We start from the raw sequence: 115,343 nt of genomic DNA on the forward strand, positions 1-115,343 counted from the left end.
AGAGTGGTATTCTTTATTCAACGAATGGAGCAGGATAGTTCAAGTACAGTTATTGAAGGTTAGTGGATTTTAAGTGAATATAACGAATTGGAGGAGGATTAATGAAAGCAATCGTGTACACAAAGTACGGTCCCCCTGACGTTCTTCATTTGAAAGAGGTAGAAAAACCGGATCCTAAGGAGAATGAAATACTGATAAAAGTAAAAGCGGCAACGGTAACAATGGGGGATATTCGGTCACGGAGCTTTACAGTTCCCCTCTCTGTTTGGCTGCCAGCTCGGATTATTATGGGATTAAGACGTCCCAAGAAAACCATATTGGGCTTGGAGTTATCTGGAGAAGTTGAGTCAGTGGGCAAAGATGTCAAGCTGTTTAAAGCAGGTGACCAGATTTTTGCAGCTTCCCAAGTGGGCTATGGTGCTTATGCCGAGTATAAGTGCTTGCGTGAAGACGGGCCCGTTTCCATAAAACCTAATAATATATCTTTTGAGGAAGCCGCAGCCATTCCAATCGGGGCACGTACAGCATTATTTTATCTTAGAAAAGCTAACGTTCAGAGTGGTCAAAAGGTTCTTGTCTATGGTGCTTCAGGGAGTGTAGGAAGTTATGCAGTACAAATTGCCAAGTATTTCGGAGCAAAAGTTACAGGGGTTTGCAGTACCGCGAATGTAGAATTGGTAAAATCTCTTGGAGCCGATAAGGTCATCGATTACACTTCAGAGGATTTTTCCAGAGATGGTGAGACCTATGATGTTATCTTTGAAGCGGTAAACAAGAGTCCGTTTTCAGCTTGTATGAAATCGTTGAAGAAGGACGGAACCTATCTAAATGTCACAGTACCGGTACCAGGTGTTCGAATGCTATGGACTAAATTGACAACCGGCAAGAAGCTGATATTGAGTCAAAATTTACCAGAAACTCCCGAAGCTCTAAACGTCCTCAAGGAGCTTGTTGAAGCAGGGAAGTTAAAAGTGATCATTGACAGATGTTATGCGTTTGAAGAATTAGTTCAAGCCCATAGGTATGTAGAGAAAGGACACAAGAAGGGAAATGTCGTAATAACTATAGAACATAATGGGGAATCCTGATGGGTGAAACAACGAAGCCCTTAAAAAGATAAGGGGTGTGTTCTTAATTATAAGGCAGCCGGTTTAAATGGAAGTATTGGGTACGGGTGTTATTGAGGTGCGCCGCTGGTACGATATAGATCTAATTATAGCAAAGGGAGTGGAAAAATGTTTCCGATTTTAGAAACAAAGCGGTTGGTCTTGAGAGAATTGGTTGAAGGTGATGCAGCAGATTTATTAAAATGTTTTTCCAATCCAGATGTATTAAGATATTATGGGCAAACTCCATTAACAAATACAGATCAGGTGAAGCAAATCATTAGGAATTTTTCAAAGAGTTACGAAGAAAAACATGGAATTAAATGGGGAATTGAATGGAAAGGAAAGGAGGGCATTATTGGAACGATTGGATTTCAAGAATGGTCTCATGAACATAAAAGGGCAGAACTGAGCTATGCACTTTTCCCAAAATATTGGGGTAACGGTTATGCAACAGAAGCTGTCAGTAAAGTGATTTCTTATGGTTTTAAAGAGCTTGAATTAACGCGTATTGGAGCAATTGTTTTTATTGAAAATAAAGCATCCAACAAATTGTTGATCAATTTAGGTTTCAAAAAGGAAGGGATATTAAGAAATTATATGTACCAAAATGATGTTTCATTTGATACTAATCTTTACTCTCTTTTACTGTAAATCTTTAATGGTATGCCAATGAATATTGAAAGGTTCACAGACAAAAAAGTGGGGGATGATACCTGTTTTACGGGAATCAATAAATGAATATTCAGATATATATTTAAAAATTCATTGTTTTCCTGTAAGATAACAATATATAAAAAACATGTCGACTTGTCGATTACTTAGAAAACGTGAGGAAAATAGAAATTATGGAATTCGAAAAAAGTGTTGAAAAAAGTTGGAGCAATCAACAAAACATTGCTCTAACAGCATATTTAAAGAAAATGAAGGGTGAAGCTAGGGAAAAGGATAGAATTGATTATATCGATTCCTTTGTTTCAGCTATGGGTGGGCTCATTGCTATAATCATTATTAGTTTTATAGCTGTCTATTTAGGGTATCCGATGGCATTAGCTCCTCTTGGGGCGAGCTGTGTCATTGTTTTTGGTGCGCATAAAAGTCTCTTGTCACAACCCCGTAATGTTATTGGAGGACATATTATCTCTACAACAATAGCTCTTATCATTTGGAGCATCTTTGGTAAAAGCTTATTCATTATCGGTCTCGTATTGGCCATTGTATTAATTATAATGACTTTTACAAAAACTGTTCACCCGCCCGCAGCAGCTAGTGCCCTTGTTTCGATCAATTCCCAAGCCGGTTGGGGATTCCTGACTTCAATTGTAATAGGCACTTTATTATTAGTTTTTATATCGATGATTTATAATAATTTATTTCAAACAAGACAATATCCAAAACACTGGTTATGAAAATTTATATCACATGCTTTTATGTGACTGTTTTGGCTCATCCTTTATTGTTCTAACTGCCTTACTTCAATAAGCGGGGAGCTGCTTTTTCTTACTATAAGAGTTAAAAACCTTACTTACCATCTTATTACATAAAAATACGTATGATAATGATTTACTAAAGCTTGATGGGCAGTGGTAAAATCCCAGTAAAAAAGGTGAATGTTCATGTCTGGAACAGTAATAGAAGATTCTTATCAAATCAGTTTGCAAAATATTCGCCATCACTCTCAGCATATCCATTTAGGAATTGAAATTCTTTTCGTAATCCGGGGAGAAGTCGAGGTCATGGTCAATCAAGATTTCTGGCATTTGGCGGAAAATGATCTCCTGCTAATTAATGCCAATGATGTCCATTCCGTAAAGGGGCATGAAGACAATGTGGTTCTATTGCTGCAAATTCCCCTTAATTCCATCGAGCAGCTTTATCAGGATATTCATATGTGTTATTTTGACTGCCATTCATCCAAAGAGGATAATGGGTTATATCTTCTTTTTGATCAAATCCGTCAACTCTTGGCTGAGATTTTAATCGCACATTACCAAGAGCAGGACGGAAGTGTACTTGAAATCAACGGCCTGATATACAAGCTAGTTACACTCCTTATCCGGAATTTCAAAACCACACATCTCGGTCACAATCGATTTATTGAAATGAAGGATGATAGAATTAGGGACATCCTTACTTTTATTGAAAAAAATTATCGCAAACAGATGTCTTTGGAAGAGATTTCTAAACGGCAATATTTATCACTATACTATTTGTCCCGTTATTTCAAGCAGGCTGTTGGTGTCAGTTTTTCACAATATGTAAAGCAAACCCGATTGAAATCAGCTGTTCATGAGCTATTATATACCGATCATAACATCATGAAAGTCTCGTTAAATAATGGTTTTTCTAATGTGAAAGCTTTTAACAAGGCTTTTAAGGAAATGTACAATCAAACACCTGCCGAATATCGAGGTCTTCATAAAAAAGAACCTTTCCAGGAAATAAATAATATAGGCGAACAATATACCTTGGTGAATTCACCGCACTTTTTAATTGAATTGAGCAAGTATATTTCGCAAAAGGACCGAAATGTTACGGTGAAAGAATCGGGGGTTTCGACGGTACATATCAACCTCCCGGAAGAACCTGTTCTTGTCCGGGATAAAGCCCAGCGATTACTGGTGATGGGACAGCTGGAATATGCCTTAAATGATGAGGTCCAAGCTGAATTAAAGCTAATTCAGGAGCAGCTTCATTTTGAATATGCCTATTTCACGAACCTATTTTCCCCCTCGTTTACGATAATGGACCCGCTTTTGCAAATAGGGGGGCCGTATTATAAGATTGATGCGTTATTTAACGAGTTTCAAAGACTGGGTTTAATTCCATTCATTAGTGTGGAATTTGAAAAGGAAGTCGTAAGCTGTCCGGATTATATAAAGATGTTAGATGAATTTTTACAGCATTCTGTCAGTTATTTTGGCGATGCCTATGTCGGGAAATGGCAATTTGAATTGGTTTTCGCAAAGTGGGACCAGACAGCACGGACTTTTTATCAACAATACTTTCAAACTGTGAAAAAAAGGGCTTCCACCGCAAAAGTCGGAGTTCATGTGCCATTTTCCTTAGAAAAAGGTTTATCAGTCCCTGTTACTGAATTTTTAAAGCAAATGGACCAAATTGATCTGGTGTGCTTTAGCTGCAATCCAAATGAACAAGTTGACTTTACCGATATGGATAACAGTTCCTTTAAGGGTGTAAAGAATCATATAAAGAAATCGTGTATGGAATTAAAGGCGAACCTTTCGTCAGCTGGCTTGGCTGGCACACCCATTTACCTGACAAACTGGAATACACTATACGGTAATACAGTAAATTTAAGCGGAACTTTTTTTCGATCAGCTCTCATTTTTAAAGACATGCTTGATGTTGTAAAAGAGATTTCCGGTTTGGGATTCTGGATTGATACCCATTCGTTAGAAAAAAGTAATATGGATAACGAAGATATTGCTATGAATGGAATTGCCCTGCTTTATTATTATCAAATAAAACGTCCGGCGTTTTTTAACATCCAATTAATTGCGAAAATTGGACTGGAGATTTTAGCTGAAGGGGAGGACTTTGTACTGACGAAGGGGAAACAAGGGTACCAATTGGCTATTTATAACAATTCCTATGTTAATCCCACTTATTCTATCGAAAGTTTCTTTTTGAGCTCTTTAACAAAGGAAAAGAAAATCATGATTTCAGGGTTGCCTTCTGGCACTTATCAAATTCGCAAATACATTCTCGATAGAAATAACGGTGCTTTTTACTTTAATTGGCTCAATCTCAACCAACAGTATATCTATGATCAAGAGATCATTACGTATCTTAAGCAGCGAGCCTATCCAGATTTGCAAATCTATGAGGAAAACATTGAATCGGAGCTCTTAGTGCAATCCACCTTGACGTTAAACGCCATTCATCTCTTTGAAATTAGGCCATTAGGTTAAAACTTAATGGTCTTTTTTTGTTGTTTGGTTAAGCGAAGTTATGAAAAAGGGCAAATGAAGGGGGATGTTTTCGACAATGATTGGAATGTTTTCAATACTTTAAAAATTTATAATGAAGACAAGAAAGCGATTACATAAATATTAATTCGGAGGTAGCCTTTTATGTCTGTTTCTCAAGGAACGATTAAGAAGCAAAGCGATGCAAAACTTTCGGTATCAAAGGAAAAGAATACCGGTGGGGTTTTGTTGACTACAGCTTTAATGGCTGGTTATTCCATGATTTACATGGACAAAAACATGATTTCGACTGCAATTATCCCAATTGCGGAACAATTCCATCTAACAACAAGTCAAACCGGTTTGATAATGAGCTTATTTTTCTTGGGTTATTCGTTAATGCAGATACCTGGGGGATGGCTCGCAGATAGGATTGGATATAAAAAGGTACTAATACTTTCGCTTTCGCTCATTATGATATTTTCATTTGCATTTGGCCTTGCTGGAAGCTTATTGATGTTTATTTTGATTCGTTTCTTGGCTGGGGTTGGCCATGCAGGCTATCCTCCAAGCTGTTCAAAAGGAATCGCCGAAAATTTCCCGAAAACAAGACGGACTTTTATTCAATCGCTCATTTTGTCAACGAGTGGAATTGGCGGAATTTTTGCTTTTGTAATCGGGGCACGGCTGATTGACTTAAATTGGCACTATGCCTACTATGCACTGGGGACATTTTTTGCCATTGCATTACTTATGGTTGCTTTATTGGTACCTAATAGCCAACCAACTGCCAAAACGAAGATTGAAAAGAAACAAGTTAGTTTTAAGTCAGTGATTTCCAATCGAAATGTAATTATTTTATTCGTCGGCATGCTGCTGGCGAATGTGGCTTTTTATGGAAATATGTCATGGCTGCCAACTTTCCTAAAGACAAAATTTTTACTATCCATTAGTACGGTTGGGATAATCCTGGCAGTGAACGCTATTGGAGGAACGTTAGCCTCCATATTTGCAGGTGTATTGTTGACAAAATATTTCGCTGGCAAGGAAAAGTTACTGTTAATGGTATGTTCAGTCCTTTCATCATTGTTGTTTCTTGGTTTAGTACTCTCAAATTCCTTGGCACTTTCCATTGCTTTCTTATATGTGCTCACATTTTTACTAACCACTATTTTTGTGGGAATTTTCTCTTGGCCGCACAAAATTTTGCCTGAGAATGTAATTGGGTCATCCATTGGGATCGTCAATACGGGGGGAACGCTTGGGGGTTTTATTGCCCCGATGGCATTTGGTGCTTTAATTTCCATGGCAGGTGGCTCGTTTTCCATCGTATTTATCACCTTGGCAATGGCCGTTGTAATATGCGGTCTAGTGATACTTACTGTTAAAACTGAAAAATAAATAGGAGGGAAAAAGATGTTAGATCAACTATTGCAAAAACTTGAAGAGAAAAAAGAAAGAATGATAGAAATTCGCAGATATCTCCATCAACATCCTGAATTATCTTTTAAAGAAGAAAAAACGGCTCAATACATTGCTGATTTTTATAAAGATAAGAGTGTAATGATACGGACAAATGTTGGCGGATATGGAGTGGTTGTGACAATCGAGGGCGGACTCCCTGGTAAAACAGTTGCCCTGCGTGCCGATTTTGATGGACTGCCAATTATGGAAGAAGCAGATGTACCATTTAAATCGAGCAATCCAGGTGTTATGCATGCATGCGGTCATGATGGGCACACTGCCTATCTAATGATTTTAGCCGAAGCATTAATCGAAATGAAAGACCAATTAAGAGGAAACGTCGTTATCTTGCATCAGCCTGCGGAAGAAACACCTCCAGGTGGAGCAATTGCCATGATTAAAGATGGATGTTTAGAAGGTGTGGATAGTATTTTCGGTATTCACCTCATGTCCCTATCGGTGACTGGGGAAGTCTGTTATCGTGCTGGAGAAATGCAGGCCGGGCGCTCGTATTTCAAAGTGAAAATCCAAGGAAAAGGCGGACATGGTTCGATGCCGCATACAAGCAATGACAGTATTGTCGCAGCAAGCCATTTTGTTGTAGCAGCCCAGACGATCGTCAGTCGCCGAATCAATCCTTTTGATATGGCGACAGTAACGATTGGCTCGTTTGATGGAAAGGGATCATTTAATGTTATAAAGGACAGCGTGGAACTTGAAGGAGACGTTAGAACCATGTCAAGTGAAGTTCGTGCTACAGTGGAAATGGAATTCAAGCGAATTTTAGCGGGGCTTGCTCAAGAATTTGATATTACCTATGACTTAATATACTCACATGATTACCCTGTTTTAGTTAATGATAAAGCCATGACGGAACTGGTTGTAAACGGGATTGAAAAGGCCGGAATTCCTGAAATTAAAGCGTTAGTGGAAACGCCGCCAATGTCGGGATCGGAGGATTTTGCATACTATTTGCAGAAGATTCCAGGCAGTATGTTTTATGTTGGCGCAAAGCCGGATGTTGGTCCGGTTTATCCACACCATCATCCTAAATTCGTCATTAATGAAGACAGCTTGATCATCGCGGCAAAAGCAATGGCAGCTGTTGTTGCAGAATATTTTGGACAGAAGTAAACAAAAGGAAAAAAGGGGGATGGTTCTTATGCTTGCGGCGTGGGGACCTTCTTCTTGTAAAGGAGTGATCGGATGTCTTTCACTAATTTAAAAGAGTTAATAGAACTAGCAAAGCAGGAAAAATCAACTATTTCTGAATTAATGATAAAAACAGAGGTACAACAGAAAGGTTGTTCCAGGGAGATGATTTTCGAAAAAATGACGGAACAATTTACAGTAATGGAGGAAGCTGTCCGCAGAGGTACAAAGAGCCCAGTCATGTCGCGTACTGGTTTGACGGGCGGGGATGGAAACCGACTTCATCAGTATGCCCAAAATGGGAATTCCTTTGTCAATCCCAGAACATTGAATGCTGCAGCAAATGCGCTCGCGGTATCAGAAGTAAATGCTGCTATGGGGCGGATAGTGGCGACGCCAACAGCTGGTTCAGCGGGAATTTTGCCCGCTGTCCTTGTTCACGCCCTTGACAGCGGGAAATTTACCCGAAAGCAGATTGTCCAGTCCATATTCACTGCTTCTGCCCTCGGCTTAGTTGTTGCAAATAAAGCTTCGATATCAGGGGCAGCCGGCGGGTGCCAAGCTGAAATCGGTTCAGCAACCGCGATGGCAGCCGGCACCCTGGTGGAGCTTGCCGGTGGAACCCCAATGCAAGTTGGAAATGCCGTCGGAATTGCTTTGAAAAATTCATTGGGATTGGTTTGTGACCCGGTTGCAGGGCTGGTGGAAATTCCGTGCATCATCCGCAACGGTTTACATGCAATAACCGCCCAAGCCGCAGCAGATATGGCTTTAGCCGGGATAGCCAGCGTCATCCCACCGGATGAAGTGATCCATGTGATGCATGAAGTCGGGCAGCAAATGCCAGAATCGTTGAGAGAAACCGGGATTGGCGGTCTTGCCGGAACTCCGACCGGGCAAAAACTAAAGAAACAGATTCTAAACGGAAAAACTAGTGGCAGTGGGCCGGCAAAATACCAAAGTGTGTATGAAATCATCGGGCCCGTAATGGTTGGCCCTTCGAGTTCCCATACAGCCGGGGCTGTTCGGATCGGGAATATTACACGCCAGCTTTTAAATGAAAATCCAATATATGTAAAGTTCTCGCTGATGGGCTCTTTTGCCGAAACCTATCAAGGCCATGGTACAGACCTAGCTTTATTGGCCGGTGTTCTTGGGCTATCTACCATGGATGATGGCATTCCAAATGCAAAGAAAATTGCTGAGGAAAATGGCTTACAATATGAATTCACGAAAAGGGTGCTCGGAAGCTATCATCCGAATACCGTTCTCGTAGAATTGACAGGGGGCGCACGTACTGTAAAGGTTTTGGCCAGCTCTTTAGGCGGTGGAAAAGTGGAGGTTCAGGAATTCGATGAATATCCATTTAAATTTTCAGGAGAACGGCCAACACTTGTGATTCGTCATTCCGATCAAAAAGGGGTTATTGCCGAATTATCGGATATTCTTTATCAAAAAGGGATCAATATAGCACGTATGGCCAATGAACGTTCCAAAATCAATGGTGATGCCATAACGGTTTGTGAAATCGACAATATAATCGAAGACACTTTCTTATCTTTATTAAAAAGAGAGATTCCGATTATTGACGAAATTGTCTTGGTTCAAACTAAGTAGTTACCTGCAATCGTATTTTCGCTGATTCAAAAAAGCATGGTATGCGATTAAATTCATAAAAGGCATTCGGATTTCTTTCCGAATGCCTTTTGTCAATAAACTGAAGCAATAGGGAATCGACTGTATAGAAGCTTTTTCTGCTGTAGGGCCCCTTTTATAACCTATTAATAACGACCGGTGTTCGCAGAAATAATGAGAGCACCACTTGAAGAATAAATACCTACTTTGACCAAAGCATTATACGGATTTAAATTCCATAAATGTGCAGTATAACAGGACGTCTGACCTTTCATGATCCAACCGTTACCACCGGAACTGGCACAACTTGTAAATGCTCTCTTTGTTGTGCCATTAAAACTATCCACCCAAACATTTGCATAGTAATCATACGGAGCAGCCGAATAAAACTTTAGGTATCCCCAAGCCGTATGACAATACGCACTTCCTTTTAGCTGCACATAACCAATTTTTACACCGTTTTTATAAATATATTCTGTTTCATAGGTGATTGGACTTTTATTCACACAGCCTGTCGAATAGTTATGTAGTAAAGGAATAGTATTCCATTCCCATTAATAGAACGAATACTGGCCATAGGCCTTTTTTGATTTATTAATATATAAATTACATTGTTCTTATATTTTATTAATAATGCAAAGGTAGTATTTTAATTGGTAATTACCTAAAAATTATAAATTGAGGAGGATATTTGTCTATTTTCAAAATGATTACATAATGTATGGGGCTAAACGATAAATAGGAGGAATTGATTTTGAAAGCGAAAAATAAATTTGCTGCAATGTTGACAGTTGTAACGGTAGGATTAACAACTTCTTTATCAAGTGTACAAGCATTCTCGGAATCTTCAAATTCAGAAAATAACCGTAAACCGGAGCTCGTTTTTCCTGTAATCAGTGATGTACATATTGATGATGGATCAACTGCTGATATGAACAAGTTTAGAACAGCCATGGATCAATTAAACAAAGCTGCGCCTAAACAGGATGCTTTTGTGGTCGTTGGGGATTTAACGGATTATGGATACGCTACTGAATATGATAAGTTCTTCTCCATTTATAATGAGAAGAAACAAGCTGATGTCCAATCCATGTTTACAATGGGAAACCATGATTATTGGAATGGACTTTCCGTTGAAAAAGCACAAGATCGTTTTCTCGAGAAATCAGGAATGGATTCCCTTTACTATCATAAAAAAGTAAATGCATATGATTTTATTTCGTTAAGTCCCGAAAATGGTAATACGCATGGTTTATATTCTGTTAATCAAATAAACTGGCTAGCTGAAAAGTTAGCTGCAGCAGAAAAAGAGAATCCGGACCAACCCATCTTTGTTTTTCTTCATCAACACATTAAAGACACTGTATATGGAAGTGACTTGTGGGGGACTCAGGAAAACAAAGAACTTTTATATGATACGTTAAAAAAGCATCCACAAGTTATTACATTTTCAGGCCATTCTCATTATCCACTTGAGGACCCGAGAACGATTCATCAAAAAGACTTTACGTCTGTTGGCACGTCTTCTGTGAGTTATTTGGAATTAGAACCGGGCAAACTTCAAGGGTTTCATCCAGAAGGATATCGGGATATTAGTCAAGGAATGATTGTAGAAGTATATAATAATGAAGTTATCATTAAAAAACGTGACTTTCATAAAGACGATTGGACAGGAAAACCATGGGTAATAAAAAATAAATTTAAATATACAGACGACCGAGATCAGTTGTCACCGTCTTTTGCAGGTAAAGACAAGGCTTCGATTGTAAAAGAAAAATCGACACTAAGAAGTTTAAATGTGACATTTCCCCAGGCGAAAGATAACGTGCTTGTACATTCTTATCACATAACGGCCAAAAACAAGGAATCAGGGGAGCTAGACGCAGATTTCACCGCATTTTCTGAATTCTATCTTGATCCTGTGCCAAAGAATTTAGAGTTCCCTGTAACCGGACTTAAGCCAGGAACAGATTATGAAATTAAGGTACAAGCACTGGATTCATTTAACAATAGCAGTAAAAAGGTGTTACTGGCTGATGGTCAGACAAAAGCACTGGAAATGGTCTCTGCACAAGCTTCTCCATCATTGGTAACGACAGGTGAATCGACTACACTCCAAGTGAAGGTGAAAAACTTTGGAAATGATAGTGTAAAAGGAAAAATTAAAGTTGATGCACCTGAAGGGTGGAGTGTGGAGCACAATGAACTTGAATATGAGCTTTCAGGATCTGAAGAAAAGAATTTGCCAATAAAAGCTATACCTAGTAAAGAAAGTTCCGGTTCTTCACAATTCACGATTACTGCTTACGAGGGAGGCCAAACAATTGGCTCCAAGAATATAAATATATTCGTCAACATGATGCTTGGAGAAAGTTTTGACCAATTGGACTCTGCATTAAAGCCAGCAGTGAATGAAAACATTCCAAGTTCCATTCTCGGCTGGAGCCATACAGCTCCTAACGGCTGGTCGGTTACAAATAGCTCGAATATGCCAGCTGGTACAGAGAAGTGGCAAGGGTGGAGCTTCACAACAAAGGAATTTTGGACAAAAGCGGAAGACCAAGATCGTAGCAAATTTGAACTTGGACAAGGTGTTATAGCAGTAGCGGATCCTGATGAATGGGATGATAACGGTTCACAGGCATCAAAAGGCTTTTTTGATAGTACATTAACTTCCCCTTCTGTAAAAGTTGAGGGTGCAAAAGATCTATACGTAGGATTTGCTTCTCACTATAAACAAGAAGGAACACAAACGGCTGAAGTAACTGCTGTCTTTGATAATGGGGAAAAACAACAAGTACTCGTTTATGACAATAAAGCAGCTTCGGATAATAAAAATGGACATGTTTTGAATAAGTATGAAGTTAAATCGATTAAGGTTCCTGAAGATGCATCTTCTATGAAATTACAATGGAGAATGCATAATGCGAAAAAAAATTGGTTTTGGTCGATTGACGATATTAGATTGGATGACCAAATGATCGTCTCGCCAAATTAATAAGAAGAACAGGTGAACTTTTCTTGAAATTTATAAAAAGCGGACTTTCCTTAAGGGGAAGTTCGCTTTTTTCTATGTCTTACAAACTCGGGACAAATAGTAAACTAATAAACCTTCATGATCTTTTCCGTGTGCTTGATAAAGGTTTCGCCTAATTAATTTCGTATTTTTAATGAAAATACTGAAGTGCATCTATATATAATACTTGGATAATTTATAAATAATATCATTATTATAAAAGGTGTTAAAAAAATTTCTAACAAAAAACAAGCTTAGCGGGGACTCCGCTAGATGCTTGCGTCAAGGAAGCTTGATAAACAGTCGGCGGAAAAGGCTCTGATTTCGGAACTCATCTGAAACTTTCATAAAGTAAAAAACCAAAGGTAAACTAAATAAAGACTTGGTTATACAGCATGATGATTTTATATTGTTTAATACTGAAACCTCAATGGATTGAAGGAATATGCGACATTCCTGCCGGAAAACTGTCTGCCGAGACCCCACAGAAGCTTTCGTCTAGGAGTCTTGACAGTTGGTGGAAAGGGAACGGATTTTAGAATTCGTTTTTCAATAAAAAAATATAGATCTAAAATAGAATAGGATTTTTTTCATGTATTTTAGAAAATTTTAAGATTTGTGTGATATGTTTTTTTGAGTTCTAAGAAAAAGTTATCATGGAAATGCAAGAACAGCAGATAAACAACTTTTCTATAAAAGAGTAAACGAAAGATCGATACGGGGTGAAAAAATTGTCAATTAAAATGAGGTTTCTGTTGTCCTACGTTGGCGTAATTCTTATTTCCATCACTTTATTTTTAACAGCCGGATTTTTACTTATTTTTGCAATAACAGGTGATGTAAAATCGATAGAGCATCTATATAAAAACTCTTATCTCCAAAAACCTTTGACTGCAGCAGAAGAAAGTGTGTTTCTCGATTTAAAGCTTTTGGCAAAAAATAACCCTGAACAGCTTCTGAACGAAGAGCAGCTGAAGAAGCTTGAACATGGAGATATTGAGATTGTCGTTAGAAAAGTTAATGACATTGAGTATGCGTCCCCCGCACTTGATAAGCTAGGCTTGGTTCAATCACTTCCCATCTTCGAAGAAACGAACATCAATACACGGGACACAATCAAAATGAAAGACTCTTTTTTCACTTATGTGAAGTTTGATTTTTATTTTTCGGATAGAAGTGAAGGAAGCATTTTTGTCATGAGAAAGGCAAGTTCCTATGCCGAGCTGACTCGTGAGTCATTTCCCATTTTATTCTCCCTATTGTTATTACTGTTTGTAATGATTATTGGACTTTTAAATTATTTAGTTTCAAGAAGCATCATCAAACCTATCTCAATACTTAAAGAGGGAGCGGAGCGGATAAAATCAGGAGATTTAAACTTTGAAATCAAAGCGACTTCGAATGATGAAATCGGACAATTGAATAGGGAATTTGAGGAAATGAGAAAAAAGTTAAAGGAGTCCGTAAACCTTCAGCTTCAGTATGAGGAAAATCGCAAAGAACTTCTTTCCAATATTTCTCATGATTTGAAGACACCCATCACTTCGATTATGGGTTATGTTGAGGGGATAAAAGACGGGGTAGCAAACACCCCGCAGAAAATGGATAAGTATTTATCGACGGTATACCTGAAAGCAAGGGATATGGATTCATTGATAGATGAATTGTTTTTATTTTCAAAATTGGATTTAAAAAAGGAACTATTCACTTTTGAGACGGTCAGAATGGATAAATATTTGAAAGATTACGTAGAAGAGCTTCAACTGGATTTACTTCAACAAGGAATCCAAATTGAACTTCAACAGCTGTATAAACCGATATACGTGTCAGCGGATAGAGAGAAACTGAAACGCGTATTGGCCAACCTGATCAGCAATTGTGTAAAGTATATGAATAAAGATGAAAAACACATTTCCATTTCTCTGCATGAAGGACTATATGATGTAGTTGTACAAGTAACAGATAATGGTTATGGAATAGAATCTTCCGCTTTGCCTTATATTTTTAACCGATTTTATCGGGCTGAGCAATCTAGGAATTCCCTGACAGGTGGAAGTGGTTTAGGGCTTGCGATCGCAAAAAAAATTATCGACGAGCATGGAGGAGATATCTGGGCTACCAGTGAGATAGGAAAAGGTACAAGTGTTTTCTTTTCCATAAAGAAAGGTGAGGAAATGTGAAAAAGATATTACTTATTGAAGACGAAGTCAGTATTGCAGAATTGCAAAGGGACTATTTGGAAATTAATGATTTTAGTGTCGATATTCAACACACTGGTGATGCAGGTCTCCAACAGGCCCTTCAAGGAAATTATCATTTAATCATTTTGGACATCATGCTTCCAGGGTTAAATGGCTTTGAGATATGCAAACAAATACGTGCTGTCAAAAATATCCCGATTTTGCTTGTATCTGCGAAAAAGGAAGATATTGATAAAATTCGGGGGCTTGGACTAGGAGCGGATGATTATATTACAAAGCCCTTTAGTCCAAGTGAACTAGTTGCAAGAGTGAAAGCGCACTTAGCGCGTTATGAACGTTTATCAGGAAGTCACCCCAAATCTAATTCAATCTATGTTCATGGAATTTCAATAGATAAGTCAGCACGCAGGGTTCACATAAACGGGGAGGTGGTCCCGTTTACAACAAAGGAATTCGATACTTTAGTGTTTTTTGTCATGCATCCTAATCAAGTATTAAGTAAAGAGCAGCTCTATGAAAATATTTGGGGATTGGAATCGGCTGCGGATGTTTCGACTGTCACTGTCCATATCAGGAAACTACGTGAAAAAATTGAAAGAAATCCTGCACATCCTAAATTTTTGGAAACTGTTTGGGGAGCGGGGTATCGTTTTAATGTTTAAATAATATATTTTATGACCCGTCACGCAGGTGACGGGATTTTTTTTATAAAACCTTAAGAAACTTTATGAATAAGTTAATCATTTTTTAAGAAATTGTTTAGAGGGAGTTTAAGATTAAGCCCTAATATAATGGGGACGGATCGAGAAATGCAACTAAAAAATATAAGGGGGAAAAATAATCATGCAACCTCAAACACATTTATAGCACAAGTCATTTTGGTGCATCAAGATGACGGAAAATCCATTTGGGCAGATGAAAGGATGGTGTGTTTCATGTGGATACGGCTAACGATTGTCATCGGATGCCTATTCATCCTTCAAGGGTGTGCCTTAGATAGCGAAAGAGAGTCAAATAAACAGCAAAAGGAGTCAGGAAAGGGAATGAATGAATTACTGATTCAAGCAGTAGCACGAAAAGAAACAGAAAGAATAAGGAGTTTGATTGAGGAAGGTGCAGATATTAATACACAGGACTCGGCAGGGCGAACCGCCACTATGATTGCGACTTATAACAACGATGCAGAGTCTGCAAAAATCCTTATTGAAGCGGGTGCAGACGTCAACATTCAGGATGAAATGAAAAATAGCCCCTTCTTGTATGCCGGTGCTGAAGGTTATCTAGATTTAGTTAAACTTACGATTGAAGCAGGTGCCGACCCATCCATAACCAACCGTTATGGAGGAACGGCTTTAATCCCTGCTTCGGAACATGGATATGTAGAGGTTATTAAAGAACTCCTAACTAAAACTGATATTGATGTGAATCATGTAAATGATCTCGGTTGGACAGCTTTGCTAGAAGCCATCATTTTGAATGATGGTGACGGAAAACAGCAGCGAACAGTGCAATTGTTAATAGATCATGGTGCAGGTGTCAACATTCCTGATAATAATAATGTGACCCCTTTACAACATGCCCGAGAAAAAGGATTTAAAGAGATTGAACAAATTTTATTAACAGCAGGAGCAAAATAATCAGATTGCGATACTTTCATTTAGTAATGTCAATTGCACCGCTCTAGTTAATTAGAATCACAATAAGATATGAGGAGACGAAAAAAATGAACAAAAAAGCAAAAATTTCATCATCTATACTACTTGGATTAACATTGGCCCTAACAGGATGTAACACAAACGCACAAGTCAGTCATAATGTACAGAAGCAGGAACAAACTGCCAAAGAAAGTAAACAAGAAAATAAGTTAACAGCAGGCCAGGAATTGACTAAAATTCTTAGTGGCACGAATTGGCAAGGTACAAAAGTTTATGATAAGAATAATAATGACTTAACAAAGGAGAATGCTAACTTTATTGGTCTCGCAAAATATGACGATGAAACATCCAGATATGAATTTTTTGATAAAAATACAAAAGAAAGTCGTGGTGATAAGGGAACTTTCTTTATTACCAATGGGAAGATGCGAGTGTTAATTTCAGAATCGATGGGTTACCAGGCCGTTGTTGAAATAACAGAACTGAATAAGGATATGTTTACTTATAAAAGAATGGGTAAAGATGCCAATGGAAATGACGTAGAGGTGTTTGTTGATCATATTCCTTATAAGGAAACAGAACTTTCCTTTACAGATCCAGACAAAAATTTGGAAACTTACACAGGAGACGTAGAAACAGATGTTAATGGAGATAAAATCTTATCAAGCACCCCATGGCAAGGAACAGTGGCATTGGATGAAAAGGGAAATGATGTATCAAGCTATAACTCGAATTATTTAGGTCTTGCAAAATATGATGATAAAACAAATAAGTATGAATTTTTTGATGCTAAAACCGGTGAAAGCCGTGGTGATTACGGCTATTACGATGTTGTTCACGGAAATAAGATAAGAGCACATGTTTCACTAGGGGAAAATAAATATGGCGCAGTTCTTGAACTTACAGAGCTTAATGAAAATAAATTCACTTATAAACGAATCGGTAAAGATAAAGAGGGAAAAGATATAACGATAACAGTGGAACATATACCTTATGAAGGTGATTTGAAACTAAAATCAACTAAGTAAAATAGTAAGAAAGGGATTTTGCATGAATAGCAAAAATCCCTTTCTTGATATAATAATAGAGTGGTGGTTAGAGATGTTTAAGCGTTAAACCGTTCAACGGATGTTTCCAGGTCATTAGCGAGCTTTACCATTGAGGAGGTGGAGAAGGAAATGTCCTCCATGGATTTGGCTTGTTGATCGGTTGATTGTGCCACTTGCTTTGAAGCCACTGCCGTTTCCCTTGTCAACCCTGCAAAATCTTCTATCGAAGCATTGATTTCCTGAGAACTTGCTGCCATCTGCTCTGTAATGGCTGATATTTCTTGAATCTGATCACTAACATGCTCAAAAGATTTTATAGTCTGTTTAAAAGTTTCTCTTGTATTCAGCACAAATTTTGTCCCTTCTTCCACCTCATTAGTTCCAGTTTCCATCATTTTCACTGATTCATTTATGATGGATTTAAAATGAAGCAGGGACTCTTGAATATGGATTGCAGATTCCTTCGTGCCCACTGCCATTTTCCGTACCTCGTTCGATACCACCGCAAAACCTTTACCTTGTTCACCGGCTCTAGCAGCTTCAATTGCCGCATTTAGTGATAGCAGGTTTGTTTGCTGGGCAATTCCTGTAATTACATGTACAATATTCACAATCTCATTTGCTTGATCGTCCAAATTCTTTATTCTTGAACTTGTTTGCAGCATCACATCTTTTACTTGCAGAATTTGATTTGAGAGTTCATTTATATCTTCATTTCCAATGGACATCCTAGTTGAAACATGATTTGTCTGTTCGCTGACTTCAGAAGAAGCTTCGGCAATTCTTTGTATACCTATAGTCATTTCTTCGATGACCCTCGATGATTCTTCACTTCTGTGCAATTGTACTTCCGCAGCTCCTGCAACTTGCTGAATCCCATTAACGATATATTGTGTGGAAGTATCCATTTCTTTGATTTTGTGCTCGATATCACTTGATGATTCCATTAGCTGGAATGATGAGCTTTTCATGGAATTGACGATCAGAGTTGTATTGGTGATCATTTCTTCAAAGGATTTCACTAAAACCTTGATTTCGTCGTTTCCCTTAACCCTTGTGTTGCTAATCAGTTTATTGGCTGTTAATAAATCCCCATTTGAGATTTCCTTTGCAGCCAAGCTGACCTTGAGTGCGGGCTTAACTTTTTAGTCAAGAACCATATTAGTGCACCCACCACGATCGCCATTAAGATTACATTGATTATTATCGTCAGGGGCAGGATACCACCCAGAACCTTGCTGGCCGTAGCATCGACTTTGCTGGCATCGATATCCACCCCTAGAATTCCAATGACCTCGTTACCATTCTTTATGGGAACGAAAACGGATAAATAGTCACCATATACAGGATCATGAACGATGGAAGTAGTTGAAGCCTTTCCCTTCATGACGCTTTCTACATCCTGAAATGAAGTTGCAGTTGTGGGTGTTAAAATGGGAGATGCTTTTTTATTTCCCTTACCCATTCCGTCTATAAGAATATGGATTTTTTCGCTATTTTCATTAATTCCCAATGTATATACATATAATGCTCCAGTTTTTTGTCTATAATCGTCTAACTGCTCGCGTATCTCCCAATATGTAGAGGTTTCGGATTGATTACTTAAAAAATCAGCATAAGATGTTGGGTTTATTCCTTGAGAGATGTTGCTTGCTATGTCTAAGCTGCTCATAGCGATTGTTTTCTCAACCGTATCATTTGTACTTTTATACATTAATAATAAACTTCCAATTAATGTAATGATCATGCCTGTTAAAAGAACAAAACCTATTTTCGTACTAAGTTTATTCATCTTTGTTTATTCCTTCCCCGTGTTATATATTTACCATGTTTTATATATCGGTAATAATTAAATTTATTTAATGAGTCCTTTTTAAAACCCTCGGGTGGAGTTTTTATTCTTTTAGATTTTAATCTATTGTAAGAGGGGTTCATATTGATTTTCCATCCTATAAATATTCTAATATAGAAAAAAACGACTTTTATCTTTCCCGTTTTGTTTCTAAAAATCTCAACTGTAAATAATAATTAGAGAAATTGAGAATTTGTTAAATTGTTATAAAATTCAAAAAAATGGTTTGACATTAGTAAAAATGGGAGCTTATAATCAACGTAAGATATAAAATTCTAAAACTGAGTTTTATATTATAGAACAATTAATCATTAATTTTATTAAGGTAATGGCTTAAAAAGTGAATCAACTTGTGAAACGTAATGAGAAGTGAAGTGTTTTTTCCTCACTCCGAATAAAACAAAAACCGAGTTTTATATTATAAAACGATTTGTTTTTTGCTTATACAAGGGTGAGGAGAAGTTTTAAAGATCAGCCTTAAATGATAACGCTTACAAAAAAACGGGGAGGGTTTTTATTGAAAAAAAATAAGCTATTTGTATTTACCACAAGCTTAACTCTTGCAATGACATTCCTTTTATCAGGATGTGGTGGAGGTGAGGGAGAAAAAACCAGTGGATCTGGAGTTGAAAAGAAAACGATAAAAGTGGCACATTATTTTGCTGAAAATCATCCTCAAAACATTGCTTTGAAAGAAAAGTTTAAAAAATTGGTTGAAAAGGAGAGTAATGGTGAACTAGAGGTTCGGATTTATGCGAACAGTACATTAGGTGCAGAAAAAGAATTTTATGACGGCGTCAGAAACGGAACGATCGAAATGGGTGTTCCAGGGCTAATCATGCAGTCGGACATTCCTAAAATGGGTGTTCCGGAATGGCCCTTCCTATTCAGGGATTACGATCATGTAAAGAAGGTATTGAATGGACCTATCGGAGAGGAATTGACAGAAGATCTTGATCCAAAGCATGGGGTGACACCGCTCGCATGGAGTGCTAACGGATTTAGGATGTTTTCGAGTAATCGTCCAATTAAGAGTATGAAAGATTTTGATGGACTTCGACTTAGAATGCCGAACATCCCGAATTACATAAAATTAGGTGAATCATTGGGGGCAAACGTTAGCCCATTGCCTATTTCAGAAGTTTTTACCGCACTTGAACAAAAAGTTGTAGATGCTCAGGATAATCCTATAGCCACACTGAGATCCTCGGGGTGGAATGAAGTACAAAGTGATGTTCTAGAATCCAAGCATATGTTCAGCCCCAATATTTACATTATCAATAGCAAATTCTATAAAGCGCTAACAAAAGAGCAACAAAAAATCATTCAAAAAGCAGCAAAGGAGTCCGCAGCATATGAGTTTGAATTGATGGAAAAAAGTTATGAAGATGACAAAGCTTATCTTAAGGATAATGGAATCAAATTCACTACGCCTGTCAAAGACTTTTCACAAAAAATGTTAAAAGCATCTCAACCTGTTTATGATGAGGCCTTTGAGGAAAATGACTGGGCGGAGGAGCTCGTCGGAAAAATAAAAGCAGAATGAAGCAGGCGCTCTAGATAGGAAGGGGGAGATGTATAGGTGAATAAAATATCCAGAATATTGGAAAATTCGTTGAACATTATTATGGCAGCTGCTTTAGCGATAATGGTCGTACTCGTGTTTGGTAATGTGGTCCTCCGTTATTTCTTTAATTCAGGGATTACTTGGTCAGAAGAAATGTCAAGGTATCTCTTTATTTGGTTGACGTTCCTCGGCGCCATTGGAGCTTTCAAAAACAAAGAACACTTAGGTGTAGACATGGTCATTAAACGGCTCCCGAATAAGATGAAAAAAGTGGTACTTGTTATTAGTGATTTGATGATGTTATTCGTTCTTCTCTTAATCCTGGATGGAAGCTGGAAAATGACTATGATAAACATTGACAGTGCTGCACCGGCCACTGGCATGCCACTGGCATTTGTATATGGGACAGGTATTCTTGTGAGTGTGTCAATGGGCAGCATGATCATCTTCAATTTGTATCGGATTTTCTTCAATAAAATTAAAGACGAAGAATTGGTGATGATAAGTGAGTCAGAAGAGCTGATTTCTCTCCATACTGATGAATTTGCTTCAGATATTAGAATTGTCAAGGAGGAGAAACAGGGATGATAGGTGTATTTGTCGGATCTTTACTGGGAGCCATGGGACTAGGAATACCTATTGCCTTTGCCTTACTTGTGAGTAGTGTAGTGTTAATGTATTTCCTTGGTATTTTTGATAGTCAAATAATCGCACAAAATTTAATCAGTGGTGCGGATAACTTCCCTCTAATGGCCATACCATTCTTTATGCTGGCAGGAGAGGCGATGAATAGGGGCGGATTATCACGGCGTATCGTTGAGATGGCAATGAACCTGGTCGGTCATATCAAGGGAGGCCTTGGCTATGTTGCGATCATTGCGAGTGTGTTGTTTGCAAGTTTATCAGGATCAGCTGTTGCCGATACAGCAGCGCTTGGGGCTATATTAATTCCAATGATGGTGAAGTCAGGGTATGATGTGAACCGGTCAAGTGGGCTGATTGCATCCGGTGGTATCATTGCCCCGATCATTCCGCCAAGTATTGGCTTTATCATTTTCGGTGTCGCAAGTGGAGTGTCCATTACAAAGCTGTTTATGGCAGGAATCGTTCCTGGTATATTACTAGCGGTTGGACTAACGGTTACCTGGGCCATTGTTGCACGAAAAGATAAAGTCGCCGTTAACCCTCGAGCTTCAACAAAAGAAATTCTTACTTCTCTTCGTCAAGGCGTTTGGGCTCTATTCCTGCCCGTCATCATCATTGGTGGATTGAAATTCGGTTTATTTACACCGACTGAAGCGGCAGTAGTGGCTGCAGTCTATGCAATATTTGTCGGTCTTGTAATCTATCGTGAAATGAAAGTGAAAGATTTGTATGAGGTCTTTGTACATGCAGGAAAAATGACGAGCGTTGTCATGTTTCTGGTCGCTGCAGCTCTCGTATCCTCCTGGCTGATAACTGTAGCGGATTTACCTGGTCAGGTGATTGGATTGCTGGAGCCATTTATGGATCATCCTTTGCTTCTATTAGTAATGATAAACCTATTGGTTATCGTAGTTGGAACTGCTATGGATATGACGCCGACAATCCTTATTCTAACACCTGTCTTGATGCCATTGGTGGTCGCTGCAGGTATTGATCCAGTTTACTTTGGTGTCCTGTTTATCCTGAATAACGCCATCGGTTTACTTACACCACCTGTCGGAACCGTTTTAAATGTCATGTGCGGCATAAGTAAGATCAGTATGGAAGAAATCATGAAGGGGATTTGGCCTTTCTTGCTCGTTGAAGTGATTGTATTGATCTTATTGTTACTGTTTCCTTCATTAGTGATGGTACCGCTAGGATGGTTTACCTCCTAACGGAATGAAACTGCTAATTCGGTTTGTATGCTGATATTCATCTTATTTTATAGGGGGAAAATGATAATGAATAATTTGTTTAAACGTTTGGCGGTCGGAGTATTACTGCCAGCAGTACTGTTATTAAGTGCTTGTGGAAGCGGACAAAATGAAAGCGCTTCGGCTGACGGTATTCAGAAAAGAACAATCAAAGCAGGGATCGGAAATAGTAAAATGCATCCACAAGGAAAAGGAATGGAGAAATTTAAAGAACTGGTTGAAGAAAAAAGCGGCGGGAAAATGAAAGTCCAAAACTTTTTTGATGCCACTCTCGGAGATGATCAGAAAATGACAGAAGCTCTTCAAGGCGGCTTACAGGAAGTAACTGTTCCTTCGACCTCACCACTTGTTGGTATGATTAAGGAATTTGGAATTTATGACTTCCCATTTGTTTTTAATAATGAAGAAGAAGCTTATACAGTACTTGATGGTGCAGTAGGAAAAAAACTTTTGGATAAATTACCGGAACATGATTTAGTAGGTTTGGGATACTGGGAAAATGGTTTCCGGAGCTTAACCAACAGTAAAAAACCTGTTAAAACGGCTGAAGATTTCAAAGGGCTTAAACTTCGTACCATGCAAAATGAAGTGCATTTAGATGCATTTTCAAAGTTAGGGGCGAATCCATCACCGATGGCTTTCTCAGAAGTGTTTACTGCACTGGAAACAGGCACTGTTGATGGTCAGGAGAATCCACTCGCAACAATTCAAACGCAAAAATATAATGAAGTGCAAGAATACTTAAGTCTTACAAATCATGTTTATACACCATTTGTATTCCTTGTAAGTAAAAAGTTCTGGGATGACCTATCAGAACAAGAGCAAGAAATCATGAGTGAGTCCGCACAAGAGGCTGGAAAGTATCAACGGGAAGTTAACCAAAAAGAAAATGAAAAGGCACTTAAGTATCTAAAAGAAGAAGGAATGAAAATCAATGAAGTAGAACCGGAAGAAATGGAAAAAATGAAGAAGGCCATCCAACCAGTGACGGACGAATATGCCAAGAAATTCGGACCAGATCTTGTAGAGGAAATGATGAGCGAAGTTGAAAAAGTACGCGGTAAATAATCCAGATTGTTTGGAGGAAAGAAAATGGATATTATCTCTGAACTTTTACGTGAAATCCAATTACCGAAAATGGTACAAGTGAGGCAGAAATTTCGTACACCTCAAATCGCTGATGTAGCTGGTGAGGTGAAGAAGGCGATAAAAGAAGCAGGTGTCTTATCAAGAATAAATGAAGAAGACAGGGTGGCAATTGCAGTAGGAAGCAGAGGGATAGCGGACCTTCCTACATTAGTAAGAGAAACGGTGGCTGCCGTTAAGGAGGCGGGAGGTAATCCTTTCATCGTACCTGCAATGGGAAGCCATGGTGGTGCCACGGCGGAAGGGCAAATCGATGTGTTGCTTCAGCTGGGTATTTCAGAAGAAGCGGTTGGAGCGCCTATCAGGTCATCGATGGAAGTTATTAAACTGGATGAATTGCCAAATGGCCTCCCTGTCTATATTGATAAACTTGCTTACGAATCGGATAAAATCATAGTCATTAATCGGATAAAACCACATACAGCATTTCGCGGACCGGTTGAAAGCGGACTTATGAAAATGATAACTATCGGTTTAGGAAAGCAAAAGGGAGCCGAAGCTGCACATGCATACAGCTTTAAGTATATGGCGGAACATGTACCTGAGATGGCGAAGGTTTCCTTGTCAAAAGCTCCTATCATATTTGGTCTTGCGTCGATTGAAAACGCTTATGATAAACCGGCGAAAATCGTCGCAGTCCCAGCGGAGGATCTGGAGGTAGTGGAACCGGGACTGTTGCTTGAAGCAAAATCATTGATGCCGAAAATACATTTCGATTCGATGGACGTACTTATTGTAAATGAACTCGGAAAGGACATTTCAGGGGATGGAATGGACCCGAACATTACGGGTAACTTCGCCACACCATATGCTACCGGGGGGCCAGACGTTAAACGGACCGTTGTATTAGGACTTACTGAAAAAACTCACGGTAATGCGAACGGCATCGGCATGGCAGATATGACGACAAAAGCCGTCATGAATGAAATAAAATGGGAAAAAGGGTATGCAAATGCACTCACCAGCACAGTGACAGATGTAGTAAAGCTCCCGATGTTTTTGGATACTCAGGAATTGGCTGTAAAAGCTGCCATCAAAACGTGCAATGCCTTCGATTTGAATAAAGTGAGAATCGTAAGAATTAAAAACACGCTTGAAATCGGTGAAATTTGGATTTCTGAAAGCATGATGGAAGAAGCTTTAAAAAATGAAAATATAGAGATCTTGTCAGACCCAGAAGACTTGGCACTGGACTAAAATCTTCTTTACTATTTTCATAGAACGAAAGAATTGATTTGAACTCAGAAAAGGAGTGCTGAAATGACACACCTATATCCACTAATTGATAACGAAATAAACCCTTACCGCGATAATGTGCAGGGAAAAGCAAATGAACCCATTACGGTTGCAGGGCTGTTGGACCGTTCGAAGCTGACGCTAGGCACCACATATGAAGGGGGGAAGCCTGATTGGACGCTTGAAGAAATTTATATGCGGCTCGAGAGGAATGCCCCGCGTATCGCAATAATAGGTGGTTCTTCCGATCATCCGGCCCATATAATGGATTACCAAACGTCAGCACGGGCAGCAATCCGCATTTGGCAAAACGGCGGCGTGCCGTTTCATTTCTCGACACCGGTAATGTGTGATGGCACTGCACAAAACAATCAAGGAATGAGTTACTCTCTCCAGAGCCGAAACGCGGTTGCGCAAATGGTTGTCAACCAGCTGGAAGCTCACAGTTATCATGGTGCATTCGTCATTCAAGGGTGTGATAAGCAGCCTCTTGGTGTTGTAAGTGCACTCGCACATGTTGATCGTGTTCGCCGAAACCGTGGTGAAGCACCCTTTTTCGCAACATTCGCACCTGCTCACGTATTGGAAGGCGGTTCGATTCCAGCTGACGTAATTGAAGAATTGGAAACTCTTGCGGAAAATGCGGAAAGTAAAGGAGCAGCCGATGTAGCCGTAGATTTACGAGATACGATGGCATATATATTGCAATGTTCATCGAATACTGCTTTCCAGGGCGTGTTTGAACGGGCCTATGAACGAGGAATATTGACGAAGGAACAGCATAAATACTTTGAAATGAGACTTGCTGTCGCAACATGTGACGGGCAGGGAGGTGTATGTGCCTTTAATGGTACGGGGAATAGTTCACGTCATTTAGTGGCAGGCATGGGTCTCGTACATCCAGCAGTGGAGTTGTTGACCGATCCACCAACACAACGCCAGATTAACTCGGTGCTTGATAGCTTTGCCGGCATGATAAATGAAGAGCGCTACGGCGTGGCCAACATTGTCGCTGCGAACATAAAAAATGCAATCCGTATACACAGCGCATCGGGTGGTTCTACTAACTTAATGATGCATATTGTCGCAGGCATGCTTTATGCAGGATTCAAATTCAGTTTATGGGACCTTGACCGCATTCATCATTCACATCCAATTCCTGACTTATTTGATTACAGTTTGACAGAAGGAAGGGACATTTATTCACTTGCGATGCAGTGTTGCAGCGGGAAAAGCAGAGGAATGGAAACACTTTTTCATGAACTTATTGAGAATGGTGTGCCAATGGATCAGGGTGCGCCGACTGTCGCAGCAAAAACTTGGAAAGAACGTCTTTCGATCACAAATAGCCTAAAAGCAGTTAATGTTAAGAAAAATCAGGTCATTTTATCCAATCCACGACGTGGATTCAGCGGTGTTGATGTATTAAAAGGAAACTTTTTTGAAAGCGCCGTTGTAAAAATCAGCGGAATGCCGACACCACAGCTTGACCAATTCGACGATAAGCTTGCATTTGTCCTTTATTACGAAAATGAAGATGATGCAAATAAAAGCCTGCTCGATTCAAATCTGCTTTCAAAAATAAAAGAGCAAAAGCTTTTCGAACATAATCTATTGCTAGAATCTCTTAAATACAACAATGAGTCGGAATGGTCTCTTCTAAAAACCGCTACCTATGGGGAATTATTTGACAGGATGATTGAAGCCGGCACATTGAAAATTGCGGTTATTATCTCAGGGCAGGGGCCAGTGGCATTCGGAATGCCGGAAATGTTTACACCAATGCAACACATCAATGCAAATCGTGTTATGAAAAAAATCGCTACAATCATTAGCGACGGCCGCTATTCAGGAGTCACATATGGAGCTGCCATAGGGCATATGACACCGGAAGCGTATGAAGGTGGCGGCATAGGTTTACTTAAATCAGGGGACGTAATTCACCTTCAGCTTCGTGATCGACGAATTGATTTTGTAGATTCTACTCAACTTCATTCTGGAAAGGTTATTCATGATTTTGCGGATCATTTTAAAGAAGAAAGACAATCATTGGCAGCTGAACGCAAGCAGCGGATGAAAGTTAGACAAAAAATGGTTGCGGCAAGCAACAGGATGTTTGGGCATACAGATGCAGCAAATGGTGTTGTTCCAATCGCTGTCATTGAAGATGCGGTACTTGATTATGAACAAGATATTATAATCCATGAAAAAAAAGTAGAAATAAAGTGAGGTATGCTCGTCATAAATCCGATAAGATAAAGGTAGACAGAATGAAAAGGAGTGAGGAACGATGCCTATCATCCAATCGGTGGAGCGTGCCTTGAAAATATTGGATTTATTTGATGAGCGTGAGCGTGAACTAACTATCACAGAGATGAGTAAGAGAATGAATTTACATAAAAGTACGGTTCATTCACTATTAAAAACCTTACAGGAGCATCACTATATTTCACAAGGCGAAGAAAATGGAAAATACTCGCTAGGATTAAAGCTATTGGAGAGGGGAAGCGTTGTTGTGACCCATCTCGATTTGCGCAATGTAGCAAGAAAACATCTTGAAGGGCTTTCAGCAACAACGAATTTGACGCTGCACCTTGTCATATTGGACGGGCAGGAAGGTGTCTATGTCGATAAAGTTGAAGGTACTGGGGTAACGGTCCTGTATTCCCGTATTGGCCGTCGTGTTCCGATTCATACAAGTGCAGTTGGCAAATCTCTTGTTGCAACCAAAACGGATAGTGAACTGGATTTGCTCTTGGACGGCTATGATTATACGGGACCGACAGAAAAATCGATTAGATCCAAGGAACAATTTTTAGCCGAAATTGAAAAAGCACGCATTAATGGTTATTCAATGGATAATGAAGAAAATGAACCGGGCATTTTCTGTCTTGCCGTACCGATAAGAGATTATTCAGGAAAGGTAATCGCTGCAATGAGTGTATCGATGCCTGCTTCGAAAGTAAACGAAGAAACACATGAGTATTATGTACGTCTCTTAAAGGAATGCAGCAGTAAAATTTCGCAGGAGCTCGGTTATGAATATCAAAAAATATAAAAAAAGGTTTGCCCTTAGGAGGAACTAGCAAATGAGAATTATTCGCTATGTACATGAAAACAAAAAACAACTTGCTGCCGTGACAAACGAAAACAATGTGGTGGACCTTCCATTTACTGATTTTATGTCGTTGATTACAACGGCACGCCATGAAAACAGAACGCCGTTTGACATTGTAAAACAAATTGTCGCTGAAGGGAAAAAGCAGCCATTGGAAGGTCTTCAATTAACAACGCCGATCGACGCACCGGAAGTATGGGCATCTGGCGTTACGTATAAGAAAAGCAAGGAAGCACGTAACTACGAAGCAACGCAAGGAAAGCTGGACCGCCAAACTTTCTATGACAAAGTTTATGATGCAGTGCGACCTGAGATTTTCTTTAAATCAACTGCAGCAAGAACCGTAGGCCCGAATGACCCGGTATACTTGCGTTCAGATTCAAAATGGCAAATTCCGGAGCCGGAGCTTGGTCTTGTCATCGATAAAAAGGGAACGGTGCTCGGATATATCGCAGGTAATGACATGAGCTGCCGTGATATTGAAGGTGAAAACCCGCTTTATCTCCCACAGGCAAAAGTTTGGAAAAACTCTTGTTCCATTGGACCGGCCATCTTGTTAAAAGAGGCTGTTCCAGATCCATATGAGCTTAAAATCATGTGCCGGATTTTTCGAAATGAAGAAAAAGTATTTGAAGGTGAAGCGAAAGTAAACCAACTGAAACGAAAATTGGAAGAGCTCGTCGACTATTTAGTCTTAGATAATACTGTATTTGACGGATCCGTTTTACTTACAGGTACATGTGTGGTTCCGCCAAATGAATTTACATTGAAAGGCGATGACCGGATTGAAATCGAAATACCTGGGATAGGGGTATTAAACAATCCGGTTATCCAAAGTAAAGCAGTTCAAACCATTTAAGGGGTGACAAAATGAGCGAGTATAAAACACTTTACTTAAGTAGGGAAGATAGTGTAGCTGTCGCTTTATCCGAAATCCCTGCAAACACATCAGTAGTTGTGAAGTCAGACCTTGAAGAACTTGTCGTACCCATTCTTGAACCGATCCGTTTTGGACATAAGTTCGCAGTCAAAACCATCAAACAAGGAGAAGACATAATTAAATATGGGGAAGTCATAGGTGCAGCCTCAGCTTTTATTCCCGCTGGTGCACATGTTCACGTACACAATTTAGAAGGCAAAAGAGGAAGGGGTGACAAAATTGCTGAATGAAAAAATGCAGTTTTGGGGTTATCGCCGTCCGGATGGCCGCGTCGGTGTACGGAATCATGTACTGATTTTGCCGACGATAACATGTGCAACTCAAACAGCTCAGCGCGTCACGGAATTGGTGAGCGGAACCGTCACATTCATTCATCAGCATGGCTGTGCGCAAGTGGGCATTGATTATGATCAAACGGCCCGAACCTATGCGGGAATGGGCATGAATCCAAATGTATATGGTGTCATAGTACTCGGTCTTGGCTGTGAAACACATCAGGCGCACCGTATTGGAGATGAAATTGCCAAATGCGGTAAACCAGTGGAAACTGTATCCATCCAGGATCATGGAGGCACTCTTCAAACCATTGCCGAAGTATCTAAAATTGCGGTCAAAATGGTCCAGGATGCCTCGATGGTACAACGGGAATTATGTGATTTTAGCGAGCTGATTGTCGGCACAGAATGCGGTGGGTCGGATGCATGCTCCGGCTTATCGGCGAACCCGGCTGTCGGACGTACTAGCGATTTGGTAGTTCAACAAGGGGGAACCGCAATATTAGCGGAAACGACTGAACTCATCGGTGCAGAGCATTTGATCGCAAACAGGGCGGCAAATGACCAGGTAGCAAAAAAAGCGTATGCGGTTATTAAAATGATGGAAGACCGCTCGATTCAAATGGGCGTAGACATCCGCACCGGAAATCCAAGTCCGGGAAACATTGAGGGAGGTCTCAGCTCACTAGAAGAAAAATCCCTGGGGGCAGCGACAAAATCAGGTACAACAAGATTGGAAGAAGTCATTGATTATGCCCATGTACCCACAAAAAAAGGGCTAGTATGGATGGATACGCCTGGCCATGACATTGAGCAATTGACAGGCATGGTCGCAGGCGGAGCCCAAATCGTTCTCTTCACTAGTGGAAGAGGCACGCCAACAGGATCTCCTATTTCACCCGTCATAAAAATCTCGACTAATACACCAATGTTTGACAGGATGAATGAAAATATGGATTTAAATGCTGGTATGATCGTTGATGGTTTAGAAACCGTTGATGAAGTGGGCAGGCGCATCATGGAAGAAATTCAACATGTTTCTAACGGGAAACTAACAAAAGCGGAGATATTAAAGCAGCATGACTTTGGTATATGGAGAATTGGACCGACATTCTAAAACGAAAAAGGAGCTAAAGACTATGATATCAACTACATTTGCAACGAAAACATATAAAAATTTCATTAATAATGAGTGGGTGGATGCATCTTATGGAAATACAATCCAAAGCATTAATCCTGCGGACAAAGAGCCGGTTGGCTACGTACAAAGCTCAACCGAAGAAGACTTGAATAAAGCTGTAGCTGCAGCGCATAAGGCAAAAAGGGATTGGCGCAGACTCGGGCAGTCTGCACGTGGACAAATCCTTTTCAAAACGGCCAATATATTGGAAGAAAATCTAGATGAAATTGCCGAAACCATGACTCGCGAAATGGGTAAAACGTTACCGGAAGCAAAGGGTGAAACGGCACGGGGGGTTGCAATCCTGCGTTACTATGCTGGGGAAGGGATGCGGAAAGACGGCGATGTAATACCGTCATCCGATAAAGATGCCCTAATGTTCACGAAACGCAGCCCACTTGGTGTTGTCGGTATAATCACGCCATGGAACTTCCCGGTTGCAATTCCCATCTGGAAAATGGCTCCTGCTCTTGTATATGGCAACACAATCGTATGGAAACCGGCTACGGAGGGAGCCGTTACGGCAGCGAAAGTCATGGAATGCTTCACAAAAGCAGGCTTCCCGGAGGGCGTAGTGAACTTCATTACCGGTAAGGGGTCGATCATTGGACAAGGACTCATCGATCACCCGCTTTTAAATGCGATCACATTTACCGGTTCAGAAAGTGTCGGTCAGAGCGTCGCAAAATCAGCTTCCGCCCGCGGCATAAAATATCAGCTTGAAATGGGTGGCAAGAATCCAGTCATCGTAACGAAAGATGCAAACATCGACCAAGCTGTCGAGGCGGTCATCAGCGGTGGATTTCGTTCTTCCGGCCAAAAATGCACAGCTTCAAGCCGTGTTGTCGTTGAATCGTCAGTCTATGATGAATTCAAACAAAAACTGGTAAAGGCAGCAGCGGAAATTACAGTGGGCAACGGTCTTCAAGAGGGTATTTGGATGGGCCCATGTGCAAGCGAAAGCCAGTTCAAAACAGTGACAGAGTACATTGAAAAAGGCAAGCAGGAGGGCGCAAAACTCATACATGGCGGGGAGATATTAACTGGCGGAGACTATGATAGGGGCTTTTTCATCACACCAGCGATTTTTGAAGACGTGACGTCCGAAATGGAGATTGCACAGGCAGAAATTTTTGGACCAGTTATCGCGCTTATGAAAGCAACAGATCTGGTCGAAGCGATTGACTTGGCAAATAATACGAAGTACGGATTGAGTGCATCAATCTTCACATCAAATATTAGTTCAATTTTGGAATTCATCGATGAAATTGAAGCAGGTCTTGTCCGCATTAACGCAGAAAGCGCGGGCGTAGAATTGCAAGCCCCATTCGGAGGCATGAAGGCATCAAGCACGGGTTCGCGAGAGCAAGGTGAAGCGGCGAAAGAATTTTATACAGCCATAAAAACGGTTTTTATTAAAGGTTCTTAACAAGTGCAAGGGAGGTTTTCCATTTTTGAAAATCTCTCTTTCTTCAAAAAAAAATTGCGAGGTGCTTGATGAAAATCATAAAAATTTCTTTATACAAAGTTCCGCCCCGCTGGCTGTTTTTAAAAATCGATACGGATGAAGGCATTTCCGGATGGGGAGAGCCTGTCGTGGAAGGCCGTGCTGAAACTGTTAAAGCAGCAGTTAACGAACTGACTGATTATTTGATCGGGAGAAATCCGAACGACATTGAAGATATCTGGCAAACGCTTTATAGAGGTGGATTTTACCGAGGGGGCCCAATTTTAATGAGCGCCATTTCCGGCATTGAGCAGGCACTATGGGATATAAAAGGAAAATACTTCGATATTCCTGTATACCAAATGCTCGGCGGCAAAGCACGTCAAAAAATTAAAGTTTACTCATGGGTCGGAGGTGATAGACCGGTGGATGTAGTTGCTGCCGCAATTGAAAAACAGAAAGAAGGCTTCCTTGCAGTCAAAATGAATGCATCAGAAGAAATGAATTACATAGATAGCTTTTCGAAAGTAGAAGCGGTCATCGAACGGGTTGCTTCAATCAGGGAAGCGGTTGGCAGAGACTTTGGCATCGGTGTGGATTTTCACGGGAGGATTCATAAAACGATGGCAAAGGTGATTGTGAAAGAACTCGAGCCATACCGTCCAATGTTCATTGAAGAACCGGTGCTCCCGGAAAACAATGAAGCACTTCGTGAGATTGCCTGGCATACCACATGTCCGATTGCGACGGGAGAAAGAATGTATACGCGCTGGGGCTTTAAGCAGCTACTTCAAGATGGTTATGTCGATATAATTCAACCGGATCTGTCTCATACAGGTGGTATTTTAGAAGGGAAAAAAATTGCCGCAATGGCAGAAGCATATGATGTAGCCATTGCGCCGCACTGCCCGCTCGGTCCGATGACACTCGCTTCATCCATTCATTTGGACGCAACGACGCCGAATTTCATTATTCAAGAGCAAAGCCTTGGTATTCATTACAACGAAGGCATGGACATTCTCGATTATATGAAAAATCCAGAATTATTCGACTATGAAGATGGTTATGTGAACATTCCTGATAAACCGGGTCTTGGTGTGGAAATCGATGAGGAAAAAGTGATGCAGGCAGCAGAGACCGGACATGATTGGAAGAACCCAATTTGGCGAAATGAGGACGGGAGCATCGCTGAATGGTAATAAAAGGAGGAAAAATAATGGACTTTCATGGCATCATTCCACCGGTAGTCACCTTATATGATGAAACGGGGAACTTGGATTTAGAGTTGAACAGAAGGTATATCGACCTATTAATCTCACGGAATATTGACGGTATTTTGTTGATGGGTAGTTCAGGTGAGTTCTCCTCAATTACGACTGAAGAAAGGAAATTATATGTACGCGAAATGTTAAAGCATATAAACGGACGAGTGCCTGTTATGGTCGGAGTCGGGCATACCGCATTAAAAGAGGTGCAAGAACTGACTTCTTATGCAGAAGAGCATGGAGCGAACGGCGTTCTCGTAGTAAACCCATATTACTGGAAGCTGTCTGACGAGCAATTATATCGACATTTTTCCAGCGTAGCGAATCATACTAATCTGCAAGTTTTCATTTATAACATCCCGCTCTTGACCGGACAAAATTTATCAATCGAACTGATTAAAAAATTAGCCGAAGATCATTCAAACATTGCAGGTATTAAAGAGACGGTCAGTGATTTCGGCCACCTTCGTCAAGTGCTGGCTGAAGTGAAGAAAGTTCGCAGTGATTTCAAAGTCTTCTCCGCGTTTGACGAGCATTTGCTTCCGGCTCAAATGATTGGTGCAGATGGAAGCATAAATGGAAGCGCGGTCTTTGCCCCGGAAATATCCGTACACTTATATGAATCGTACCATAAAGGGGATCTCGCTGAAGCCCAGAAAAATCATCAAGTGATTTCAAAACTGATGGATGTGTACAATTACGGTCCGACATTTTTTACAGCCATGAAAGAAGCCGTTCATCAGCGCTGGTTTGACGTTGCTGCTGGACACCGTGCCCCATGTGATGTATACCCTGCTGATTTGAGTGACAAAGTAGCTGCTCTCTTAAAAAATATAGATATGAAAGAAGGCGTCCAAAAATGAAAGAATCACGCGACTTGCTCGAAACGTTAGGCTACCCATCTACTGATCTTAAAGAACTTCCTACATCAACGAAAACATTTCCAGATGGTGCTCAATACCGCATTGAACTGCCAAGTGTTGAAGGTCCCGCTGCCCTAAAAGAAACATTGAAAGAAATTGACCGGCTTGGTTTGACTATTCACCGGATATCCCAGGGCAGCGGCATCATGCTTCAAACGGATGAAGAAATTAAAGAAATGTGTGAAATGACAGCAGAGCGCGGTATGGAGCTCAGTTTGTTTGTCGGTCCCAGGGGTTCTTGGGATGTCAGTGCGGGGCCGCTTACGCCAGGAGGTAAATCTCAGGGAATCCGCCATGAAGGATCAGACCAGCTTGTTTATGCCATGGAAGACTTGAAAAGAGGAGCTGCACTTGGTCTTCGCGGTGCGTTAGTTGCAGATGAAGGACTTCTCCTTTTAACGAAAGAAATGAAAAAACACGGACAGCTTCCGAAAGACTTTGTTGTTAAAGTATCAGTTCAAATGGGTTCAGCCAATCCAGTATCCGTTAAATTAATGGAAGACATCGGAGCGGATACCTACAACGTACCACCTGCATTAACGCTGTCCAAACTTGCAGCGATCCGACAATCAATAAACATTCCCATTGATTTATATGTTGAAGTTCCGGATACCTTCGGAGGCTTTCTTCGCTATTATGAAATACCAGAAATTATTCGTGTATTGGCGCCAGTATACATTAAATTTGGTCTGCGCAATCATCCTGATGTATACCCTTCAGGGAAACAATGGGAAAGTACGAACATCTCACTCGCTCAAGAACGTGTACGCCGTGCCGCAATTGGCATTCAAATGATCGAACGATACTATCCTGAAGCAATAACATCGAAACTCGGTGCAGAAGGACTCGGCATTGCAAAAATTGAAAAGGCAGCAGCGAAATAGATGTCTGGTCTTACTATAAAGGAGTGGAGCCCGAATGACCTTTAAAATATTATTAACGGATTATGAATTTGACCATTTGAAATATGAAGAAGAGATTTTTCAAAAAAGCGGTTTGGAAATCGATTTCATCAAAGCGCAATGCAAAACTGAAGAGGAAGTAATGGAGCAGGCAAAAGAAGCGGATGCAATTTTAAATCAATATGCTCCTATCTCACGCCGAGTCATTGATTCGCTTGAGAACACGAAAATCATTTCCCGCTATGGTGTTGGCGTCAATACAATTGATCTCAATGCGGCTAAGGAAAAGGGGATAACTGTCGCCAATGTACCTGATTATGGCATGGAAGAAGTATCGAATCATGCATTGGCACTTTTACTTTCGTCGGCGCGGAAAGTGACTCTGTTAAACAAGGAAGTGAAAAAAGGTAACTGGGACTTTAAAGTGTGTGTCCCGATTCACCGTTTTAACGAACAAACGGTTGGGGTTCTCGGCTTTGGCCGGATTCCGCGCCGTTTCATTGAAAAGGTGAAACCGCTCGGCTTTAAAACCGCTGCTTATGACCCTTTCGTATCGGCGGCAGACATGGCTGCTGTCGGGGTTCAAAAAATGGATCTCGACGAAATTATAGGCGAAGCCGATTATTTGTCGATCCATGTGCCCTTAATTGATGATACATACCACCTGATCAATGAGGAGCGCCTTAAACAGATGAAGAGTAACGCGGTCATCATTAACACGGCACGCGGACCGATAATCGATGAAAAAGCACTTTCCAATGCACTTGAAAAAGGGATCATTGCAGGTGCTGCACTTGATGTGACAGAAAACGAGCCTGTCAGCATCGATAGCCCGCTACTCACAATGGACAATGTCATCATTACGCCTCACAGCGCCTGGTATTCTGAGGAAGCGATGGTTGAACTTCGTCAAAAAGCAGCAAGAAATATCGTTCAGGTCTTAAAAGGGGAAAAAACACCATACGCTTTAACCTAAGAAAGGGGAAAAAAATGAAAATAGCGACTTTTTCCGTGCAATCCGAACAGCACATCGGTCTAGTTCAAGATGATCAAATAATTAGTTTAACGGCTCTCTGTCCAGAGGAATTTCCTGCATGCATGAAAAAATATATAGAACGAAGCAGCGAGTTGCGCACACGTGCTGAACACTTAATCGAGCAACGGATAAATGAGGATGCAATATTCAAAACGTCAGAAGTGAAAATCCTGCCGCCAATCGCAAAGCCGGATAAAATCATTTGCGTAGGACTTAACTATTTTGATCATTGTAAGGAAACGGGGATGGAGCCGCCTGAATCACCGGTCATTTTTTCAAAATATTCGAATGCGATTACAGGTCATAATGATCCGATTGAAATCCCAATTAATTCAACAGAGGTCGACTTTGAAGCAGAGCTTGCTTTTGTCATTGGAAAAGAAGCGAAACGTGTGTCAGAAGAAGAGGCGGATGACTACGTCTTTGGCTACACGATTATGAATGATATCAGCGCCCGAGATTTGCAATTTCAGGACGGTCAGTGGTCAAGAGGCAAAACGGCGGACACATTTGCTCCATTTGGTCCTGTTATCGTGACAAAAGATGAAGTGGGTGACCCCCACAATCTAGCGATTTCGCTTGAATTAAACGGTGAAATTATGCAGGATTCAAATACAAGCAACCTAATTTTTACGGTTCCGAAAATCATTTCATTTTTATCACAGTCCATGACACTAATGCCAGGTGATTTGATTGCAACTGGCACGCCACCAGGAGTTGGAATGGGAAGGAATCCAAAAATCTGGTTGAAAAACGGTGACCGGATGAACGTCAGCATTGAGAAGATCGGTACGCTCTCTAATCACGTAATAGCATGACAAGAGAAAGAAGATGATGACATGGATGTTGTAACCATCGGAGAAACGATGACAGTGTTTACCCCGAATGAAGAAGGACCGCTTCGCCACGCCAGATCTTTTTCGATGAAGTTTGCCGGTGCGGAATCCAATGTCGCGATCGGGTTAAGCCGACTCGGTCATAGCTCACGCTGGATTAGCCGTCTCGGTGAGGACGAATTTGGCGATGCCATGCAATCGTTCATTCGCGGAGAAGGCGTCGATGTCTCTTATGTAACAAGAGACCCTGATGCGCCTACCGGAGTCTTTTTTAAAGAATTCAGACGGCTGAATGATACCCGGGTTTATTATTACCGGAAAGATTCGGCAGCTAGTAAAATGACGGCGGAATTACTAACTGATCTTGCCATCCAAGATGCCGCTTATCTCCATATAACGGGGATTACCCCTGCACTAGGGACTTCTTGTCAGTCGCTCTTGGATAAAGCGGTTCGCATTGCTAAAGAAAACGGAACAAAAATCGTCTTCGATCCGAATATTCGTTTGAAAATATGGGGTGATGAAAATGAAGCACGTCACATCATAACAAAGTACGCCTCGAAAAGTGATATCGTCATGCCTGGGGTGGCCGAAGCCGAATTTTTATTCGGCTCCCATACTCCGGAGAAATTTGCCGATCATTTTCATGAACTCGGTGTCGAAACAGTTTTACTTAAATTGGGCAAAGAAGGCTCTTTGATTTCAGCCCCGTCTGTACCGGAAACATACGTTCCTGGATTCTATGTGGAACGGGTCGTGGATCCCATCGGTGCTGGTGATGCTTTTGCATCCGGTGTACTTTCCGGACTGCTTGATGGACTGCCGCTAGATGAAGCTGCAAGGCGTGGAAATGCCATGGGAGCAATGGCAACGATGGTAAATGGAGATGTGGAGGGTTTGCCGGCCCGTGCCGACCTCGCTTTGTTCATGAGTGGCGGCGCTGATGATGTGAAGAGGTAGAAAGGTGGAAAAAATGACTAAACTTGAAGAGCTTAAACATGGGAAGCTGGTCGGCGTCATCCGCGGTGCACGGCCCAATCAAATTATACCAATCGCCCGGGCCCTGAAAGAGGGCGGCATCCGAACGCTAGAAATAACAGTGGAAACACCCAAAGTGTGCCATTTAATCGAAAAAGTGAAAGAGGAGTTCGGTGATGATATCATAGCGGGTGCCGGTACAGTATTGGATCCTGAAACGGCCCGTGCGGTCATCATGGCAGGGGCTGAATTTATCTTTTCTCCAACCGTCAATGTCAAAACGATTAAACTGGCGAAGCGCTATGGCGTTATTAGCATCCCTGGTGCGCTCACACCAACCGAAATATTGACTGCTTACGAGCATGGAGCTGACATTATCAAAGTTTTCCCGGCTGATGCACTAGGTGTTAGCTACTTTAAAAATCTTAAAGGACCTCTTCCTCATATTCCCCTTATGCCAACTGGAGGGGTCAACCTTGACAACCTCGCGTCATTTTTTAAGGCAGGGGCCATTGCGGCGGGAGTAGGCGGTTCATTGATCAATCCTGCGAAATTGATTACAGGTGAAGATTACACCAGGCTGACAGAAAAGGCAAAAAAATTCTCGGCTATCGTACAAAAAAGCTAAAGCCGTCCATCGCTTATATGAATATCTTTCACTAAGCGCTGGGAATGAAAGTACGACTGCTTTATTTCCTCCTTTTCAATTTTTTTGTAGTCCATCAAGGGTGTGATAATGCTGGTGGGCAGGCAGTGGATAAATTCAGCTAAACCAGAAAGGGGAAAAATGATATGTTACTAGAAAAGTACAGAAATCTGCAGGATATTCTTCAAAAAATGGAGTCGGTTGTTGTCGCTTTTTCAGGAGGGGTGGACAGCACGTTTTTGCTAAAAGTCGCTATTGATACTCTGGGTTATGATAATGTGTTAGCCGTTACAGCGGATTCGGAAACCTATCCATCGAGTGAGTTGAAAGAAGCCATTATGCTATCAAAATGGATTGGTGCCAACCATCGTGTCATTCAAACTTCGGAGTTGGCCATTCCTGGATATAAAGAAAACAATCAGAATCGCTGTTACTTTTGTAAAAGTAGTTTATTTGACCACCTGCTTCCTATTCTTGAAGAATATGAATTTAATAATATTATTTATGGAGTTATCGCTGATGATGCTAACGAATTTCGTCCAGGCATGAAAGCAGCTAAAGAAAAAGGAATCAGCGGACCTCTTCTAGAAGCCGATTTATTCAAAGAAGAAATAAGAGTATTGTCCAAGCAAGCCGGATTGCCAACCTGGGATAAACCGTCATTTGCTTGCCTATCCTCACGAATAGCATATGGCGATATCATTACGAGGGAAAAATTGACCAAAGTTGATAAATCAGAGGCTTACATAAATTCACTGGATATTCATCAGGTAAGAGTCAGGACCCATGAGGATACTGCCCGAATTGAAGTTGAACCCGATGATATGCCACGAGTGCTTCAATACCATGCGGCGATCACGAAACGGCTGAAGCAATTTGGTTATAAGTATGTATCAATGGATCTCACGGGCTATACAAGCGGAAGTATGAATATGGCGCTTAAAAAGGAAGAAATGTCATGATTGACGATATTTTGGAGCAAGTTCAAAAGGGTTCATTGACAGTTGCGGAAGCGAAGGGAAAACTTGAATCCTATGAAAATTTAGGGTTTGTGAAAATCGATCATCATCGTAAAAGGAGACAAGGCTTTCCCGAAATTGTGTTTGGGGAAGGGAAAACAGCTGAACAAATTTTAACGATTGTCCAATCGCTGCGGACAAGGAATGATTCTGTGCTTGTGACTCGTATTTCTCGGGATAAAGCGGTATTTGTACAAAAAGAATGTAGTGATTTTGAGTATAACGAGATTGCACGGACACTTGCTTGGGTTAGAGAAAAGCCGAAATCCGTTGATTCATATATTGCAATTGTATGCGCCGGGACATCAGATTTGTCTGTTGCTGAAGAAGCAGCCGTGACGGCCGAAACTCTAGGTATTCCTGTCAGGCGTATATACGATGTTGGCGTTGCTGGGCTTCATCGCCTCCTTGATAATATAGACGAAATAAGGGGTGCTACCGTATCAGTTTGTGTCGCGGGAATGGAAGGGGCACTTCCAAGTGTGTTAGGAGGCCTTGTCACGAATCCAATTATTGCTGTGCCGACAAGTATTGGTTACGGTGCTAATTTTAACGGTTTATCGGCCCTTTTATCAATGCTCAATTCATGCGCATCTGGTGTAAGTGTTGTGAACATCGATAATGGATTTGGTGCAGCCTACAATGCAGCGATTATATACAAGCTTGTACATAAAAAGGAGGTCAATGGTGATGAGGACTTTATATTTTGACTGCTTTTCCGGGATAAGCGGAGATATGGTTATTGGTGCGTTGATTGATGCAGGTGCAGACCCTATAAAAATGGAAGAAGAGTTAAAAAAGTTGAACATGGATGAAGAATATAATCTGTCATGGGGGAAGGTCGTCAAAAATGGCATTACGAGTACTAAATTTGATGTCATTCTTACCAGTGAATCAAACCAAACACATGAACATAGCCACAGCCATGAACAAGACCACAGTCATGGACACAGTCACAGTCATGAACATAGCCACAGCCATGAACATAGCCACAGTCATGGACACAGTCACAGTCATGGACAAGACCACAGTCACAGTCATGGACACGAGCACAGTCATGGACAAGACCACAGTCACAGTCATGGACACGAGCACAGTCTTGGACATGAACACAACCATAGCCATGTACCTCACAGCCATCCCGGCAGCCGTACCTACAAACAAATTGTAGAAGCTATCAATGAGGCGAACTTTAATGAATCGGTAGCTAATATGTCACTCGCCATTTTTAAGAAGATTGGTGAAGCGGAAGGGCATATACACGGGCTTCCACTGGAAAAAGTACACTTTCATGAAGTAGGGGCGGTAGATTCAATAATAGATATAATCGGGGCTGCAATTTTAATCGATCAGCTAGGTATCGAATCAGTTCAGTCATCAGCCATTCCAACGGGATCTGGACATATACATATTGATCACGGAATATATCCTGTTCCTGCACCTGCCACTCTTGAAATATTAAAGGGGGTACCAATTGCCTCAAACGATATTCGTTCTGAACTAGCAACGCCGACGGGTGCTGCCATCGCTGCGGTTTTAGCTGGAAACTTCGGCTCGCTTCCAGCCATGAATGTCGAATCGATTGGCTATGGTGCGGGCACAAAAACATTCGAAAATCATCCGAACGTCCTTCGCGTTATCATAGGGGAGAATCAATGAACCGCCCGCCTGATCATGAGCATCTTGATGAACAAATGGTGAAAATGGAAGTGAATCTAGATGATATTTCCGGTGAATGGCTGGGGCATGTAATGGATTTGTTGTTCGAATCAGGAGCAAATGATGTATTTTATACACCAATCTATATGAAAAAAAATCGACCGGGGATATTATTGCAGCTTCTCTGTTCACAGCAGGGGATTTCGAAAATGAAGAAGATATTATTTGCTGAAACGACGACTCTCGGCATTCGCTACTACCCGCTTACTGTGCACCGGCTTGAGCGCTCTTTTTTCAATGTGAATACTCAATGGGGGGAAGTGACGATAAAGAGAGGGATTCATGAGGGATTGACCTTGCAGCAGGCACCTGAATATGAGGATTGCCGTAAAATTGCCGTACAGAACAATATACCTCTTAAAAGGGTCTATGAAGAAGTTTGGAAGTGTCTCGGGGAGGTGGTAGAGAAATGAGTTTGGTGTCGATTCTTACATTAGGATTCCTATTGGGGATAAAGCATTCGTTAGAACCGGATCATGTTATTGCCGTAGCAACGACGGCAGGAAATACGAAAAAATTATCGCATTCCACTCTAACGGGAGTGTATTGGGGTATAGGCCATACAAGTACGCTGTTTCTTATAGGTGTCCTATTCATTTGGATGAAGGGGGAAATTCCAGAGTCGTTAAGCATGACGCTGGAATTCGGTGTGGGCATTATGCTTGTTATGCTAGGGGCGAAAAGTTTATTTAAAGCTCGCCCTGATATCACGAACGACAAAGATAGATTTCGCCCTTTTTTGGTGTCTGCTTTAATTGGTTTCGTCCATGGTCTTGCGGGCAGTGCCGCAATGGTCATTCTAACGATGTCTACCGTAACCGGTATAGGCGAAGGATCCATCTATATCATTATATTTGGCGCAGGGACAATAATTGGCATGCTGTGCTTTACTACTATTCTAGGCATACCGTTTGCTTTGAATGGGAAGGACATCGTTTTAAACCGAATCTTCATCAAAATGTCGGGAGCTATAAGTTTTGCATTCGGACTTTATTATATATACAAATTGGGTGTAACAGAAGGTTTGTTTGCGCTATGGGCTAATTGATTTATTTTATAAGCATGTTATTTGACTGTCTAAAACAATAGTCAGTCTTTTTTTTGAGTTCATCAAACCAAGCTTGGTTTGATGAAGGAAAAGGCCACAACCGACAATAAGCTTGTCTTTACAGGAACACTTCAATGGACATGTTCAAGCAAATTTCTGGGTATATTGTAACAGATATGAATCTCCCAATTATTATTCTGCAATTATTTGTAGTTGAAAGAAGGGATGGACAATAAAAATAAGACCCCATGACACTGCCATTTTTATAAGAATGGCAGCGTCGTAGGATCTGTTATCTTGTTACATAGAAAGTCACGAAATCTAGGTTCTGCTCCGGCCGCTAGGCAGATAAACGTTTATTTTTCCTTTGGAGAATCCATATTTCAATTGCACCAGAGCCAAGCAATACTCCTGAAACAATGAAGATAAGTCCGATGAAATGTGCAGGCACAAGGGCTTCATTAAGGAAAAATGCTGCCCCTAACAAAGAGAATAAGGTGTTTAAGTTAAGAAATATGGATGATTCGGCTGCGCCTACTTTACCAATGGCATAATTATAGCTCATGTGCCCGAGGGCGGTGGCAAAAATAGCGGAGAAAAAGAAAGCTCCCCAGATGGATGGCGGTGCGGTTGCCAGGGAAGATAAGCCTTCGGGTTCCTTCCATAAGCTGATGGCAAAAAGAATAAAAGACCCGATCAGCATCATGTAGCCGGTTAATAATCGTGGATCCATTGTTTTTGAGGCTTTATTAATGAGGATGAAACTCAATGCCTGTGAAAGAATGGAAAGCAAAATATCCACATCCCCAAGATTAATAGAATGAATTCCTCCGCTTCCTGCCATAACGGTAAAACTTACACCCAGGGAACCGCATATAAAGCCAAGCAGCTTGATTAACGTAGGTTTTTTTCGAAAGAAAATCATGGTCAAAATGACAGTCAATATTGGCCCCATGCCCAAAATCAATCCAGCATTCGAGGCGGAAGTCTTCGTCAATCCCTCAGCTAAAAAATAATGATGAAAAACGACACTCAAAAGTGCTCCTCCAAAAACGTAAAAAAGTTCACTTTTTTTAGGAAGGCGTATTAGTCCAAAGAAGAAAAGGATAATAATGACGATAAGAGAAGCAGTAAAAATTCTCATAGATGTTATCGTTACGGGCTGCGTATGCGCAACTAAAATTTTAATAACTGAGACATTTAACCCCCATGTAATCATTATTCCGGTAAGTAAGATGTATATTTTCAAAAAACTCATTCCAAACAACCTTTCAAACTTATTTAACAATTGATATATTATACAACTTTCTCCCAAATTAATAGCAAAGAGTAAATTTGATCGAAAAAAAATCTGAAACTGTCAATTATTTAAAGGTGAAACAGTTCTTGTTTGTTTTCCATAATATAGCTTTTTATCGTAAATTTAGCTGAAATTTCATATGAAATAGTATCGAATAAAAATAAAATTACAAATTATCAAACTTTTCTATTGTTTTTGATAGGGTTTTCATTTACAATTTCCTTATGATTTACCAAACCGGTTTAGTAAATAACTAAATCGATTTAGCTAATAAGCATAATGAAAGTGATATGATCAAATGTTTTTGTTTCCATTTGTGAATGTTCGCAAGAAGGAGGTACTGTATTGTCATCAAAATATGGTGTTTTAACGCTGGGCGACGCCATGATCACGCTAAATCCGGAAGAGACAGGACCTTTAAGATTCGTTAACCGTTTTGAGCGAAAAGTAGGAGGCGCTGAACTGAACTTTGCGATTGGCTGTGCAAGGCTAGGCTTGCGGTCAAAATGGATAAGCCGTTTAGGCAAGGATGAGTTCGGTAAAGTTATTTATAATTTCGCTCGTGGGGAAGGCGTGGACATGAGTGATGTGGCCTATGTAAATGGATATCCAACATCTCTTAACTTTAAAGAAATTCGGGAAGATGGTTCCGGAAAGACATTTTATTACCGCTATCAATCTCCCATTTTAACTTTAAAGCCTGGAGATATAACAGAGAAGATGTTTGAAGGGATTGATATAGTCCACCTTACTGGAGTATTTTTGGCTATAAATCCGAAAAATGTCAACATTGCCAAGAGGGTAATGGAAATTGCAAAACAAAAAAATATACCTGTTTCTTTTGATCCGAATATCCGCTTAAAGCTATGGTCCATCGAGGAAGCAAGATCAGTTTACTATGATATTTTTCCATATGTTGATATTTTGCTTACAGGTTTAGATGAAATAAGATTGATCATCGGTACTGACTCGAAAGAATCTTTGGCTGAATTCGCGAAGGTGAATGCTATTGATCAGCTTGTCATTAAGGACGGGAAACAAGGTTCAAAACTATATACCAAAAGTGAATGGCATGAAAAAGAAGCTTTCCCTGTAATACCTGTAGATACAGTTGGTGCGGGAGATGGTTATGATGCCGGTTATATTTACGGATACCTTAATGGTTTATCAATTGATGAAAGATTGGCATTCGCAAATGGTGTAGGAGCTCTTGTCACCACTGTTGCAGGGGACAATGAAGGATTACCATATTTGGATGAAGTAATGCCTTTCATACAGAATGAGATTGTAATAGAAAGATAGTAGGCTGAAAGAAATGGGGAGAGGAAATGGCAACAGTAACGATACAAGCCGAGGAAGCAAAACGATTAGTTATACAACAGCTGACCAAAGTGGGTTTGAATGAAGAAACTGCCGGGAAAATTGCGGAAGTATTGGTTCATGCTGATCTCAGAAATGTCAATTCCCATGGTGTTTTGCGAACAGAGCATTATGTGAACCGTTTACAGGCAGGGGGTATAAATCCCGAAGCCCAGATTTCCTTCCAAAAGACAGGGCCCGTTACCGGTGTAATTGATGGAGATGATGGATTTGGGCATGTGATCAGCGACGTGGCCATGGACCATGCAATCGATATGGCGAGAGAAAATGGCGTGGGCATGGTGACTGTTTTTAATAGCAGCCATTGCGGAGCACTAAGTTATTTCGTTCAAAAAGCCGCTGATGCAAAGTTGATTGGCATCGCGATGTCACATACCGATAAAATTGTGGTCCCATTCGGGGGAAAAACATCATTTCTTGGTACCAACCCAATCGCTTACGGAGTTCCTGCCAAAACGAAGAAACCTTATATTCTTGATATGGCAACATCCAATGTTGCATGGGGGAAAATTCTCCAGGCACGTGAAGAAGGAAAGGAAATCCCTGAAGGATGGGGTGTCGATGAAAATGGAGCTGCAGTCACGGATCCGAATAAAGTCGTTTCCCTTTCCACTTTCGGAGGCCCGAAAGGCTATGGTCTATCGGTAATTGTAGATGTGTTTTCTGGATTATTGGCCGGTGCGGCATTTGGCCCGCACATTGGGAAAATGTATGACGATCTTGATAAGAAACGGAAGCTGGGGCATTATTTTTGTGTAATCAATCCTTCATTCTTTACAGATACTGATATATTTTTAGAGCAAATGGATCAAATGATTGAAGAGCTGAAACAGGTTGAACCTGCTCCAGGGTTCGATCGCGTATATGTACCGGGTGAGATTGAACAAATCAATGAAGAAAAAAACCTGAAACATGGTATTACGATAGCATCAAGTGTTTATGAATTTCTTGCAAAGTAGGTGGGAGAAATGAAAGCGGTTCAAGTACGGAAAGCTCATGAGCTTATCATACAAGAAGTGGAAAAACCAGGGATTTCGAACTCGACGGATGTCCTTGTAAAAGTAAAAAGAGTCGGGATTTGTGGATCGGATATGCATATTTACCATGGTACGAATCCTCTTGCTACGCTGCCGCGAGTTGTCGGGCATGAAGTAGCGGGAGAAGTTGTGGAGATTGGACAAGGCGTCGTGGGCATAAAAGTTGGGGACCATGTTGTTATTGAGCCCATCAGTTACTGCGGGAAGTGTTACGCCTGCCGCAAAGGCCGCCAAAATGTTTGTGAAAAACTGTCCGTTTTTGGCGTACATGAAGATGGTGGTATGAGAGAATGGTTCGTCCTTCCCGAGAAACAATTACATGTTGTGGATTCCGCGTTGGCATGGGAAGAAATAGTATTGGCTGAGCCATATACAATCGGAGCACAGGCCGTTTGGAGAGGTGAAGTGGAGGAAGGGGAAACAGTGCTTATCCAGGGAGCTGGGCCTATTGGGATTTGCATATTAAAGATGGCAAAGCTTCAAGGAGCATCAGTGATGATCACGGATTTAAGTGAGGAACGTTTGGAATTCGCTAAAGAAAGCGGCGCTGATATCATTGTCCATGCGGGAAAAGAAGATGTTCAAAAACGAGTGGAAGAATGGACGAATGGAGAAGGTGCCAACGTCGTCATTGATGCAGTATGCTTGCCGATGACATTTGAATTGTCTTTTGATGTTGTATCAACGGCGGGCCGGATTGTCGTACTCGGTTTTGATGAACGGCCTGCATCAGTTTCCCAACTCCCAATCACTAAAAAGGAAGTCTCGGTTAAAGGATCTAGGTTGCAAACCAATCAGTTCCCAAAAGTAGTTAAACTTTTAAATGAAGGAAAACTCAGACAAGAAGGTTTAATTACCCATACATTTTCGCTGGATGATATCCAGGAAGCATTTAATTTTGTGGAAAATCATCCCGAACAAGTTCGAAAAGCGATCATCGTTTTTAATTAAAGGGGGGGCAGGATTTATGGACAAACATTCAATCATTCATCGAATAAAGGAAACGAAAGTTGTAGCTGTTATCCGGGGACAGGATGCAAAGGAAGCGGCACAACTGTCTAAAGCAGCTGTGGAAGGCGGTGTTCGGGCAATAGAATTGACTTATACAACACCGGGAATTGAAGAAGCTTTCAATGAACTGCAGAATACGGATGCACTCTTAGGAGCAGGATCGGTACTTGATTCTGAAACGGCTCGACATGCGATTTTAGCTGGTGCCAATTTTATCGTCAGTCCCTATTTTGTCAATGGAGTAGCCGAACTTTGTAATCGATACGGCATTCCCTATATGCCTGGTTGCATGACAATCAAAGAAATGGCTACGGCAATGGAAGCAGGTTGTGATGTTTTGAAGTTATTTCCGGCAAACCATTTTGAACCTTCTTTCATCAAGTCGGTTAATGGTCCACTGCCTAATGTAAGAATCATGCCAACCGGCGGAATTAATTTGGATAACATGAAGGACTGGCTGAATGCAGGTGCGGTAGCAATCGGGATCGGCAGTGACTTGAACAAAGCTTATCAAAATGGCGGCTATGAAGCAGCAGTGGAAGTAAGCGGAAAATATATGCAAAAGATTGCGGAATGACGGAGGTGCATGATGAACATTACATTTAGATGGTATGGGAAAGACAATGATACCGTTACATTGGAGCACATTAAACAGATTCCTGGTGTGAAAGGGATTGTATGGGCACTACACCAAAAACCTGTTGGTGAGGTATGGGAAAAGGAAGAAATTAAAGAAGAAATCGAATATATCCAATCATTTGGTTTTCACACGGATGTTGTAGAAAGTGTAAATGTCCATGAATCGATTAAATTGGGTAACGAAGACCGCATGATATATATTGAGAAATACAAAGAGACGATCCGAAATCTCTCGGAAGCTGGAGTGAAAGTCATTTGTTATAACTTCATGCCGATCTTTGATTGGACTCGTACGGAAATGTTCCATCCTTTGGAAGATGGCTCAACTGCCCTATTTTATGAAAAGGCGAAAGTGGATACGTTAGAACCGCAAGATTTGATTCGTACGGTGACGGAAGCTTCCGATTTAACTTTACCAGGTTGGGAACCAGAAAAAATGGATCGAATTTCTGAATTATTTGAAGCTTACAAAACTGTCGACGAAGAGCAACTATGGGCCAATCTTGAAATATTCCTTAAAGAAATATTACCTGTTGCCGAGGCTTGCGGCATTAAAATGGCTATTCATCCGGATGATCCGCCATGGTCCATTTTTGGCTTGCCGAGAATCATCACCGGAGAATCGAGCTATGAAAAACTGATCTCGATTTCGGACTCACCGTCGAATGCATTTACCATGTGTACTGGATCGATGGGGGCAAACCCTGAAAATGATATGGTCCAAGTGGCTAAAAAGTATGCAAACCGTTCGCCTTTCTCCCATATTCGAAATGTGAAGATTTATGAAAATGGTGACTTTGTGGAAACATCCCATCATACCCAGGATGGATCCATCAATATACAGGGCGTCGTGGAAGAATTGAATAAGCAGAATTATACTGGTTATGTCAGACCAGATCATGGCCGCCATATTTGGGGTGAAGATTGTCGCCCAGGTTACGGTTTATATGACCGAGCATTGGGCATCATGTATTTGCTCGGATTATGGGATGCATATGAAGCTGGTAAATCAGGTGGGAAATCATGATTCCCATCCATGAAAACTTATCGAACAGGGTGGCAGTGATCACTGGGGGCAGCGGTGTTTTATGTTCGAAAATGGCTGTGGAATTGGCCCGTCATGGTGTCAGGATAGCTATATTGAACAGAACGGCCGAAAAAGGGCAAGAAGTGGTCGAACTCATTGAACAAACAGGGGGCACTGCGATATCCATAGCAGCAGACGTATTGGATAGAGCCTCATTGGAGAATGCAAGAGGAAAAATAATAGAATCGTTCGGAAGAGTGGATCTATTAATAAATGGAGCGGGAGGCAATCATCCTGATGCCATTACAGCTCCAGAGAAATATGGGGAAGAAGCGGAAGGGAAATCCTTTTTTGATTTAGATGAAAATGGTTTCTCCCAGGTTTTTGCCAGTAATTTCACCGGTACATTTTTGGCCAGTCAGGTTTTTGGGAAAGAGTTATTGCAAGTGGAAGCACCAATTATCGTAAATGTATCATCCATGAGTGCCTACGCTCCGATGACTAAAGTGCCAGCATACAGTGCTGCCAAAGCTTCGATAAATAATTTTACGATGTGGATGGCTGTACATTTTGCCGAAGCAGGTTTACGGGTGAATGCCATTGCTCCAGGATTCTTTTTGACGAAGCAAAATCGGGATCTTCTGCTTAATGAAGATGGCAGTCTGACAGCAAGGTCTAATAAAATCATTACTTCAACACCCATGAAGCGTTTTGGGCAGCCTGAAGACTTACTTGGAACGTTGCTTTGGCTCGTTGATGAATCCTACTCGGGCTTTGTCACAGGAATTACGGTACCGGTCGATGGTGGTTTCATGGCATACTCCGGTGTCTGAATTCAGCTCCTATAAAAAGACAAACAAGTTAACGTGATTAAATTAGTTCCATGGTATGGGAAATTGACTTTTTTACTGCATCAGAAGGTGATTGTAAAGCTTTACTTATTATAATAGAATATTCCTTATATATTGAAATCACATGACAGGGATGAATGAAATGAAAACCATTACAATTACTGATGTCGCCAATCACGCGAAAGTATCAAAAAGCACAGTTTCCCAATACCTGAACAAACGCTATGAATATATGAGTGAAAAAACCAGGAAAAAAATTGAAGAAACAATCGAAGAGTTAAACTATCAGCCTAATATAATAGCGCGCAGTTTAAAACAAAAGTCCACTTTTACCGTTGGGGTAGTGGTTGCCAATATCCTTCACACGTTTTCAACGCAAGTTATTAGAGCGATAGAAAACTACTTTTATGAACAAGGGTTCCATATTATCGTATGCAATGCGGATGACAATCCTGAAAAGGAAAAGAATTATATTGAAATGCTAAGAGCTAAACAAGTGGATGGGATCATCATTTTCCCCACAGGGGACAATCTTGATTTGTATCAACGGATGAAGAGTGATCAATTCCCGATTGTATTCATGGATAGGACAATCCAAGAATTGAATATTGCTACAGTCATGCTCGATAATCACCTTGCTTCCAAGTTAGCGATCGATCGGTTTATTGAAAAGGGTTTTGAAAACATTGCAATTATAACCACTTCAATAATACGCGATATCAGCCCTCGAATCGAACGGATCCAAGGGTATAAGGATTCACTCGCGTCACATGGGATACCAGTCAATTCTGAATATATAAAAACCGTGAATACAGACGAAATTCCGCTTGCACTTTCAGAATTTTTCGAATTGGAAAAGCCGCCTCAAGCCATATTGGCAGGAAATGATATCGTACTTAATGAAGTATTGCGTTATATGAAACAGCATGAAATCCATATACCTGATGACATAGCGGTCATAGGCATCGATGATGTACCATATGCCAGTTTCTATACACCGACCATCACAACGGTTAATCAGCCAGCCATTGAAATGGCCAACTTGGCAGCGGAGTTACTGCTTAGTCAAATCAATAAAACAGGAAAAGAGGATACAAGCGTGCATCGCTTGAAACCGACTTTGCTTACAAGGAATTCTTGCTAAAAATGGATGTAAGATTCCTGTAAAAAAGGAAGCGCTTTTTTACAGGAATTCTAAACCGATTTAGTTAAAGATCTTTAGGTTTAACTCTTGGGTATTAAATGGAAACGTTTCCAAAAATGCTGCTGCATTTTCAGAAATGTATAGGGGGGTACTTTATGTTTTCAAATGGTAGAGGAATGGTTATCGTATTCTTGTTCTTGGCAGGCGTAATAAATTATCTGGACCGATCTGCACTGTCCATTGCAGCTCCGTTCATTCAAGATGATTTATCTTTAACAGCCACACAGATGGGAATTATCTTTAGTAGCTTTTCCGTTGGTTATGCCGTATTTAACTTCCTTGGAGGCATGGCGTCCGATAAATGGGGAGCAAAGCTTACGCTTTTCGTGGCGATGATCGTTTGGTCTTTATTCAGTGGGGCGCTTGTACTTGCTGTCGGTTTTGCCAGTATGATCGTCATCCGCATCCTGTTTGGGATGGGCGAAGGCCCTCTTTCGGCAACCATCAATAAAATGGTGAATAACTGGTTCCCGGCAAATCAACGGGCATCTGTCGTTGGTTTGACGAATAGCGGGACGCCGCTTGGTGGCGCCATTGCAGGTCCGATAGTTGGATTCATTGCCATCTCTTATGGATGGAGAGTTTCTTTCATTGCCATAATGGTAATTGGTCTTATATGGGCGATTTGCTGGTGGAAGTTCGTTAAAGAGAAACCAGAAGAGTCAAAAGAACAGAAGCATACAGGAAAATCTTATGTAGCGGCAACATCGGAAGGGAAATTGAAATTCACCTTCTATTTAAAACAAAAAACGGTTTTATTTACAGCTCTAGCCTTTTTTTCTTACAACTACATTCTCTTCTTTTTCTTAACTTGGTTCCCAAGCTATTTGGTGGATGCACGCGGGCTAAGTGTAGAAAATATGAGTATCATTACAGTGATTCCTTGGATTTTTGGATTCATCGGACTAGCTTTGGGTGGATTCGTGTCGGATTTCTTCTATAAAAAATTCGCACAAAAAGGTGTTTTATTCTCACGTAAGTTAGTGCTAGTAACATGTTTGTTTTTATCGGCGTTATGTATCGGTTTTGCTGGACTTGTATCCACAACAGTCAGTGCAGTAACGCTTGTCGCACTTTCCGTCTTCTTCCTATATTTGACTGGTGCCATTTACTGGGCAATCGTCAACGATGTCGTCGACCCTGGTAATGTTGGTTCTGTTGGAGGTTTTATGCATTTCTTGGCAAATACAGCAGGAATCATCGGACCGACGTTAACAGGATACATTGTCGATACCTCAGGCACATACACAGTTGCATTCTTGCTTGCAGGTGGATTGGCAGTTGTTGCCTCGCTAGCGGTCATCCGTTTTGTACGACCGATAGTAAAGCCTGCGTAATAGATTGTTAGAATGGAAGTGTCTCCCAAAGGGAAGACACTTCCATTTTTCATTTGTATTAGGCATGCCTAGCGGATCCTATTTTCTTTTCGAAATGTAGCCGGTGTCTTTTCATTGTATTTCTTAAAGGTACGATAAAATTGCGGCATGCTTTCAAAACCACACATTTCGGCAATATGGGCAATGGTGTGATTCGTTTCCAGTAAAAGTTCCTTTGCCTTGATGATCCTTTTCGTGTTTAGATACACGACTAACCCAATTCCAGTCGTTTCCTTAAAAACCCTGCTAAAATGAGCGGGACTGACCAATGCTTTTTGTGCAAGTATCGTCAGCGTCAATGGTTCATCCAAATGTTCATTAATATAGATTAAAATATCTTTCATCCATTCTGAACTATAGCTCTTGCCCTCGGATAATTCTTGTTTGCCATTTATCCGGATACGGTATAAATCAAGTATGATCTGATGAACGATCAGCAAACAAGCATGCCTCGAGCCCATCGATCGGCTATTCGTTTCTTGCAGGATGAGTTCTAGCTGTTCTTCCAACTTTTCTTGTTCCTTCTGCAGCAATGATATTTTGTAATTCTTACTCTTTTTTGTCAGATCAAACAAGTGTAAATATGAAAAAGAATCATCAACCACATCTTTATATATTAATGTGGGACTGAAAAAGATAATGGTGGAGGTGACAGGGTCGTCCTTATTCGGTAAAGCCCTATGAATGGTATTGTTTGGGATCAGGAATACATCCCCTTGCTGCATATCATAAAACACATCACCGATAAAAAAGGTCCCTTTACCGTTATAAACATAAACAATTTCATAATGGTCATGCATATGATCGGACAATTCATTCTGGGGACTTTTCGTATCTTGATAGACAAAAGAAAATGGGAAGAGTAAATCATGATTTAATGCATTATGGATTTTTTTCATTTGTTCATCTCCTGAAAGTATAATACAACAATAATGAGTATATTTATAGCAAAATACGCAATTAATATTTCAAATATTGATGTTAAAATTAATAGAGGATTTGAAAATTAAAAAAATTCAAGGGAAAAATGAAAGGGCTTTCGGAATGGGTTGGCGTTACCTTTAGAACTTCTTCACTCATGATAAGGAGGGAACAAAATGAATAAATTTGTTCAATTGCATTCAAACGATGATGTTGTTATTTCCTTGGAGGGGATTCAGAAAGGACAGAGCCTCCAGATTCAAACAAAAGATAGGGGAATGATCCATATCAAGGCACGTGATGACATTCCAAAAGGGCATAAATTGTTAGTGAATCCGGTTAAGCGAGGGGAGGACGTAATCAAATTTGGCTATTCGATTGGAAAAGCTAAAGAAGATCTCCCCATTGGAGACTGGGTTCACACTCACAATCTGACATCCGGTTTGCATGGCATATTGGATTATTCCTATCAACCTAGCATTCAATATACAAAAGAATCCAGTCAAAATCATACCTTCCAAGGATATATCCGTGAAAATGGGGAAGTGGGTATCCGGAATGAAATCTGGATCATCAACACAGTTGGTTGCATCAATAAAACATGTGAACTTCTCGCTAAAATGGGAAATGAGCAGTTTAAAGATCGACAAATTGATGGGGTTCATCACTTTTCCCACCCCTACGGTTGTTCTCAATTGGGAGATGATTTGACCCATACACAGAAACTATTGGCAGCCTTGGTTCAACATCCAAATGCAGCAGGGGTTTTAGTAGTTGGATTAGGATGTGAGAACAATCAAATCGAAGCATTTAAAGAAGTCATAGGCGAATTTCCTCCAAGTCGGGTTAAATTTTTAAAAGCCCAGGAGGTTCAAGATGAATTGGAGAGCGGCTTACGCTTAATGGGTGAACTAGTGGAATATGCGGAAGGGTTCATACGCCAGATCGTACCAGTTTCAAAGTTGAAAATAGGCTTGAAGTGCGGGGGTTCAGATGGTTTTTCAGGCATTACCGCTAATCCATTGGTTGGTGCGGTTTCCGACTTAATAGTGGAAAATGGCGGGACCACGATATTGACAGAGGTTCCTGAGATGTTTGGAGCGGAAACGATTTTGATGAACAGGGCAAGGGATGAAGAAACCTTTAAGAAAATCGTTGGCCTTATTAATGATTTCAAACAGTATTTCATTCGCCATGATCAAGAAATTTATGAAAACCCTTCACCTGGAAACAAGGAAGGCGGTATAAGTACACTGGAGGAAAAATCACTTGGATGCACGCAAAAAGGGGGCCATGCCACTGTAGTGGATGTAAGCCCATATGGAGAACGAGTGGTGAAGCATGGTTTGAATTTGATCAATTCCCCTGGAAATGATCTGATTTCGGTGACGGCTTTGGCAGCAGCCGGCGCACATATCGTCCTATTCACTACGGGAAGAGGAACACCATTCGGCGGACCGGTGCCAACTGTAAAAATAGCTACGAATTCAGAATTAGCCAATCGTAAAAAGCACTGGATTGATTATAATGCCGGCCGGTTGATAGAAGGTCAAAAGATCGATGAATTAAAGGACGAGTTATTCGATTACATTCTTGAGCTTTCATCCGGTAAAAAGAAAACGAATAATGAAAAATTCGGATATAGGGAGATAAGCATCTTTAAAGAAGGTGTCATTCTCTAATAGTACAAGGTTTCTATTAAGCTATAAAAAAGGAGTGTTATTCAGTGAAAAGTATTGTTTGTGAACAACCTTTTGAATTTAAGATGATCGAATCGGAAAAACCCGTACCTAACTCAGGGGAAGCTTTGATTCGTGTGCGGCGTATAGGTATATGCGGTACGGATATCCATGCCTATGGAGGTAATCAGCCCTTTTTTAGCTATCCTCGAATACTTGGCCATGAATTATCCGGTTTAATTGAGTCCATACCGGAAAATGAATCAGGGCTTAGTGTCGGGGATCAGGTATCGATCATCCCCTATATGGAATGTGGAAAATGCCTGGCTTGCAGAAGTGGAAAAACGAACTGCTGTACGGATATGAAAGTGTTGGGTGTACATGCTGAAGGCGGCATGAGTGAGTGGATTACGGTTCCTTTTAAACATTTGGTGAAAACAGAAGGTCTCACACTTGATCAATCCGCAATGATAGAGCCTTTAAGTATCGGGGCTCACGCAGTCAGGCGCGCCGCTATTCATAAAGGGGAATTTGCACTAGTAATTGGTGCTGGTCCCATTGGTTTGGGAGTCATGGCATTCGCTAAAGAACAGGGTGCGAAGGTGATCGCAATGGATGTAAATGATGAACGCCTTGCGTTTGCTGGCAAATGGGCAAATGCCGATTATACTTTGAACGTTATGGAGAATCCAATGGAGAAATTGGCCCAATTGACGAATGGAGATATGCCAAGCGTGGTATTTGATGCTACAGGTAATGCTAAGTCTATGATGGAGTCATTTAAATATCCTGCTCACGGGGGAAGATTGATTTATGTAGGTTTAGTTAAAGCGGATATTACCTTCAATGATCCTGAATTCCACAGTAAAGAGCTTACATTGATGGGAAGCCGTAATGCAACAAAGGAAGACTTTGATTATGTCGTGAATACGCTGAAGAATGACAAGCTGGATATGAGCCAGTATATTACACACCGCACACATATGGATGAAATGATCAATCAATTTGAAGGGTGGTTAACTCCTGAAGCTAAAGTGATCAAGGCGATTGTCGAAATATAAGCATTAGGTAGGCTGTTAGTCGCACTCTGAATTGGATATTTCAATAAGAAAGGAGTTCTTTTATCATTGAACATAAATAGAAGTCAACTAAAGCGTTTGAGTAAAGATACAAAAGCTGTCCAATCCTCACATAAGATGGATTTCCCCATAAAAGTATTGCAGATTGGTGAGGGGAATTTTCTTCGGGGCTTCTTTGATTGGATGATTCATGAGTGTAATAAACAAGGTCATTTCAAGGGAAGCATTGCAGTTACCCAGCCTCGGCCCGCCGGTAAAGGGAAAATAGAAGAAGTGAAGCGGCAAGATGGACTGTATACATTAATGTTACGTGGTTTTCACCAAGGGGAGAAAGTGGAAAGTACAGAGATCATTTCCGTTTTTTCGAAGGCAATTGATCCATATGAAGAATGGATGGAATTTTTAGCACTATCAGAAAATCCTGAATTGGAATTTGTAGTTTCCAACACGACTGAAGCAGGAATCAAATATCAGCCGATACCTATGGAAGAAGGAAAGCCGATGGAATCTTTTCCAGGAAAACTGACTGCTTTTTTGTATCATCGTTATCTGCATTTCAATGGAGATGCGAAAAAAGGATTGATCATGCTTCCATGTGAGCTTTTAGAGAGAAATGGTGATTCATTGAAGCAATGTGTTCTTAAGCATGGCAGGGATTGGGATTTACCAAAGCCATTCATGGAGTGGGTGGACCGGGACAACCTATTCCTAAACTCGCTTGTAGACCGTATTGTTACAGGATTTCCAGCCAATGAGTCGGACACCCTATTTGCTGAATGGGGATACAAGGATACTCTGCTAAATACAGCAGAACCCTACCATTTATGGGCTATTGAAGGTGACCCTTATATCGATCAACGTCTTCCTTTACAACAATCCGGATTGAATGTGCATTGGGTAAAAGATTTGACACCTTATCAAATGAGGAAGGTAAGGATACTTAATGGTTCACATACCTTGTTGGCTCCTTTAGGCATTTTATCTGGATTGGAAGAAGTAAAACAGGCAATCGATCATCCTGAATTCAACCAATTTCTTAGCAATGCCATCGAAAAGGAAATAATTCCTTCATTACCTTTTGATCAAAATGAGATGATGCAATATGGGGAAAGTGTTCTTGAGCGATTTAAGAATCCTTTTGTACATCACCTCCTGGCCGATATCTCGCTGAACAGCATTTCGAAGTTCAAGGCTCGTCTCCTTCCTACCTTAGAGGAATATCATGAGGCGAAAGGCACGCTGCCCGACTGTATCGTAAGAGGTTTTTCGGGCCTGATCCGATTTTATAGGGTTAATGAAATGAAGGGGAGTTATATTGGTAAAAGCTTTGCGGGTAAAGACTATGTCGTTAAAGATGATATAAAGACAATTGAATTTTTCCAGGAACAATGGCTTCGTTATGATAAGGGGGAAGTCCCGCTTAGACAATTGATAGAGGCAACCTTAAATAATCAATATCTATGGGGGAAGGATTTGAGCGGTATCCCTAACCTTGGAAACGAATTATGCCAATATCTAGAAGGGATGATTGACTGAAATTAGTCTTTGAAAGGATTTATCAAGATTAATTTTATGAATATTCTCCCTATCTCTTATTTTTTTCTTTCTTTTATTTGTATTTTTGGTATACTGGATTAGTGATATTTTTTCTTATTAGTTTCCTAATGGAAAGATATTAAAAGAATTACATATTCTTTTATTCCCGTGAAGGGGAGTAGCGTCAGGGATAACCTGAAATAAAGTCGTCATTACGTGGGAACCCCACCGGCTTTATTGGCCTAATTCATTTAGTGCTTAGCGAGACCTTTGCCATTTATGGCAGAGGTCTCTTTATTTTTGTAAAAAGGAGGAATTTGTGTTGGATTTTTTATCAGGTGAATTCATTTCAGGACTTTTAGCGATCATTATGATAGATTTGGTTCTAGCCGGTGATAATGCGATCCTTATTGGATTGGCTGCAAGAAAGCTTCCGAAAGAACAGCAAAAAAAGGTGATAATATGGGGAGCGGTCGGGGCAATAGTGATAAGGATCATTGCAACGCTGCTAGTTGTTTGGCTATTAGAGGTGCCAGGACTGCATTTAATAGGGGGATTACTTCTTGTATGGATTGCTTATAAGCTCCTTATCGATGAAGAAGAACATGATGTGAAGCCTGCAGACTCGATGTGGGCTGCCATAAAAACTATCATTATTGCAGATGCATTGATGGGATTGGACAATGTCCTAGCTGTTGCAGGTGCTTCTCATGGTAACTTCACTTTAGTGGTAATCGGTTTACTTGTATCAATTCCAGTAGTGATGTATGGAAGCACTTTGATCCTGAAACTGATCGAACGCTTCCCATTCATCATAATAATTGGTGCGGGAATACTAGGTTGGACAGCTGCTAAAATGATTGTAGCTGAACCTTTCATGCACGACTACTTTGCAAATCCATTCATTAAATATGGATTTGAAGCGATAGTGGTGATTGGAATCCTGTTTGCCGGGATTTCAAGACAGAAAAATATCGAAAAAGAAAAAGCAAACAGAGAAAAAATGCAAATCGAACGTAATGGATAATCGATACAAAGAGACCTTTCGGATGAAAGGTCTCTTCTTTTTGTCTATGCCATATAAGTCAAAATAAGAAAAAGGATGTACCAAAGTCCGCACTTTGGTACATCCTTTTGCGAATTAGCAAACGATAACATGCATGTCAATAACGGTATTTTAGCTAAATGATCATATGGAGCGTTCACTCTGTTATTTTAGTTTAAGTTAATCCAGACACTTTTGACTTCCGTATAATTATCCAAAGCATAACTGCCCATTTCCCGACCGATTCCACTTTGTTTATAACCGCCAAATGGAGAAGCTGCATCAAATGCGTTATAGCAGTTTACCCAAACTGTACCTGCTTTTAATTCATTAGCCACATAATGGGCTTTTTTTACATCCTGTGTCCATAAACCTGCAGCCAATCCATATTCTGAGTTATTTGCACGGTTTATCACATCATCCAAATCGTCAAAAGGCATCGCAGCTACAACAGGACCGAAGATTTCCTCTTTAGCTATTGTCATTTCGTCTTCAACGCCTGCAAATATTGTAGGCGTTACAAAATAACCCTCTCCTTGTCCGTAATTACCCCCGGTAACCACTTCAGCTCCTTCAGACTTTCCTTTTTCAATATAACCGCCGACTCTTTCCATTTGTTCACTGGATACCAAAGGCCCTATCTGGGTAGATGGATCAAGACCGGCCCCTTGTTTAATGTTTTTTGCATGGGACACTAAGTCAGCTACCACGTTATCATAGGATTTCTTTTGAATGTACAGGCGGGAACCGGCACAGCAAACTTGTCCTTGATTAAACATGATGCCCATTAAAGCTCCAGGAATGGCTTTACTCATATCTGCATCCGGTAAAATGATATTAGGTGATTTCCCGCCTAATTCCAACGAGATTTTTTTTACGGTTGCCGAAGCTTGGCGCATGATCATTTTCCCTACTGAGGTTGAACCGGTAAAGGCAATTTTATCGACATCAGGATGATCTACAAGCGGTGACCCTGCTGTTTCACCAAATCCTGGTATGACATTGAGAACGCCAGGAGGAAAACCTGCTTCAAGCGCCAATTGTCCTAAATATAAGGCTGAAAGCGGCGTTTGCTCCGCTGGTTTTAAAACGATCGTACATCCGGTAGCAAGGGCCGCGCCTAATTTCCATGCGGCCATAAGTAGAGGGAAATTCCAAGGGATGATCTGTCCTACCACTCCAACCGCTTCATGACGGGTATAATTGAAGTAATTCCCAGCAACAGGTATTGTTTGTCCTACTATCTTAGTGGTCCATCCCGCATAATAACGGAAGTGATCGATTGCAAGGGGGACATCGGCATTAGTGGTTTCGCCAATTGGCTTGCCATTATCCAGGGTATCCAATTGTGCTAACGCTTCTTTATGTTCCTCCATGAGGTCCGCTAATTTATAAATGAGACGACTGCGATCCGATGCACTCATTTTTTTCCAAGGACCTTTGTCGAACGCCGTACGTGCTGCTTTGACTGCTTTATCTACATCTTCCGGACCCGCTTCACTCACAACCGCTAAAACCTTGCCGTTTGAAGGATCGAGAGTCTCAAAGGTTTTTCCTGAAGCAGCTTCCACCAATTCCCCATTTATCAAAAGTTTTTTGGTGCCCTTCAAGAATTCTTGCACACGTGGATTGAGTTTAATAGTTTGTTCCATGTATAATACCCCTTTTCAATTGGATTATATTGTTCGATATCTGTTTGGACAATGGCCCTAAGTAAAAGGATCAGGCATACTATTATGTTTTTTATCGAATTCCCTTTGGCAGACTTGCAGCGATTCTGACTATCTTGATTTCTTCCCCCCCTTTATCAAAAAGGAATCAATATCTCGACATGTAATTATGCAAGACTGATGCCATAACAAAAAACCTATGAAATCAGTTAAGAAGGTGGTGGAGGGGAAAAGGAAGGTGCCTTACTGTTCCATATTGGAACAGGCAGGTGTTCCAATATGGAACAAAAAAGTTTAGTAGTTCACATAAGCTTGTTTTCATTTTGGTGGATATCTGAATTTTCTGTTATAATTAAATTGAAGGAACGAACCCTGAATGCTCTGAAACTTTGGATCTCTTAAAGTTTTATTAATGAAATTGAATAAAAAAAAAAGCCGATTTACTTTATACATACGGGAGGATTATTCAATGTCTGTTAATATAAGCGCGGATAAAGGAACCATACCGGCATTTATTCAAGAATCATGGCAGCGGTGCATTTCGAAGGGACTTCAGCCAAGCATGATGGATAAGGAAGATATGCTTGGTGCTTTTGAGTTGGCCGAATACCACGATCGATATGCGGAACTCCTGTACCATTCTTCTCCCATTTTAGAAGAAGTTTATCATTCGATTAATGGTTTGGAGTCCATTTTATTACTTGCTGCTCCTGAAGGATATATCATCGAAACAGTTGGGGATCCAGCCTTCATCCGCCATGCAGATAATGTTTCCTTAAGAAAAGGGGCCAATTGGCTAGAGGAATCAAAAGGAACAAATGCAATAGGAACAGCCATAGTGGAGAAGAATCCTGTATTGATTCATGGCAGTCAACACTTTCATCAGGATAACCATTTTCTTACTTGTGCCGCATCGCCCATATATCACCCTGATGGGCACCTGCTTGGTGTTTTGAACTTAAGCAGTCATCAACAGAATTATCATCCTTTTTCCATTAGCTTAGTTCAGAGGGTGGCTGATAGCATCAAACAAGCACTCTTGTTGTCCCAAACACAAAAAAGGGAGAAAAACCTTTATTTTATATATGATTCATACCCTGATCCGTTAATTACCCTAGATAAAGAAGGGAAAGTTACAGATCTCAATTCAGCGGCGTCAGATGTTATCGGCACATTGGAAAAACCGGTATCGAATATTGTATCAGGAACTGACCCACTCGTTTTAGAACGGAGGGTTTCAATCAAAGACCAGGAATTCTTGGTTCAAACCCTTGGCAAAAATATAGAACATCAATCATCCGTGATCGTACGGTTAAAAAAACAGAAATTGATTGATGGATTAACAACCAATCGTTATCAATTTACCGATATAATAAGTAATGATCCGCAAATGAATCGAACCATATCCATTGCTAAAAGAGCTTCAGCGCTGGATATCAGCTTGCTGATCACTGGAGAAAGCGGAACGGGAAAAGAACTGTTCGCCCAATCCATTCATGGGTATAGCTTAAGAAGCGATAAGCCATTCATCGCCATCAATTGCAGCGCAATTCCAGAAAACTTATTGGAAAGTGAGTTATTTGGGTATGAAAAGGGTGCCTTTACTGGAGCAAAAAGCGGCGGGCATAAGGGGAAGTTCGAAGCTGCAGATGGCGGAACCCTGTTTTTGGATGAAATCGGGGACATGCCGCTTCAAGCTCAAGCGTCTCTGCTCCGTGTGCTTCAGGAACGATGTGTGACGCGTGTCGGCGGACATGCTTCCATTCCAATCGATGTCAGGGTCATTGCTGCCACCAACAAAGACTTACAAAAAGAAATGGAAGCTGGAGAATTCCGTGCAGACTTATTTTTCCGTCTTTGTGGATTATCTTTAAAACTTCCAAATCTGAGGAGTCGTAAAGATTTATTGCTCTTAGCAGAATACATTTTAGCGGATTTACCTTATAAGAGCGAACATACCGAACTGACAGTCGAAGCTAAAACATTCATTTTGGAATATTCGTGGCCAGGAAATTTCCGTGAATTGCAAAACGTTCTCGGACAGGCTGCATTCCTAGCTGATAATGGCCCGATTACAAGGGACATGCTTGTGGCACTTTGTCCTGTTTCTTCCATTACAAATGAGGAAGGGGCAATTGCCGATCGAGAACCAAGAAACTTTCAAGAACAAGAAACCCAGCTTATCAGAAATGCATTGCAACGAACAAGTGGAAATATCAGTAGCGCCGCGAAACAACTAGACATCGGCCGAAATACGCTTTATAGAAAAATGAAAAAATATGGAATCAACTTTCATAAGTAAGAGTTCCTTAGTATATAAAAAACATGAATGATGAGTTTCCTTTTGAAAATCTCAGATTCCCGACCTGATTTGTTCGGTTCTTGTTATTGCAAGTAACTATATGCGAACCAGCATACCTTGTCTCCTTATAAGCTACATTTCACAACTATAAATAATGAAGTGCAGGAAATCAAAATCTCATATAGAATGATGTTATTGATATAGTATCTAAATTTCCGTAAGGGGATGTGTGGTCAATAGTATGGAGTTGTCATCTGAACATAAGAAGTATAAACATGTATTGATTCAATATTTGGAAGAAAAAGAATCTGTGTTTTTAAATGAATGGAACGAGACTATTAAGATCAATGAAATAGACCCCTACAAAGAAAAGATTAAAGAAAATGGTTATGGAATGTACTCACTGGTGATCCAAACGTTCAAGGAGGTACTGCCTGAAGGTGTGCTGATAAAATTGGCTTACCAGGTTGCTAAAGAACGTCTTGAAGCGAATATCAACATTGGGGATTTTCTATATAATATCAATTTGGGGAGAAATATCATAATCAGAAATCTTTTTGGGGCAAATATCCCCATTAATTATATGCAGAAATTCATTAATGACATCAACTTGCACTTTGATACGTTCAGCTACCATGCAGTAACGAGATATACGAATCTTACAAATGAAGTGATTGAGGAAAAAAAGTCTTATATAAGTGAAAACCACAAAGATAAATTAGCGGTATTGGGCCAGATATCATCAAGCTTTGTACATGAATTCCGAAACCCTCTTACAGCTATCATGGGGTTCAATAAATTACTGAAGAGGGAGAACCCGGATTTGAAATATTTGGATATCATTGATTATGAGTTAAATCAGCTGAATTTCAGGATAACCCAATTCCTCCATACCTCTAAATCAGATTTTAATGAGGAACAAAGAGAGGAAATTTCAGTGTTAAAGCTAATTGAAGAAATACAAGAGCTGACTTATGCAAATATTGTGGATGCCAGTGTTAATGTGGAAATAGATATTTATCCAAACTTCGCCATGACAGCGAGCAAGGATGGGTTAAAACAAGTGTTCTTGAATCTTTTTATAAATTCGATTGATGCCTTAAAGGATAAGGAACATCCAAGAATTTTGAGGATAAACTCTTTAATCGAGGCTAATGAGAGAATAATTAGAATTTCAAATAATGGACCGGCCATTGCCAGTGAATTGATTGAATCTATTTTTGAACCCTTTGTCACGACGAAAGAGTTAGGAACGGGAATTGGGTTATACGTATGTAAAAAGATCATTGAAAGTAATGATGGATATATGAATTGTGTCTCCAATGAAAATTTAACCACATTCAGCATCCATTTCCCTAAAGTCCAGAATGAGCTTCAAAGGGTATAATACATATCATATAGTGACTTTTCATAAAGTAAAATAGTATACATATCGATATTTTTCGAAGCATGTACAGATTTTTGATTAATAGGAAAGGCTGTTTCGGATCTGCCGGTATTACATAAAATCATTCTCAAGAAAATAAATATATTTGGAAGATGCAAAATCATAATTTGGTTTTTGGCATCTTCTTTTTATCTCTATTATTTTTCGGTATGTAAAGGTGTCGAAATCTAAAATGAAATCAGTTAAATTGTCATTTTTTAATTCAACTGTGAATCAAAAAGGGTCAATAATTAATATATGAATCAAAAAATACATTTATAATGCAACAATGAATCATTTTTAATCCATAAAAGCGTTAAACCCTAATTGAATAACTATCCTTTTTTTGGCATGGATATTGCTTTTATTTTATATAGGTATGAAATTTTAGTGAGAGAGGGTGCTTTTATAAAAAAAGAAGAGTGAGGAAAGAAAGAATAAGAGCTGGTTATTTTACAAAAAAGAACTTCACTCAACAAATAGCGAAAGTGAAATATCAACAAGGGCCATTGTACTTTCCTTGTAATTCGTTGAGGAGCTGATGGTAGTAAAGAGACAGTATAAATAGAAATGCATTACTGGTCAATAGAATATACGCTGTGCAATATACATATAACGATTGTGAATATGGCCTCTTGAAAACGAATGATGAAACGGGGATAGGATTTTAAACATTGTATTTTGAATGAAAGGTTTCTACTAGGGTACCCATGAGCAGTGGTATACTGCTTACAAAACGGTAAATTAACAGTTTTAAAGGATGGTGACAATAGTGGCACTTCAAACAAATGAATTGAAACATGGTCTCAAGACCAGGCATGTCACAATGATTTCTATTGGCGGGGTAATTGGGGCAGGCCTATTTATCGGAAGCGGAACCATAATTGATTCAGCAGGACCTGGTGCGATTTTATCGTATATAATCGCAGGATTGATGATCGTGCTTATAATGCGTATGCTGGGTGAAATGGCTGTGGTAAATCCTGATAGCGGATCCTTCTCAACATATGCACATCAAGCATTCGGTCCTTGGGCCGGATACACGATCGGCTGGCTATACTGGTTCAACTGGGTTATCATCATTGCTATTGAAACTACGTTATTGGGCACTATGATTCATGATTGGTTTCCTGGTATACCTATGTGGGCTGCCAGTCTATCTTTTCCTATATTAATGACGATTACGAATATCTATTCAGTCAAAGCTTATGGGGAATTTGAATACTGGTTAGCTTTCATGAAAGTGGCTGCCATTGTAATATTCCTCTTCCTTGGTGCCGCCATGATTTTTGGATTGGTTCCGGGATTTGATTCACCAGGCCTTTCAAACATAACTGGAGCGGAAGGATTTTTACCAAAAGGTTTTCTGCCTGTCCTTCTTAGTGTGATATTCATCACTTTCTCCTTATCGGGAAGTGAGGTAGCTGCCATTGCTGCAGGAGAGTCTGAAAACCCTGAAAAAAACATTATTAGAGCCATAAACAGTGTCGTATGGCGTCTTCTTCTTTTCTTTGTTGGTTCAGTGACCGTGTTGGTTCTCGTAATCCCCCAAGGTGCTGAAGATTTACTGAAAACCCCCTATGCCAGCGTATTTGACATGGCAGGCCTGCCGGCAGCGGGCCAAATCATGAATATCGTAATCTTCACTTCATTGCTTTCTGTTTTGAATTCAGGCCTATATACAAGCTCTCGTATGTTATATTCTTTATCAAAAAAAGGTGATGCACCGAAAATCCTTTCCCGGGTGAATAAGCGGGGAATCCCGATTTGGGCGTTAATGGCAAGTGTTTTCTTTGCTTATGTGTTCACGACATTTAAATTTGTTTCCCCTGATAAATTGTTTGCTTTTCTCGCAAACAGCTCGGGAGGAGTCACGATGATCATGTATATCTTTATCGCCTTTTCTCATCTATATTTACGGAAAAAGACGGAAAAAGAAAATCCCGGGACACTCAAAGTGAAAATGTGGCTATTCCCTTATTTAACCTATGCGACCATTGCCGTTTTATTTATTATATTCGTTGCTCAGGCGTTTATTGATTCCATGAGATTGCAATTCTTTCTTACAACCCTTCTCACGATTCTAGTTATTGGGTCATACTTTCTGTTTTATCATAAGAAAAACGTAATTGCTGCTGAACAAGAAGGAAAACTAAAAAATATCCACGTTAAGGAAGGGTGAGGAATGTAGTCGCTTTGTCCGATTATAGAGAAAAAAGATTGACTATTCTAATAAAGGACTGCCTTTAGTTGGCGGCTCCGTTTGTCGACCATAGGGATTTCGAAATAGTCTCTCCCCAAACCATGATTTTAAAAGAAGACTAAGTTATCCTTCATGTTTTTTACTTTTTTTCGGGGTTTGTACACTTTGAACGTGAAACCCCGCAGGCGAAAGCCGAGGAGGCTCCACGACCGCCCGCGGAAAGCGAGTGCCCTACGTTCCAATCAACGTCCAAATTGTACAAGCCATAAAAATAGACAAACTCGATTAACATCGAGTTTGTCTACAGCCTGGGCTGCCCTTAGTGGGCAGCTTTTTTTCTGGTTCCAAAAAGGATTGCATTCATTGCATGGGGGCGTTTATATATAATCGTAACCATGACTGCCACCCCCTCTGTACAATTATGATACTCATTCATTTGCAACTTTGAAATCCTTTGCTAGAATATAATCTATAGAAAAGATTAGGAGTGGTGACTGTGGCTGAAACTCCAGCTGAAGGTTTAATTCATTATATTGCACCAAAAGGAGAGTATATCCCTTTTTTAGATGATACGGACTATATCGCTAAAGGATTGGAATGGAAATTATTCACTGCCCGTTCGGTTAAAAGAGAACTATTATATAAAAGCGGAAGTTTTCAAGCAAAAGTCAAATTGGCAGGTTATGAACAATATGGCAACGGACTTGACACTGTAGTCGTTCAATTTGAAAATGGTAAGCTTAGCTGCATTAACCCTTCCTATTTAAAGGAAATGCAAAGCTCCAGTTTCGGAAAAGAATTGTTGAGTGGCCCGGTTTCCGAAACAGCCGCAGTTTCAAGTGAAACTGAGCAGGTGGATGAAGCACCAATTACGGAAAACGCCGATCAGTCAAGTGAAGAACCAAAAAAGGCCAAAACCAAAACTAAAAAGACGACAGCAAAACCTAAGTTGGACTTGCCTGGGGAAAAAGTGCATTTCACCGCGACCGTCAAGGAGTTCACGGCAAAAATGAACCATTTCACTGGTGAAGAAGATGAAGTCATACTCTTGGAGAATGTCAAAGTGACAACGGAGCCTGAATTGACTATCGGCGATGCTTGGTGTGGATATAGCAAGACATTAAAAAAAGCTGAGCTCGAAGAAGGAGACGCAATCGAATTTGATGGAAAAGTGGTCGACAAAAAATACAATAAAGAAATACGCTATAAAATAAATAATCCATCCAAGTTAGTGAAAAAAGAAGGATAAACACTCGAAGTTATTGGATGATATGGAGTAAGCCGTCGCTTACTCCTTTTTTTATTGCCGTATTCAGGCATCTAAAGAAATGAATGATTACATGAACTTATTAGAATAGATGCGTCCACCACTGGAATATATTCGTTTGTGGGAGATACAACTTATAACCTTTCTCCAATCGTATTGGTTTTGGGTTTGTGGTTTCATATTTTCCAGTGTTGGGGATAATACATTATGATCATGCATTTATAAAAAAAATAAGGGGGGATTTTCATATGAAAGAATTATTTCGATTATTGAAACAAGGTAATAAATCGGCGTTCATTGCTGCCTGTGTGAATAGTATCATCGCAGTGCTAAAGGGGATTGCCTATTTCATGACAGGAAATGTCGCCATGTTTGCTGAAACTTTACATACTTTGGGCGATGCTGCGAATCAGTTTTTCGTCTTCATTGGTTCTGCACTAAGTAAAAAGTCACCAACTGATCGATTCCCTGATGGTTTTGGACGTTTGGTTAACCTTGTATTACTAGGGGCAGTATTGGTTGTCGGGATCATGTCTTATGAAACGATTAAAGAAGGGTTCCATCACATTTTACACCCTGCAGAATCAACTGGTATCCTTATTAACTTGTCAGTCCTTTCGTTAGCGGTTGTGTTGGAATCATATGTATTATTTAAAGCGATGAAAGAAGTGGTCCATGAGACTGGAATCGAAGCTAAAGGGGCAGCCGTCATATACAAGAGCTTTTCTGGTTTAAAAAGGGCAAAACCAGCGACGAAATTAGTATTTATGGAAGATATGGTAGCGACAGGTGGCGGCGTCCTTGCGATAATTGCCATATTATTAGCAAACTTCACGCCTTTTATCCAAGCGGAAGGAGTTGCTTCCGTCATGATCGGTCTTGGTATGTTCTATGTGGTTGGAAGGGTTTTTCTTGACAATGCTGCAGGTGCTCTTGGGGAAGCCGATATTGAAATGCGGCAAAAAATTGGTGCGATGGTCATGGATGACCTAGACGTAAGGGATATACAGAAACTGGCCGTAATAAAAGAAGGGGAAGACTTTCATGTTGAACTTGAAGTTGAACTGGATCCCCATATTTCAATCGCACAGGCGGACGACATTAAAGATCGGCTGTTTAATCAAATATTAAAGGAAAGAGGGGTAACGGATGTCATTATAGAATTTGATGAAAATGATGGTATCCCAAAATGGGAAGGTCAGATAAAAAAAGAATTGAATGAAATCAAAAAAGACAGCGAGTAGAAATAATGGCAGAATACAAAATGTCATGATCAGGATAATTGTGTGATTATAAATCAAGACAGTAAGGATAATGCCTGTTCAATTCATCACGTACTTTCCTTGGGTATCCATTATAAGCTATCATGGACTTAGTTACATAAAGAAGGATTAAGGAAGGGTGAATAAGAATGGAGAAACAAAATATTAAGCTAGTTGCACTTGATATGGATGGAACGCTTCTCAATAAGGCTGGTGAGATATCTGAAGAAAACCGGAGAGCGATAAAAGAAGCCGAAAATCAAGGGGTTTTTGTGGTATTGAGCACAGGAAGATCCTATGCGACATGCAGTGATTTTGCAAAGTCAATGGAACTCCAATCATACCTCATTACAGTAAACGGAAGCGAAATTTACGATAATCAAGGAAAACTGGTGGAAAGGAATATCGTAGATAGTGAATCCATACAATGGATGTGGGAATTAAGCCAAAAACATGGTACACATTTTTGGGCCATTAGCTGCGATAATATTTACAGGGCTGAAATGCCTGAAAAAATCCATGATTCGCAATGGCTTAAATTCGGTTTTGATACAAATGATGAAAGCATCCGCCAAATCATCATGGATGAACTGATATCAAAAGGAACCTTTGAAATAAGCAATTCAAGCCCAACGAATATTGAAGTGAATGCCATGGGCGTCAATAAAGCGAAAGCGATAAAGCTCGTATGTTCATTGCTCGACATTACCATGGAAAATGTTATGGCGGTGGGTGACAGCCTTAATGACCTTGCGATGATTTCAGAAGCAAAAGTGGGTGTGGCAATGGGAAACGCCCAAGAAATTGTGAAAGATAAAGCAGATTGGATTACAGCGACAAACGAAGAAGATGGTGTAGCTAAGGCCATTCGGAAATGGGTGCTTTCAAATTGAATCGAAACTGTATATGGGACGTATTCCATATACAGTTTTTTTATTTAAATGGCGCTGAATGACAATTAAATTATAGCTGCTGAATTAATTTCTTGAAAATTGTGTCTTTTAGAAGTATGATAATCTTGTAGTGTTATATTTTGGTAATATATTAATAATGGGAGGTTTAAGGATGACAAGTAGTTTGCCTGAACAGTGGTGGAATCAATTATCTTTACCAGTTATCTCAGCACCTATGTTTTTAATATCCGGTCCTGAGTTAGTGAAAGAATGCTGTTTGAATGGGGTGATCGGCTCTTTTCCAGCACCGAATGCGCGGCCGATAGAGGTACTGGATCAATGGATGGGTGACATAAACGATACATTGATTGCAGCAAAGGATAAAGAACCAGGCTCAAAGGTAGCTCCATGGGCAATGAATATGGTTGTTCACCGTACATATAGCCGGCTTGAAGAAGAGTTGGAATTGGTCAAAAAGCATCAGCCTCCCATCGTCATTACATCATTAGGTTCACCAAAACATGTGGTGGATGTCGTACATAGCTATGGCGGGTTGGTCTTTTCGGATGTCAGCTCTGTGGATTTTGCAAAGAAAGCTGCGGAGTCAGGTGTGGACGGATTGATCTTGGTTGCTGCGGGAGCAGGCGGTCATGCTGGTGAGATAAATAGCTTTGCTTTCGTGGACAGCGTAAGGACATTCTGGGACGGAATCATTTTGCTCGCCGGATCGATCAGTACTGGTCACAGTATCTTGGCAGCTCAGGCGGCAGGAGCGGATCTTGCATATATGGGTACACGTTTTATCGTGGCGAAAGAGAGCAGGGCAAATGATGAATATCGTGAAATGCTTGTCGATTCTGACCATGATGACATCATCTTGACTGATGCATTTTCAGGCGTTAATTGTAATATGCTTAAACCGAGCATAAGGAAGGAAGGATTGGACCCAGAACAATTAGCGAAAAAAGAAAAAGTCGATTTTGACAGCATGTCCAAATCGTCTGAATCTAAAGCGTGGCGTGATATTTGGTCAGCGGGTCATGGTGTGGGGTCCATTAAAAAAATAGATACCGCTGCAGGCATCATAAAACAATTAGAAAAAGAGTATCAGGAGTCCTTGAATAAATTGACCGGGCAGGCGGAAAAATTAAAAGGAATTATATCGAAATGATATGAAAGCGCTTTATTTAATTATGCTTACATGGCAAAAAAGGGTATCCATTATGGGTACCCTTTTTTGCCATGTAATATCAGAGCTAATTCATAATAAAGTATTTTCAGCTTAAAAGGCAATCTAAATGGATTTAAAGATAAAAGCAGTAAATATAGGATGTATCGCTGTGAAAAAATATTGATAAAAAGATGGATAAATGTTATATTATTTTCGTGATAATGACCAAATGAACAATATAGTCATATATTATTGATTGCTTAAAAAGTAATATATATTTAGGTGAAGATGAAGAATGTTAAATTTACATTGCAGGAGCATATAACTTAATTTTGTATTCTTTCATGCGTTTTCACCGAGATAGATTAAATAAACGGCATATTCGTCGTATAGGAGGGCTTGGTAGGCGTGTTAAAATCTTTAAAGGGTGAATTTTTAGCCATAATAAAACATCCTATGATACTCATTTCCATAATAGGGATCATACTGATTCCTTTATTATATAGCGGCACATTCCTTTGGGCATTTTGGGATCCATATGGTAAGGTGGATCAATTGCCTGTAGCCATTGTCAATTTGGATGAGGGTGCGGAGTTCAATGAAACGGAACTTACAATAGGAAAAGATTTAGTCAAGGAGTTAAAGGAAAAGAAGGATTTCGATTGGCATTTCGTTAGTCAAAAAGAAGCCAATGAAGGCCTTGAAAATCAAGATTATTACATGAAAATAGAAATTCCGAAAAACTTTTCGAAGAATGCAACGACCTTGCAGGAGGACAATCCGAAAAAACTTGATTTAATTTATACGTCCAATGAAGGGTTCAATTATATATCCACTAAAATAGGTGATGCAGCTTCGGAGAGAATCAAAGGGGAGGTTTCGTCGGCGGTTACGAAAACCTATGCGGAGTCAATGTTCGATAATTTGAACGAAGTGGCTGACGGACTCAAAAGTGCCAGTGATGGGGCTGGAGAATTGAAAGACGGAACAGATACAGTGAAAAACGGCTCCAGTGAACTTGGTGAAGGGATTATCTCAGCTAAAGAAGGTTCCAAAAAAGTGGATGAAGGAATTGACTCCCTTCATTCAGGTTCTGTCGAAATCCATGAAAACCTGGAAAAATTAGCTGAAAAATCATTGACCTTTTCTAATGGGGTCGGTTCGGCAGCTGCAGGATCAAAGGAACTTAATCAAGGGTTACAACAGTTCAGCTCTGGTGTTGGGCAAATGAAAGATGGTCAATCCGAGCTTTTGCAAGGGGCCAAGAAATCTGAAGCGGGAACTGGTGAATTGGCCTCTGGATTGCAGCAGTCATTAGAGGGCTTCAATCAAATAGATGAAAAGCTGCCCGCTTTGACTGAGGGAGCAAATGGTGTAGCGGCTGGTGCTGCCCAGCTTTCAGGTTCATTGTCTGAATGGAGCGCTGCATCGAACGAAGCAAAAGCGGGGGCATCTGAAGTTTCGGCAGGTTTGGACGAGGTTATTTCCGGATTGGAACAACAATCTGAAGCTACGGCTGATCCTGCAGAGAAAGCGCGTTTGGAGGGAGTGATTTCTTCTCTAACACGCATCAGTGAAGGTAGTAAAGGAGTATCTGAAGGAGTGGGAAAACTATCGGCCAGTGCAACCGAAATTGCTAAAAGCTCAAATAGCCTTAGTGGTGGAGCCAATCAGTTAAGTGAAGGCACTAGTGCGTTAAGCGGCGGTTTCACGCAATTGAAGCAAGCTCAGGATAAACTCGCCAATGGGGCGAATGAACTGAAAAATGGCCAAGGTCAATTGGTGTCTGGTTTGACGACATTTGGCGAAAGTATAGATTCAGCGCAGAGTGGACTTGGACAATTAACTGAAGGCAGCAATAACTTGGTAAGCGGGCTTGATCAGCTTGAAGATGGCTCCAAGCAATTATCAAGTGGAACCTCACAGCTTTCCGAAGGTTCGGAAGGTCTGGTTACAGGAACGGATAGATTGAAGGAGGGGTCAAACAGCCTAACTAGCGGAATGGGAGAACTGGCGAATGGAGCCATTAAGTTACAAGATGGAATCGCCAAACTTTCAGATGGATCTGCAGAATTACATGACGAATTGAATGACGGGGCAAATGAAGCAGGCAAGATCAAATCCAATGAAGAAGTTTATGACATGTTTGCAAGCCCAGTTAAAGTAGATAAATTACCAATTAATAATGTACCGAACTACGGCACTAGTTTTGCACCGTATTTAATTTCATTAAGTTTATTTATCGGTGCTATCGTTCTGACGATCATTTTCCCGTTAAGAGATCCTGCTGTTATACCTGCGAGTGGATTTAGCTGGTTTATTAGTAAATACAGTATCATGGCACTCATCGGAATCTGTCAAGCCATATTGGTGGACTCGATTTTAATTTTAGGTCTTGGAATCAATGTTACGAGCCTGCCGTTGTTTTTTGCAGTAAGCATTCTTGCTAGCTGCACATTCATGGCAATCATCCAGTTCCTGGGTTCAGCCTTTGACAATCCAGGCCGGTTCATAGCATTATTGATTTTGATTCTCCAACTGACCAGCAGTGGCGGAACATTTCCCAATGAATTAGTACCTGGCTTCTTGCAAGGATTCACACCGTTCCTGCCGATGACTTATTCCATTAATTCTTTTCGTGCCGTCATCTCAACAGGAGATTATAGCTTCATGTGGCACAATCTTGCCATATTGGCGATATTCCTTGTTGCGGCATTAATATTATCTCTTCTTTACTTTATTTATCGGTATAAGAAAATGAACGGCACATTGAATGAAAAACAGGAAGAAGCAACTGTACAATGATCAAAAAACAGCGACCCATCTAGGTCGCTGTTTCAAACTGTAGACAAACTCGATGAAAATCGAGTTTGTCTACAGTTTTTTTATGGGTGTACAATTTAGACGTTGATTTCCGCTTCGGGCACTCGCTCCAATCAACTTTGTTTTAACTTTTAGATAGAATCCTTTTGCCTAAAGTCTATATTGTTTTAAAATATAATTATAAAAATTGAGGTGATGAGGATGCTTTCTAAACATATTGCAAAGAGGGTTCTGAATTTTTTAATTCCGAACCCCTTTGTCTACAAACTGAAACAGCTACCCGTCATGGGTCGCTGTTTTTTATTAATAACCTGAATATATGTGACAAGCGCTTCCTGCTCACAAGGAAAGGGAAAGATGTCAAAAAACCATTATATTGACAAAACTATGGCGCAACCTGTACAAGAGTGTAAAAGTATTTAAACAGTTGTTATACCCTTGTCTTTTGAGTGGCAGGTGCATATTTCTTCATTGGATTTTTTGCAATGACATCCTTCAAATAAGGATGGCCAGAAGGACCTGGTTTTCTCATAAGCTCCATTAAATAAGATATATCGTCCATGGCCCTATGTGTTTGAAAATTGGTGATATTATGTGCCTGCAGTAATGTTAAGAGTTTACTATTCTCAAATCCATATTGCTTCCAAGGTACATTACGCATCGTACAGTACCACTTTTGATCATTGATTTCCGGATACATTTGGTAGAGAAAACTTCTATCGAAAGAAGCATTGTGTGCGAAAATCGAATCGGTACGGTCAATGAAGGTTTTAATTTTTTCATCATGAAAACTCTTTCCTTCTACGGAGCTGTATGGAATTCCATGAATTCTGTATGCTTGATCATAATTCCTTCTTGCTCCATAGGAGAGAGGCTCCCTTAAAAATGATTCTTGATCAATAAGATTAATGATTTCCCCTGTTTCACTGCTGTATGTAAAGAGTATAAGGGCAAGCTCGATAATTTCATCTGAAGAGGGACGTAAACCAGTAGTTTCTACATCCAGTACTAAACCTAATCTATTAGTCAATTTTTTTTCCTCCAGTTGGGTTACATTCTTCTATTATAGCTGACATAGAATGGCTATTGAAAGCATTATGATCGTTTTAAAGGATTTGAAATATTGAAGGTAAGGGTGAACTAACGATACTAAAAAAAGATAGAGATTTTTAAGCAATCTCTATCTTAGACAGTAGACAAACTTGATGAAAATCGAATTTGTCTACTGTTTTTTTGCTTATACAAATTTGGACGTTAATTGGAACGTAGGGCACTCGCTTTCCGCGGGCGGTCCGCCCTCGGCGCACTTGCGCCTGTGGGGTCTCCCTTGGACTGCTATTCCCGCAGGAGTCTCGCACACCCGCTCCAATCAACTATTTATATAAATTTAGATAGAACTCCTTTTGTCTACTGAGATAGAGTTTATAAGCAATCTCTGTCTTTTTTATCCCTGTTCATATGCAGTGCAAAATGTTTTCCATTTCATGTTCGGCAATTTGTACGAATTCTTCGTTTTTTTGAAGACTGAAAATGTTTTTTGATTGCTTTATATAGTGCAGTCCTTCTTCAGGTTGTTGCAGATGAACCAGATTCTTCCCAGTTAAAAGATGGAGTTCCGCATATAAATATAATGATTCTATCGAATTACAAATGTTGATCCCTTTAAGAGTATAATTTAATGATTCTTGATAATAATGAAGTTCAGTCAATGTTTGTGCTAATCCTTGAATGATCTTCACGATAATGGTACCTTCCTGAATCACAAGGGGGATATTCTCGTTAAATTCCAGTGCATCATTGAAGATGGTGATGGCCTCTTCATAATTCTTCGTTTTAAAATGGATGATCCTGATACTATTTAAAACTTCTATCTCCTGTTGATGAAGAACGACTCGTTTACCCATGGTAATCTGCATGGCTTCATTCAATAATTCTATAGCCTTTTGTTTGTCATTATACAAATGAAAAAAAGAGATACCTTCATGCCATTTTAAGAATTAAAATGATATCGATTTTTCCGGTGCAGTTGCCATTTCTTTTTGGACGATTTCATAAAGTGCTTCATAGTTACGTGTCCGTTTGTATTTGTTAATCAAAAGTTTAATGGTTTCTATGTAATTATAAATCGGTTCATTTTTATTTTTAGTAGTGAAGAAAAACGGCAGGTCAACTTTTAGTTTATCCGCAAAAAGTCCCAATTCATTAATGGTTGGAGAAGTGATGCTTTCCTCATAATCTGACAGGGCATTAGGTTCACATATATCCTTAGCCAGTTCTTCTCTTGTAAGACTTTGTTTTATTCGTAATTCGTTGATGACAGAGCCAACCTCTATTTTCATTACAATTGCCCCTTTGTACCTATGTCTAGAATACTATTTTAACATAATTTAATTTTTATCAGTAAGATAATTGAAAGGTAGTATGATATAACTACTTTACGTGTTTTCCTTGCGTAACCCATCCAACAAAAAATAAAGAACGTTTTCTTATTGAAGCGATCAAACTGAAATTACGTCTTTTCGATATAAAGTGAGAAAGGTATATAATCATTGATAATAGCAATCATTAGACTTGGAATATAAGAATAAATAAAAAGAGGCGGCAATCTGCCGCCTCTAAAGCTTTTAATTTCCAATGAATTGTTGGGTCCAATAGTGGGCGTATTTCCCTCCAGTTACATGTCCGATTCCAATGTGCGTATAGTTCTTGTTAAGAATATTCGCCTTATGTCCGGGGCTGTTCATCCATGATTTCATGACAGCATCCGCACTGGGTTGACCTGCTGCGATATTTTCCCCTGCGTACTCGTAACTGATCCCAAAGGATTTCATCATATCGAAAGGCGATCCATAACTGGGGCTTGTATGATTGAAATAATTATTATCACGCATATCTTCAGATTTTAGAATGGCTACGTTGGAAATGGCTGTATCCATTTTAAGTGAAGGGAGGCCCGATTTTGCCCGTTCTTCATTAACTAAACTAAGGACCTGCTGTTCAACTGACTGACTTTCTTTGCGATTAACCGTGGTATTGGATGATTCGGGAAGATTTATGATTTGTCCGATTCGAATTTGATTTGCATCGTTTATAGCAGAGTTCGATTTAAGTAATTCGTCAATGCTGACATCATATTCAGAAGCGATTTTCGTTAAGGTATCTCCTTCTGCCACCTCGTATGTATTGGCTCCCAAAGCAACATTTGGAGATAGAAGTGATAGTGACAGTGCTGATAAAAGGATGATTTTCTTCATTTTAATTCCTCCTAGTAGAATATCTGGATTGGTAATATAGTATCCTATAAAAATAGTTTTGTGTAAAATTAGCTCATTCTCATTCTTTATAGGACTAGGAAAAAGGATAGTATAAGAATATACATAATAAGGGTCCATATAACTTGGCAGATTATATGGTAAATGAAAATCCTAGGTCTATTTGATAAATTGGAATGCTGAATTTCTGGAAAAAAAGAATCATTTTACGTTTGCAGGCCATGTTTTTCAGGGAAATAATAAGTACATCAAAACGATATAGTTATATGGAACTAAAAAGGATGAAACTAATTAATTACCCCAAGGGTGGAGCTTGTATGGATTTAAAGGCAGGGAAAGTGTTTTAAAAAGATACATTTGAAGCGAGAAAATATCCCATGTTGGAGGTAGACCTTCCATGTGATGTTTGTATAGAAGGAAGCGGTTCATACACACTGTGCCTATTTTTTGACAGAGACTGGCCTAATTTTTTTCCTGATCGATAAAAGGGATGCAAGTGAAGGAAGTACGGTTGCGAACACTGGACTTTTACAGTTTTCAAATGAGTGGAAAAAGCTTGTACTATGCATCCAATCCCATGGATGTTCCTATGCTTAAAGAAGAATATAGGAATCTTAAAACCCGCAATTTCCCTGTTGAATATTATACTGAAAAAGAGATTAACTGGAAATTTTCGTTTCCGAAAGCAGGAGCGCTGGTTACAGATAATGATGCTGAAATCAATCCTTATAAACATGTACATTTATTGATTGAAAAGGCAGTTTCGAAAAGCATGCAGTGATTCTCAGTTCATATGCCATAGCAACAAATCAAATAGCCGCTCAAGCTAAATGGCATGATAATATGATATTTGGGAAACGGCACGGCCTTATTTAATGCAAGAAAAACTCCTGACAATCGAATTATCATTGGTGGACTTGATGAATCGACCGGTTATCTGGAGAAAAGGGATCCAATGATTTTGAACAATAGAGATTAATTAATAAAGCAGCTTGTCAATCTGTTTCCAGAATAAGAGAATCGGATCTGGGCTGATTATTATTGGGGAGCTTTATTTTGTGAGATCCATGATGGTTTACCGACAATAGGAATGTATCCTGACCATCCTAATTCTACTTCTTATTGGGTTATGGCGGGAATGTGACGGCTTACAGTGTCAACCGTTCCCAAAATAATCAGGGATTAAGGCATTTTTCAAAAAGTATTGTCCGTTAAGACAGGTATCTCTTCATCTTGAATAGAATTAAGTAGACAGCTGAATATACGGGAGGGATTCTTCGATGTGGTTTAAGGAATTGGAAACAGAAAGACTGCATTTAATCGAAATAGGTCACCATCATGCCGAGAGTCTGTTTGAAATCCTCTCTAAAGATGAAGTGACCAAATATGATGGGATAGAAAGTTTAACTCTAGTAGAAGATGCCCGCCGTTTAATCGACTCGTTTAAAAGTGCTTATATAAACAAACGAGGGATGCGGTGGGGAGTCATTCTAAAGGATTCAGGCAAGTTCATCGGTACTGTTGGCCTGCATCAATTGAGCCTAGCCAACAAACGCACCGAAATAGGATATGAAATCCATCCTGAATATTGGAGGAAACACTTTACGTCCGAAGCTGTCAACGTAGTATTGCGCTATTGCTTTGAGGAATTGAGACTAAACAGAATCGCCGCTTTAACTTTCAAGGATAATATTGCATCCAGAAACCTTCTGAAGAAATTTGGATTCAAAGAGGAAGGCAGCCTAAGAAGTTATCTATTTCTTCGTGATCAGTACCATGATGCCCTGGTATTTTCCTTGTTGAGTACGGAGTATTGCCAGTTAAGGCAACAAAGTGTTCAGGAATCATATAGATTTTAGTTTGGTATAGAAGATTGCAGCTGGCCCAAAGTGCCAGTTTTTTTATTTGCAGATGATTTTATATCAGTAAAGGACAATATACATATTTTTCATGTTAAAATGGTATGCGAATTCATTAATCAGTCCGGATGGACATAAAAAGGAGCAAAATCATTGTGAAGATATTATTTCCGTTGCTTGCGGTCCTGGGCGGAATCACCATTGCCATACAAGGACAAATCAATGGTGGATTAGGAAAAAAAGTGGGGGTCATTGAAGCTTCCTTCATTTCGTTCGGAATCGGGACTCTCGCTTTATTATTTATTGTTTTGTTTGCGGGAAATGGGAATATTTCTGCCATCGCGTCTGTACCCAAATGGCAATTAACAGGCGGGCTGTTAGGGGCTATTTATGTCATTGTGATCGTATTGGTCGTGCCTCGGATTGGAGTGGCACCGGCATTGGTCGGGGTTATAGCAGGCCAGATAATTATTGGGGCAGTCATTGACCATTTCGGTTTATTTGGAGGCGTACGCATCCCATTGGATGCGAAAAAGTTGGCAGGAATTTGTTTACTTTTCGTGTCATTATATTTGTTTAATCATAAATGAAGAAGGGCACTTTTCATTGAAACGACGGGTACATATAGGGGAATATTTCTATTCCCCTATAGTTAATGCCTACTATTTGGAGATTGATTAAAGAGAACTAAATATTTTAATCAAGTAATGCATTATTCTGCTAAAATATATTATTTGAGAGGGGGTGGTTTGCTAGGAAAGTTGTCTTAGTAATCAACCTAATATGAATTATTAGAATATTGAGAAATAAATAGACAAGAGAACCTATATGAATACTGATTTAGATGGGTTTGTAAAAACACCTGGAAGTCGAAAGTCTTTTTAGGTGATCATTTCTATTTACCTAGTATCTAGATCGAATTGATTAGCAATTAATTACTATATTGTGAAAAAGTACTCACCGGTTTATTGATTTTTTGGTTTATTCGTAATATACTTAAAATTCAACATCTTTAATTCGAGGTATAGTAACCTTGGCGAGGTGAAAAAAAGGTGATTTTATACCTAGTAAACTGCATTAATTGCTTTTTTTAGGTAGAAATTAAGATTTATGCAAACGGTTCGCTAATTGTTTTTGGTGAATTCCTGCAATGAATGCTTTTACTTTTCCTCGCAATCATTATATGTACTATACGGAAGATTAATAGGTGTTAGAAGGATAATCTCTTAAATGGGAGTATTCTAAGAAAGATTAAAGATGAGGGGGAATATTTTTTGAAAAAGTCTAAATTTTCAGTGCTTGCTCTTCTTATGGCCATCATGCTTATGCTTGCGGCATGCAACGGCGGTTCGAAGGAAACTTCGAATGAAAAAGAAGGGGGCTCGGGTAACTCATCCGGATCAAAAGTATTAAACGTAAACAATTCAAGTGAACCTGGTTCGCTTCACCCTGCAAATGCTCAAGGTACTCATGAATCATGGATCCTTGAACATACGTTCGAGGGGCTGACAAAGAAAACAGAGGAAGGCAAAATCGTTCCTGGTTCTGCAGAATCATGGGAAATCAGTGAAGATGGATTAACTTGGACATTCAAATTGAAAGATGGTTTGAAATGGTCAAATGGAGATCCGCTTACAGCCAATGATTTCGAATACGCTTGGAAATATGCTTTGAAACCGGAAACGGCTGCAGATTATGCTTACCAACTTTATTATCTTAAAGGCGGGGAAGCATACAACAGTAAGAAAGGGAAGGAAGAGGACGTAGGGGTTAAAGCGACAGACGAACATACATTAGTCGTTACTTTGGAACAGCCTACACCATATTTCCTTGACTTGACTTCTTTCTATACTTTCTATCCAATCAATAAAAAGGTACAGGAAGAAAATCCAAAATGGGCTTTGGATGCAAAAACTCACGTTTCAAACGGGCCGTTCAAATTAACGGAATGGAAACATAAAGAAAGCCTGAAAATCGAAAAGAATGAAAATTACTACGATAAAGATAAAATCAAATTGGATGCGGTTAACTTTGCTCTAATTGAGGATGAAAATACAGCATGGCAAATGTATCAGAGTGGCGAATTGGACCTCGCTTATCCACTGCCAGTGGATATTCAAGGTCAAATGGTCAATTCTGATGATAAAGAATTCAAAATGGGCAAAGAACTTGCCGTTTACTATTACAACTTTAATACAGAAGTGAAACCTTTCAATAATGCTAAAGTAAGGAAAGCGCTTTCAATGGCTATCGAGCGTCAAAAAATCACCGAAAATGTTGCTCAAGGCGGACAAAAGCCTGCTTTTGGCGTAGTCCCTCCGGGAATTCCTGATGCATCTGGAGATTTCCAGGAAAATACAGGTAACCTATTTAAGGAAGATGTTACCGAAGCTAAGAAATTGTTAAAAGAAGGACTTGCTGAAGAAGGCATGAAAGAATTACCTGAGTTTTCAATTTTGTATAACACTTTAGATTCACACAAGAAAATTGCTGAAGCGGTTCAAGGAATGTGGCGTGATAACCTGGGTGTTGAAGTGACACTTGAAAATGCGGAATTCCAAGTTAAGCTTGACCGTGAAAAAGCTGGTGACTTTGAAATTTCCCGTGCAGGATGGGTTGGTGACTATGTTGACCCTATGACATTCATGCTTTGGGAAACGGACGGCGCCTATAATGATGCAGGTTGGTCAAACAAAGAGTATGATAATTTATTAAAAGAAGCAAAATCTACAATGGATCCAAAAGAACGCATGGATGCTTTGCATAAAGCAGAGAAAGTCATGATTGACGAAATGCCGATCCTTCCGGTTTACTTCTATACAAAACCATATATGGTTAAATCGAATGTTACTGGAGTTTATGCTCCAATTAACGCTTATCCGAACTTTATTTACGCGGATAAAAAATAATAGAAGGATAATAGTGAAATGGGAGGTATGTCCGATTAAGGACATACCCCATTTTTCAATTGCGAATTTGAATATTTCATGCATTCATTTCCGTTTTCAACTTCTTAGAAAATCGATGATTGGGGTGATTACCATGTTGAGATATACATTAAACCGTTTTAAATGGGCGATTATTACTTTATGGGCTGTTATTACATTAACGTTCATCATAATGCATACGATTCCGGGAAATCCATTTGCAAAAGAAGGAGCCATGCCTCCTGCCGTTTATGAAAACCTTCAAGTCCACTATGGATTGGACAAGCCGTTGTTGACCCAATATGGGAATTATTTATTGGAAGTCGTTCAATTTGATTTTGGTCCTTCATTGAAATCCTCATCCATTTCCGTGAATGATTACATTTTGAAGGGGTTTCCGGTGTCATTGCACTTAGGGGCACAAGCTTTGGTGATTGCCATCTTCTTTGGCCTCATTTTGGGTGTCGTGGCATCACTGAAAAGAAATAAATGGCCCGACTATTTATCGATGATCATTGCCATCGTAGGGATTTCCGTTCCTAACTTTATCCTGGCGACTATTTTAATCAATTATTTTGCGATTAAATGGAATATATTCCCTGTTGCTACATGGGCGACATGGCAGCATACCATTTTACCATCCATTGCCCTTTCCATGATGCCGCTTGCTTTCATCGCGAGACTGATGCGGACAAGCATGCTTGAAGTAATGGGGCAGGATTACATTTTGACAGCAAAAGCCAAAGGATTGAAACGGAGCGGTGTCATAATCAAACATGCGATTCGGAATGCGTTATTGCCGATAATCACGGTTCTCGGCATCCTTACGGCTAATATCGTGACAGGAAGCTTCATCATTGAACGTATTTTTGGTATTCCTGGCATGGGAGATATGTTCGTAAAGGGAATATCCAACAGGGACTACCCGGTGATTCTTGGTTCCACAATTGTGTATAGTGCGGTGCTTATTTTATTGATATTCATCGTTGATATAGCCTATACGTTGATTGATCCTAGAATTAAAGTGACGGGGGAGAAGAAATAATGGCAGATAAAGTGCATTTAACCGAAGATATGTTCCAACCCGCCGAAGGCAACTTTAAGGAAGCTGAAAAAATAGCAAGACCTACAGTTTCATATTGGTCTGACGTCTGGCGTCGATTTAAAGAAAATAAGCTGGCGATGACGGGGTTTATTCTTATAATCCTCTTGGTATTGATGGCGATTTTTGGTCCGTACATTAACGGATATACTTATTATGGACAAGATTTCGATAAAAAGAATCTTAGCCCAAATAGCGAGCATTGGTTTGGAACGGATTCATCAGGAAGGGATCTATTTACGCGAGCGTGGTACGGTGCAAGGATATCCTTGTTCATTGGATTGATGGCAGCGCTGATCGACTTTTTAATTGGTGTCCTTTATGGCGGGATTTCTGCCATTCGCGGTGGACGCACGGATAATATCATGATGCGTTTCGCTGAGGTGATCTATGCGATTCCATACCTATTGATGGTTATCTTAATGATGGTCGTATTAAAACCTGGTATTCTGCCGATCATCATTGCGATGTCGATTACGGGGTGGATTCCGATGGCGCGACTGGTACGGGGCCAGGTTTTACAACTGAAAGAGAATGAATATATCCATGCTGCAACAATCTCTGGAGCCAATACGAGCTGGACTTTAAGAAAACACATGATTCCAAATACAATGGGACCGATCCTTGTCAATTTAACGTTGACTGTACCTACTGCCATTTTTGCCGAAGCTACACTTAGCTTTTTGGGACTGGGAGTTCCGGCACCTCAGGCAAGCTGGGGAACATTGACAAGTGATGCACTGGGAAGCATTCTGGTAGGGAATTTCTATCAACTGTTAATCCCGGCAATATTGATTTCCTTAACGATGTTCGCGTTCAATGTGGCTGGTGACGGATTGCAGGATGCCTTAGATCCAAAACTACGGAAATAAATGAGTCCTAACATAATGAATTGATATTACTAGAATAGGAGGGACGATGATGGAGAACCTATTAGAAGTCAACGATTTACAAATCACCTTCCATACTTATGCAGGTAAAGTGCAAGCGGTTCGCGGTGTGAACTTTGGCGTGAAAAAGGGGGAAGCCGTTGCGATTGTTGGGGAGTCCGGATGCGGCAAAAGTGTTACAGCGAAATCAATCATGAGATTATTGGAAACACCCCCGGCAGAGTATGGAAAAGGGTCGATAAACTTTGGCGGTAAAGACCTTCTTAAAATGAGTGAAAAGGAAATGCAGAGGATTCGAGGGAATGAAATCAGCATGATTTTCCAGGATCCGATGACTTCGCTCAATCCAACGACAAAAATCGGCAGCCAGATCATGGAAGGCATTTTAAAGCATAATAAAAATATGTCCCGAAATGATGCATACGAACGGGCGTTGGAAACACTGAAACTAGTAGGTATTCCACAGCCGGAAAAAAGGATGCAGCAATATCCGCATGAGTTTTCAGGTGGTATGCGCCAAAGGGCAATGATAGCGATGGCCCTTGCTTGTGAACCGAAATTACTGATTGCCGATGAACCTACAACTGCATTGGATGTAACGATACAAGCGCAAATTTTGGAACTGATGAAAGATATCCAACGAAGAATGGATACTTCCATCATTTTAATCACTCATGATTTAGGTGTGGTTGCGGAAACTTGTGAACGGGTAGTCGTCATGTATGCAGGCAAGGTAGTGGAGACGGGTACGGTAGAGGCTATATTTTCAAACCCGCAGCATCCTTATACAAGAGGTTTGCTTAAAACGGTGCCGAGGCTGGATATGGAAAAAACGGCTCCGTTGGTTCCGATTATCGGATCACCACCTGATTTATTGGATCCGCCAAAAGGATGCCCATTTTACCCAAGATGTGAATCAGCAATGAAAGTGTGCAAAGACCATGATCCGGAGCTTGAAGTAGTGGAAGAAGGTCAGACAGCCGCATGCTGGCTGCACCACCCGATGGCCAAGGCAGCACAGGTACAAGCACCGACTAATGTATAAAGGAGGAGAACCAATGGTTTCACTGAAAAATAAGGCCGAAAAAGAAAAGACATACAACGAAAATTCTCCTCTTGTTGAAATAAAGAATCTGAAGAAGCATTTTCCTATCGGTTCTCAATCGCTGAAAGCGGTAGATGGTTTGGATCTCAAAATCTATCCAGGGGAAACTGTCGGTCTTGTTGGGGAAAGCGGTTGCGGTAAGTCGACTGCAGGTCGTACAATCACTCGATTATATGAACCGACAGATGGAGAAGTTCTTTTTCAGGGGAAAAATATTTTCGATTACAAACCTGGGGAAATGTCACATATCCGCCGTGAAATACAAATGATTTTCCAAGATCCTTACGCATCCTTGAACCCAAGGATGAAGGTGGAGGAATTGATTGGGGAACCACTTGCCATTCATGGGATATCAAAAGGTAAAGAGCGAAGAAAACGGGTGGAAGACCTGTTAAAGCTGGTTGGTTTAAGTCCGGAACATATCACTCGTTTTCCGCATGAATTCAGTGGTGGACAACGGCAGCGTATTGGAATTGCAAGGGCATTGGCTCTAAATCCTAAATTCATCGTTTGTGATGAACCAATCTCTGCCTTGGATGTTTCGATACAGGCCCAAGTGGTTAACTTATTAAAAGAACTGCAAAAAGAAATGGGATTGACTTATTTATTCATCGCGCATGATTTATCGATGGTCAAGTATATTTCAGATCGCATTTTAGTCATGTACCTTGGAAGAATGATGGAACTTTCGGATAGTGATTCTTTAACGAAAGATCCGCTACACCCATACACACAGGCCTTGCTATCCGCAGTGCCGATACCAGACCCGACTATTAAACGGGAAAGGATCGTCCTTAAAGGCGATGTACCAAGTCCGATCAATCCGCCGAGCGGCTGTGTATTTCGGACGCGCTGCCCTAAGGCGATGGAGATATGCTCCAGTGCTGTACCTGAATGGAAAGAACAAAAACCAGGGCATTTCGTTGCTTGTCATTTATATTGGTAAACAAAAAAACCAGTTGCATTTGCGACTGGTCTTTTTTTACACATTTATGTAAAATATTTTTAGAATAGAAACGATTATCAAATTATTTATCAGCATGTCAAAATAAAAAACTAGGAATCTGAAATTAAAACATATAAAATGTAATTATATGTAAATATAAAATTCTGTTGAATGTTTCAATTTGTGAGAGAAGGAGGGACTGTTATTGTATTCCACGATAACTAGTGAGATCGTCGATCGTGTCATGATTGTTACTCTTAATCGTCCAGAGAGAATGAATGCTTTCAATGAAAAAATGTGTGAGGAGATGATTCGCGCTTTTAATGAAGCGGATGAAAATGATGATGTAAGAGCCGTCATATTAACTGGCGCTGGGGATGCTTTTTGTGCTGGAATGGATTTGGAAAAAGGTGCAGAAACGTTTATGGATCACACTCCTTTGGTTGAATATCGCGATGCAGGAGGAATGTTGTCATTACGGATTTTTGAGATGAAGAAACCTATGATAGCAGCCATTAATGGAGCGGCAGTCGGGATTGGGATAACAATGACTTTGCCCATGGACATTAGAATTGCTTCAACAGATGCAAAGATGGGTTTTGTATTTGCAAGGCGGGGGATAACGATGGAGGCATGCAGCGGCTGGTTCTTGCCTAGGCTTGTCGGAATGGGCAAAGCTTCCGAATGGATTTTTACCGGCAGGATGATTACGGCCAGTGAAGCATATGAGGGAAGGCTGGTAAACAAGATCGTCGAGCCAGAAGAATTGATGTCTGCAGCAATGGAGATTGCGACAGACATTGCGGAAAATACATCTTCCGTCTCTGTGACGCTATCCCGGCAGTTAATGTGGTCCATGCTCGGTGCGAACCATCCTGTTGAATCACACAAAATAGAATCGAAAATGATTCATTGGACCGGAAAACAAGCTGATGCACTAGAAGGAATCGAAGCTTTTCTCGAAAAAAGGAAAGCCGATTTCAAAATGAAAAGCAGCACGGATATGCCTCCGTTTTATCCGTGGGGAACGGATCGAACATATGAAGCGGATAAGAAATGAATGAATGGTAAGGTCGATATCGAGGGCATCGGAAGTGCTTGATAATTTTTACTTTTCGGATAAATTAGGGTTTCTTTTCTTAGTGTGTTATACTAGGTTTACCATTTACTAAACTTGTTTCATGTTCCCTATTCCCTGTGAATAGGGTTTTTTTATGATTGTTTTTTTGATCAAAAAAAACAGACCCTACAAGTAGGGTCCGTTATATATTGTATTTAAAATTATGCTTTTTGAACGTTAGTAGCTTGGGGTCCACGTTGACCTTGCTCAACTTCAAAAGTAACTTCTTGACCTTCGTCTAATGATTTGAATCCTTCGCTTTGGATAGCTGAGAAATGTACGAATACATCGTCTCCGTTTTCGCGTTCGATGAAGCCAAATCCTTTTTCTGCGTTAAACCATTTTACTTTACCTTGTTCCATTGTTGTTGCCTCCTAGTGTGAATCCACACATTGTGTTACTACCCTTGCTCAATCATTAGACGAAAAGTTTTTCACTTATCAATCTTCCCGAACAAAAATAATTCTTTTTAAATATAACAGATAATGTCGGAATCTGCAAGCTAACAAGGAAAGATTATTAATGTATACAGAAAATGAACAATTCTTAATACCCTTTTTTGTAATCAAGTAAATTTGTTGAAGGTGTTTTACCATTTAGATAGTCCTTTAAATTCGGGATGAAAATATCCTGAATTAGCCTTTGGTCGTAAAATTCCGTATTTCCGGATGTGTGCGGCGTGATGATCACGTTGTTCAACTCCCATAAAGGGCTATTTTCAGGAAGTGGCTCCGTTTCAAACACATCAAGACCAGCACCTGCAATATCTTTGTCCTTAAGCGCTTGAATCAATTCGTTTTGAATGACGAGGTTTCCCCTTCCTATATTAATGAAAAATGCGGAGCGCTTCATTAACTTGAATTCCTTTTTACCGAACATATTCCTTGTTTCTGGGGTCAATGGTAATGTCACGACAATATAATCACACCTAGGAAGAAGTTCAATCAATTGTTTTTGTGTGAACATCTCATCTACGAATTCTTCTGATTTACCGGAATGGCGCATCCCTAATACGGTCATGCCAAAAGCCTTGGCAATTTTTGCGGTTTCCTTTCCGATTTTCCCGACACCGATGATTCCGATGGTCTTTTCATGAATTTCCTGCTTCATATGTGCGTGATGCCAGGTCCTTGTCTGCTGTTGCTTAATATATGTATCTACTTTTCTTGTTAAGGCAAGCATTAACGCGAAAATTGTCTCTGAAATGGGATACGCATGAACGCCGTTTGCAGTTGTAATCTGAACATTCTTTTGTTCTAAATTGTCCAGGGGTAAAGCATTCACTCCTGCACTCCATGTCTGGATCCATTTAACATCGCTTGCAGCAATCGATACAGACATTTCCGCTTTCCAGCCTGCGATGACTTCTGCATCGGCAATATGATCTCTCCATTTTTCCGGGGATCTCCCGGTGATAACAGTCCACTCAGGAATCAATTCTTGGATCTTCTGTAATAAGATTTCATTCAAATTTTGGCTTATTATGAGTTTTCTTTTTGGCATAATTATCCTCCTGGATATTTTTTTCTGAATTATACGTAAGTTTCGATAATATTTCAATTGGGAAGTCGATTGCTTACCAATCTTGCTATAATACTAATAATCAATGGAATGGGGTGTAATCATGAACGTGAAAGAGATATATGGACAGCTGCCTGCCCTGGAATCAAAACGATTGATCATGAGGAAAGTCACCATGAATGATGCCGAAGACATGTTCGCTTATGCATCCAACAATGAAGTTTCCCGTTACGTCACATGGGAAGCCCATCGTTCCCTAAGTGATACAAAAGATTTTATCCGATTTATCCTACAAAATTATGAGGATAAGAAAATCGCTCCATGGGGCATAGAACACAAGGAAAGCGGTAAGTTGATTGGTACCATTGATTTTGTTTCATGGCAGGTTGACCATCATAGTGCGGAAATAGGGTATGTGCTTGCACCAGAATATTGGGGGAGTGGCTTGATGACGGAGGCAGCCCAAAAGATAATCGCCTTTGGCTTCGAAAATATGAACCTAGTTCGAATACAGGCAAGATGCTTCGTTGAAAATTCAGGTTCAGAGCGAGTCATGCAAAAGGCTGGTATGTCTTTTGAGGGAATCATCAGAAAAGGAATGTTCGTCAAGGGGAAGCATCAAGACATAAAGCTATATTCCATTATAAAATGATGGCTGCGAAGTCAGCTGATTTAAGGGAAAGTAATAAGAAAAATATACATCGTTTGCGAATCGTGAATTTCTGTTGTTGATAATGATGGATATGGGAAAGCCAGAAACAAACAATATGTGCAAATATTGAATCAAAAACTATACAAAACGTCTAATGTAAAAAGTCGTTTTGAAAAATATAATGAAACTATGAAATCGTGTTGAAATGGAGGGTTTATTTAATGACAGTTATCAATGAAGTAGAAACGTTGAAAAATTATATCGGTGGCAAATGGGTTGATTCCACAACTTCGAAACATGAACAAGTGCCTAACCCGGCAACAGGAGAAGCATTGGCAATCGTACCCCTTTCAACAAAGGAAGATGTAAACCAAGCGGTGGAGGTTGCTAAAAAGGCGTATAAAGAATGGAAAAAGGTCGCCGTTCCAAAAAGAGCTCGCTTCTTATTCCGTTACCAGCAATTACTGATTGAACACTGGGATGAGCTTGCAAAGCTGGTCACTATGGAAAACGGAAAAAGCTATACAGAAGCATATGGTGAGGTTCAGCGCGGGATTGAATGCGTGGAGTTCGCAGCAGGTGCCCCTACCTTGATGATGGGAAGTCAGCTTCCTGATATTTCCCCAGGCATTGAATCTGGCATGTATCGTTATCCAATGGGTGTCGTTGCCGGGATTACGCCGTTTAATTTCCCGATGATGGTGCCATGTTGGATGTTCCCGCTGGCAATAGCTTGTGGAAATACGTTTATCTTAAAACCTTCAGAACGGACACCGCTTTTGGCCAACCGTCTCGTGGAATTATTGACAAAAGCCGGTGTTCCGGATGGTGTTGTCAATATTGTCCATGGTGCCCACGATGTCGTGAATGGGATTTTGGAACATGAAGACATTAAAGGGGTATCATTTGTGGGATCCCAGCCTGTCGCAGAGTATGTATACAAAACGGCAGCTGCCAATAAAAAACGTGTCCAGGCTTTATCGGGTGCGAAAAATCATTCGATCGTCATGCCTGATGCAGATTTGGATAATGCCGTAACGAACATAACGAATGCAGCTTTCGGATCTGCAGGCGAGCGCTGCATGGCTGCGTCAGTGGTTGTTGCGGTGGGAGAAGTGGGAGATACGCTCGTTGAGAAATTAAAGGCTGCAGCGGACAACATCAAGATTGGAAATGGAATGGATAAGGACGTTTTCCTGGGACCTGTAATCCGTGATACTCATAAAAAAAGAACAGAACAATATATTGAAATCGGGGAAAAAGAAGGAGCTGTCCTCCTTCGTGATGGCAGGAATGAAGGCGATCAGGAAAAAGGCTATTACGTTGGACCGACATTATTTGATCATGTAAAAACAAACATGAAAATATGGAGTGATGAAATTTTTGCTCCTGTCTTATCCATAGTACGAGTTAATACTCTTGAAGAAGCAATTGAATTGACCAATCAATCCGAATTTGCCAATGGTGCCTGCCTCTATACGGATAGTGCAAAAGCCATCCGGGAATTTCGCGAAGAAATTGATGCAGGGATGCTTGGCATTAACCTTGGGGTACCCGCGCCAATGGCATTCTTTCCATTTTCCGGATATAAAAGTTCGTTTTATGGGGACCTTCATGCCAATGGGAAAGACGGCGTGGAATTTTACACCAGAAAGAAAATGTTAACGGCAAGATACTGATAGGAAAAAGGGGGTCGGCGCAATTTGTGGTCGGCCTTCCTTTATACATTATTTTAGGAGGAGTGTAGCTTATGCAGGTTGAAAAACAGGGTCAGGATCTTAAAGCGATGGATGGTAAATATGTGTGGCATCATATGAAAGGGGCTGAACCCACCCCTGGTGCAATGGTGATTAAAAACGGGCAAGGAGCATGGATTACGGATGTTGATGGGAATCGCTTCCTGGATGGGATGTCTGGTTTATGGTGTGTCAACGTCGGTTATGGCCGCACGGAACTGGCTGAAGCAGCTTACGAGCAGCTGAAGGAACTTCCATATGCCCCTTTAACGAATAGCCACATCCCGGCTATTAAGCTAGCGGACAAATTAAATGAATGGCTTGGTGGGGATTATGTGATTTTCTTCTCTAACAGCGGTTCGGAAGCCAATGAGGCGGCCTTTAAAATTGCGCGGCAGTATCATCAGCAAAAGGGTGAACATGGACGCTATAAATTCATTTCGCGTTATCGCGGCTATCATGGCAATTCAATGGGAGCCCTGTCAGCTACCGGGCAGGCACAGCGAAAATATAAATACGAACCTCTCGCCCCAGGGTTTCTTCATGTATCACCGCCAGATTCTTACCGAAATCCAGAGGATGAAAGCGGTGAAAAAAGTGCAGCGGAAATTGAAAATACCATTACATGGGAGCTGAGCGAAACGGTGGCTGCGGTCATCATGGAACCAATCATCACCGGGGGCGGAATTTTGATGCCGCCCGATGGCTATATGAAACGTGTCAAAGAAACTTGTGAGAAAAATGGTGTCCTTCTCATTTCGGATGAGGTCATTTGCGGGTTTGGCCGAACTGGTAAGAAATTCGGATTTATGAACTATGATGTAAAACCAGACATCGTAACAATGGCTAAAGGAATCACGAGCGCTTATTTGCCATTATCCGCTACTGCCGTCAAACGTGAAATTTATGAAGCGTATATTGGCTCAGACGTTTATGACCGCTTTCGGCATGTAAATACATTTGGCGGCAATCCTGCTGCCTGTGCCGTCGCTTTGAAGAATATTGAAATATATGAAAATGAAAAACTAATTGAACGGTCCAAGGAGTTAGGGCTACGCTTTCTGCAAGAGTTTGAAGAAATCAAATCTCATCCCAATGTTGGGGATGTACGCGGGAAAGGTTTGTTGGTAGGCATTGAACTAGTGGAAGATAAACTGACAAAACAGCCGATCGAACTTTCCAAAATCAATAAAGTCATTGCTTCATGCAAAGAAAAGGGGCTGATCATAGGGAAAAATGGCGATACAGTAGCAGGTTTCAATAATATCCTGACTCTTGCTCCCCCACTTAGTATAACTGAAGAGGATTTTGCATTCATCATAGCGACGGTAAAGCGAACGTTAGCTGAACTATAAAGTAAAATGAAAAAACTGAATATTCAACGATTTCACGCATGTGCCTGTTGATACACATAACTTGCTTTTTAAATGAGGCTGATACGTCAGTTTTAGCGCCGTTCGGAACTTTGAACGGTGCTTTTGTCTATGATCAAGGAAGAATAAGAGGTAAAGGAATCTAGTAGAAATTAAAGGCGATATTTTGGAATCGTTTTCCTTGCTTAGTTATAGCGGATGTTCGAAAATGGAATGATAAGGAGTAGTGATAGAATATCTATATTATCCGGCAGAAGAGGTGAGGAACATGAATAATGAAGATATAACAAAAAAATTAACATTACATATCCCAGAAATTTTAGGGAGTGGGAATTTTTCAAAGTATGCTGTATTGGTACCGCTAATAGAGAAAGAAGATGGAATTCATGTTCTTTTCGAAGAGCGTTCACACAAACTGAGGAGGCAGCCGGGGGATATATGTTTTCCGGGCGGGAAAATAGACAAGCTGGATCATGATGAACAGGCTGCTGCCCTAAGGGAAACATATGAGGAACTTAATTTGCGTAAAGAAGATATCGAAAACGTCTTTCCGATCGATTATTTGGTATCTCCATTCGGGATGATTGTCTATCCTTATGCAGGATTTGTTCGGAACCATAAACGGATAATACCTAATCCAGCTGAGGTAGAAACCATTTTTACGGTCCCGCTTTCCTTTTTCATGGAAAAACCCCCAGAAATTTATCATGTCGAATATAAAGTGGAACCGCATGCAAACTTCCCCCATGATTTAGTCGTTGGCGGGGAGAATTATAAATGGCAGCCAAAACAGATGGAAGAGTATTTTTACTTATATAATGGTCGGGTAATCTGGGGAATGACAGCGAAAATCCTTACCCATTTTATTGAAATTCTTCGTTAGACCCTTCTAAAGCACCTTTTTTTTTCGGTCTATTTCTATTAAGCTTTAATTATGGTAAAAGTTAGGTTTTTAATAGAAGCGGGGGGATGAGTGGATGAAGTATAGTTTTGAAGTACTTGAAAAAGAACGGGAAATGGCAATGGCTGCACTAGTCAACTTTAATGAAAACCGCGAATACTATGATGAAACCAAAGATCAGGAACTTAAGCTGTCATACTACAAAGATGGTTCCTTGGACCGGGAAGGATTGAAGGACCTACTTGTGGCAACCCATAAAAACCAGCTGAACTACTCACCGCATCGTCATGTTTACCCATGGGTGGACATACAGGAAAATGGCCAGCTGAAAAGTCTGTATTCTGGTAAAGGGATGGATCCTGCACAAGTGATAGAGGAAGATATCCGTATACTGGAAGTGTTGTCAAGAGGTATTGAATCAACAAATTCGGAGAATATTCTCGTTAATTGTGAACATGTAGTGCCTCAATCATGGTTCGATAAAAAAGAACCGATGAGGGGGGATTTGCATCATCTGTTCGCCTGTGAACCAACGTGTAATAGCAGCCGGAGTAACTATCCATACCATGATTTTGAGGATTATATCCCTGAAAGATCGGCTGCCGGTATAAAAGCGGGATGCGGGAAATCAGACGAAAGTAAATTCGAGCCCGAATACGGAAAAGGGATCGTGGCGAGGGCAACTTTGTATTTTTTACTCAGATATGAGGGAATCATCGATAGCGGCAAAGTCGACTTGGCACTGCTTTTGGAATGGCATCGGCTTTTTCCCGTCAGAACTTATGAAAAACATAGAAACCTCGCTATACATGAAATGCAGGGTAATCGTAACCCATATATAGATTTTCCTGAAATGGCAGAGAATTGGAATTAAAGTAGGGCATAAAAAAGAGGATTGAAGCTGCAGTGAAAGCTTCAATCCTCTTTTATTATGGATTATAAGAATTTTACGCAAACAGGGAAGGGAACTTGAACATCCTTTTGCAATAATGTTAATTTTCCGTCATGTTCATTCCGGGCATATAGCGTTAAGTTTCCTGATTGTTCATTTGAAGCGATCAGAAATTTTCCGCTAGGGTCCAATGAAAAATCACGCGGCCAATGTCCTTCGGTGGAAACCAGCTGCACGAATGCCAGTTTGCCTGTTTCTTGATTGATTTCGTAAACGGCAATACTATCATGTCCGCGGTTTGCGGCATATATGAATCGCCCGTCATCAGAAATATGAATGGCGCTTCCTTGGTTATTTTCCTTGAAATCTTCCGGGACGGTCCGTACCGTTTGCAATTCAGAAAAACTACCGGTTTGACTATCGAAGCTCAAAACAATCACTTCTGGTACAAGTTCTGCCATGACATACGCAAATTTACCGTTTGGGTGGAAGGTCAGATGCCGTGGTCCGCTGCCGGGAGTAACAGATAAGCTGTTTACTTCTTCCAAAACCCCATTATGTATTTTATAGGTTATTACTTTATCTATTCCGAGGTCGACAACAGCAATGAACCTTTCATCCGGGGTGAAACCAGCGAAGTGAGTGTGTGCTTTTTCCTGACGTTCTTCATTCGGTCCATGCCCTTCATGTTGAACAGTTGATAATACAGGCAAAGGTGTCGCATCGTCATGAAGCGGATATGATTCAATCACGCCTTCTCCATAACTGGAAGTGACCAAAACCTGTTTCTTGCTGTCGACACTTATATGGCAAGAAGAGCCATTTGGTGTAAGTTGTTTGCCTAAGAAGGTAAGCTCACCTGAATCTTCATTAATCGAATAGGCTGAAACTCCACCGCTGCCCGCTTCTTTTAAAATGGCGTAGAGATTCTTTTTGTCCTGGCTGATTGCGACATAAGTCGGATCGGTCAATTCTGCTGCAAGAACCGGTGTGCTGAGCTTTCCTTCTGCTGTATCTAAAGTAAATCGGTAAATACCTTCGCTGTTTCCTTTTGTGTAAGTGCCTATGTATCCAATGATGTTCTGTTGATCATGTTTTGCCATATTTATCTCCTCCAACAAAGAATTGTGTTTATTTTTATTTTAACATAGATGATGCGCATATATCCTTTTCCCGTTTTATGTTGAGTCGGAACCTTTTTCTTTTAAAATTTTTTGGGGTGATAAGAAAAAAACCCGCCTAGCGGGTTAATTTAAATCGACTGGCCTTGAAGCTTCGATGGGTATATGCCTAAACTCAGAAACGGAAAATAAACCCTGATCCGTCAGTTTGATTTCAGGGATGACTGGTAGCGCCATGAAGGCAAGTGTAAGAAAAGGGTTGAAATGCCTGTTAGCACCGAGTTTCAATAAGGCTTCATCGATGTGCTTCAATGAATCGACCACATCCATATAATTGCATTCACTCATCAATCCAGCTATTGGAAGGGGAAGGGAAGCTAGTATTTCCCCATTTTGGATTACAGTCAATCCACCCTGCATTTTTTTGATTTCCTTAGCTGCCAGAAGCATATCCTGGTCATTCGTTCCGGCTATGATCAAATTATGTGAATCATGGGCTACTGTCGTGGCAATGGCTCCTGATTTCAACCCGAGCCCTTTGACGATTCCCAGGCCCACTTGTTTGGTCATATGATGCCGTTCAATAACAGCAAGTTTTAGATGATCAACATGTTCGGAGAACTGAAATAGACCATCATGATTAAGTGTGACCGGTTCAATCGAATGCTTTGTAATCAAGCTGTTTGGAGTTATCTCAATAATATTAGCGAACTCATTTTTAAAAGGTATCGCGAAATCATCTCCGGTTATTTCATGAAATTGAACAGAGTGCTTCAACCCGTCGGTAATAACCTGTTTCTCATCAGCTGGATAGTTAAGCAATCGATTACTTTGTACCATAAGCTTTCCATCTTTGAAGACCGAATGGAGGATGACTGAATCAAGATCATCCAGTAGTAGGAAGTCTGCCTTGTATCCAGGTGCAATTGCACCATGTTCCTTTAATCCAAAGCATTCTGCTGCATTAATGGTCGCCATTTGAATGGCGGTAATTGGCGGGACACCTGTTTCTATGGAAAGTCGAACGTTGTGATCGATACTTCCTTCAGAAACTATATCATCTAGGTGCCGGTCATCGGTGACGAATAAACAACGGCGGGAGTTCTTCTCATTAATAACTGGAATCAGGTTAATTAAGTCTTTGGCGACGGTGCCTTCCCTGATCATAAGATACATTCCTTTACGCAGTCTTTCTTTTGCCTCTTCCGCTGTAGTGCATTCATGATCTGTTTTAATACCTGCACTTAGATAAACATCGAGCTGTTGTTCGGATAATCCAGCTGCATGACCATCGATGCTTTTGCCCAGTCTGTTTGCATCGTAAATTTTTTGCAGCATATCCTCATCTGTATGTGAAACGGCAGGGAAATTCATTACTTCGGCTAAACCAAGCACTCTCGGGTTTTGATAAAAGGAAATTAAATCTTCACTTCTTAAGACAGCACCAGAATGTTCAAACTCCGTAGCAGGTACACAAGAGGGCATCATGAAGTAAAAATCAAAAGGAAGTTGATCGGATTGTTCAATCATATATTCCATGCCCTTTTTGCCAGAAACATTGGCAATTTCATGAGGATCTGCAACGATGCAGGTCACACCATGTAAAAGGAGGATTTTTGCAAGTTCATATGGCCTGACCATCGATGATTCTATATGAACATGGCCATCTATGAAGGAAGGGCATACGAATTTTCCTGAAGCATCGATTTCCGAAGTACCCTCATAACGCCCAATTCCAGCAAAATAACCATCGGCGATCGCAATGTCGCCAGTATAGATATCACCATTGAATACATCTATGATTTGCCCGTTCTTAATGACGCAATCTGCAGGTGTTCTTCCTGTTGCAACGTCAATTCTCCTTTTAAGCAAGTTTTTTTTCATATTCATAACCCCTTTGGCCATATATAACCGGTTAATATTTCACTTTTTCCGTATTGGTTTCCCATGTTCGGAATGGTAAATCGTGGTCATTAAAAGACAATTGTCTCATTTTAATTGTGCGGTTTTCCATTGGCAGGGCAAGTTCTTGGTAGATAAAGTGATCATCAAAGCCAATAACTGCAGCGTCTTCTTTAGTGCATGCGTAATAAATGGCTTTTGGACGTGCCCAATAAATAGCACCGATGCACATGGGGCATGGTTCGCAGCTAGTGTAAATTTCACAATCTGTAAGCTGGAAGCTGTCGAGATTCCTGCATGCATCACGAATCGCCTGTACTTCGGCGTGCGCTGTAGGATCGTTGGCCGTTGTCACATTATTACATCCTCTGCCTACGACTTTGCCATCTTTTACGATAATAGCACCAAAAGGACCTCCGTTCTTAGCCAGTACATTTTCATTTGCAAGCCGAACGGCCATTTCCATGAATTTTACATCCACTAAAAAACACCCCTTCATCTATTACTAACCAAAAAGTGTTAATGTTACGTTTTTTAACGTAAATATAATAAACAATATACCATATGTCTGGGGAAACAGAATACAATTTAATTTTCTGAATATAAAGAAAAATCAATTTGTGGCGTGCGATCGAAAGGATTTAAAAGAATTTTTACAAATAATTATAAAACTGATATTGTTAGAAGAAAATCATTAGAATTATGAAGGTGATATGCATGGGTTTTTTGGGAGTTCTATTACCGATATTCGGTATATTTGTTTTAGGTTTCATTGGTCAGAAAAAGTTTAATCTTGATACAAAATCAATTTCCACGATGGCATTATATTTAATGTCACCTTTTCTCGTGTTCCGGACTTTTTATTCCGCTGAATTTACGATTAATTATTTTTACCTGTTCTTATTCACGATAGTACTTTGCCTTTCTCTCATACTGGTAGTCTATATTATATCTTTTTTTCGCAATTATACAGTCACTGAAACAAGCGGCATGATATTGGCATCGGCATTCATGAATAACGGGAATTACGGTACACCCGTCATTTTCCTGTTATTCGGAGCCGCAGGACTCGATTATGCAATCATCCTTATGGTGGGACAGCAGTTAGTGATGTGCACGATCGGCATTTATTTCGCAGCAAAGGGCAGTCCTGAAGGAAACGGAGTTCAAACAGCAATTAAAGCGGTATGTCGAATGCCAATTGTTTATGGAGCTATTGCTGGAACAGTATTTCAGTTCGTGAACATACCTTTAAGCAATTCGGTTATGGAAGCTATTAATCTTGTTGCAAACGCAGCGATCCCAACAATTATGATTACACTGGGAATGCAGCTGGCCAACATTTCCCTGAAAAAAATTGCCTATCGAAAGCTATCAGTTTCGCTACTTCTTAAACTTGCCGTTTCACCAGCAATTGCCTTCCTGTTATCACTTGCCTTGCCAGTGGGTGAAATGGTCAGGCATATCATGATCATCGTAGCTGCCATGCCAACGGCGGCCAACACTACAATGTATGCGCTCCAATTCAATACGGAGCCTGAATTCGTTTCAAGTGCTACATTCATCAGTACATCATTAAGCCTGATTACGCTTCCCATCATCTTTTTCTTTGTATTATAGAAGATTATGATTCTAATTATGTGGGCAAACTTATCATAAACACGAATCGGACGTTTCCTATCCAATAAACGAGATCCGGCCTAATGATCGGCATTGCCCTTGATGACCAAATCTTGGGCTAGGTCCCCATCGCGGTACATGAACTTATGGCCTTTATTTAGGTATTGATGAAAAAATGATTTCAACAATTTCATTTTAATATTAAAGAGTAGCTTATTAAACTGGCGTTAAGTATTTTAATGCCAGTATTTGATTGGAGGGGTTTTGTGTTCCAGACTAAAATTAAATTGAATAATCCTGGAAAGATTGATGCCATACTAAAGGAAATCGTCCTGAAAACCTTTGAAGAAGCACTGGAAGAAAAACTCTTGCTATGCATGGAATGCGGAGATGTCGATTTTTATATCGCGTATTCAAATAATGAGGAACTTCAAGATGCGATTAATGAAAACTTTGAAATTGATGAATGTGGTGAAATCATGAAAATAGATGAACATCAGGAACTTATGGATGATTTATACGATTATTTCTTGATCATACATAAGGAATGTGATTTGTTTGATTTTTTTCCAGCAGGTCCATATACCCACAATGGGGGAATTCATGAATCAGATACGGATATGCTGGCGCCAAGGGGTTTGTATTCAGCACCATTTGAAGATGCGATAAAGGAATAATACGAAAAGACAGCAAATGCTGTCTTTTTGTATTATTAAAAGCATATTCAGCTTTCGGGAAATAAATGATTTTTTATAAAAAGAGGGAATTTTTTTGGGGAAATAAGTTAAAAATTAACATTTATATGGAATATAGCAATAATATCATGAAATATGATAACGTTTTTAACAATTTAAAGTTTATATGGTAATTTTAAGAAATATTATATATAATAAAAAATGTGAATATTGAATATATTATATAAATTACTAGTTTAAAATAACAATAAAAATGGTCGCTTCCCTAACATTATCGAAATATTGGGAAATAATATTGGAAGAAAGGATTATACATAAGATATGATTCGAGTTAAGAGAATGTTATAGTACGCTTTAATAATTCTGATTATTATAAATTTTCAGTTTCGAAGATTGAATATGGGCGGGGTGCTAATTATGATAGTTTTTGACCGGGTGAATAAGTATTATGGCGATTTCCATGTATTGAAAGAAATTAATCTAACAATCAAGAAAGGGGAAGTGGTAGTGGTCATCGGACCTTCCGGATCAGGAAAAAGTACACTGCTCCGATGCATTAATCGTCTAGAGACCATTTCGCAAGGATCCCTTTCAATAAATGGTTTAAATGTAGCGGATAAAAAGACGGACATAAACAAACTCCGTCGGAATATCGGTATGGTTTTCCAGCATTTTCACTTGTATCCCCATAAAACCGTGCTCGAGAATATCATGCTTGCTCCCAGGAAGGTCTTGGGACAATCCGAAGAGGAAGCAAAAAAGATTGCACTGAAGTATTTGGACAAAGTGGGGATTGGAGATAAAGCAAATTCATTTCCTTCCCAGCTTTCAGGTGGACAGCAGCAACGGGTAGCGATTGCCAGAGGTTTGGCAATGGGACCGGAAATCATGCTTTTTGATGAACCTACCTCAGCCTTGGATCCGGAAATGATTGGCGAGGTACTGGATGTTATGAAAGCACTTGCCCATGAAGGAATGACGATGGTGGTTGTTACGCACGAAATGGGATTTGCCCGTGAAGTGGCGGATCGAATCGTATTCATGGACGAAGGCAGGGTTTTAGAAGAGGCAACTCCGGCTGAGTTTTACGCCAATCCTCGTGAAGAGAGGGCTCGTTTATTCCTTAGCCGTATATTAAATCATTAAATAAAAAACAGGGGTGAATTACATGTTGAAGAAAAAGAAATGGTTAAAATTATCTTTGCTATCATTACTGGCCGTCATTTTATTAGCTGGTTGCGGCGGGGGGAATGATACCGACAAAGCTGAAAAGGGTGGAGGTAAAGGCAAAGAAGAAGATGTTCTAGCACAAGTGAAGGAAAAGGATAAGATCGTTTTTGGAGTGAAAAATGATACAAGGCTATTCGGTTTGAAGAATCCTAGTACTGGAGAGGTAGAAGGCTTTGATATTGATATTGCCAAAGCTCTTGCAGCAGAAATCCTTGGTGATGAGAATAAAGTTGAATTTAAAGAAGTGACTTCTAAAACTAGGATGGCCTTATTGAATAATGGTGATATCGACGCAATTGTAGCAACTATGACAATCACTGAAGATCGTAAAAAAGAAGTTGACTTCACTGATGTTTACTTCGACGCGGGACAATCTTTGTTAGTCAAAAAGGGCAGCGATATCAAGGGTATTGATAGTTTGAAAGGGAAAAAGGTATTGGCTGTCAAGGGCTCTACTTCTTCCATAAATATCCGTGAAAAAGCTCCTGAAGCACAAGTGCTGGAATTTGAAAACTATTCCGAAGCGTTCGCTGCACTTAAATCCGGACAAGGGGATGCATTGACAACGGATGATTCCATCCTTTATGGAATGGCAGATGAAGATCCAAGCTATGAGCTTGTTGGCGGTACATTTACCGAAGAACCATATGGAATTGCCGTAAAAAAAGGGAATACTGAATTTGTGGAAGAGCTGAATAAAGCCCTTAAGTCACTTAAAGATTCAGGCAAGTACGACGAAATCCATGATAAATGGATTAAACACTAAACATTTTAGCAAATGTATATGGGCAGCTGACCTTGAATAACATTTGAACATTTGTCTGTAAGGATGAGCGTTTTGCTCATCCTTACTAGTTAAAGGAGTTGTATGCCGTGCTTGATTTCTCCATTTTAACAGAGAATCTGGATATGTTTTTATTAGGCTTTAAAAATACGATCATGTCGAGTTTGGTCGCGTTGGTATCGAGTTTGATTCTTGGTGTGCTAATTGCCATCATGCGGATTGCGCCAATAAAGCCACTAAACTGGCTGGGTACCGCCTATGTCGAGTTCATTCGGAACATACCGTTATTGATCATTACCTTTTTCTTCTTTCTTGGTCTTAAACTAAACGGGTTATATGCAGGGACATTAGCCTTGACCATTTACACTTCATCTTTCATAGCTGAGGCAATTCGGGCAGGCATACTCTCCGTGCCTAAGGGTCAAATGGAAGCTGCCCGTTCATCAGGCCTGACATATGGTCAGGCCATGAGGCTCGTCATACTGCCGCAGGCTGTTAAAATCGTCATTCCTCCTTTAGGGAACCAATTTATCAATTTAGTAAAGAATTCTTCCATTTTGGCCGTCGTTGCAGGACTCGATCTTATGTACCACGGAGATTTGATTTCTTCAAGGACATTTGTCGTGTTTGATGTGTACATTTTCGTTGCAGCGTTTTACTTAATTCTTACCATTCCTTTAAGCTTTGGCGTTGGTTATTTGGAAAAACGTCTGGCTAAGAGTAATTGAGGGAGGTATAAGATATGGATTTTGCAGGTGCCTATACACCAGATAATCTTAAGTTTTTATTAGAAGGATTTTGGGTAACGCTCCAGGTAGCTTTTATATCCATTATTCTAAGTTTCATTATTGGCGGGCTTGTAGGTATAATCCGATATGCAAAAGTGCCGGTGTTATCACAAATACTAGCTTTGATTGTAGAAACGGTACGTAATTTACCTCTGTTATTAATCATATTTTTTACGTATTTTGCTTTGCCGGAGATACGGATTAAACTGGAAATCATTCCAGCAGCAATAGTTGCCTTGACGATTTTTGAGTCAGCCATGCTTTCTGAAGTCATTCGAAGTGGACTGAAATCCATTGATAAAGGGCAAATGGAAGCTGCCCGTTCATCAGGTTTGAGCTATACACAGGCATTGATACATATTATTCTGCCCCAAGCGCTGCGCCGCATGGTTCCTCCCATTGTCAGCCAATTCATTTCTTTATTAAAGGATACCTCTTTAGCGGTTGTCATCTCTTTGCCGGAGCTGACACATCATGGTCAAATCATATATGGACAAAGTCAAAAGTATTTAATACCGATTTTGATCCTGGTAGCTCTCATGTATTTCATAGTTAACTATAGCCTTTCTTTGGTAGCCCAGAGACTTGAATTGAAACGCACCTAAAAAAACGGCTCAGAAATGAGTCGTTTTCTATTTGTCTAGGAGATTCGGAAGTGTCTCACCCTCAGCCTTGTTTTAAAACTTGTTTATACTCCATGATCCATACAGTCGGCGAAAAGGGAGCGGACTTCTGGAATCAACTGGAATGTCATTTTAAGTAGAAACCGTAGGCTGAACTCAATCGAACCGAGTTTAAGACTAGGTTATCCTTCATGATTTTATAACTGTAATCCTTAATGGATGGAAGAAATTTGCGACACTCCAGCCGAATAACTGGCTAGCCGAGACCCCACAGGCGCTTGTGCCGAGGAGACCTGGCAGACAGTCGGCGGAAAGGGAGCGGATTTCTTAATCAAATGGAATAATAGTGATGAATGAGTACACAAAAAATGAATCTTTTGCTTTTAATAACCGTATATATAAAGGAAGAAAGAAGGTGGAAAATATGTCGGAAATTAAAAGAAGCAATAGCAAAGCGATTGTATCATTGATCATGGGGATATTATCCCTGTTTATTCCAATCATCGGCATCATATTAGGTATTTTAGGGTTAATATTTGCATCGAAGAGTAAACAAGAAATGAACCTTACTGGTGAATCTGGAAATGGTTTAGTGACAGCTGGAAAAGTGTGCAGCATTATTGGAATAATCTTGAATGTTCTCATGATTTTGATTTTCATGGTGTTTTTTTATTTCGTAGTCAATACGGACATATCATCCTATTGAATGTAAGTATTAACTTGACAAACAAAGAAAAATAATTTAAACCTATATAAAATGGAAATTCATGTTATAATTATTATAATTATCTAAATATTGTATGAAGGGATGATATTTTGAGCATTCAAATCTTTGAGTACCCAGCCGTATTCTATTATGAAAAGCACCCGTTGATTATCGACTCTTTTTCCGTTCAAGTTTGTTTCCCGGATTTTAGGCGAGAAGGAATTATTTCTTCCGTTAGCGGTAGGAATCGGTTAGATGCCTTAGCTTGTGCTCAAGAACTGTTGGAATCCATGGTCGAACATTTTATACACGATAAAAAAACAATCCCGGATGCAAGCGAAATGGAAAAGGTGAATCTGGATCGGGGAATTAATATATGCGAGGCTGCACCCTTCAGAATTGAAATAGAAAATATCACTTATGAAAAATAAAAAAACCTTGCCGGTTAAAGGACAAGGTTTTTATTTTGGATTACTTGAATTTGTAACCTGGAATGTCAGACCAGTACATACTATATTATTTTATTATTTTTTTAGTAAGCTGAAGTCGATGGGGATAATATTGGCACTCATAAAATTTAAAAAACCATCATTACCTGTAAAAGGAATGATGGTTTTTAGTTTCGCTGAAAAATTCCCCATTTAATTATTTTTTATTTTTGGGGAAAGGATATTGCGTTCTTTATAACGAATATGTATAGTATAGGTAACATAGGTAAAAAGTATCAATAGTTATATATTTTGGAGGTGTATGTGTGAAATATTATATAGCATCAGACGAAAAAAATTTGAAGCAAGTAAAATCATTGATCAAGAAATTGACTTCAAAAGGATTTACTTGTGTGAATGACATGAATTTAATTACGAATGATGAGAAAAACCAAATAACGGACGACATTGGAGAATATGAAAAAAAGGGGATAGAGGAAGCCGATTTCATGCTGATCTTCCTAACGGCAGGAAAAGGTAATCTATATGAGCTTGGCTATGCTTTATCTTTAAATAAGAAAATAATCGTGTATTCTCCTGAGAAAGAAAATTATCATATTAATAAAAAATCAATATTTCATAATCTGCCCGAGGTAACAATCTGCAGCGGGACCTTTTATAAGCTGGTTAAATTGATACATACGCTTTCTCCGGAAGGATCTGAAAAAGATTCACTGCCTCTTAAATAAATGTCAAATTTTAAGTAGACCCTCTAATAAAATTTCTTTTGAACGAATTGTTTAAAGTATTAAAAATGAGGGTAAAGACCATTAAAAAAGGGAGAGGACTGTTTTGGCCATTATTGATATCGACCAATTATTGTTAGCCACTGAAGCGATAGCAGAAGAGTCAGTTCCATTCCATCTTGATACATTTGACATCGATCAACTTCTAGATAATACGGATAATTGGAATTGGTAAAGAAAAGCATGCCCATAGAGGATATGCTTTTTTTAGGCTGTTTTCACATACTTTGTTGCTATTTACCAGGTAGTGAGTTGTGGTTGATTTCCCCTCCAGATGCTCGCTTTCCGCGGGGCGGGCGGTGAGCATCCTCGGCGTAAACGCCTGTGGGGTCTCACCTGCCCCGCTGCTCCCGCAGGAGTCTCGCACTTCCGCTCCAATCACCTTAAATAGTTTCGTTTTAAAAACAACATTTTTTACGAAAAGAGCCTTATTTAAAGAGAAAATAGCCTGATTACCTGTATGAAAATAATACAAGAAACCAGGCAGGTGGAGATATTTTAACGATTGGATAAAGTTAAAACCTGCGTCCTTTTACGAATCCTAAAATCACAAACATTGAAATGGTGCCGATAACAAAAATTGCTTTAATCGAATTCACTAGAATTTCATCGTACATTTGTATTACCTCCTTGTATGTAATGACAGTGCGATTATGATTAGCTGTTGATGTATAAATTATAACATAAAGTCAATATCTGATGGTGGGAAATTAAAGACGATATGGGTAATAATGTATAGGTTGTACAGTTAAAATATAAAAAAGATATCCTCTAATCAGTGGATATCATTGAGAAAATTATTTAAGACCTAGTGCTTTTTTTGTTTTTGGTCCGACGATTCCATCAGAAGTAAGTTTTTTGGACTTTTGGAATTTCTTTACGGCTGTTTCGGTGTTTTTTCCAAATGACCCATCTACTCCTTTAGTGCTGTATCCAAGTTTAGTTAATCTTTTTTGCAGTTCGATAACCTGGGGGCCACTGCTTCCTTTCTTTAGGGTAGCGTTTGTATTTACCGGCAGGCTTACAGATCCGCTCACTTTAAATCCATTTGTGGCAGCTATGTTGGCAAATGATTTATTCGAACTGGCAATCAGGACTACAGTGTTCATTCTCACCCTATCGTAAAGCCATTGTACATCATTGTTATACATACGAATACAACCGGCACTTATATATTTCCCGATGGTTGTAGAATCATTATTGCCGTGTATTGCATACGTATTTCCTGGTGTATTCCTTGCATTGATCCCCAGCCATCTTTTACCTAGAGGGTTTTTTGGGTCTCCGCCTCTAATGTTGCCTTTATAATAGGGACGATTCACAATCTTTGTCACTACTTTAAATTTTCCTTCAGGAGTGTAGGATGCTTTCTTACCTGTCGCCACGATGAATACCCTCACCAATTTATCATTTTCGTAATAGGCAAGCTGATTATTGGCTTTATTGATGATAATCAGTTGTCTTGCTGCCGCACCTGAAGTATTACTGAACCCCAAAAAACTAAAGGCGAAAATCAATACAAATACAATTAATTTTTTCATGTTTTTCCCCGTCCCTCATTTAAGCAACCTACATTTACACATATACTATCCTATGCATGAAGTAAGGCTAAAGTGACAATTTTTAAAAATAAGGGTAGACTAATTAACTATGGGAAAGTCAAACTTAGATCCAATTTCACTTTTATGAATATCAAAAGAATGATGGGCACTATTTTTGGCCATATTACATACATTATTGAAGGGAAAGCGGAGGTGGGTAAGAATTGTCACGCCTAAAGGTGGAGGACTATCTAGAACAAGGCATCCATGGTCCAAAAGAAATCAAGGCTGGTGAACGAAGGGAATTTCTGGGCACATTACGGGAACGCGTAGTCATCGTCTTAAAAAGAAGCCAAGTCTTTGAAACGAATGTATACCCGGAGATAGAGCAAATGATGAAGCAGTATCCCCGTTCAAATTTGTTTTTAAATGGTCAGATGGACTATCAATATCTAGGAAAATATATTAAATTGGCAATGAGTCATGATATTCCTTACAAAATCGTCCTAAACAAAGATCATAACTCCGATTTGGGTCTGGTGTTAGCGGAAAGTAACGCCATAAACAAAGAAGAAATTTATATACAGAAGCAAATTCATACCCAGCAAGTCATCAAAAAGAAAAGCTTCACAGCCTTTTTTAAACGCTGTGTTAAAAAATTATTAAAAAAACGTTGATGCAACTATCAACGTTTTTAGTTTGTCTACAAAAAGGGAGGGGAATGGACTATTCCGAACCATGATAGTAAGACTAGGTTTTCCATAATGGTTTTTAATGGTTTTATGAAATAAACTGGAACTTTTTTGAAAGAAAAAACTATAGGCAAATTCTCTTTCTTAAGAGTTGGTCTACAGTCTAAAAACGAGTGCTTTTTGTTTTTATTTTTAATCGTTCTTTTAATTAAGTGTGTAGACAACTTTTCCTGTTTATGTAACCCTATTCCGTAACCTGTGAAACTTCCTGAAATTCCCTATAATCGTTTTTACTACGGAATAGGTAGGGATAGCGATTAAAATGCCAATGAATCCGTATATTGATCCAGCAGCAAGCAGCAATAGGATAATGGTAAGCGGGTGAATGTTAAGCCGTTTCCCCATAATATTCGGTGTAACCAAGTGCCCTTCGACCTGTTGAACAACAATAAGGACAATGAGTACTTTCACTGCCAGCCCAATGTCTTGCTGTAAGGCAATGAAAAGGGCGGGGATGATGCTTATTAATGGACCAAGGAATGGTACAACGGTAAAAATCATGGCGAATAAGGCCAATACGAGTGCATAATCGAGACCGATAATAAGGTAGCCAACATACATCAAAGTCCCTATCACAATTGATATGATGAATTGACCAATAATATAAGTTGAGAGGGCTTTATCGACGTCTTTTAAAATTGTGTTCCCCTCTGATTCTACATCGTTCGGTATGTATTTTAATAGAAATGGTCGTAATTTATCTCCATCCTTCAAGAAATAGAATAAAATGAATGGTGTAATGACCAATACTGTTAATACACTAGTTATCGTGGATAAAATGGTATTGAGATTCACGATGAGTTTTTCCGAATAATCTTTCAAATGCGTGACCGCTTTTTCTTTCAACTCTTCTATATTTACCATGCCAAAATCATTTTTTTCAATCATGACTTCAGATTCTTTAGAGAATTCCTTGACTTTGCTGGGGAGGTTTTCAGATAATTTTTGAAATTGGTCAACGATTACAGGACTGCCAAAGTAACCTACCATCCCAATCATACTAAATATAATCAAAAACACGGTGAAGATGCTAGCTGACCTCGGGATAAATTCTGTTAACAAGTTTACGACCGGCCGTAATATATAGTATAAAAGCCCAGCCACAATAATAGGGAAAAACATGGCAGCAATGATTTTTTGCAGCGGCAGCAGTACATAATCAATTTTACCCAGTAAAAAAATAATTAAAATGATCAAAATGATCGCGCAAGCATATTTGAAAAACGGTTTATTGATCCACAAGACAATCCCCCCTAATTCCATCTCTTACTTGATTCCCTGATTTAGCTTAATGTTAAACTAAATAACTTGATTAAAAGTTCGGTGCAAAACTTTTGGATGGATGAACGGTTGTCATTCAGCTTTTATTCAATAATGATTCAATTTTGAATCTAACTGACCACCTATTATTTATTAAATGGATGTTCGTATTTTTTAAACATTTTTGGAATTCAAATAGCTATAGCCTGAACAAACGAAGTTGATATATGGAAACAAAAACAAGACTTTCACTGTTAAAAGAAGGACATATTAAAATATATATCGGCCATTTTGACTTTAACCTGTCTTTACGTGCATAAGTCGATAATCTGAATTTATGCTCACAACTGCCCCCAGGTGTGATGACCTAATCCATATGATATTCCAATGTGCTACAGTTCAAAAAGCACCGATACGCCCATATACATACTAAAAAGGCATCATCAAGGTAAATTCCGGTTATGGAAGTTTACTCGATCATGCCTTTTTTTATAGGTTATTAAATTAGGATATCTTACTTAATGTGTTCGTTGCACCTTGTTTCTGTTCTTTTTGCATTTTTTTGATGTCCAGACGCAACCAGATGGAAATGGCGAATGCTATCGCAATTAATGCTGCAAAAACGTAGAATACCGGAATGTAACTTTTCGTACTTTCCCTGATTGCAGTAACCAACATTGGGCCGCAAACCCCGCCTAAAGACCATGTAGTTAAAAGATAACCATGGATGGCACCAATTTCCTTAGTGCCAAATAAATCCCCGGCAAATGCAGGGAGATTAGAAAATCCTCCTCCATAGCAACTAACGACCAACAAGATGAGTCCTTGGAACAATAGTGTATTTGTAGTCGTTGGAAGTAAAAGGAAGGCACCGATTTGAATGATGAAGAAAATGACGAAAACATTTGGACGGCCCATATAATCAGATGCCGCTGCCCAGCCAAGTCTTCCTCCGCCATTAAAGATTCCCATTATTCCGACTAATGTTGCTGCACCTGCCACTGACAGCCCGACAACGTCTTGAGCCATAGGAGAAGCAACCGAAATCATCATGATCCCTGCACTTGTATTGATCAATTTCATGGACCATAACATCCAGAAGTGTTTAGTTTTAACCGCTTCTTTTGCAGTTAATTGCCTTAGGTCTTTCTTCAGTTCTTTCTTACCGGACTCAATATCTTTCTTCATTCCTTCAGGCAGCCAGTCGGCTTTTGGCGGTGTAATATAGGATGCCCCTAAGAACATCAGTATGAAATAGCCTGCGCCTAAAATATAATATGTAGTATAAATACCAACGGATTCCATAAGGCTTGCAGCGACTGGGGCTGTAATGAGAGCTCCGGCACCGAAACCCAATACTGCCATTCCTGTTGCCAATCCCCTGCGATCTGGGAACCATTTGACTAAAGTGGATACTGGTGAAATGTACCCGATCCCCATACCAAGTCCACTTAACACCCCATAAGTCAATAGGTAGAGCGGAAGTGAATCGACCATTACCGCTAAACCGGAACCAGCTTGTCCTAGTCCGAATAATACAGCTGCGACCATAGCTGACTTTCGTGGTCCATTTTTTTCTACGAACTTGCCAAAGAAGGCAGCAGAAGTTCCTGCAAGCGCCATCATTATTGTGAATGCTAACGTTACTTCAGTTTCTGACCATCCCATGGTCTCGACTAATGGTTTTTTGTAAACGCTATATGCGTATGCACCGCCAATGGATAGGTGAATGGCGATAGCGGATAAAGCGATTAACCATCTGTTTTTTGTCATGTTGTTACCCCTTTTCTTCAAAAATAAGAAAGTAGCATGCGTTTTATCTATAATATAAGGTTTTGCATGCGTTTCATCTATCTTGTTGAATAAGTATATAAGAATATTATTTAGTAGTAAACTACTAAATTGAAATTCATGAAAAATTTTCCTCTGTGCTTAGAGTTGGGAAAAACACTTTATGGATTCGGATTAAAAACGTTATATATTCTAAGGATGTTAATATACATATAAGGTTTGCAGGTATTGATTTTGTGTATTATTCACGAATCTGACAAAAGTCTTTTCATTTATCGAATTTTCCTGGTTGCAAAAAGGGAAATGATTGTATTTACTCTAAAGTTGCGATGAACCAGAATTATTCTCATTGGCTTTATAGTGATTATTTTGATAAAATTAATCTAATATTCAAGACATATTAGCGTACCATTCGGAATTGATATTTTTAGTGGTTTCAGGAATAATTGATTCTTTTTTCAGGAATCATAGTCTGGAAATCAAAGAAAAACCAATTTATTTTAAAAAATTCCGAAAATTTCGTCTTAAAGGCTTGAACTATGATTCCTTATAGGAGTAAACTAATGAAAGATAGATTTTATGGAAGTGAAATCTTGTAAATTTAATCAACAAGGGGTTTTGGTAATGAAGGAACATGACATGCAAATCACGCTTAGTACAACAAAGAAAGAAAAACCACAAGCGGACCAGCTTGAGTTCGGTAAGCAGTTTACCGATCATATGTTTATTATGGATTACACACAAGGGCAAGGGTGGCATGATCCAAGAATTGTTCCTTATCAACCGCTCTCATTGGAGCCGTCAGCTATGATTTTTCACTATGGTCAATCCGTTTTTGAAGGATTGAAGGCATATGCAACACCTGAGGATGAAATTATCTTATTCCGTCCGGAAAAGAATTTCCAACGCTTAAATAGTTCGAATAGCCGATTATGCATACCGGATGTCGACGTTGATTTCGCGTTGAAGGCCTTAAAGACTTTAATTAGCGTTGATAAGGATTGGGTTCCCCAGGCAGAAGGGACATCTTTATATATCAGGCCATTCATTATAGCTACTGAGCCTTATCTTGGAGTATCTCCATCGAATAAGTATCAGTTCATCATCATCATGTCACCAGTCGGATCGTATTATAAAGAAGGCATCCATCCAGTTAAAATTGCAGTGGAGTCAGCTTTTACACGTGCAGTTAATGGAGGTACAGGTGAAGCCAAAACGGGCGGTAATTATGCATCGAGCCTAAAAGCCCAGGAAGTATCCGAAAAGATGGGTTATGCTCAAGTACTTTGGTTAGACGGAGTGGAGAAAAAATATATCGAAGAAGTTGGAAGCATGAATGTTTTCTTCAAAATTAATGGTGAAATCATCACCCCTGCTTTAAATGGAAGCATCCTTCCGGGTATTACTCGTGATTCCATTATAGAATTGCTGAAACATTGGGGTCTTCCTGTGTCGGAAAGACGCATCTCGATGGAGGAAGTCCATGAAGCCTATAAATTGGGTCACTTGGAAGAGGCCTTTGGAACGGGAACAGCCGCGGTCATATCACCAATTGGTGAATTTTTGTGGAATGGTGAAGAAATGATTGTTCAAAGCGGAGAAACGGGCGAACTTTCCAGAAAGCTTTATGATACACTGACAGGTGTCCAAACAGGTAAAGTCACAGACGAGTTGAGCTGGACTACGAAAGTTGAAGAAAAAGTGACTCAATGATACTTAAAAAAACCTTCTTTGAAGGTTTTTTTTTTGCTTTCAGATAATCATTTTGTGCCTTATGGCAACTGCGACGGCCTCGGTCCGGTGATTCACTCCCAATTTCCTGATGGCTGAAGAAATATGATCTCTGACAGTAAATTCACTAACGCTCATTTTTGGTGCCATTTGCTTTAATCCCATCCCATTCGCTAAATATTGAAGGACCTCCACTTCACGTTTGCTTAGAAGGTAAGTGGGAGGGGCGGAATCGAATGTTGAACTGACAGCCAGTTTCAAATAATGGGAAAGCTTCATTAAATCATTCTTGGTAACGGGCTCGTTGGTGTGAATGGGGTCAACCAACACTAAACCGATGGCCAAGTCATTCACAATTATCGGAATGATTGCCAATGAAGAGATGGAAAATCTTTTTACGTATTTTGCAGGGATGGAGGATTTCGCATGCTGGATGGTTAAGTATATGGGCTTGTTATGGATGACTGCTTGGTGGATTGGGTATATATCATGAATATTTTCCCTAACATTATGTAATGAAAAAGTATCTTCACTTGTACATGCACAAATTCCTTCACCCATTCCTGTTAAACATGAGTAACTGAATAAAGATGCTCGTTGAAATGAAAAAAAATCCACACAGCCCTTTACGATCATTTGTGATTTATTTGCCATATCTTTTTGTTGGGAAATCTTTTTTACATGTTTCATCAGAGTTTCCTCAAGCATTCGACTTAATTCCTCCCTACATTTTCAGTACTAGGATAAATGCTACTAATATCTTACAATATAATGAAAACTCTTACAAATTTAAAAATCCTTAGAGATTCAAAAGTTTAAAGTTCATATTTCAAGGAGGCATTACCATGAAAAGAAAGAGTTTAACGACCACAAGCAGGAGTTTTAGAGAAGATACCCTACCATTTAAACTTTACCAAAAGGCAAAGAGATTCGGTATATGGAATCCTCGAGACATTGATTTCAGCCAGGATAAAGAAGATTGGAAGTCATTTACTGACATTGAAAGGGAAGTGTTATTACGGATCATTTCCCTTTTTCAGGGCGGGGAAGAAGCCGTGACTTTGGATTTGCTGCCGCTCATAATGACAATAGCCAAAGAAGGCCGGATCGAAGAAGAAATGTACTTAACGACATTTCTGTTTGAGGAAGCGAAGCATATGGAGTTCTTTCGCTATACATTAGATCAAATTGGTGAAACGGGTGATTTGACGGTTTATCACTCAGACACTTATAAATCGATTTTTTATGAAATTTTGCCTGAAACGATGGAGAAACTTTTAACCGATCAATCACCAGAAGCCTTGGCAGAAGCAGCAACTGTTTATAATATGTTTACCGAAGGCGTTCTTGCAGAAACTGGATATTTCGGGTTCTATCAGACTCTCGAAACTAATAAAATGATGCCTGGTTTATTAAAAGGTGTGGGTTTTTTGAAGAAGGACGAATCACGCCATATTGCATATGGGACTTTCCTGCTGCAGCGAATCATCAGTGAACATCCACATATCTTTAAACAGGTTGAAAAGAGGATGGAGGAGCTTTCACCACTGGCCATCACGTTAAATACAGAGGGATATGATCGGTTAGGAAATCCCTTTGGTAATGATCAACAAGCTGTATTGAATTTTACCCTGAAACAATTATCAGTGCGGATGGAGATATTAGCCAGGGCGAAAGGGAAAGGGATTGAAGAAATCTATCAAAGCAATGAAAAGGAATATGGGGTGTTATAATGCCGAAATAAGATACAAGAGTACTGTAAGTTTACATTCGTTAATGATGGCCATTAGGAACTTGAATGCAGCGTATGAACGATCCTTAACTGCGAATATAGATTATTAATCCGAGGTGAAACGATATGAAGGTAAATGCTCATTCGAATTTTTGGTTAAGGTCTTCGGTTTACAGTGGCACTAACACTCGTTCACTCATACCGGGCCTATTCAATGGTCTTGGGGCAAGAAGGATTCTGCTCGTGAGCGATGCTGGCTTGGAAAATGCAGGCGTCGTTAAAAAAGTTGCCGAAACTTTTGAGCAGCAGAAGTTGGGTGCCGAAGCTGAAATAGTTGGACAGTTTCTGGGTGTAACACAAGACGCAGCGAGTAAATGTGTAAATGAAGCATTGAAATATGCACGCGAAGTTCATGCCGATGCCATCCTTGCCATTGGTGGAGGGAGTGTCATCGATACCGCAAAAGCATTGAAATACGGATTATATAAAGGAATTACGGATATAAACGATTCAATGCCAAGCGGTTTTCTATATGAGGGTTTTCCAAAAGCACAATCCATGAATATCCCGCATATTTCCGTAGCCACAACAGCAGGAACCGGTTCTGAAGTGTCCCCGATCGCAGTCATATATAATGAACATAAAAAAGTCAAAATGAATATATACAATGTTTTTTTAAGTTCGGATGTTGCGATTCTAGATCCAGAGTTAACAGTCGGACTGCCGTCTGGCATTACGGCGTTTACTGGTATCGATGCATTGACACATGCAATTGAAGCGATCATTTCACCTGCTGCGACATCTATAACCGATGCATATGCATATCAGGCCATTCGAGTTATTGAAAGAAATTTACCGACGGCCGTAAATGATGGAACGAATATTGAGGCTAGAATGGAAATGCTGCATGGAAGCATGATGGGAATCACTGCATTTTGTAGTGCATTGAATGCGATTCCGGTTCATAATTTTGCCCACGCATATGGGGCGTTATTCCGTATTCCGCATGGACTGGCCAATGCCGTATTATTACCGGTCGTCATGGAATCAATCCCGGATTTATATCTTCAAAAGGCCCATTTGATTGCTGAAGCCTTTAGTGTGAAAGTACAGGATGAAGATTCAAAAAGGATCTTAGCGAAAGTGGTAGAAAAGCTACGTGTTTTCCTATCTGATCTAGGGCTGCCCTCCGACTTCAGCGCCTATGGAATTAACCAGTCGGATATGGAAAGAATTCTGAAAGCAGTAATGACCGACCCAGCTGCCGCTAATTACCCGATGTCGAAGGAAGTAATAATGTCAGTTGTTTCAAGAGTTTCACCCGTAAGAATTAACTGATACTAAAAAAGCCAGCCCGTAAAGGTTGGCTTTTATTGAGTTGTAACGTGTTAAGTCCCGAATTTCACCATTCAAAAGTGCATTTCCTTATCTGATGTCTAAGAATTACAGATAGACTCTGGTTAATGTTTTTTTCCTAAGTTTTCCTGTGCCATCTTTATAAGTTCCTTGACCATGCCTCCGCCTAACTTTCCGCCTATTTTTCCATTCTGCTTGGATGTCAGTTCACCGTTATAGTCTTTTTTCAACGGTACGCCCATTTCTTTCGCTACTTCAAACTTCGCCTCTTCGGGATTCTTTGTACCAGCGATTTTGGCTTTTAAATCATCAAGGCCTTGTCGCGCTTCAGATACTAATATTCTCCTTCTCCTTGCCATTTAGCAACCTCCTCCTATTTTTTTCTTAGGTTATCCTAATGAAATGAAAATGATAAACCTGATTTGAAATTAGAAGAAGTTTTAGTTTAATTAAAGCGGGTAACATATAATAAAACGACGATTTAAGGAGAAAATGATGCTGACTGCGAATTCAAGTTTGTTAACAAAAGAAGATATGACAAATCCCGATCGAGTGCCGCAATGGCTAATCAAGGAATATCAAACATTCCAAGAAACAGTGACCGATAAAACCTTTCCTTGTTATTTTGGTATGAAAGCTGAAAATAAAGGGGAACTTCGTTATGCTTATATCACACAGGAAGATTGGTCCAATCTCCCAAAAGCAGTGGAAAGCTTTCTTGATTTATTTCAGGAACCACCATATATAAGGCATGGACTTTTCGTTTTTATGGAGCCTGATTCGATAGAGGGTGATATAGAATTTTACCGTAAAAGGTTTTGGGAGATCCTGCAAT

The 115,343-nt window shown here is 40.0% G+C and carries 105 protein-coding genes and 1 pseudogene (1 of these 106 running past the window's edge); 86 read left to right on the forward strand and 20 right to left on the reverse strand.

All coding sequences use genetic code 11. The features are described 5' to 3' along the window. Positions 1 to 101 precede the first annotated feature (101 nt). The 8 genes and pseudogenes from ACFX4H_RS04840 to sdaAB all read left to right on the forward strand — a co-directional run bounded on the left by ACFX4H_RS04840 (position 102) and on the right by sdaAB (position 9,271). A complete protein-coding gene (locus ACFX4H_RS04840; RefSeq protein WP_377434229.1) occupies positions 102 to 1,088 on the forward strand; it encodes an NAD(P)-dependent alcohol dehydrogenase in 987 nt (328 codons plus the stop codon). Positions 1,089 to 1,235: 147 nt separating this feature from the next. Next, complete coding sequence (locus ACFX4H_RS04845) at positions 1,236 to 1,760, forward strand: GNAT family N-acetyltransferase (RefSeq protein ID WP_239858253.1); 525 nt, start codon at positions 1,236 to 1,238, stop codon at positions 1,758 to 1,760. A 194-nt stretch (positions 1,761 to 1,954) separates the two neighbouring features. Further along, complete coding sequence (locus ACFX4H_RS04850) at positions 1,955 to 2,515, forward strand: HPP family protein (protein WP_057277470.1); 561 nt, start codon at positions 1,955 to 1,957, stop codon at positions 2,513 to 2,515. 207 nt (positions 2,516 to 2,722) lie between these two features. Next, positions 2,723 to 5,041 (forward strand): helix-turn-helix domain-containing protein, encoded by a 2,319-nt coding sequence (locus ACFX4H_RS04855; RefSeq protein ID WP_377434232.1) that lies wholly within the window; start codon positions 2,723 to 2,725, stop codon positions 5,039 to 5,041. A 162-nt stretch (positions 5,042 to 5,203) separates the two neighbouring features. After that, complete coding sequence (locus ACFX4H_RS04860; RefSeq protein WP_377434235.1) at positions 5,204 to 6,439, forward strand: MFS transporter; 1,236 nt, start codon at positions 5,204 to 5,206, stop codon at positions 6,437 to 6,439. Positions 6,440 to 6,454: 15 nt separating this feature from the next. After that, positions 6,455 to 7,636: an amidohydrolase gene (locus tag ACFX4H_RS04865; RefSeq protein ID WP_377434238.1), complete on the forward strand. Its 1,182-nt coding sequence runs from the start codon at positions 6,455 to 6,457 to the stop codon at positions 7,634 to 7,636. A 72-nt stretch (positions 7,637 to 7,708) separates the two neighbouring features. Next, positions 7,709 to 8,581 (forward strand): annotated as a pseudogene (gene sdaAA, locus ACFX4H_RS04870) (L-serine ammonia-lyase, iron-sulfur-dependent, subunit alpha); the annotation flags it as partial. 36 nt (positions 8,582 to 8,617) lie between these two features. Beyond that, positions 8,618 to 9,271, forward strand: a complete 654-nt coding sequence (gene sdaAB, locus ACFX4H_RS04875) for an L-serine ammonia-lyase, iron-sulfur-dependent subunit beta (RefSeq protein WP_377434734.1) — start codon at positions 8,618 to 8,620, stop codon at positions 9,269 to 9,271. A 164-nt stretch (positions 9,272 to 9,435) separates the two neighbouring features. Here sdaAB and ACFX4H_RS04880 read toward each other — a convergent pair whose 3' ends face one another. Further along, entirely contained in the window at positions 9,436 to 9,795 is a 360-nt protein-coding gene (locus ACFX4H_RS04880) for a DUF2690 domain-containing protein (RefSeq protein ID WP_377434241.1), read from the reverse strand. Positions 9,796 to 10,043: 248 nt separating this feature from the next. Between ACFX4H_RS04880 and ACFX4H_RS04885 the strand changes: the two genes are divergently transcribed. The 5 genes from ACFX4H_RS04885 (at position 10,044) to ACFX4H_RS04905 (ending at position 17,189) form a co-directional block, all read left to right on the forward strand. After that, positions 10,044 to 12,287 carry a metallophosphoesterase gene (locus tag ACFX4H_RS04885; RefSeq protein ID WP_377434243.1) on the forward strand — a complete coding sequence of 748 codons (2,244 nt, stop codon included), beginning with the start codon at positions 10,044 to 10,046 and terminating at the stop codon, positions 12,285 to 12,287. Between the two features lie 749 nt (positions 12,288 to 13,036). Beyond that, positions 13,037 to 14,485, forward strand: a complete 1,449-nt coding sequence (locus tag ACFX4H_RS04890; RefSeq protein ID WP_377434245.1) for a sensor histidine kinase — start codon at positions 13,037 to 13,039, stop codon at positions 14,483 to 14,485. Next, positions 14,482 to 15,168, forward strand: a complete 687-nt coding sequence (locus tag ACFX4H_RS04895) for a response regulator transcription factor (protein WP_214810432.1) — start codon at positions 14,482 to 14,484, stop codon at positions 15,166 to 15,168. The genes ACFX4H_RS04890 and ACFX4H_RS04895 overlap by 4 nt, the downstream gene beginning before the upstream one ends. Positions 15,169 to 15,441: 273 nt before the next feature. Next, positions 15,442 to 16,143 carry an ankyrin repeat domain-containing protein gene (locus tag ACFX4H_RS04900; RefSeq protein WP_377434248.1) on the forward strand — a complete coding sequence of 234 codons (702 nt, stop codon included), beginning with the start codon at positions 15,442 to 15,444 and terminating at the stop codon, positions 16,141 to 16,143. 86 nt (positions 16,144 to 16,229) lie between these two features. Continuing rightward, positions 16,230 to 17,189 (forward strand): DUF4822 domain-containing protein, encoded by a 960-nt coding sequence (locus ACFX4H_RS04905; protein ID WP_377434250.1) that lies wholly within the window; start codon positions 16,230 to 16,232, stop codon positions 17,187 to 17,189. Between the two features lie 77 nt (positions 17,190 to 17,266). Here the strand turns inward: ACFX4H_RS04905 and ACFX4H_RS04910 are convergent, their stop codons facing one another. Next, complete coding sequence (locus tag ACFX4H_RS04910; RefSeq protein WP_377434252.1) at positions 17,267 to 18,328, reverse strand: methyl-accepting chemotaxis protein; 1,062 nt, start codon at positions 18,326 to 18,328, stop codon at positions 17,267 to 17,269. Then, entirely contained in the window at positions 18,292 to 19,002 is a 711-nt protein-coding gene (locus ACFX4H_RS04915; RefSeq protein ID WP_377434255.1) for a hypothetical protein, read from the reverse strand. Before ACFX4H_RS04915 ends, ACFX4H_RS04910 begins: the two co-directional genes overlap by 37 nt. A gap of 577 nt (positions 19,003 to 19,579) precedes the next feature. Between ACFX4H_RS04915 and ACFX4H_RS04920 the strand changes: the two genes are divergently transcribed. The 23 genes from ACFX4H_RS04920 (at position 19,580) to ACFX4H_RS05030 (ending at position 42,244) form a co-directional block, all read left to right on the forward strand. Next, complete coding sequence (locus ACFX4H_RS04920) at positions 19,580 to 20,608, forward strand: TRAP transporter substrate-binding protein (RefSeq protein ID WP_377434258.1); 1,029 nt, start codon at positions 19,580 to 19,582, stop codon at positions 20,606 to 20,608. A 36-nt stretch (positions 20,609 to 20,644) separates the two neighbouring features. Continuing rightward, positions 20,645 to 21,217 carry a TRAP transporter small permease gene (locus ACFX4H_RS04925; protein ID WP_377434260.1) on the forward strand — a complete coding sequence of 191 codons (573 nt, stop codon included), beginning with the start codon at positions 20,645 to 20,647 and terminating at the stop codon, positions 21,215 to 21,217. After that, positions 21,214 to 22,491, forward strand: a complete 1,278-nt coding sequence (locus ACFX4H_RS04930) for a TRAP transporter large permease subunit (protein WP_377434263.1) — start codon at positions 21,214 to 21,216, stop codon at positions 22,489 to 22,491. The genes ACFX4H_RS04925 and ACFX4H_RS04930 overlap by 4 nt, the downstream gene beginning before the upstream one ends. Positions 22,492 to 22,551: 60 nt before the next feature. Further along, the gene (locus tag ACFX4H_RS04935; protein WP_377434266.1) at positions 22,552 to 23,598 is read left to right on the forward strand and encodes a TRAP transporter substrate-binding protein; all 1,047 of its coding nucleotides are present in this window, start codon (positions 22,552 to 22,554) and stop codon (positions 23,596 to 23,598) included. A 24-nt stretch (positions 23,599 to 23,622) separates the two neighbouring features. Next, positions 23,623 to 24,873 carry a nickel pincer cofactor-dependent isomerase, group 22 gene (locus tag ACFX4H_RS04940; protein ID WP_323602547.1) on the forward strand — a complete coding sequence of 417 codons (1,251 nt, stop codon included), beginning with the start codon at positions 23,623 to 23,625 and terminating at the stop codon, positions 24,871 to 24,873. 63 nt (positions 24,874 to 24,936) lie between these two features. After that, on the forward strand, positions 24,937 to 27,141 hold the full coding sequence (locus ACFX4H_RS04945) for a dihydroxy-acid dehydratase domain-containing protein (protein WP_377434268.1): 2,205 nt from the start codon (positions 24,937 to 24,939) through the stop codon (positions 27,139 to 27,141). Between the two features lie 61 nt (positions 27,142 to 27,202). Beyond that, positions 27,203 to 27,970 (forward strand): IclR family transcriptional regulator, encoded by a 768-nt coding sequence (locus ACFX4H_RS04950; protein ID WP_377434270.1) that lies wholly within the window; start codon positions 27,203 to 27,205, stop codon positions 27,968 to 27,970. Positions 27,971 to 28,001: 31 nt separating this feature from the next. After that, positions 28,002 to 28,889 (forward strand): fumarylacetoacetate hydrolase family protein, encoded by an 888-nt coding sequence (locus tag ACFX4H_RS04955; protein WP_241636344.1) that lies wholly within the window; start codon positions 28,002 to 28,004, stop codon positions 28,887 to 28,889. Positions 28,890 to 28,900: 11 nt separating this feature from the next. Next, positions 28,901 to 29,200 carry a UxaA family hydrolase gene (locus ACFX4H_RS04960; protein ID WP_241636343.1) on the forward strand — a complete coding sequence of 100 codons (300 nt, stop codon included), beginning with the start codon at positions 28,901 to 28,903 and terminating at the stop codon, positions 29,198 to 29,200. 4 nt (positions 29,201 to 29,204) lie between these two features. Further along, the gene (locus ACFX4H_RS04965) at positions 29,205 to 30,362 is read left to right on the forward strand and encodes a UxaA family hydrolase (protein WP_377434737.1); all 1,158 of its coding nucleotides are present in this window, start codon (positions 29,205 to 29,207) and stop codon (positions 30,360 to 30,362) included. A 22-nt stretch (positions 30,363 to 30,384) separates the two neighbouring features. Then, complete coding sequence (gucD, locus tag ACFX4H_RS04970) at positions 30,385 to 31,854, forward strand: alpha-ketoglutaric semialdehyde dehydrogenase GucD (protein ID WP_377434275.1); 1,470 nt, start codon at positions 30,385 to 30,387, stop codon at positions 31,852 to 31,854. 68 nt (positions 31,855 to 31,922) lie between these two features. Next, the gene (gene dgoD / locus ACFX4H_RS04975; protein WP_377434278.1) at positions 31,923 to 33,071 is read left to right on the forward strand and encodes a galactonate dehydratase; all 1,149 of its coding nucleotides are present in this window, start codon (positions 31,923 to 31,925) and stop codon (positions 33,069 to 33,071) included. 17 nt (positions 33,072 to 33,088) lie between these two features. Then, positions 33,089 to 34,000 (forward strand): dihydrodipicolinate synthase family protein, encoded by a 912-nt coding sequence (locus tag ACFX4H_RS04980; protein ID WP_377434281.1) that lies wholly within the window; start codon positions 33,089 to 33,091, stop codon positions 33,998 to 34,000. Then, positions 33,997 to 34,944 carry a U32 family peptidase gene (locus ACFX4H_RS04985; RefSeq protein ID WP_098185420.1) on the forward strand — a complete coding sequence of 316 codons (948 nt, stop codon included), beginning with the start codon at positions 33,997 to 33,999 and terminating at the stop codon, positions 34,942 to 34,944. Before ACFX4H_RS04980 ends, ACFX4H_RS04985 begins: the two co-directional genes overlap by 4 nt. A gap of 34 nt (positions 34,945 to 34,978) precedes the next feature. Further along, positions 34,979 to 35,938: a C-terminal binding protein gene (locus ACFX4H_RS04990; protein ID WP_249597741.1), complete on the forward strand. Its 960-nt coding sequence runs from the start codon at positions 34,979 to 34,981 to the stop codon at positions 35,936 to 35,938. A 14-nt stretch (positions 35,939 to 35,952) separates the two neighbouring features. Continuing rightward, entirely contained in the window at positions 35,953 to 36,816 is an 864-nt protein-coding gene (locus ACFX4H_RS04995) for a fumarylacetoacetate hydrolase family protein (protein ID WP_377434285.1), read from the forward strand. A 21-nt stretch (positions 36,817 to 36,837) separates the two neighbouring features. Beyond that, the gene (locus ACFX4H_RS05000) at positions 36,838 to 37,794 is read left to right on the forward strand and encodes a sugar kinase (protein ID WP_377434288.1); all 957 of its coding nucleotides are present in this window, start codon (positions 36,838 to 36,840) and stop codon (positions 37,792 to 37,794) included. Positions 37,795 to 37,807: 13 nt separating this feature from the next. Then, on the forward strand, positions 37,808 to 38,440 hold the full coding sequence (locus tag ACFX4H_RS05005; RefSeq protein WP_377434291.1) for a bifunctional 4-hydroxy-2-oxoglutarate aldolase/2-dehydro-3-deoxy-phosphogluconate aldolase: 633 nt from the start codon (positions 37,808 to 37,810) through the stop codon (positions 38,438 to 38,440). A 164-nt stretch (positions 38,441 to 38,604) separates the two neighbouring features. Continuing rightward, positions 38,605 to 39,420 carry an ATP-dependent sacrificial sulfur transferase LarE gene (larE, locus tag ACFX4H_RS05010; RefSeq protein WP_377434294.1) on the forward strand — a complete coding sequence of 272 codons (816 nt, stop codon included), beginning with the start codon at positions 38,605 to 38,607 and terminating at the stop codon, positions 39,418 to 39,420. Beyond that, entirely contained in the window at positions 39,417 to 40,187 is a 771-nt protein-coding gene (gene larB / locus ACFX4H_RS05015) for a nickel pincer cofactor biosynthesis protein LarB (protein WP_249597745.1), read from the forward strand. Before larE ends, larB begins: the two co-directional genes overlap by 4 nt. Next, the gene (gene larC / locus ACFX4H_RS05020; RefSeq protein ID WP_377434296.1) at positions 40,168 to 41,136 is read left to right on the forward strand and encodes a nickel pincer cofactor biosynthesis protein LarC; all 969 of its coding nucleotides are present in this window, start codon (positions 40,168 to 40,170) and stop codon (positions 41,134 to 41,136) included. The genes larB and larC overlap by 20 nt, the downstream gene beginning before the upstream one ends. Beyond that, positions 41,133 to 41,609, forward strand: coding sequence for a nickel pincer cofactor biosynthesis protein LarC2 (gene larC2, locus ACFX4H_RS05025; RefSeq protein ID WP_283249055.1), 477 nt, complete (start codon positions 41,133 to 41,135; stop codon positions 41,607 to 41,609). The genes larC and larC2 overlap by 4 nt, the downstream gene beginning before the upstream one ends. After that, positions 41,606 to 42,244, forward strand: a complete 639-nt coding sequence (locus tag ACFX4H_RS05030) for a DUF4833 domain-containing protein (RefSeq protein ID WP_377434300.1) — start codon at positions 41,606 to 41,608, stop codon at positions 42,242 to 42,244. The genes larC2 and ACFX4H_RS05030 overlap by 4 nt, the downstream gene beginning before the upstream one ends. Positions 42,245 to 42,584: 340 nt before the next feature. On the opposite strand, the gene ACFX4H_RS05035 is transcribed toward ACFX4H_RS05030, so the two are convergent. Further along, the gene (locus ACFX4H_RS05035; protein WP_034307115.1) at positions 42,585 to 43,502 is read right to left on the reverse strand and encodes a DMT family transporter; all 918 of its coding nucleotides are present in this window, start codon (positions 43,500 to 43,502) and stop codon (positions 42,585 to 42,587) included. A gap of 387 nt (positions 43,503 to 43,889) precedes the next feature. Between ACFX4H_RS05035 and ACFX4H_RS05040 the strand changes: the two genes are divergently transcribed. The 8 genes from ACFX4H_RS05040 to ACFX4H_RS05075 all read left to right on the forward strand — a co-directional run bounded on the left by ACFX4H_RS05040 (position 43,890) and on the right by ACFX4H_RS05075 (position 52,030). Further along, complete coding sequence (locus ACFX4H_RS05040; protein ID WP_377434302.1) at positions 43,890 to 44,846, forward strand: sugar kinase; 957 nt, start codon at positions 43,890 to 43,892, stop codon at positions 44,844 to 44,846. A 26-nt stretch (positions 44,847 to 44,872) separates the two neighbouring features. Next, positions 44,873 to 45,883 (forward strand): ureidoglycolate dehydrogenase, encoded by a 1,011-nt coding sequence (gene allD, locus ACFX4H_RS05045; RefSeq protein WP_063590997.1) that lies wholly within the window; start codon positions 44,873 to 44,875, stop codon positions 45,881 to 45,883. Positions 45,884 to 45,892: 9 nt separating this feature from the next. Next, positions 45,893 to 46,912 carry a zinc-binding alcohol dehydrogenase family protein gene (locus ACFX4H_RS05050; protein WP_328138358.1) on the forward strand — a complete coding sequence of 340 codons (1,020 nt, stop codon included), beginning with the start codon at positions 45,893 to 45,895 and terminating at the stop codon, positions 46,910 to 46,912. Positions 46,913 to 46,928: 16 nt separating this feature from the next. Further along, positions 46,929 to 47,549: a bifunctional 2-keto-4-hydroxyglutarate aldolase/2-keto-3-deoxy-6-phosphogluconate aldolase gene (locus ACFX4H_RS05055; protein WP_268589669.1), complete on the forward strand. Its 621-nt coding sequence runs from the start codon at positions 46,929 to 46,931 to the stop codon at positions 47,547 to 47,549. 12 nt (positions 47,550 to 47,561) lie between these two features. Beyond that, on the forward strand, positions 47,562 to 48,638 hold the full coding sequence (uxuA, locus tag ACFX4H_RS05060; protein WP_054395679.1) for a mannonate dehydratase: 1,077 nt from the start codon (positions 47,562 to 47,564) through the stop codon (positions 48,636 to 48,638). Beyond that, the gene (locus ACFX4H_RS05065; protein WP_063591000.1) at positions 48,635 to 49,471 is read left to right on the forward strand and encodes an SDR family oxidoreductase; all 837 of its coding nucleotides are present in this window, start codon (positions 48,635 to 48,637) and stop codon (positions 49,469 to 49,471) included. The genes uxuA and ACFX4H_RS05065 overlap by 4 nt, the downstream gene beginning before the upstream one ends. Before the next feature lie 160 nt (positions 49,472 to 49,631). After that, positions 49,632 to 50,633, forward strand: coding sequence for a LacI family DNA-binding transcriptional regulator (locus ACFX4H_RS05070; RefSeq protein ID WP_328138359.1), 1,002 nt, complete (start codon positions 49,632 to 49,634; stop codon positions 50,631 to 50,633). Positions 50,634 to 50,788: 155 nt separating this feature from the next. Continuing rightward, entirely contained in the window at positions 50,789 to 52,030 is a 1,242-nt protein-coding gene (locus ACFX4H_RS05075) for an MFS transporter (RefSeq protein ID WP_098185409.1), read from the forward strand. 68 nt (positions 52,031 to 52,098) lie between these two features. Here the strand turns inward: ACFX4H_RS05075 and ACFX4H_RS05080 are convergent, their stop codons facing one another. Next, a complete protein-coding gene (locus ACFX4H_RS05080) occupies positions 52,099 to 52,968 on the reverse strand; it encodes an AraC family transcriptional regulator (protein ID WP_241636315.1) in 870 nt (289 codons plus the stop codon). Between the two features lie 198 nt (positions 52,969 to 53,166). Here ACFX4H_RS05080 and ACFX4H_RS05085 point away from each other — a divergent pair, with 198 nt between their 5' ends. The 4 genes from ACFX4H_RS05085 to ACFX4H_RS05100 all read left to right on the forward strand — a co-directional run bounded on the left by ACFX4H_RS05085 (position 53,167) and on the right by ACFX4H_RS05100 (position 58,311). After that, positions 53,167 to 54,672: a UxaA family hydrolase gene (locus ACFX4H_RS05085; RefSeq protein WP_377434308.1), complete on the forward strand. Its 1,506-nt coding sequence runs from the start codon at positions 53,167 to 53,169 to the stop codon at positions 54,670 to 54,672. Positions 54,673 to 54,716: 44 nt separating this feature from the next. Further along, positions 54,717 to 55,730, forward strand: coding sequence for a zinc-binding alcohol dehydrogenase family protein (locus ACFX4H_RS05090; RefSeq protein ID WP_328138361.1), 1,014 nt, complete (start codon positions 54,717 to 54,719; stop codon positions 55,728 to 55,730). Between the two features lie 66 nt (positions 55,731 to 55,796). Beyond that, a complete protein-coding gene (locus ACFX4H_RS05095) occupies positions 55,797 to 57,284 on the forward strand; it encodes a tagaturonate reductase (RefSeq protein WP_377434311.1) in 1,488 nt (495 codons plus the stop codon). 322 nt (positions 57,285 to 57,606) lie between these two features. Continuing rightward, entirely contained in the window at positions 57,607 to 58,311 is a 705-nt protein-coding gene (locus tag ACFX4H_RS05100; protein WP_034307087.1) for a TerC family protein, read from the forward strand. A 188-nt stretch (positions 58,312 to 58,499) separates the two neighbouring features. Here ACFX4H_RS05100 and ACFX4H_RS05105 read toward each other — a convergent pair whose 3' ends face one another. After that, on the reverse strand, positions 58,500 to 59,981 hold the full coding sequence (locus tag ACFX4H_RS05105; RefSeq protein WP_241636310.1) for an aldehyde dehydrogenase family protein: 1,482 nt from the start codon (positions 59,979 to 59,981) through the stop codon (positions 58,500 to 58,502). 487 nt (positions 59,982 to 60,468) lie between these two features. Between ACFX4H_RS05105 and ACFX4H_RS05110 the strand changes: the two genes are divergently transcribed. From ACFX4H_RS05110 to ACFX4H_RS05145, 8 genes are all read left to right on the forward strand, one after another. Continuing rightward, complete coding sequence (locus ACFX4H_RS05110) at positions 60,469 to 62,301, forward strand: sigma-54-dependent Fis family transcriptional regulator (protein WP_377434313.1); 1,833 nt, start codon at positions 60,469 to 60,471, stop codon at positions 62,299 to 62,301. 241 nt (positions 62,302 to 62,542) lie between these two features. Beyond that, positions 62,543 to 63,688, forward strand: coding sequence for a histidine kinase N-terminal domain-containing protein (locus ACFX4H_RS05115; RefSeq protein ID WP_377434316.1), 1,146 nt, complete (start codon positions 62,543 to 62,545; stop codon positions 63,686 to 63,688). Positions 63,689 to 64,490: 802 nt separating this feature from the next. Continuing rightward, a complete protein-coding gene (locus tag ACFX4H_RS05120; protein WP_156404363.1) occupies positions 64,491 to 65,909 on the forward strand; it encodes an amino acid permease in 1,419 nt (472 codons plus the stop codon). A gap of 517 nt (positions 65,910 to 66,426) precedes the next feature. Beyond that, positions 66,427 to 67,179, forward strand: a complete 753-nt coding sequence (locus ACFX4H_RS05125) for a hypothetical protein (RefSeq protein ID WP_241636304.1) — start codon at positions 66,427 to 66,429, stop codon at positions 67,177 to 67,179. Positions 67,180 to 67,445: 266 nt separating this feature from the next. Then, entirely contained in the window at positions 67,446 to 68,441 is a 996-nt protein-coding gene (locus tag ACFX4H_RS05130; protein ID WP_063591010.1) for a cation diffusion facilitator family transporter, read from the forward strand. Between the two features lie 167 nt (positions 68,442 to 68,608). Beyond that, a complete protein-coding gene (locus tag ACFX4H_RS05135) occupies positions 68,609 to 69,352 on the forward strand; it encodes a Cof-type HAD-IIB family hydrolase (protein WP_241636302.1) in 744 nt (247 codons plus the stop codon). 172 nt (positions 69,353 to 69,524) lie between these two features. Then, a complete protein-coding gene (locus tag ACFX4H_RS05140) occupies positions 69,525 to 70,523 on the forward strand; it encodes an NAD(P)H-dependent flavin oxidoreductase (protein WP_377434319.1) in 999 nt (332 codons plus the stop codon). A gap of 408 nt (positions 70,524 to 70,931) precedes the next feature. Continuing rightward, positions 70,932 to 73,328 (forward strand): YhgE/Pip family protein, encoded by a 2,397-nt coding sequence (locus tag ACFX4H_RS05145; protein WP_377434322.1) that lies wholly within the window; start codon positions 70,932 to 70,934, stop codon positions 73,326 to 73,328. Between the two features lie 448 nt (positions 73,329 to 73,776). Here ACFX4H_RS05145 and ACFX4H_RS05150 read toward each other — a convergent pair whose 3' ends face one another. From ACFX4H_RS05150 to ACFX4H_RS05165, 4 genes are all read right to left on the reverse strand, one after another. After that, positions 73,777 to 74,376, reverse strand: coding sequence for an exonuclease domain-containing protein (locus tag ACFX4H_RS05150; RefSeq protein ID WP_084737742.1), 600 nt, complete (start codon positions 74,374 to 74,376; stop codon positions 73,777 to 73,779). Positions 74,377 to 74,800: 424 nt separating this feature from the next. Further along, positions 74,801 to 75,274: a hypothetical protein gene (locus ACFX4H_RS05155; RefSeq protein WP_377434325.1), complete on the reverse strand. Its 474-nt coding sequence runs from the start codon at positions 75,272 to 75,274 to the stop codon at positions 74,801 to 74,803. 69 nt (positions 75,275 to 75,343) lie between these two features. After that, positions 75,344 to 75,685: a helix-turn-helix domain-containing protein gene (locus tag ACFX4H_RS05160; RefSeq protein ID WP_377434327.1), complete on the reverse strand. Its 342-nt coding sequence runs from the start codon at positions 75,683 to 75,685 to the stop codon at positions 75,344 to 75,346. Between the two features lie 285 nt (positions 75,686 to 75,970). Beyond that, positions 75,971 to 76,600, reverse strand: a complete 630-nt coding sequence (locus ACFX4H_RS05165; protein WP_377434330.1) for a CAP domain-containing protein — start codon at positions 76,598 to 76,600, stop codon at positions 75,971 to 75,973. Positions 76,601 to 77,114: 514 nt separating this feature from the next. Here ACFX4H_RS05165 and ACFX4H_RS05170 point away from each other — a divergent pair. From ACFX4H_RS05170 to ACFX4H_RS05210, 9 genes are all read left to right on the forward strand, one after another. Continuing rightward, positions 77,115 to 77,399: an FAD-dependent oxidoreductase gene (locus ACFX4H_RS05170; protein ID WP_152607906.1), complete on the forward strand. Its 285-nt coding sequence runs from the start codon at positions 77,115 to 77,117 to the stop codon at positions 77,397 to 77,399. A 499-nt stretch (positions 77,400 to 77,898) separates the two neighbouring features. Further along, positions 77,899 to 78,477, forward strand: coding sequence for a GNAT family N-acetyltransferase (locus ACFX4H_RS05175; protein WP_057277520.1), 579 nt, complete (start codon positions 77,899 to 77,901; stop codon positions 78,475 to 78,477). Positions 78,478 to 78,632: 155 nt separating this feature from the next. Next, positions 78,633 to 79,067, forward strand: coding sequence for a DMT family transporter (locus ACFX4H_RS05180; RefSeq protein WP_034307046.1), 435 nt, complete (start codon positions 78,633 to 78,635; stop codon positions 79,065 to 79,067). Positions 79,068 to 79,751: 684 nt separating this feature from the next. Next, positions 79,752 to 81,386: a peptide ABC transporter substrate-binding protein gene (locus ACFX4H_RS05185; RefSeq protein ID WP_377434332.1), complete on the forward strand. Its 1,635-nt coding sequence runs from the start codon at positions 79,752 to 79,754 to the stop codon at positions 81,384 to 81,386. A gap of 133 nt (positions 81,387 to 81,519) precedes the next feature. Further along, positions 81,520 to 82,449, forward strand: coding sequence for an ABC transporter permease (locus tag ACFX4H_RS05190; RefSeq protein ID WP_034311122.1), 930 nt, complete (start codon positions 81,520 to 81,522; stop codon positions 82,447 to 82,449). Continuing rightward, a complete protein-coding gene (locus tag ACFX4H_RS05195; RefSeq protein WP_098185390.1) occupies positions 82,449 to 83,378 on the forward strand; it encodes an ABC transporter permease in 930 nt (309 codons plus the stop codon). Before ACFX4H_RS05190 ends, ACFX4H_RS05195 begins: the two co-directional genes overlap by 1 nt. A gap of 49 nt (positions 83,379 to 83,427) precedes the next feature. Further along, complete coding sequence (locus tag ACFX4H_RS05200; protein ID WP_034307038.1) at positions 83,428 to 84,441, forward strand: ABC transporter ATP-binding protein; 1,014 nt, start codon at positions 83,428 to 83,430, stop codon at positions 84,439 to 84,441. 13 nt (positions 84,442 to 84,454) lie between these two features. Next, the gene (locus ACFX4H_RS05205) at positions 84,455 to 85,447 is read left to right on the forward strand and encodes an ABC transporter ATP-binding protein (RefSeq protein WP_063591019.1); all 993 of its coding nucleotides are present in this window, start codon (positions 84,455 to 84,457) and stop codon (positions 85,445 to 85,447) included. A 205-nt stretch (positions 85,448 to 85,652) separates the two neighbouring features. Continuing rightward, positions 85,653 to 86,507 carry a crotonase/enoyl-CoA hydratase family protein gene (locus tag ACFX4H_RS05210; RefSeq protein WP_197281826.1) on the forward strand — a complete coding sequence of 285 codons (855 nt, stop codon included), beginning with the start codon at positions 85,653 to 85,655 and terminating at the stop codon, positions 86,505 to 86,507. A gap of 221 nt (positions 86,508 to 86,728) precedes the next feature. Here the strand turns inward: ACFX4H_RS05210 and ACFX4H_RS05215 are convergent, their stop codons facing one another. Continuing rightward, complete coding sequence (locus tag ACFX4H_RS05215; RefSeq protein WP_029714163.1) at positions 86,729 to 86,929, reverse strand: cold-shock protein; 201 nt, start codon at positions 86,927 to 86,929, stop codon at positions 86,729 to 86,731. A gap of 184 nt (positions 86,930 to 87,113) precedes the next feature. Next, positions 87,114 to 88,070 carry a D-2-hydroxyacid dehydrogenase gene (locus tag ACFX4H_RS05220; RefSeq protein ID WP_241636292.1) on the reverse strand — a complete coding sequence of 319 codons (957 nt, stop codon included), beginning with the start codon at positions 88,068 to 88,070 and terminating at the stop codon, positions 87,114 to 87,116. A gap of 121 nt (positions 88,071 to 88,191) precedes the next feature. Here ACFX4H_RS05220 and ACFX4H_RS05225 point away from each other — a divergent pair, with 121 nt between their 5' ends. The 5 genes from ACFX4H_RS05225 to ACFX4H_RS05245 all read left to right on the forward strand — a co-directional run bounded on the left by ACFX4H_RS05225 (position 88,192) and on the right by ACFX4H_RS05245 (position 93,624). Continuing rightward, positions 88,192 to 88,740: a GNAT family N-acetyltransferase gene (locus ACFX4H_RS05225; protein WP_063591020.1), complete on the forward strand. Its 549-nt coding sequence runs from the start codon at positions 88,192 to 88,194 to the stop codon at positions 88,738 to 88,740. 221 nt (positions 88,741 to 88,961) lie between these two features. After that, the gene (locus ACFX4H_RS05230; RefSeq protein ID WP_245405446.1) at positions 88,962 to 90,419 is read left to right on the forward strand and encodes a CoA-acylating methylmalonate-semialdehyde dehydrogenase; all 1,458 of its coding nucleotides are present in this window, start codon (positions 88,962 to 88,964) and stop codon (positions 90,417 to 90,419) included. A 71-nt stretch (positions 90,420 to 90,490) separates the two neighbouring features. Next, complete coding sequence (locus ACFX4H_RS05235; protein ID WP_377434337.1) at positions 90,491 to 91,831, forward strand: aspartate aminotransferase family protein; 1,341 nt, start codon at positions 90,491 to 90,493, stop codon at positions 91,829 to 91,831. Between the two features lie 286 nt (positions 91,832 to 92,117). Next, positions 92,118 to 92,732, forward strand: a complete 615-nt coding sequence (locus ACFX4H_RS05240; protein ID WP_063591023.1) for an NUDIX hydrolase — start codon at positions 92,118 to 92,120, stop codon at positions 92,730 to 92,732. 94 nt (positions 92,733 to 92,826) lie between these two features. Next, positions 92,827 to 93,624 (forward strand): endonuclease I family protein, encoded by a 798-nt coding sequence (locus tag ACFX4H_RS05245; RefSeq protein ID WP_377434339.1) that lies wholly within the window; start codon positions 92,827 to 92,829, stop codon positions 93,622 to 93,624. 62 nt (positions 93,625 to 93,686) lie between these two features. On the opposite strand, the gene ACFX4H_RS05250 is transcribed toward ACFX4H_RS05245, so the two are convergent. The 3 genes from ACFX4H_RS05250 to ACFX4H_RS05260 form a co-directional block, all read right to left on the reverse strand. Next, on the reverse strand, positions 93,687 to 94,745 hold the full coding sequence (locus tag ACFX4H_RS05250) for a lactonase family protein (RefSeq protein WP_328138373.1): 1,059 nt from the start codon (positions 94,743 to 94,745) through the stop codon (positions 93,687 to 93,689). Positions 94,746 to 94,889: 144 nt separating this feature from the next. Then, positions 94,890 to 96,653, reverse strand: coding sequence for an adenine deaminase (gene ade, locus ACFX4H_RS05255; RefSeq protein WP_377434341.1), 1,764 nt, complete (start codon positions 96,651 to 96,653; stop codon positions 94,890 to 94,892). Positions 96,654 to 96,678: 25 nt separating this feature from the next. After that, on the reverse strand, positions 96,679 to 97,164 hold the full coding sequence (locus ACFX4H_RS05260) for a nucleoside deaminase (RefSeq protein ID WP_034307018.1): 486 nt from the start codon (positions 97,162 to 97,164) through the stop codon (positions 96,679 to 96,681). Positions 97,165 to 97,382: 218 nt separating this feature from the next. Between ACFX4H_RS05260 and ACFX4H_RS05265 the strand changes: the two genes are divergently transcribed. The 11 genes from ACFX4H_RS05265 (at position 97,383) to ACFX4H_RS05315 (ending at position 104,520) form a co-directional block, all read left to right on the forward strand. Beyond that, positions 97,383 to 98,285, forward strand: a complete 903-nt coding sequence (locus tag ACFX4H_RS05265; protein WP_034307016.1) for an AEC family transporter — start codon at positions 97,383 to 97,385, stop codon at positions 98,283 to 98,285. 266 nt (positions 98,286 to 98,551) lie between these two features. Further along, a complete protein-coding gene (locus ACFX4H_RS05270) occupies positions 98,552 to 98,962 on the forward strand; it encodes a hypothetical protein (RefSeq protein ID WP_241636279.1) in 411 nt (136 codons plus the stop codon). A gap of 435 nt (positions 98,963 to 99,397) precedes the next feature. Continuing rightward, positions 99,398 to 100,126, forward strand: coding sequence for an amino acid ABC transporter ATP-binding protein (locus ACFX4H_RS05275; protein WP_034307008.1), 729 nt, complete (start codon positions 99,398 to 99,400; stop codon positions 100,124 to 100,126). 22 nt (positions 100,127 to 100,148) lie between these two features. After that, a complete protein-coding gene (locus ACFX4H_RS05280) occupies positions 100,149 to 100,976 on the forward strand; it encodes a transporter substrate-binding domain-containing protein (RefSeq protein ID WP_063591029.1) in 828 nt (275 codons plus the stop codon). A 107-nt stretch (positions 100,977 to 101,083) separates the two neighbouring features. Continuing rightward, a complete protein-coding gene (locus ACFX4H_RS05285; protein WP_241636277.1) occupies positions 101,084 to 101,722 on the forward strand; it encodes an amino acid ABC transporter permease in 639 nt (212 codons plus the stop codon). A gap of 14 nt (positions 101,723 to 101,736) precedes the next feature. After that, positions 101,737 to 102,387, forward strand: coding sequence for an amino acid ABC transporter permease (locus ACFX4H_RS05290; protein ID WP_034307000.1), 651 nt, complete (start codon positions 101,737 to 101,739; stop codon positions 102,385 to 102,387). Between the two features lie 442 nt (positions 102,388 to 102,829). After that, positions 102,830 to 103,111: a DUF4190 domain-containing protein gene (locus tag ACFX4H_RS05295; protein ID WP_377434345.1), complete on the forward strand. Its 282-nt coding sequence runs from the start codon at positions 102,830 to 102,832 to the stop codon at positions 103,109 to 103,111. Between the two features lie 110 nt (positions 103,112 to 103,221). Further along, positions 103,222 to 103,542 (forward strand): type II toxin-antitoxin system HicB family antitoxin, encoded by a 321-nt coding sequence (locus ACFX4H_RS05300; protein WP_034306998.1) that lies wholly within the window; start codon positions 103,222 to 103,224, stop codon positions 103,540 to 103,542. Beyond that, positions 103,532 to 103,756, forward strand: a complete 225-nt coding sequence (locus ACFX4H_RS05305) for a hypothetical protein (RefSeq protein ID WP_377434347.1) — start codon at positions 103,532 to 103,534, stop codon at positions 103,754 to 103,756. Before ACFX4H_RS05300 ends, ACFX4H_RS05305 begins: the two co-directional genes overlap by 11 nt. Before the next feature lie 88 nt (positions 103,757 to 103,844). Beyond that, complete coding sequence (locus tag ACFX4H_RS05310) at positions 103,845 to 104,288, forward strand: nucleoside 2-deoxyribosyltransferase (RefSeq protein WP_223256012.1); 444 nt, start codon at positions 103,845 to 103,847, stop codon at positions 104,286 to 104,288. A gap of 103 nt (positions 104,289 to 104,391) precedes the next feature. After that, the gene (locus ACFX4H_RS05315) at positions 104,392 to 104,520 is read left to right on the forward strand and encodes a hypothetical protein (protein ID WP_255256757.1); all 129 of its coding nucleotides are present in this window, start codon (positions 104,392 to 104,394) and stop codon (positions 104,518 to 104,520) included. Between the two features lie 622 nt (positions 104,521 to 105,142). Here the strand turns inward: ACFX4H_RS05315 and ACFX4H_RS05320 are convergent. Next, entirely contained in the window at positions 105,143 to 105,886 is a 744-nt protein-coding gene (locus ACFX4H_RS05320; protein WP_096339777.1) for a L,D-transpeptidase family protein, read from the reverse strand. Between the two features lie 224 nt (positions 105,887 to 106,110). On the opposite strand from ACFX4H_RS05320, the gene ACFX4H_RS05325 reads away from it, so the two are divergent. After that, complete coding sequence (locus ACFX4H_RS05325; protein WP_034306989.1) at positions 106,111 to 106,563, forward strand: YueI family protein; 453 nt, start codon at positions 106,111 to 106,113, stop codon at positions 106,561 to 106,563. Between the two features lie 249 nt (positions 106,564 to 106,812). Here ACFX4H_RS05325 and ACFX4H_RS05330 read toward each other — a convergent pair whose 3' ends face one another. Both ACFX4H_RS05330 and ACFX4H_RS05335 read right to left on the reverse strand, forming a co-directional pair. Next, a complete protein-coding gene (locus tag ACFX4H_RS05330) occupies positions 106,813 to 107,880 on the reverse strand; it encodes an AI-2E family transporter (RefSeq protein WP_063591034.1) in 1,068 nt (355 codons plus the stop codon). Between the two features lie 522 nt (positions 107,881 to 108,402). Further along, the gene (locus tag ACFX4H_RS05335) at positions 108,403 to 109,671 is read right to left on the reverse strand and encodes an L-lactate MFS transporter (protein WP_377434350.1); all 1,269 of its coding nucleotides are present in this window, start codon (positions 109,669 to 109,671) and stop codon (positions 108,403 to 108,405) included. Between the two features lie 642 nt (positions 109,672 to 110,313). Between ACFX4H_RS05335 and ACFX4H_RS05340 the strand changes: the two genes are divergently transcribed. Next, positions 110,314 to 111,402, forward strand: coding sequence for a branched-chain amino acid aminotransferase (locus ACFX4H_RS05340; RefSeq protein ID WP_034306982.1), 1,089 nt, complete (start codon positions 110,314 to 110,316; stop codon positions 111,400 to 111,402). Between the two features lie 39 nt (positions 111,403 to 111,441). On the opposite strand, the gene ACFX4H_RS05345 is transcribed toward ACFX4H_RS05340, so the two are convergent. Further along, positions 111,442 to 112,128, reverse strand: a complete 687-nt coding sequence (locus ACFX4H_RS05345; RefSeq protein ID WP_034306979.1) for a helix-turn-helix transcriptional regulator — start codon at positions 112,126 to 112,128, stop codon at positions 111,442 to 111,444. 137 nt (positions 112,129 to 112,265) lie between these two features. Here ACFX4H_RS05345 and ACFX4H_RS05350 point away from each other — a divergent pair, with 137 nt between their 5' ends. Further along, positions 112,266 to 113,153: a R2-like ligand-binding oxidase gene (locus ACFX4H_RS05350; RefSeq protein WP_063591036.1), complete on the forward strand. Its 888-nt coding sequence runs from the start codon at positions 112,266 to 112,268 to the stop codon at positions 113,151 to 113,153. 125 nt (positions 113,154 to 113,278) lie between these two features. Beyond that, the gene (locus ACFX4H_RS05355) at positions 113,279 to 114,490 is read left to right on the forward strand and encodes an iron-containing alcohol dehydrogenase (protein WP_377434353.1); all 1,212 of its coding nucleotides are present in this window, start codon (positions 113,279 to 113,281) and stop codon (positions 114,488 to 114,490) included. Between the two features lie 122 nt (positions 114,491 to 114,612). On the opposite strand, the gene ACFX4H_RS05360 is transcribed toward ACFX4H_RS05355, so the two are convergent. Continuing rightward, positions 114,613 to 114,867, reverse strand: a complete 255-nt coding sequence (locus ACFX4H_RS05360; protein ID WP_098864592.1) for an alpha/beta-type small acid-soluble spore protein — start codon at positions 114,865 to 114,867, stop codon at positions 114,613 to 114,615. Positions 114,868 to 115,003: 136 nt separating this feature from the next. Between ACFX4H_RS05360 and ACFX4H_RS05365 the strand changes: the two genes are divergently transcribed. Next, on the forward strand, positions 115,004 to 115,343 hold the 5' portion of the coding sequence (locus ACFX4H_RS05365) for a YqcI/YcgG family protein (protein ID WP_377434742.1). Its footprint extends 395 nt past the window's final position; 340 of the gene's 735 nt are visible here — the first part of the coding sequence; its start codon is at positions 115,004 to 115,006; the stop codon falls past the right edge of the window.

The sequence above is a fragment of the Peribacillus sp. YIM B13477 genome (genome assembly GCF_042787955.1).
Lineage (GTDB): Bacteria > Bacillota > Bacilli > Bacillales > DSM-1321 > Peribacillus > Peribacillus frigoritolerans.

Excerpts from the sequence above, each read along its gene's own strand:
- ACFX4H_RS04840 (WP_377434229.1), top strand. The coding sequence starts at position 102 with ATGAAAGCAATCGTGTACACAAAGTACGGTCCCCCTGACGTTCTTCAT.
- ACFX4H_RS04845 (WP_239858253.1), top strand. The coding sequence starts at position 1,236 with ATGTTTCCGATTTTAGAAACAAAGCGGTTGGTCTTGAGAGAATTGGTT.
- ACFX4H_RS04850 (WP_057277470.1), top strand. The coding sequence starts at position 1,955 with ATGGAATTCGAAAAAAGTGTTGAAAAAAGTTGGAGCAATCAACAAAAC.
- ACFX4H_RS04855 (WP_377434232.1), top strand. The coding sequence starts at position 2,723 with ATGTCTGGAACAGTAATAGAAGATTCTTATCAAATCAGTTTGCAAAAT.
- ACFX4H_RS04860 (WP_377434235.1), top strand. The coding sequence starts at position 5,204 with ATGTCTGTTTCTCAAGGAACGATTAAGAAGCAAAGCGATGCAAAACTT.
- ACFX4H_RS04865 (WP_377434238.1), top strand. The coding sequence starts at position 6,455 with ATGTTAGATCAACTATTGCAAAAACTTGAAGAGAAAAAAGAAAGAATG.
- ACFX4H_RS04900 (WP_377434248.1), top strand. The coding sequence starts at position 15,442 with ATGTGGATACGGCTAACGATTGTCATCGGATGCCTATTCATCCTTCAA.
- ACFX4H_RS04905 (WP_377434250.1), top strand. The coding sequence starts at position 16,230 with ATGAACAAAAAAGCAAAAATTTCATCATCTATACTACTTGGATTAACA.
- ACFX4H_RS04915 (WP_377434255.1), bottom strand. The coding sequence starts at position 19,002 with ATGAATAAACTTAGTACGAAAATAGGTTTTGTTCTTTTAACAGGCATG.
- ACFX4H_RS04930 (WP_377434263.1), top strand. The coding sequence starts at position 21,214 with ATGATAGGTGTATTTGTCGGATCTTTACTGGGAGCCATGGGACTAGGA.
- ACFX4H_RS04935 (WP_377434266.1), top strand. The coding sequence starts at position 22,552 with ATGATAATGAATAATTTGTTTAAACGTTTGGCGGTCGGAGTATTACTG.
- ACFX4H_RS04940 (WP_323602547.1), top strand. The coding sequence starts at position 23,623 with ATGGATATTATCTCTGAACTTTTACGTGAAATCCAATTACCGAAAATG.
- ACFX4H_RS04945 (WP_377434268.1), top strand. The coding sequence starts at position 24,937 with ATGACACACCTATATCCACTAATTGATAACGAAATAAACCCTTACCGC.
- ACFX4H_RS04950 (WP_377434270.1), top strand. The coding sequence starts at position 27,203 with ATGCCTATCATCCAATCGGTGGAGCGTGCCTTGAAAATATTGGATTTA.
- ACFX4H_RS04955 (WP_241636344.1), top strand. The coding sequence starts at position 28,002 with ATGAGAATTATTCGCTATGTACATGAAAACAAAAAACAACTTGCTGCC.
- ACFX4H_RS04960 (WP_241636343.1), top strand. The coding sequence starts at position 28,901 with ATGAGCGAGTATAAAACACTTTACTTAAGTAGGGAAGATAGTGTAGCT.
- ACFX4H_RS04965 (WP_377434737.1), top strand. The coding sequence starts at position 29,205 with ATGCAGTTTTGGGGTTATCGCCGTCCGGATGGCCGCGTCGGTGTACGG.
- gucD (WP_377434275.1), top strand. The coding sequence starts at position 30,385 with ATGATATCAACTACATTTGCAACGAAAACATATAAAAATTTCATTAAT.
- dgoD (WP_377434278.1), top strand. The coding sequence starts at position 31,923 with ATGAAAATCATAAAAATTTCTTTATACAAAGTTCCGCCCCGCTGGCTG.
- ACFX4H_RS04980 (WP_377434281.1), top strand. The coding sequence starts at position 33,089 with ATGGACTTTCATGGCATCATTCCACCGGTAGTCACCTTATATGATGAA.
- ACFX4H_RS04985 (WP_098185420.1), top strand. The coding sequence starts at position 33,997 with ATGAAAGAATCACGCGACTTGCTCGAAACGTTAGGCTACCCATCTACT.
- ACFX4H_RS04990 (WP_249597741.1), top strand. The coding sequence starts at position 34,979 with ATGACCTTTAAAATATTATTAACGGATTATGAATTTGACCATTTGAAA.
- ACFX4H_RS04995 (WP_377434285.1), top strand. The coding sequence starts at position 35,953 with ATGAAAATAGCGACTTTTTCCGTGCAATCCGAACAGCACATCGGTCTA.
- ACFX4H_RS05000 (WP_377434288.1), top strand. The coding sequence starts at position 36,838 with ATGGATGTTGTAACCATCGGAGAAACGATGACAGTGTTTACCCCGAAT.
- ACFX4H_RS05005 (WP_377434291.1), top strand. The coding sequence starts at position 37,808 with ATGACTAAACTTGAAGAGCTTAAACATGGGAAGCTGGTCGGCGTCATC.
- larE (WP_377434294.1), top strand. The coding sequence starts at position 38,605 with ATGTTACTAGAAAAGTACAGAAATCTGCAGGATATTCTTCAAAAAATG.
- larB (WP_249597745.1), top strand. The coding sequence starts at position 39,417 with ATGATTGACGATATTTTGGAGCAAGTTCAAAAGGGTTCATTGACAGTT.
- larC (WP_377434296.1), top strand. The coding sequence starts at position 40,168 with ATGAGGACTTTATATTTTGACTGCTTTTCCGGGATAAGCGGAGATATG.
- larC2 (WP_283249055.1), top strand. The coding sequence starts at position 41,133 with ATGAACCGCCCGCCTGATCATGAGCATCTTGATGAACAAATGGTGAAA.
- ACFX4H_RS05030 (WP_377434300.1), top strand. The coding sequence starts at position 41,606 with ATGAGTTTGGTGTCGATTCTTACATTAGGATTCCTATTGGGGATAAAG.
- ACFX4H_RS05035 (WP_034307115.1), bottom strand. The coding sequence starts at position 43,502 with ATGAGTTTTTTGAAAATATACATCTTACTTACCGGAATAATGATTACA.
- allD (WP_063590997.1), top strand. The coding sequence starts at position 44,873 with ATGGCAACAGTAACGATACAAGCCGAGGAAGCAAAACGATTAGTTATA.
- ACFX4H_RS05050 (WP_328138358.1), top strand. The coding sequence starts at position 45,893 with ATGAAAGCGGTTCAAGTACGGAAAGCTCATGAGCTTATCATACAAGAA.
- ACFX4H_RS05055 (WP_268589669.1), top strand. The coding sequence starts at position 46,929 with ATGGACAAACATTCAATCATTCATCGAATAAAGGAAACGAAAGTTGTA.
- uxuA (WP_054395679.1), top strand. The coding sequence starts at position 47,562 with ATGAACATTACATTTAGATGGTATGGGAAAGACAATGATACCGTTACA.
- ACFX4H_RS05065 (WP_063591000.1), top strand. The coding sequence starts at position 48,635 with ATGATTCCCATCCATGAAAACTTATCGAACAGGGTGGCAGTGATCACT.
- ACFX4H_RS05070 (WP_328138359.1), top strand. The coding sequence starts at position 49,632 with ATGAAAACCATTACAATTACTGATGTCGCCAATCACGCGAAAGTATCA.
- ACFX4H_RS05075 (WP_098185409.1), top strand. The coding sequence starts at position 50,789 with ATGTTTTCAAATGGTAGAGGAATGGTTATCGTATTCTTGTTCTTGGCA.
- ACFX4H_RS05080 (WP_241636315.1), bottom strand. The coding sequence starts at position 52,968 with ATGAAAAAAATCCATAATGCATTAAATCATGATTTACTCTTCCCATTT.
- ACFX4H_RS05085 (WP_377434308.1), top strand. The coding sequence starts at position 53,167 with ATGAATAAATTTGTTCAATTGCATTCAAACGATGATGTTGTTATTTCC.
- ACFX4H_RS05105 (WP_241636310.1), bottom strand. The coding sequence starts at position 59,981 with ATGGAACAAACTATTAAACTCAATCCACGTGTGCAAGAATTCTTGAAG.
- ACFX4H_RS05110 (WP_377434313.1), top strand. The coding sequence starts at position 60,469 with ATGTCTGTTAATATAAGCGCGGATAAAGGAACCATACCGGCATTTATT.
- ACFX4H_RS05115 (WP_377434316.1), top strand. The coding sequence starts at position 62,543 with ATGGAGTTGTCATCTGAACATAAGAAGTATAAACATGTATTGATTCAA.
- ACFX4H_RS05130 (WP_063591010.1), top strand. The coding sequence starts at position 67,446 with ATGAAAGAATTATTTCGATTATTGAAACAAGGTAATAAATCGGCGTTC.
- ACFX4H_RS05135 (WP_241636302.1), top strand. The coding sequence starts at position 68,609 with ATGGAGAAACAAAATATTAAGCTAGTTGCACTTGATATGGATGGAACG.
- ACFX4H_RS05140 (WP_377434319.1), top strand. The coding sequence starts at position 69,525 with ATGACAAGTAGTTTGCCTGAACAGTGGTGGAATCAATTATCTTTACCA.
- ACFX4H_RS05160 (WP_377434327.1), bottom strand. The coding sequence starts at position 75,685 with ATGAAAATAGAGGTTGGCTCTGTCATCAACGAATTACGAATAAAACAA.
- ACFX4H_RS05165 (WP_377434330.1), bottom strand. The coding sequence starts at position 76,600 with ATGAAGAAAATCATCCTTTTATCAGCACTGTCACTATCACTTCTATCT.
- ACFX4H_RS05175 (WP_057277520.1), top strand. The coding sequence starts at position 77,899 with ATGTGGTTTAAGGAATTGGAAACAGAAAGACTGCATTTAATCGAAATA.
- ACFX4H_RS05190 (WP_034311122.1), top strand. The coding sequence starts at position 81,520 with ATGTTGAGATATACATTAAACCGTTTTAAATGGGCGATTATTACTTTA.
- ACFX4H_RS05195 (WP_098185390.1), top strand. The coding sequence starts at position 82,449 with ATGGCAGATAAAGTGCATTTAACCGAAGATATGTTCCAACCCGCCGAA.
- ACFX4H_RS05200 (WP_034307038.1), top strand. The coding sequence starts at position 83,428 with ATGGAGAACCTATTAGAAGTCAACGATTTACAAATCACCTTCCATACT.
- ACFX4H_RS05205 (WP_063591019.1), top strand. The coding sequence starts at position 84,455 with ATGGTTTCACTGAAAAATAAGGCCGAAAAAGAAAAGACATACAACGAA.
- ACFX4H_RS05215 (WP_029714163.1), bottom strand. The coding sequence starts at position 86,929 with ATGGAACAAGGTAAAGTAAAATGGTTTAACGCAGAAAAAGGATTTGGC.
- ACFX4H_RS05220 (WP_241636292.1), bottom strand. The coding sequence starts at position 88,070 with ATGCCAAAAAGAAAACTCATAATAAGCCAAAATTTGAATGAAATCTTA.
- ACFX4H_RS05225 (WP_063591020.1), top strand. The coding sequence starts at position 88,192 with ATGAACGTGAAAGAGATATATGGACAGCTGCCTGCCCTGGAATCAAAA.
- ACFX4H_RS05230 (WP_245405446.1), top strand. The coding sequence starts at position 88,962 with ATGACAGTTATCAATGAAGTAGAAACGTTGAAAAATTATATCGGTGGC.
- ACFX4H_RS05235 (WP_377434337.1), top strand. The coding sequence starts at position 90,491 with ATGCAGGTTGAAAAACAGGGTCAGGATCTTAAAGCGATGGATGGTAAA.
- ACFX4H_RS05240 (WP_063591023.1), top strand. The coding sequence starts at position 92,118 with ATGAATAATGAAGATATAACAAAAAAATTAACATTACATATCCCAGAA.
- ACFX4H_RS05245 (WP_377434339.1), top strand. The coding sequence starts at position 92,827 with ATGAAGTATAGTTTTGAAGTACTTGAAAAAGAACGGGAAATGGCAATG.
- ACFX4H_RS05250 (WP_328138373.1), bottom strand. The coding sequence starts at position 94,745 with ATGGCAAAACATGATCAACAGAACATCATTGGATACATAGGCACTTAC.
- ade (WP_377434341.1), bottom strand. The coding sequence starts at position 96,653 with ATGAATATGAAAAAAAACTTGCTTAAAAGGAGAATTGACGTTGCAACA.
- ACFX4H_RS05260 (WP_034307018.1), bottom strand. The coding sequence starts at position 97,164 with ATGAAGGGGTGTTTTTTAGTGGATGTAAAATTCATGGAAATGGCCGTT.
- ACFX4H_RS05265 (WP_034307016.1), top strand. The coding sequence starts at position 97,383 with ATGGGTTTTTTGGGAGTTCTATTACCGATATTCGGTATATTTGTTTTA.
- ACFX4H_RS05275 (WP_034307008.1), top strand. The coding sequence starts at position 99,398 with ATGATAGTTTTTGACCGGGTGAATAAGTATTATGGCGATTTCCATGTA.
- ACFX4H_RS05280 (WP_063591029.1), top strand. The coding sequence starts at position 100,149 with ATGTTGAAGAAAAAGAAATGGTTAAAATTATCTTTGCTATCATTACTG.
- ACFX4H_RS05290 (WP_034307000.1), top strand. The coding sequence starts at position 101,737 with ATGGATTTTGCAGGTGCCTATACACCAGATAATCTTAAGTTTTTATTA.
- ACFX4H_RS05295 (WP_377434345.1), top strand. The coding sequence starts at position 102,830 with ATGTCGGAAATTAAAAGAAGCAATAGCAAAGCGATTGTATCATTGATC.
- ACFX4H_RS05305 (WP_377434347.1), top strand. The coding sequence starts at position 103,532 with ATGAAAAATAAAAAAACCTTGCCGGTTAAAGGACAAGGTTTTTATTTT.
- ACFX4H_RS05320 (WP_096339777.1), bottom strand. The coding sequence starts at position 105,886 with ATGAAAAAATTAATTGTATTTGTATTGATTTTCGCCTTTAGTTTTTTG.
- ACFX4H_RS05335 (WP_377434350.1), bottom strand. The coding sequence starts at position 109,671 with ATGACAAAAAACAGATGGTTAATCGCTTTATCCGCTATCGCCATTCAC.
- ACFX4H_RS05340 (WP_034306982.1), top strand. The coding sequence starts at position 110,314 with ATGAAGGAACATGACATGCAAATCACGCTTAGTACAACAAAGAAAGAA.
- ACFX4H_RS05345 (WP_034306979.1), bottom strand. The coding sequence starts at position 112,128 with ATGCTTGAGGAAACTCTGATGAAACATGTAAAAAAGATTTCCCAACAA.
- ACFX4H_RS05350 (WP_063591036.1), top strand. The coding sequence starts at position 112,266 with ATGAAAAGAAAGAGTTTAACGACCACAAGCAGGAGTTTTAGAGAAGAT.
- ACFX4H_RS05355 (WP_377434353.1), top strand. The coding sequence starts at position 113,279 with ATGAAGGTAAATGCTCATTCGAATTTTTGGTTAAGGTCTTCGGTTTAC.
- ACFX4H_RS05360 (WP_098864592.1), bottom strand. The coding sequence starts at position 114,867 with ATGGCAAGGAGAAGGAGAATATTAGTATCTGAAGCGCGACAAGGCCTT.